This is a genomic window from Streptomyces sp. KL116D (genome assembly GCF_030766975.1).
In the GTDB taxonomy this organism is placed as follows: domain Bacteria; phylum Actinomycetota; class Actinomycetes; order Streptomycetales; family Streptomycetaceae; genus Streptomyces; species Streptomyces longispororuber_A.
This window is the reverse complement of sequence record NZ_JASERH010000095.1, coordinates 112,657-224,387: the sequence shown is the minus strand read 5'-3', so window position 1 is coordinate 224,387 and position 111,731 is coordinate 112,657. Positions and strand designations below refer to the sequence as shown.

Sequence of the window (111,731 nt, the reverse complement as noted above, 5' to 3'; positions counted from 1 at the left end):
ACGCAGTCCTCCGCGTAGAGCGCGAGCAGCGCGTCCACGTCGTGCCCCGCCCACCCCGCCTCCCACGCGGCGACGAACCGCCGCGCGGCCCGCCCGGTGTCGTCGTGCGCCTGGTCCATGGCCGTCTCCCGCCTGCCGGTTGCGGGTGACGCTACCCGACGGTCAGGCGGTGGGCGGCGGCTGCTGGGCCCGCTCCAGGAAGCGCAGCAGCTCCACGGGGAACGGCAGCACCAGCGTCGAGTTCTTCTCGGCGGCGACCGCCACCACGGTCTGCAGCAGCCGCAGTTGCAGCGCGGCCGGCTGCTCCGACATCACCCCGGCCGCCTCGGCCAGCTTCTTCGACGCCTGCAGCTCCGCGTCCGCGTTGATCACCCGCGCCCGCCGCTCCCGGTCCGCCTCCGCCTGCCGCGCCATCGACCGCTTCATCGTCTCCGGCAGGGAGACGTCCTTGATCTCGACCCGGTCGATCTGCACGCCCCAGCCCACGGCCGGACTGTCGATCATCAGCTCCAGACCCTGGTTGAGCTTCTCCCGGTCGGAGAGCAGGTCGTCGAGATCGCTCTTGCCGATGATGGAGCGCAGCGACGTCTGCGCCATCTGCGAGACCGCGAACCGGTAGTCCTCGACCTGGATCACCGCGTTCGCCGGATCCACGACCTTGAAGTAGACGACCGCGTCCACCCGCACCGTGACGTTGTCCCGCGTGATCCCCTCCTGCGCGGGCACCGGCATCGTCACGATCTGCATGTTGACCTTGCGGAGCCGGTCGACCCCCGGCACGACGAGCGTGAACCCCGGTTCGCGCACCCCGCCGGACAGCCGCCCCAGCCGGAGCACGACGCCCCGCTCGTACTGCTTCACGACGCGGGCCGCCGCCGCCACGTACACCAGGCAGGCGGAGACCACCCCCGCGCCCGCCAGCACCAGTTCCTGGACCATGGCGACCCCCAGATGTCTGAGTCATCCAGATATCCAACGATATGCCCGTCGAGGGTCCGCGGTCGAGGGTCCTGGCTCGCCGCCGGCGCGGGTGCGGATCACTCGGCGTCGTGGAAGACCAGCCCCAGCGTGTGGCGGCGTCCGGAGCGAACGGTGCTCACGCCGTGCCGCATCGGACCGTTCGCCCAGCCGCGCACCGAACGCACCGGACGGTCACGGGTGGTGAACACCAGCGCGTGCCCCTGGAGCAGCGTCGTCGAGAAGCCCCGCGACTGCGCGCGGGCCCGCTGCTCGGTCATCAGGAACTCGCCGCCGCGGTAGTCGGCGCCCGGCTCGTCCAGACCGATCACGACCTGCAGCGGGAACACCAGCTCGCCGTACAGGTCCCGGTGCAGCGCGTTCCAGTCCCCGGCGCCGTAGCGCAGCAGGATCGGGGTCGGCCGGGTCTGCCCCGCCGCGCGGCAGCGCTCCGGCCACGCGTCGAGGGTGTCCGGCCACGGCGCGGGCCGGTTCAGGCGCCGCGCCCACTCCCGCGCGATCGGCAGCAGCCGCGGATAGAAGGCCGCGCGCAACTCCCGTACGAGGTCGGGCAGCGGATGGTCGAAGTAGCGGTACTGCCCCCGGCCGAACCGGTACCTGGCCATGTCGATCGTCGACCGGAACCGCGCCACGTCGTCGTAGAGCGCGCTGACGGACCGGCACTCGGCGGGCGTGAGCACCGGCCGCGGGGTCAGGGCGCTGCCGAACTCGTCCAGCTCGGCGGTGAGTTCGGCCCAGTCGACGGCGTCGATCCGCCGCAGGGCGGGGGTGGTGGTCGCGATGCTGGTCATGGGTGCGGTCCTCTTCTTGTTCTGGTTCTTGTACCCCAGGCGGCCCGGCAGCCGGCTGCGTCTTCGGTTCAGGGCAGCGGGAGTTGGGGCTGCAGGGCCCCTTCGAGCACCAGCAGCTGTTCCTTGCGGGCGACTCCGGCCGCATAGCCCTTGAGGGTGCCGTCGGCGCCGATGACGCGGTGGCAGGGGCGGACGATCAGCAGCGGATTGCGGCCGATGGCCGCGCCGAGCTCGCGCACCTCGCCGCGGGGGACGCCGAGCCGCTCGGCGAGGGCGCCGTACGTGGTCGTCCTGCCGTACGGCACCGACTCCAGGGCGTCCCACACCCGGCGCTCGAAGGCGTCGCCGCTCGGGGCGAAGGCCAGCTCGAAGGCGGTGCGGCGGCCGTCGAAGTACTCCGCCAGCTGCCGGGCGGCCGGGCCGAAGGCGTCCGGCGCGTGCCGCCATCCGGCGCGGACGCCGGCCCGCCCGCACTGACCGGGCAGCGACAGCGACACGAGCGCCGTGCCGCCGGGCGCCCGCTCCGACTCCACACCGACCAGGAGCATGTCGCCCAGGGGTCCGGGGAGCGTGGCGTACAGCAGGTCGGCGGGCGGCTCGGCGGGCGTGCCGGTGGCCGTGCGGGTGGTGTCTTCCGTGGTCCCGTTCCTGTTCATGACTCCAGCGTGGTCGCGCGCGGGACCGGGTGCTGGCGGGATTCGGACGCGGTGTCCCGTGCGGTAGTGTGACCGGGCCCAACAGCGCCACGAGGAACGAGGAGGTGAGTCCGATCACCGCTGTGTCAGGTCGGGAGCTCCCTTCTTCCGTCGCGCTTCCCGCCCGCTCGGTCTGAGCGGGACGGCGGCCGTACGGCGACCGGGAGCCCCCCAGGTGTACCGAGAGGTCTCCCCGAGCATGTCGCTTCATCCGCGTCCGTCCCTCCCGTCCCCCCTGCTGTCCGCTGCCGAGGTCGTGGCGGTCCTGCGCGCCGCCGGCTGCGTGTTCGCCGAGGACGAGGCCCGCATCCTGCTGTCCACCGCACGCGACGCCGCCGAACTGGCCGCGTTCGTCGAGCGCCGCGCCGCCGGACGGCCGCTGGAACACGTCGTCGGCTGGGCCGAGTTCTGCGAGCTGCGGATCGTGGTGGACGACGGGGTGTTCGTGCCGCGCCGCCGCACCGAGTTCCTGGCCCGCCGGGCCGCGGCACTGACCCCGCCCGACGCGGTCGTCGTCGACCTGTGCTGCGGCACGGGCGCGGTCGCCGCGGTGCTCGCCGGCCGCCGCCCCGCCGCCCTGCACGCCGCCGACCTGGACCCGGCCGCGGTGCGCTGCGCCCGCCGCAACGTCGAACAGCATGGCGGCCAGGTCCACGAGGGCGATCTGTACGACCCGCTGCCGGCATCGCTCAGGGGCCGGGTCGACATCCTGATCGCGAACGGCCCCTACGTCCCGACGGACGACGTGCCGCTGCTGCCGCCCGAGGCCCGCGACCACGAGCGGCGCATGGCGCTCGACGGCGGGGCCGACGGCCTCGACGTGCTGCGCCGGGTGGCGGCCGGGGCGCCCGACTGGCTCGCGCCCGGCGGCCACCTCTTCGTGGAGACCAGCGAACGCCAGGCCGCCGACGCCGAGGCGGCGGTCCGCGCCGCCGGTCTCGCCGCCCGGGTCATCGAGGACGACGACCTGTACGCGACCGTGGTCATCGGCACCCGTACCCGTCGCTGACGTCGGGGTTTGGGGCCCGGCGTGGCCGGTACCCGGCTCGGACCCGGCACCGGTACCGGCACCGCTTCGGAGAGGGGCTCCGCCATGACCGACCACACCCGCACCACCACCCCCGTGCACGGCTACGGGCCCACCGCGGTGGGCGTGACACTCAGCGCATGCGCCGCACAGGACGCCGCGACGGTCTTCGCGGTGCTCTGCGCGGCGTACGAGACGGACCGCGGCCCCGACGACCGGCCCGCCGAGGACGCCACGGTCTGGCTGACGACGGTCGACGTGACGCCCGAGGCACCCCGCCCCGCGCCGACCCTGCTGACGGCCCCCGTCACGGCGGACCTCCAGGGCGGCCACGACGCCCTGGACCACCTCCGCGCGACGCTCGACGCGGCGTTCGAGGTGACGGAGACCTCCGCCACCCCCGGCGACCAGGAGCACGCCGTGGAACTGCGCCTGACGGGCCGCGCCTAGGGCCTGCCGTCAGGCGCAGTCTCCCGCACCGCCCGGGTCAGGCGGCCTCGTACGACACCCGCACCTTCTCGAACCCCAGGGACTTCAGCAGCCCCCGGAGCATCTCGGTGGTGTTGCGCTCGGCCCGGCCGGTCAGATCGCTGTCCCGCGCGGCCTCGCCGATGTGCCGTGCGGCGAGCTCCCGCACCGCACGCTCGTCGTTCGGATTGTCCGAGAACAGGTCGCCGAGCCGGTCGAGCAGCCCGCGCTGCTTCGACACGGCGTAGGAGCGCTCGGTGTCGAGCGCGGGACGCGCGAGCCGCGCGTGCGGCAGCCGCAGCGTCGCCGACGTACGGTCACCGTTCACCCGCACGTCACCGTCGCCGACCTTCCCCAGATCCACGTACGCGTCCACCGAACCGGCCCCGACGTACAGGGTCCGGGTGCCGCGGATAGCGTCCGGCAGATACTTGGCGTCCTTCTCCAGGTCGACCACGACCTGGAAGTTCCCGGACGCCGCGTCGTAACGGCTCAGATCCCGCACCGACTTGAGCAGCGCGGGTCCCGACCGGTCGTGCGTCTCGGTGCCGAAGACGCCGTCGAGCCTGTTCAGCAGACGCAGTCCGGTGAAGACCAGCGCCAGCACGACGACGAGCACCACCACGGCTTTTGCCCACCGGGGCAACAGAAGAGCCCTCGACCTCATGAGGGAAACCTCCTTCCCATGGAGGTCGGGTTCCACCGTATCCGCTGATCACGCCTTCGGCAGCGACCCCGGCGCCCGCACGGGCCGGTCACCCGACACCCGGGACCACCACACCCCCTCGCCGCGCGTGAGCCCCGGCAGCGCCAGTTCCACCTCGCGCACCCGGCGTGCCGTCAGCTCCCCGGTGACCACCCACGACTCGGTGCCGCCGGTCGTCTCCCCGAACTCGGCGCCCAGGGAGGCGAGATGGGCGGTCACCGCCGCGAGCGCGTCCAGGGGCACCTCGACCTCGAAGGCGTGGACCGGTTCGTAGACCTGCGTCCCGGCCCGTTCCACCGCCTGCCGCAGCACCATCGCGGTCACGGTGCGGAAGTCCCCCGCCACGCTGACCGGCGAATCGAACCCCGAGCGGATCAGGGTGACGTGACAGTCCGTAACCGGCCAGCCCGCCGGGCCGCCGGCCCCGGCCAGCGTGGCGTGCACCGTGTCCTCGATCGCCTGGTGGAACGCCCGGGGGAGCGCGCCCAGTTCGGTCTCGTAGGAGAAGACGCGGCCCGAGCCGTGCGGGCCGGGACCGACGCGCAGGCCGACCGTCGCGGGCAGCCCGGTCACGCTGTGCCGGCCCATCTCCTCGACGGCCTCCCCCGTCCCCACGGGTCGCTCCACGCAGCGCACGCGAGTCGGTTCGAAGACGGCGTCGATGCCGAACTCGTCGGCGAGCGTGGCCGCGACGACCTCCTTCTGCACCTCCCCGTAGAGCAGGAGCGACGTCGCGCCGTCGGACGCCGGGCGGGCGTGGATCAGCGGGTCCTGGTCGGCGAGTTCGAGGAGGGCGGCGCGCAGTGCGGCGCCCTGGCCGGGGCGCACCGCCCGGGCCACCGTCTGGAGGGTCGGCGGCGCGAACCGGGCGCGCCCGTCCCGGAGTTCGCCGAGCCGGTCGCCCACGCGGAGGCCCGCGACGCCGCGCACCTCGGCGATCTGCCCGGGCCCCGCGACGTCACCGCCGGCGCCGACGACCCGCAGTCCGGTGATCCGTCCGGCGATCCGCTCCGTGCCGCCCTCGGCGTCCCGGCGCAGGAACGTCGCCTTCTGCCGGGCCCGCACCTCGCCGTCGTACAGGCGCAGCGAGCCGATCCGCTCGCCCGCGGGTCCGCGCCGTACCGCGAACACGGTGCCGGACGGCAGCGCCGAGGCGTCCGCCTTCCCAGCGGGCGGCACGAACTCCCGCACCGCGTCGATGAGTTGGCCGACGCCCTGCCCGCCGATGGCGGAACCGAACAGGACCGGGTGGACCGCCCCGGCGGCGGTCCGCGTGGTCAGCGCGGCCCGCACCGTGGCGGTGTCCGGCGCGGGGCCGTCGACCAGGGCCGCGAGGATCGAGTCGTCCACCTCGGCGACGGTCTGCGCGGCCGACGCGTCCAGCGGGCGCGGCAGGACCGTGGCGTCCGGCGTGCCCGCGCCCCGTACGTCGGCGAGCGGCACCACGTGCGGAGTGAGCCTGCGCCGGATGTCGTCGAGCAGCGGAGCGACCCGGGCACCCGCCCGGTCGATCTTGTTCACGAACACGAGCGTGGGCAGCCCGAGCCGCCGCAGCGTCTTGAGCAGCACGCGCGTCTGCGCCTGCACGCCCTCCACCGCGGAGATCAGCAGGACGGCCCCGTCGAGCACGTCGAGGGCCCGCTCGACCTCGGCGATGAAGTCGGAGTGGCCGGGGGTGTCGACGAGGTTGATCTGGGTGTCGCCGACGGTGAACGCGGCGACGGCCGTGCGGATCGTGATGCCGCGCTGCCGCTCGATCGCGCCGGTGTCGGTACGGGTGTCGCCGCCGTCGACGCTGCCGAGCCGGTCGATGGCGCCCGTGTCGAACAGGAGCCGCTCGGTGAGGCTGGTCTTACCGGCGTCGACGTGGGCGAGAATGCCGATGTTCAGGGTCGTGCGTGCCTGCGGGGTCTGCATGGATGGTCGAGTCCTCGAAAACGATGGTCCGGCGGGGTCGCTGAACTGCTTCGAGGAATCGGCGCATTCCGTTCTCCTGCTCCGGCGAGGGCTGTGACCCGCCTATGGTGCGCAGCGGGTCACCGGCCCGCGCAACTCAATTTCCCGCAGGGGCGAACCGGCGCACGTACCGCTTCTGCCAGGGCGTCTCCACGGCGTGCCGGTCGTAGTGCTCGCGCACGTACGCGACCGCCTCCGCCGGTGGCACGCCGTCCAGGACCGCGAGGCACGCGAGCGCCGTTCCCGTCCTGCCGCGCCCGCCGGCGCACGCCAGCTCCACCCGCTCGTCGGCGCACCGCCGCCACGCCTCGGCCAGCACCGTGCGGGCGAGCGCCGCGTCGGCCGGCAGCCGGAAGTCCGGCCAGCGCAGCCAGGCCGACTCCCAGTCCGTGGGCGGCGGCGGGGACCCCAGCAGATAGATCCCGTACGCGGGGGACGGGCCGGGCGGCAGCGGTCGCCGCAGGCCGCGCCCCCGCACCAGCCGCCCTGACGGCAGTCGCAGTACTCCGGGTCCGGCCGCGTCCCACGTCATCGGACCTCCTGGGCGGCCGACAGGAGGAACGCGGCGAGGCGCCGCGCCCGGCCGAACGCGTCGGGGAACACGTCGAGCCCGTCCGACACCAGCGCGCCCTCGTGCAGCAGCATCAGCGAACGGCCCAACTCCCGTGCCGCGTCCGGTGACACGTCCTGGGCGAGGCGGGTGAACAGTTCCAGCATCCACTGCTTCTGCCCGGTGATCACCGCGTACGCGGGGTGCGCGGGATCGCTGATCTCGGCGTGCGCGTTGACCATGCTGCACCCCTTGCCGCTGTGCTCGGCCATCCACTCCCGGGAGGCGTCGAAGACCGCCAGCACCCGGTCGACGGGGGAGAGCCCGGCCGGATCGTGACGAGCGGCGAGGTAGGCGCGCCAGCGGGCGTCCCGGGTGGCCAGGTAGTCGACGACGATCTGCTCCTTGGAGCCGAACCGGTCGTAGAGCGTCTTCTTCGTGACGCCCGCCTCCGCCGCGATCAGATCCACGCCCACGGCGTGGATGCCGCGCTCGTAGAACAGCCGTGACGCCGTCTCCAGGACGCGGCGCGCGGCCGGGGTGAGGTCGGGGCGGTCCGGCTCGACGGCCGGCGGGGCTGAGCTCGTCGTCGTACGCATGCCCCCAGAGTAAACCGATCTGTATAGTGGGGCCATGTAGACAGATCTGTATACCCGAGGTGCCCCGAGGTGGTGGCCGCACCATGAACGTCCTGCTGTCCGTCGGCTTCGTCGTGACCTGGAGCTCCGGCTTCATCGGAGCCAAGCTCGGCGCCGGCGAGGCCAGTGCCGTGACCACGCTGATGTGGCGGTTCCTGCCGCTCGCGCTCGTGCTCGTGGTGGTGGCCGGCCGCACCTGTCTGCGCACCCTGTCGGCGCGCGACCTGGGGCGGCAGGCCGTCGTCGGCGCCCTCTCGCAGAGCGGATACCTGCTGACCGTCTACTGCGCGATCCAGCTCGGCGTCTCCAGCGGCACGACCGCGCTCATCGACGGCACCCAGCCGCTCGTCGCGGGCGCACTCGCCGGACCGCTGCTGCGGCAGTACGTCACCGCGCGCCAATGGCTCGGCCTCTGCCTCGGTGTGGCCGGCGTCGCCGTCGTCACCACCGCCGACGCGACGGCGGTCACGGGGGTGGCCTGGTGGGCGTACGCGATCCCGTTCCTCGGCATGCTGTCGCTGGTCGCGGCCACGTTCGTGGAGAGCCGCTCGCCCACCCGTGTCGAACCGCTGGCCGCACTGACCGTGCACTGCGCCACCAGCGCCGTGGTCTTCACCGGCCTGGCCGTGCTCGTCGGCGGGGTCGAGCCGCCCGCCGCGCCCTCCTTCTGGCTGGCGATCGCCTGGCTGGTGGGCCTGTCGACGTTCGGCGGCTACGGCCTGTACTGGCTCGTGCTGCGCCGGCGCGGGCTGACCCAGGTCAACACCCTGATGTTCCTCATGGCGCCGGTGACGGCGGTGTGGGGAGCGCTGATGTTCGGCGAGCCGTTCGGCGTACGGACCGCGCTCGGGCTCGGACTCGGCCTCGCGGCCGTCGTGGTGGTGCAGCGCGGCGGACGCGGGCGACGGCCCGGGGCTGACGCCCGCGGGCCGTCGTCGGTCGACTCCGTTCCTACGTCCGGGTCTCGCGAGCGCTCTTCGCCGCCGAGCCCGTGCACATGAGGCCGAGCGCGAGGGCGAGACCGCCGACGATGACGTTGTTGAGGATGACGCCCGTGTCGGGGCTCGACCCCACGACCCACGGGGAGACGATCATCCAGGCGCCCATGGCGCACATGGCCCAGCTCAGGCCGTACATGCGGGCGGGTGCGACGGTGAACCCGAGTCCCAGCAGCGCGATCGCGATGCCCATGATCAGGTTGTGCGTCGCGAGCGAGGGCTGGCTGCCGGAGAAGTGCACCGCCCAGGGGGAGAAGGCGCAGTAGAGGCCGAGCAGGAACACCGGCCCGTCCACGAGCGCCCCTTCGCGGCCACCGAGCACGCGCGCGTACCGGTCCCGCATCTCGGAAGCATCGGGGTGACCTGCGAGGTCGCCCCTGTGGTGGGAAACGTCGGCCATGGCTATCGACTCCTTGGTTCGTGAGTCCGACCGCGTCGGCGCGACGGGGCCGCCGAACCGGCGGCGAGGCCGCGCACCACCATTCTGCTCTTATTTATCCCTTATGTGTACCCGTGGTGACCAGGTGCTCGTTGGGGCGCACGGCCGCCTCGGCGAGCTCCGGGACCTCCGCCACGACGACCCCCGCCCGCGCCAGCACCCCGATGCCGTCCGCGCCCGGCACGAACGTGTCGGGCTCCCGCCACGCCGTCACCACCCGGCGCACGCCCGCGTCCACGATCAGCCGCGCGCACGGCTTCGGCCGCGACGCCCGGCGGGCACACGGCTCCAGGCTGCTGTAGACCGTCGCCGTCGCGAGGCGCGGCTCGTCCGCCGGCAGCTTGGCGAGCGCCGCCTCCTCGGCGTGCACGACCGGGTCGCCCGCCTCCCGGGAGTGCCCCCGCGCGAGCTCCGTGCCGTCGGCCGCCACGATCACCGCGCCCACGCTGAAGGCGGTGCGGGACGGCGGGCAGTCCTCGGCCAGGTCGCAGGCGAGCCGCAGCCAGTGCCGGTCCGCGGCGGTGGCCGCGTCGGTGGTGCCGGGCACCGTCGGCGCGTACCGCATCACCACGACGTCGCCGACCCGCTCCGTGTCCAGGACCCGCATCCGGCTGCGCGGGCCGCCCGGATACGCGCCGGGCCCGAACAGCCGTGGCGCGTCCGGCTCGCCGACCACCAACGGCGCGACCGCGAGCCGCAGTTCGTCCGCGAGGCCCAGCTGCAGCAGCTGGGTGTGCACCCGCGCCCCGCCCTCGACCATCAGGCGGTGCACCCCGCGCGCCCCCAGGTCGTCGAGCAGGCCGGCCCAGTCGACGGCCGGGCCGAGCGCCACGACGTCGGCGACCGCGCCCACCCGCTCGCGGGCGAGCGGCGCGCCCGAGTCCGTCGTGTACACGAGCCGCGCGCCGCCCGTCGTCCAGAACGGATCACCGGCGTCGAGGTCGCCGGACGCGCTGACCGTCACCTTCAGCGGATACGCGGGCAGTCCGTCCGCGACCCGCTTGGCGCGCCGCTCCGCGGAGTTGACCAGCAGCCGCGGCCGGTCCGCGCGCAGCGTCCCCGCCCCGACGAGGATCGCGTCGTGCGCCGCCCGCACCGCGTCGACCCGGTCGAAGTCGGCCGCGCCCGACAGCAGCAGCCGCTCGGGACCGGTGTCGTCGAGGCACCCGTCGAGCGAGACGGCGGCGGACAACAGCACGTGGGGGCGGGACATGGCGACTCCGTGGCCGGTCGGGAGGTACGCCCCGACCCTACCGAGCCGCCGGCGGCGTGCCGTCACCGAACGGCCTGCCGCCCAGCCGCTCCCGCCCGTGCGGGGTCAGCCAGCCCGCCGGATCGGGCCCGAGCGGCACGATGCCCGTCGGGTTGATGCCGCGGTGCACCTCGTAGTAGTGCCGCTTGATGTGGTCGAAGTCGACGGTGTCGCCGAAGCCGGGCGTCTGGAACAGGTCCCGGGCGTACGCCCACAGCACCGGGTCCTCGGTCAGCTTGTTCCGGTTGCACTTGAAGTGGCCGTGGTAGACCGCGTCGAACCGGACGAGGGTCGTGAAGAGGCGGACGTCGGCCTCGGTGATCGTGTCCCCGACGAGGTAGCGCTGCCCCGCCAGGCGCTCCGACACCGTGTCGAGCCGTGCGAACACATCGCGGTACGCGTCCTCGTACTCGCTCTGCTTGTTCGCGAACCCGGCCCGGTACACGCCGTTGTTCACGTCCCGGTACACGCCCTCCATGACCTCGTCGATCTCCGCGCGCAGCGGCTCCGGGTAGAGGTCGGGCGCGCCGGGCCGGTGCAGCGCCGTCCACTCGGTCTCCAGGTCGAGCGTGAGCTGCTGGAAGTCGTTCGTGACGAGTTTGCCGGACGGCACGTCGACGATCGCGGGCACGCTGACCCCGCCCGGGTAGCCGGTCTCCCGGGCGTCGTACGCCTCGCTGAGGTAGCGGATGCCGAGCACCGGGTCGCGGTCGTCCGGATCGAGCGTGAAGCGCCAGCTGCGGTCGTCCTGGATCGGGTCGGTGACCGCCAGCGACAGGGCGTCCTCCAGGCCGAGGAGCCGCCGCACGACGAGGGCGCGGCTCGCCCACGGACAGGCGAGGCTGACGACGAGCCGGTAGCGGCCCGCCTCCACCGGCCAGCCGTCCGCCGCGTCGGCCGTGATCCGGTCGGCGAAGTGACTGCGGGACCGCTTGAAGCTCTTCTTCCCGTACGCGGCGTTGCCCGCGTTCGGGTCCTCGCCTGCCTTGCCTTCGGTGTCGTCCACAGGGGCTCCTTCCAGAGTCGGTCGCCGGGCGCGCATCCGGGTGGCGCCTCTACGAGCCTGCCCGTCCCGCACGGCGCGCACCACCACGCCGGAGGCGACTGTCGGTGGACGGTGAGAGGCTCGGACCCGGACGGAGCACACACCGCGAGGGAAGGCACGGGCATGACGATCACCACCGCCAGCCGTCTCACCCTGGACGACGGCCGCACCGCCGTCCGGCTGAGCCGCACCTACCAGCGGCCCGTCGAGCGCGTGTGGGCGTACGCGAGCGACCCGGCGGAGCTGGCGCACTGGTTCCCCTCGCGGTTCGACGTCGAGGAACTCGTCCCCGGCGCCACGATCCGCTTCTTCGACGACCCGAACGTGCCGGAGTCGACCGGCACCGTCCTCGCCGCCGACGCCCCGCACCACCTGGCGTACAGCTGGGGCCGCGACGAGCTCCGCCTCGACGTGACGCAGGAGGGCGACGGCGCCGCCCGCCTCACGCTCACGAACGTCCTGGAGAGCGCCGGCGCCGCCGCGCGGAACGCGGCGGGGTGGGAGGTCTGCCTGGCCGCCCTCGATGCGACCGACCGGGGCGAGGGGCCCGACGAGGCCGCCCCGTGGAAGGCGTACTACGACGCCTATGTCGCGGCCGGGTTCCCGTCCGGCGCCCCGGTCCCCGGCCTGGACGACCTGACCTGAGGCGGCCACACGCCGGGCTCCAGGATCCCCGACGCATAGGCGCGGGCGACCAGTTCGGTGCGGTTCGCCGCGCCCCACCGGCGCGACAGCTGCCGCAGGTGGTAGGTGACGCCGTCGGTCGTCAGACCGGTCTCGCGCGCCGCCCGCGCCGTGGTCGCGCCCGCGGCGAGCAGCGCCAGGATCCGCTCCTCGGTGCGGTGCAGCGGCGCCCGGGCGGCGGCCGGACGCGGCGCGGACTCGCCGGTCACCCGCAGCATCACCAGCAGATCCGGCACCCCGTCCGGGGTGTCGCTCACCGGGTCGACGCTCAACTCGCCCCGCCGATGCGTCCCGTCGGTGCCCTGCCAGGTCACCGACACCGTGTAGCGCGAGCGGCGACGCAGCTTCAGCGCCTGCACGATCCGGTCGACCTGCGCCGCGTCGAGCGGCGGGAACAGGTCCAGCATGTCGCGGCCCTTGAGCCGCCCCGGAGTCGTCCCCCACTGGGCCGCCAGCGCGGCGTTCGCGAGCCGCACGATGCCGTACGGGTCGCAGACCGCGACCGGCATCGGGATCCGGTCGAAGAGCACCATCGCGCGATTGCGCCACACCACCGCGTCCACCGCCGCACCCCTTCGCCCCGCGTCACCACGAACGGCCCGCGCGCACAACCCCGCCGCGCCGGCCGCCCCTACACAATCATGTAGTGCGGCTGCGCCGACCGGCGGGGGAGCGGGACCAAGCTGGGAGCTGCCGATCCCCCCACCCGCGAAAGGCAGTTGCCGCACCATGCACAACTCCGCGCTGCTCCCGTCGCCCCCCACCGACGGTCTCCCGGTCATCGACATCTCCGCCACCGGCCCCGGCGGCGCCCCGCTGCAGCAGGTGATGGGCCTGATGCGCACGCACGGTCCGGCCCTCGTGCGCCGGCTGCACGGCCGCGACGCCCTGTTCGTCGCCGACCTCGACCTGGTCACCGAACTCGCCGACGAGTCCCGGTTCGCCAAGCACATCGGGCCCGCCCTGGAGAACGTCCGCGCGTTCGCCGCCGACGGCCTGTTCACCGCCTACAACGACGAACCGAACTGGGCCCGCGCCCACGACATCCTGATGCCCGCGTTCGCGCTCGGCTCGATGCGCACCTACCACCCGGTGATGTACCGGGTGGCCCGCCGGCTCGTCGACACCTGGGACCGCGCGGCCCGCGAAGGACGCCCGGTCGACGTGCCGGGCGACATGACCCGGATGACGCTCGACACCATCGGACTCGCCGGGTTCGGCTACGACTTCGGGTCGTTCGACGGCGACGAGCCGCACCCCTTCGTCGAGTCGATGGTCCGCTGCCTCGAATGGAGCATGAAGCGTCTCGCCCGCACCCCCGGCGGCGACTACGCGTCCGTCGACGCCGCCTTCCACGACGACGCCGGCTATCTGGCCCAGGTCGTCGACGACGTCGTCAACGCCCGCGTACGGGGCGGTGAGCGGCACGCCGACGACCTGCTCGGCCTGATGCTCACCGCCGAACACCCCCGCGACGGCGCGACGCTGGACACCGCCAACATCCGCAACCAGGTCATCACGTTCCTGATCGCCGGACACGAGACGACGTCCGGCGCGATGTCCTTCGCCCTCTACTACCTGGCCAAGAACCCGGCCGTCCTCGACCTGGTGCGCCGCGAGGTCGACGCGCTGTGGGGCGACACCGCGGACCCGGAACCCGACTTCGACGAGGTCGGCCGGCTCACCTACACCCGGCAGGTCCTCAACGAGGCGCTCCGACTGTGGCCCACCGCCGCCGCGTTCAGCCGCGAGGCCCGCGAGGACACCCTGCTCGGCGGCCGGATCCCGGTCCGCGCCGGACAGGGCGTGTCCGTGCTCGTGCCGATGCTGCACCGGCAGCCCGTCTGGGGCGACAACCCGGAGCGCTTCTACCCCGGCCGGTTCACGCCCGAGGCGGAGGCGGCCCGGTCCGCGCACGCGTTCAAACCGTTCGGCACCGGTGAACGGGCCTGCATCGGGCGGCAGTTCGCGCTCCACGAGGCGACCATGCTGCTCGCCATGCTGGTGCACCGTTACCGGCTGAACGACCACGCCGACTACCGGCTCACGGTGAAGGAGACCCTCACCATGAAGCCGGACGGGTTCACCCTCGCGCTCGCCCCGCGCACCCCGGCCGACCGCCGGCACGGCGCCCTGCCAGGACACGCGACCCGCGGCGAACAGGCCGCCGACACCGCGGAGCTGCCGGTCCGGGTCCGCCCCGGCACCCGCGCCCTGCTCCTGCACGGCAGCAACTACGGCACCTGCCGCGACCTGGCGGGCCGGCTCGCCGACGAGGCCGCGGCGATCGGCTGCGCCACGGACGTCGCACCCCTCGACGCCTACGCGGACGGCCTGCCCACGGACCGCCCCGTGGTCGTCGTCGCCGCCTCCTACAACGGCCAACCCACCGACGACGCCCGCGAGTTCGTGGCCTCCCTCGACCGGGACGCGTACGACGGCACGGTCTACGCCGTCCTCGGCGTCGGCGACCGCAACTGGGCGGCCACCTACCAGCACGTCCCCACCCGGATCGACGAGCGCCTCGCCGCGGGCGGCGCCGAGCGGCTCTGCGAGCGCGCCGCCGCCGACGCCTCCGGGGACCTGAACGGCGCCGTCCGCACCTTCACCGCCCGGCTGCGGGCCGCCCTCCTGGAGCGGTACGGCGACCCCGACGCCACGGACGCCGGGCCCGCGCCCACCGCCGCGTACGAGGTCAGGGAGATCTCCGGGAGTCCGCTCGACGCGGCCGCCGCCCGGCACGGTCTCGTGCCGCTCACCGTCACCGAGGCGTACGATCTCACCGCCGCCGGCCACCCCCGCACCAAGCGGTTCGTGCGTCTCGCCCTGCCCGCCGGGACCACGTACCGCAGCGGCGACCACCTCACCGTGCTGCCCGCCCACGACCCGGCCCTCGTGGCGCGGGCGACGGCGGCCCTCGGCCTCGACCCCGACACGGTCCTGGACATCCGCGCCGCCCGGCCGCGCCGCGACGGACTGGCCGTCGACCGCCCCCTGACGGTCCGTGAACTCCTCACCCACCACGTGGAGTTGCGGCACCGCCCGAGCGCCGCCGACGTCGCCGTGCTGGCCGCCGCGAACCCGTGCCCGCCCGAGGCCGCCGCGCTGAAGGCCCTGCCGGACGGTGACCCGCGCACCTTCGTCGAGCTGATCGAGGACCACCCGGCGCTGCGCGGCGCCCTCGACTGGGGTCAACTCCTGCAGCTGCTGGCGCCGTTGCGGCCCCGCCACTACTCGGTCTCCTCCAGCCCCGCCCTGCTGCCGGACCACGTCGACCTCATGGTCTCCGTCCTCGACGCGCCCGCCGCCTCCGGCAACGGCCGCTTCCGGGGCACCGGTTCCGGCCACCTGGCCGCGCTGCGCCCCGGCGACACCGTCCTCGGCCGCATCCAGCCCTGCCGGGACGCCTTCCGTATCCGGCCCGACGCGCCCGGACCCGTCATCATGGTCGCGGCGGGCACCGGGCTCGCCCCGTTCCGCGCCGCCGTCGCCGAGCGCGGCACCGGACTCCCGCCCGCCCTCGTCTACTTCGGCTGCGACCACCCGGACAAGGACTTCCTGCACGCCGACGAACTGCGGGCCGCCGACGCCGCCGGAACGATCTCGCTGCGGCCCGTGTTCAGCGACGCACCCGTCGACGGGCACGCCTTCGTGCAGCACCGCATCGCCGCCGAGGGCAAGGAGGTCTGGCGCCTGCTCGACGCGGGCGCGACCGTGTACGTGTGCGGCGACGGCGCCCGCATGGCACCCGGCGTACGGGCCGCGTTCCGCGACCTGTACCGCGCCCGCACCGAGGGCGCGGACGAGAGCGCCGCCGAGCGCTGGCTGTCCGCGCTCGTCGCCGACGGCCGCTACGTGGAGGACGTCTACGGAGGTTGAACCACCGTCCCCGAGGGGTCAGTTCGCCCCGATGTCCGCGCTCAGCCAGTGCTCCGGAAGCAGCTCGACGAGGACCAGGCCCTCGGGGCCGTAGCTGCGGAACGTGTTGTCCACGTAGGTGGCGAGCACGTCCGCGGGCAGATAGCGGCCGGCGACCTCCTCCAGATCGCCGGCCGTCGCCGTGCGCAGCGTCACCGGGCCCTCCGCCGAGACGTACCGGTACGTGGGCTCGACCCGCTGCGCCAGGAACGAGCAGCGTCCGGCCGCCGCCAGCAGGTGCGCCTTGCGGCTGTCGCGCCCGGTGACGGCACGGATCGCGCCGCCCGGCCGGTACGCGTACCAGATCGGCACGTTGAGCGGTCCCCGCCCGCCCCGGTCGTCGACGGCGACGGACGCCGGATGCGTACCGGCGAGGAAGTCCTCGCGCTGTTCCTGTGTGAGCGGCATGAACTCCCCTGGGGGTGTGGGCCGTCGGTGGGATGGTCGGGACGGTCTGTTGGCCCGCTGTGCCGGGCAGGACTGCCGGGCAGGGCTGCTGCGGCGCCTACTCGCCGGGCAGCCGCAGCTTCTGGCCGGCCTTCTTCGCGCCCTGGTTTCCGGCCGTGACGACCGTGCCGGGGGCGATGCTCCTGACGGGCCTGCCGGTCGGAACGGCGAAGTCGACGCCGGCGTGGACACCGGCCGCCCGGCGAGCTGGTCGGCGGTACGCGGCGCCGGCCCGTTCCTGGTCTGCGGGCGTGCCCCGGGCTCCGTTGCTCATGGATCCGTTGTACCGGCGTCGCCTGCCCGCCGCACGTGGGCGGACCGCCCGCGCGGGCCGGTGCGCCGCCGTTCTGGCCGACGGTTCCGGAGCGTGACGATCACCGAATCGCGGGATCGCCGCGGAGGGCCCAGAATCAGACACATGTCCTTTTTGTCCGCGGGTGTGACGTGGCTCGGACTGGGTCTCACGGTCGGCACGGCCGGACTGGTGACCTACGGTCTCGCGGTACTGCCGTGCTCGGCGGCGGTCCGTCAGGAGGACGCCGAACTGGCCTGCCGGCCGGCCCGGCGCACCGCGCTGGCCCTGGGGGCCCTGGGGGTCGCCGCACTGCTGGTGGGCACCGTGTTCCTGGTGCTCCATGCGACGGAGTTCGGCTGAGCGGGCCGCAGCCGCGCGCTCGGCGCGGCCGCGGCCCGACGGCTCAGCTGTCGCCGCCCCCGTAGGGGCGGGTGATGACTTCCATGCCGTGGCCGGCCGGGTCCATGAAGTACACGCCACGACCGCCGTCGTTGTGGTTGATCTCGCCCGGCTGCTTGCCGTGCGGATCGGCGTAGTACGTGAGCCCGGCGTCCTTGATGCGGGCGAAGACGCCGTCGAACTCCTCCTCGGTGACGAGGAAGGCGTAGTGCTGCATCACGATGGACTCGGCGGGGATGGACGCGAAGTCGAGCGTCACGCCGTTGCTGAGGTCGAGGGCGACGAAGGGGCCCCACTCGGCTCCGACGTCGAGCCCGAGGATGTGTGCCAGGAATTCGGCGGATTCCCGGTTGTCCCGGGCGTGAACGATGGTGTGGTTGAGCTGAACTGCCACGATGGATTGCCTCCAGAAGGCAACTCCGGCACCTCCATGCCTCACCCGGACGGTGACCGGCACGCGATGCTGCCGGGGATCTTAAGCGCAAGGCGGGGTCGTGGGCCAGTCGGTTTCCGGCATCAGCCCCGCACGGCCGCCGCGCTCCGGGCCGTCTCGCTGCGGTAGGTGTGGCCGAGCTGGGGGCCCAGGCCGAAGTAGTGCCGGAAGTTGTAGACGAGCGGGCTCCAGGCGACCGGGTCGATGTGGTCGGTGCCGGGGACGACGATGTCGGCGGTGGCGTGCACCGCCAGCACGGACGTCTCCACGATGAGGAAGGCGCCGCCCGCGTCCGGCCGGACGTCCACCGCCCGCGCCTCCAGTTGCAGCGGGCACTCGGCCACGCGCGGCGGGCGCACCGCGACGGACGGCTGCGGGGTCAGGCCCGCCGCACCGAACTTGTCCGGCTCGTACCGGCAGCCCCGCGGCTTCGTGGCGGGGACCGGGTTCCGCCCGGTCAGCGGGGCGAGACGCTCCACCGCCTCCCACTGGCCGGGGCCCGGCAGACTGACGACCACGTCGGGGCGGGCGGCGAGGTTGCGGGCGCTCTGGCCGTCGGCACCGAGGCCGAGCACGACCGTGCGCCCGAGCGCCCACGCCGAGGACATCGGGGCCAGGTTGAAGGTGCCGTCCGCGTTCTCCGTCGACAGGAGCGCCACCGGCGTGCCGAAGTAGAGGACGCTCGGCTCGACGGTCAGGTGGGGGAGGTGAGTTGTGCTGGTCATGGCCGGAGCGTAGGCAGCGATCGGTTCGGCACCCGCCGAACCGTCCCTGCCGGGGCGTGCGGGCCGAACCGCGCCCGCCGGACCGCGCCTGCCGAACCGTGCCCGCCGGACCGCGCCTGCCGAACCGTGCCCGCCGAACCGTGCCCGCCGAACCGCGCCCGCCCGGCCGTCAGAGCCAGCCCCGGCGCTGCGCGATCACCCCCGCCTGGAACCGGTTGGACGCGCCGAGCAGCTGGTGCAGCCGACTGGTGCGGCGACGCATCGTCCGCACCGACCAGCCGAGCTGACGGGCGATCGCCTCGTCCTTCAACCCGCTGACCAGCAGTGACAGCATCAGCCTGTCGTCCTCGTCGAGCGGCCCCTCGGCGGGCGCGTCGAGGGGCTCGGCGACGCGCCAGCACAGTTCCCAGTGGTCGATCAGGGTGTCCAGGAGCGCGGACGGACGGATCACCGCGGCCCGCACCTCGGACGACAGGGTGAGGGAGAGCGGCATCAGCGCCACCCGGTCGTCGGCGATCGCCAGCTTCACCCGCAGCCCCGGCAGTACCCGGGCCTGCTCACCGAGACCGACCAGCCGGCGGATGTCGTCGAGGACGCCCGGCCACTCCAGCGCCTCGGGCGCGTACACCGCGCGGTAGCTGATGCCTTCCCCCAGCGCGGTCTCCTCGACGGGGTTCGCCGTCGTCAGCGCGTAGGGCGGCCGGTCCAGGGTGCGCACCTCGTCCCGCGCCTCCTGCTGGAGCCGGACGAACCAGCGGCCGAGCGCCTCGCTGCCGTGCACGATCTCGACCTCCTCGCCGCCGCCGTGCCGGCCCGCGGTGAAGAGCCGGGACAGCTCGGCCGCGGTGGACCTGACCCGGTCGAGCTCCGCCGACCGGGTGCGGATCAGGGCGTCCACCGCGTGCTCCGGGTCGATCGCCGCGTACCGCCGCCGGGTCCCGGAGAGCCGGCCGACCAGACCCAGGTCGTGCAGCCGGGCGAGGGCCCGGCCCACCCGGTCCGCGGAGCACGCCAGTTCGTCGGCGAGCTGTCCGGGCGACGCCGCCTCGCGCGTGAGCAGAGCGCGGTAAACGGCCTCGTCGAAGGGGTCGACTCCGACGGCGGAGAGCTGTTCGGTCATCCCGGGATCCTGGCCCATGTGTGCCACAGGCAGCAATGGGCCGTCCCGAATCGTTGTGCCGGCCCGGTCGTCGCGACTACCAACTCCCTCCATGGGGAACCACATACGACACACACGTCACGGCGTCCGAAGACCTCTGCACGCCGCACTGACCGCCGCCGTGCTCGGCGGCCTGCTCTCCGCGACCCCCGTGGCACAGGCGGCCGGCACCCCCGAGCGCACCCGCGTCATCGTCGAACTCGACGGTGCCACCGCGCTGCAGGCGCCGGCGGGCCCCGCCCGCGACGCGCGGACCGCCGACGTCCGCGCGGCCCGTGAGCGGATCGACACCCGCCAGGACGCCGTCCTCGACGCGGCGCGGGACGCGGGCGCCGCCCCGACGTCCGTACGCCGCATGGGACTTGCCCTGAACGCGGTCGCCATGACCGTCGACCAGGACGCGCTGGCCCGGCTGCGCGCCCTGCCCGGCGTGCGGTCCGTCGTCCCCGACGCCCGCGTCAAGGTGCAGGCCACCGAGGCCCATGACCTCGTCGGGCTGCCGAAGGTGTGGGACCGCCCCGCCCCCGGCGGCGGAAAGGCCACCGGCGCGGGCACGACCGTCGCCGTCATCGACTCGGGCGTCGACTACACCCACCCCGACCTGGGCGGCGGCATCGGCGAGGGCCACAAGGTCGTCGGCGGCCACGACTTCGTCAACCACGACGACGACCCGATGGACGACAACGCCCACGGCACCCACGTCGCCGGCATCATCGCCGCGAAGGCGGCCGGCCCGGGCGGCGTGACGGGCGCGGCGCCGGACGCCCGACTCCTCGCGTACAAGGTCATGGACGCCGACGGGTACGGCGAGACCTCCGCGATCGTCGCGGGCATCGAGGCCGCGATCGACCCGGCCAACCCGCACCGCGCCGACGTCGTCAACCTCAGCATCGGCGGCCCCGGCGACGGCAGCGACCCGCTCGGCCGGGCCGCCACCGCGGCCGTCGACGCGGGCGTCGTGGTCGTGGCCGCCGCGGGCAACGAGGGACCGGGCCCGTACACGGTCGGCTCGCCCGCGGCGGCTCCCGGCGTCCTCGCCGTCGGCGCCTCCACCAGCGGCGTCGCCGTGCCCGAACTCCGCGTCGAGGGGCAGCGGGAGACCCTGGAGACCTATCGCGGCCTCGTCTCCGCCAACCCGGCGGACACACCCGTGACCGGCGGCCTCGTCGACATCGGCATGGGCACACCGGACGACTGGGAGCGTGCCGGGGACGTGCGCGGCAAGGCCCTCCTGTACGCGTTCCCGCCCGCCCGCGGCGCCGAGGACGCGCTGTACCCCGAGGACCTCGCCGTGTACGAGGAGGCCGAGAAGCGCGGCGCGATCGCCCTCGTCGGCGGCGCCGCGGCCGGTGACGGACCCGTCGTCGCGGGCCGCCCCGACGTGGCCCCCCGGCGGCGCGGCGACGGCGTGCCCGTGCCCGCCGACAGCGCCCGGCGCCTCACCGGCCTCGACGACGGTCCGCGCCTCGACCACCTCGTCGTCACCGGCGTCGACCGCATCCAGGGCCAGGAACTCACCGAACTCGCCGCGCAGGACGTCAGGTTGACGCTCAGCGGGCGCGACTCCGACGACCAGATCGCCGCGTTCTCGTCCCGCGGCCCCGACCAGGGGCTCGGCCTCAAGCCCGACCTCGTCGCCCCGGGCGTGGAGATCCGCTCGACCGTGCCCCGGTCCGTCGTGCCCTCCGGGGCCTGGCGGATGTCCGGCACGTCCATGGCGTCCCCGCTCGTCGCGGGCTCCGCCGCCCTGCTGCGCCAACTCCACCCGGACCGCGACGCCCGGGAGATCGGCGCCGAGCTGACCGGAACGGCCCACCGCCTCAGGGACGTCGAGACCATCGCCCAGGGCGCGGGCCGCCTCGACGTGGCGGCGGCCGCCGACGCCCGCCTCACCGCGTCCCCGGCGACCGTCTCGCTCGGCCTCGCCGACCTGGGCGGCCCCCGGGTCACCGCCTCGCACACCGTCACGCTCCACAACACCGGGAAGCGGGCCGTCACCGGCACCGTCCGCGTCGACGGCGAAGCGGCGAAGGTGACGCCCGGCCGGGTCACCGTCCCCGCGGGCGGCACCGCCACGGTGCGCCTCACCCTGGACGCCCCGCGGCCCGCCACCACGACACACTTCTCCGGCGCCGTCACGGTCACCGACCCGGACGGACCGGCGCTGACCGTGCCCTACCTCCTCGAAGCGGCCCCGCTCGCCGTGGACGTCACCCCCGACCCGTCGTCCGGGGCGAGCACGGCCTACGTGTACACCCCGGCCGGGCTCGACGGTCCGCCGGTCCTGACGGTCGACCCGCCGCGCGGCCGCACGTACACGACGAAGACCCGGGCCACGGCCGACCCGCACTACTTCGCCGCCGACCTCACGGGCAGTACCCCCGGCACCTACCGGGTCACCGCGCGCGCCACCGCCACCGGCGGCCAACGCCAGTACGGCGCGGGCGGGTTCGAGGTCACCCCGGCGGACGCGCACGGCCGGCGGTGGCAGCCGGTCGGCCCCAACAGCGCCGACGGACTGCTCACCCTCGCCCCCGGCGCGGACCGGCAGGCCGTCATGACCCAGTACGGCAAGTCCGGGGCGTGGCTCACCACGGATGCCGGGAAGACCTGGACCGAGCGCGGCCGCACCCCGTTCACGGGCGCCGCCACCGACGAGCCGTCGCTGGTCGTCGACGCCCACGACCCGGACCGCTGGTGGTCCGCGATGGGCGCCTTCTCCTGGTCGGTCAACGCGGGCGGCATCCTGCGCACCACCGACCGCGGCAGGACCTGGGAACGGCTCGACGTCCCCGACGACGGCTACACGGACCTCGTCGCCGACGCCGGCACCCGCGTGCTCGTCGCGGCGACCGCCGGAGGCACACTGCTCGTCAGCCGGGACGGCGGCGACAGCTGGCACGCTGAGGACCTCGGACTGCCGGCCGACGTGCTGCACGTCGCCATGGGCGGCGACGACCTGTACGCCTGGGCCGGGCGCACCCTGTGGGCCGTGCGCGGCATGACCGGCGAGGGTCCGAAGAAGGCGGAGCGGATCCGCACCCTGCCGGACGACGGCACCCAGCTCTTCGCCGGGTTCGACGCGGCGGACCAGCTGGTGACCGCGCAGATCCTCGGCCAGGGCGGCGGGCTCGTCATCAGCCGTGACGGCGGCCGCAGTTGGGGCGAGCCGCAGGGCAACGGGCGCGGCCTCGTCACCGTGAGCCGCGGCGAGATCGTGCACGACCGGTCCGACGGCACCGTTCACCTCAGCAAGGACGCGGGCGCCACCTGGCAGGAGATCGGCAAGCCGGTCGACGGCAGCGTCGTCTACGACTTCGACCGCTGGGCCGACGGCTCGTACACGGTCGGCGCCGCGTCGGCGGGCATCTACCGCGGCCGGGACGGCACTCCGGGCCAACGGCGCATCGGGGTGCAGGGCGAGAGCGTGCCCGCGCTCGCCGTCTCCGACGGGTCGCTGCTCGCGGGCACGAGCGTCGGGATGTACCGCACCGCGCTGCCCGTCGCCTCGCCCGAGTGGGGCGCGGGCGAGCACGAGGGGACCACCGGCACCCAGGTCTCCGCGCTCTCCGCCTACGCCCGGGACAGCCGGATCGTGTGGCGCACCTTCGAGAGCCTGGCCGGTCTGTCGGTGCAGCAGAGCACGGACGGCGGCCGCAGCTGGGAGGAGAAGGGACAGCTCGACGGCACCGCTCTGGCACTGCTCGTCGACCCGCGCGACCCCGGCCGAGTCGCGGTCTCCTACGACCGGATCGACGGACCCGGTGTCTACACCACCTCGGACGGCGGCGCCCACTGGAAGAGCCTGCGCAAGAACGACCGGTTCCGGGTGCTCGCGACGGACCCGGACAGGACCGGCCGGATCTGGCTCGGCGGCCACGGCGGCCTGTACTCCTCGGACGACTTCGGCAGGACCCTGACGAAGGTGGCCGGCGGCGAGGTCTCCGCGCTCGGCGTCGACGGCTCCCGGCTGGTCGTCGGCGGCACCACGCTGCGCTGGTCGTCGGACGGCGGCCGCACCTTCCGCACCGCCGACCACGGCGGCCTGCGCATCCAGGTGTCGGGCCTCGTCCGGGCGGGCGGCGCCTGGTACGCGGGCACCACCGGGCGCTGGCTGCCGGGCGAAGTCCCGTACGGCGCACGGGGAGTTCTGAAGTCCACCGACGGCGGCCGCACCTGGCACAACGTGTCGGGCACCCTGCAGAACACCGACGTGCTGTCCCTGGCGGCCACGCCCGACGGGCGCGCCCTGTACGTCGGCACGGCGCTGGGAGGTGTGCACCGGCTGGCCCTGAAGTGAGCCGGTGACGAGCCGGGGAAGGGGGCCCTGCGAGGGGAGGGCCCCCTTCCCCCTTTCTCTCCGTACCGCGGGACGTCAGGCCGCGGGACGTCAGGCGGTCGCGTGCAGTGCCCCGTCGAACGTCGCCGCCGCCAGGCCGAACGACAGCGTCATCCCGATCCCCGACGTCACCGACAGCGCCCGGACCCCCGGCGCGACGTCGCGGACGAGCAGCGGTCCGTTGGCGCTGCTCGCGTACACGCCCTGCCAGCGCTCCGTGATCCGCACGTCGCGCACCCCGAGCACCCGCGCGGCCTCGCGCAGGAGCAGCTCCGTCGTCGCCTCGTCCTGGAACGGGATCTCCGTCGCGTCGTACGCGTGCGAGTCACCGACCAGGACCGTGCCGTCGGGCAGCCGGGTGAACATCACGTTCGCCACCACGTCGAGCAGCTCCGGGCTGTGGCCGGTGACCTCGGTGCGCAGCCGGCCGGCCGACGGCATCGCCGTGAAGCCGTCGTAGCGCAGCATCGAGGTGGCCGTGAGGACGGCCGCGTCCGTGCGGAAGGCCGCCGGGGCCTCGACCCGGGCCATGGAGAGCCGGCAGCGCTCGATGCCGTGCGCCTCCGCCTCGGCCGGGTACAGCCGGTCCAGGTCGTGGCCGACGCACAGCAGGATCTGCTCGCCGTGGACCGGGCCCCGGCTGGTGTGCACGGTGCCCTGCTCGACGCCCGTGACGTTCGTGCCCCAGGCCACCGTCACGCCGGGCTGCTCGGCGAGCCACTGCGCGAGCCGCGGCGCGGCCTCGCGCGGGTTCACCCGCAGGTCCGCAGGGAGCAGCGCGCCGCCCACCAGGTCGTCCCTGGCGTCCGCCGCGCGGCCGAGGGCCGTGCCCACCTCGTCCCGGGTGCGCAGCCGCACCGCGTCGGCGCCGCGCTCGTCGCGCAGCTCCTCCAGGACCGCCAGCTCCGTCGCCGACCGGGCCACGACGAGGGCGCCCGCCTCCGGTGCCCACAGGCCCGCCCGCGCGGCGGCGAACAGCCATCCGGCGCGCGACCGCTCCGCGAGACCGAGGAGGTCGCCGCGCTGCGCGGTGATGCAGCAGTGCCCGAAGTTGCGCACGGACGCGCCGACCGGACGCCGGTCCCGCTCGACGACCGTGACACTCAGTCCCCGGCGGACCGCCTCCACGGCGTGCGCGAGGCCCACGATGCCCGCGCCGACCACGACGAGGTCGCTGCGGCCGCCGGGCAGGGCGACGGACGGAGAAGGTGCTGTTGCGATGCTCATGCCGACAAGCGTGCGGAGCGAGTCCCGCCGGAGGCAAGACCTGTCTATACAAGTTTTCCGTTTGTTTACCAGCTGAGCACCGGGGCGCATCTTGTGTCGAGCCCTGTCGGCCTGAGAAACTCAAGTTGTGAAGACAAGTGAGGACGGGCCGCTGCACCAGCGGCTCGGAGCCGAGTTCCGGCGACGTATCGAGGCGGGGGAGTGGCCCGAGGGGCGGCCCGTGCCGAGCGAGGCACAGCTCTGCGAGGAGTTCGGCACCTCGCGCGGCCCGGTCCGGCAGGCCCTGGCACAGCTGCGCGCGGAGGGCCGGCTCGTGGGCGGGCGCGGCAAACCACCGGTGGCCCGCAGGGTCACGCCCTCCCAGCCGTTCGACTCGCTGATGTCCTTCACCCAGTGGGCGCGCTCCATAGGGCGTGAGCCGGGCCAGTTCACTGTCGAGGTCGCCCGGCACCGGGCCACCGCCGACACGGCCGACCGTCTGGGCCTGGAGGAGGGCGCGCCCGTCGTCGACCTGGTCAGGCTGCGGCACCTGGACGGCGTGCCCGCGATGATCGAACGCTCCACGTTCGTCCTCGACGCGGGCGTCCACCTGTTCTCCGTCGACCCGGACGCCGGATCCGTCTACGAGGCCCTCATCGAGCGCGGCGTCGACCTCCACCACGCCCGCCACACCATCGACGCGATCGCCGCGGACACCGAGGACGCCGAACTGCTCGGCGTCGCGGCCGGTCAACCCCTGCTGCGCGTACGCCGGTTGGCGTACACCGGCGACGGCACCCCCGTGGAGTACGCGGACGACCGCTACCTCCCGGCCATGGCCACCTTCACCATCGAGAACACCGTCGGAGGGCACACCGTCGCAGGCCGCGACCGCTCCGACGGCACAGCTCCCCGAACCACCAGTGAGGAACCATCGTGACCCGGACCATCGAACTCGCCGTCTTCGACATGGCGGGCACCACCATCGAGGAACACGGCGCCGTGTACGAGGCGTTGCGGCACGCCGTCGAGTCGACCGGCGTCACCGTGGCCGACGACGACCTGCAGACCTGGATGGGCACCGACAAGCGCGAGGCCATCGCCGCCCTCGTCCGCATCGGCGGCGGCACGCCCGACGCGGAGCTGGTCGAGCGGCAGTACGGCGCGTTCCGCGCCTACCTCCGCAAGCGCTACGAGGAGGTGCCGCCGCAGCCGATCGCCCGGGCCGACAAGGCACTCGAGGAACTGCGCGCCCGCGGCATCAAGGTCGCCCTCACCACCGGCTTCAGCGACGACGTGGCACTCCCGCTGCTCGACTCGCTGGGCTGGTCCACCGGTCCGGGCGGCAACCTCGACGCGGTCGTCACCTCCGACGAGGTGCGCCGCGGCCGCCCCGCCCCGTACATGATCCACCGCGCGATGGAGAAGGCCGGTGTCGTCGACGTGCGCAAGGTGCTCGTCGCCGGGGACACCGTCGTCGACCTGGAGGCGGGGACGAACGCGGGCGCGGGTGTCGTCGTGGGCGTGCTCACGGGCCAGCTGACCCGCGAGCAGCTCGAACTCCACCCGCACACCTACGTCCTGGACAGCGTGGCGGACGTCCCCGGGATCCCCGAGGCCGCCCGATAGATCACTGCTGCAGCGCCGCGTCGACGATCGCCTGGGCCTCGCTCTGCACCTGGGCGAGGTGCTCGGCGCCGCGGAAGGACTCGGCGTAGATCTTGTACACGTCCTCCGTGCCGCTGGGCCGCGCGGCGAACCAGGCGTTCTCCGTGGTCACCTTGACGCCGCCGATCGCCGCGCCGTTGCCCGGCGCCTCGGAGAGGCGGGCCGTGATCGGCTCGCCGGCGAGGGTGTCCGCGGTGATCGCGTCACCGGTGAGCTTCGCGAGGCGGGCCTTCTGCTCCTTCGTCGCCTTGGCGTCGATCCGGGCGTACGCGGCGCCGGACGCGCCGTGCTCGGCGGCGAGTTCGGCGTAGTACGCCGACGGCGTCTTCCCCGTGACGGCGGTGATCTCGGCGGCGAGCAGGGCCAGCAGGATGCCGTCCTTGTCGGTGGTCCACACGCTGCCGTCCTTGCGGACGAAGCTGGCCCCGGCGCTCTCCTCGCCGCCGAACGCCACCGAGCCGTCGACCAGGCCCGGCACGAACCACTTGAACCCGACGGGAACCTCGACGAGTTCACGGCCGAGCGTGGTGGCGATCCGGTCGATGACGGCGCTCGACACGAGCGTCTTGCCGATCGCCGCGGACGCCGACCACTGCGGGCGGTGCGAGAACAGGTAGTGGATGGCGACGGCCAGATAGTGGTTCGGGTTCATCAGGCCCGCGTCCGGGGTGACGATGCCGTGCCGGTCGGCGTCGGCGTCGTTGCCGGTGAGCAGGTCGAAGTCGTGGCGGCGGGCGAGGACCGAGGCCATCGCGGGCGCCGACGACGGGTCCATCCGGATCTTCCCGTCCCAGTCGAGCGTCATGAAGCGCCAGGTCGGGTCGGTCTTCGGGTTCACCACGGTCAGGTCGAGGCCGTACAGCTCGGCGATCCGCGCCCAGTAGTGGACGCTGGCGCCGCCCAGCGGGTCGGCGCCGACCCGCACGCCCGAGGCACGGATGGCGTCGACGTCGATGATGTCCTTGAGGTCCTCGACGTAGCGCTCCCGGAAGTCGTACGGCTCGCCGGCCGCGTCGTCGACCGTGCGCGGCGTCCAACTCGCGTCCTCCAGCAGCTCGTTGGCGCGGGCCGCGATCCAGGACGTCGTCGTCGAGTCGGCCGGGCCGCCGTGCGGCGGGTTGTACTTGAAGCCGCCGTCGCGGGGCGGGTTGTGGCTCGGGGTGATCACGATGCCGTCGGCGCGGTCGGCCGGCTCGTCCCGGTTCCAGCGCAGGATGGCGTGGCTGAGCGCGGGCGTGGGCACGAAGTCGCCGTGGGCGTCGGCCATCACCCGCACGCCGTGCGCCGCCAGCACGCCGAGGGCCGTCCTGAGCGCGGGTGCGGACAGGGCGTGGGTGTCGGGGCCGATGAAGAGCGGGCCCGTGATGCCCTCGGCCGTGCGGTGCTCCACGATGGCCTGCGTGATGGCGGCGATGTGCTTCTCGTTGAAGGCGCCGTCGAGGCTGGAGCCGCGATGGCCACTCGTGCCGAAGACGACGCGCTGCTCGGGGCGCGCGACGTCGGGCTCCCTCGTGTAGTAGGCGTCGATCAGCTCGTCGACGTCGACGAGGTCGTCCTGCCGGGCGGGGGTTCCTGAGCGGTCAGTCATGCGCACAGTTTCCCACCCGCGGCCGTGTCGGTCAGCCGGGGCCGCGGCCCCGGCCGGCCCGGTCGCGCGTGCGGTCAGCCCGTCCCTTCCTCGGCGGCGTCCTTGGTGAGGGCTTCGATCGCCGCGGCGATGTTCGCCTCGGCGGCGTCCTTGTCGATGCCGAGGTCCGCGAGGAGCCCGGAGCCGTTCTCCTGTTCGAGCAGGGCGAGCAGGATGTGCTCGGTGCCGATGTAGTTGTGGCCGAGCCGCAGCGCCTCGCGGAACGTCAGTTCCAGCGCCTTCTTGGCCTCCGCGTCGAAGGGGATCAGGGCCGGCGACTCGTCGGCGGGCGCCGGGAGCTGGGCCGTCGCGGCCTGCCGCACGGTGTCGAGCAGGACGTCCTGCGCGAGGATCGCCCGGGCGCCGAGGCTCTCCGGCTCGTGCAGCAGCCCGAGGACCAGGTGCGCGGTGCCGATGGTGGTGTTCTTGGCGGCGTGCGCCTCGGTCTGGGAGGACACCACCACGTTCCGGGCGCGCGGGGTGTACCGGTTGAAGCCCTGGCTCGGGTCGAGGTCGTTCTCCGACTTCGGCACGAAGCGCTTCTGCGCCGCCTGCCGGGTGACCCCCATGCTCTTGCCGATGTCCGTCCAGGAGGCGCCGGAGCGGCGGGCCTGGTCGACGAAGTGGCCGATCAGGTGATCGGCGACGTCACCGAGGTGGTCCGCCGCGAGGACGGCGTCCTGCAGCTGGTCGAGGGCGTCGGTGTGGACCTTCTTGATGGCCTCGATCAGGTCGTCGAGGCGGACGGTGGGGCCGACTGGATTCGTCATGAGGCAACCGTAGGTTGACAGTCGCGGGGTGTCAACCTTGGGTTGACATCCTCGTGCGGCTGTCGCTCGCGCGGTCGAGGCTCACACCGTCGGCGGGTTCAACTGCCGGAAACCGTCCTGGATCCGGTACGGGTAGTAGGGGTACGGCACCTTCACGTCGCTCGCCGCGTCCAGCCTCGCCACCTGCTCCGGAGTGAGCTCCCAGCCGACGGCGCCGAGGTTCTGCTGCAACTGCTCCTCGTTGCGCGCCCCGATGAGCACGGTCGAGACGGTGGGCCTGCGCAGCAGCCAGTTGATCGCGATCTGCGGGACGGCCCTGCCGGTCTCCTCGGCGATCTCGTCGAGCGCGTCGACCACCCGGTACAGGTGCTCGTCCTCGATCGGCGGCCCGAACTGCGCCGTCCGGTGCAGCCGGCTGTCCGCGGGGAGCGGCTGTCCGCGCCGGATCTTGCCCGTCAGGCGCCCCCAGCCGAGCGGACTCCAGACCACGGCGCCCACGCCCTGGTCCCGGCCGAGCGGCATCAGCTCCCACTCGTAGTCACGGCCGACGAGCGAGTAGTACACCTGGTGCGCGACGAATCGCGGCCGGCCGTGCTTCTCCGCCTCGGCGAGCCCCTTCATCAGCTGCCAGCCCGCGTAGTTGGAGACGCCGGTGTAGCGGATCTTGCCCGCCTTCACCAGGTCGTCCAGGGTCGAGAGAACCTCCTCGACGGGGGTGCTCGCGTCGTAGGCGTGCAGCTGGAACAGGTCGATGTGGTCCGTGTCGAGCCGCCGCAGCGCCGCCTCGACCGACCGGATCAGGCGCGAGCGCGAGACCCCGGCGTCGTACGGCCCCTCGCCCGTCGGGAGCGCGGCCTTCGTCGAGATCAGGGCCCGGTCGCGGCGCCCCTTGAGGGCGGCGCCCAGTACTTCCTCGGAGGCCCCGTCCGAGTACACGTCGGCCGTGTCGAACAGGGTGACCCCGGCGTCCAGGCTCAGGTCGACCATGCGCCGCGCCTCGTCGAGCCCGACGTCGCCCCAGGCGGAGAACAGGGGGCCGCGTCCGCCGAAGGTGCCGGCCCCGAAGCTCAGTGCGGGCACCTTGAGGCCGGACGTCCCCAGCTGTCGGTATTCCATGTCAAACCCCTTGAAGAGTGCGCCAGTTGTAGCCTGTGACACGCACTAACGGGATGGGAGTCCCGTTAGCGCGTGCCGCAACAGTAACAGGCGAGGGGTCGGTAATGGAACCAGGGACCCTTTAGGGGTTGAGGTTGATCTTGAAGGTGGACGTCGTGTTGCGCACGTCCACCGCGTTGTCGCCCAGCTTCAGGTTGTGGAAGGTGACCTCACCGACCGCCGGGCCCTGGCCCGACTCCGGCATCTCGTTCGCCCAGACCCCGAAGCCGGACTTCGCGTCGTACGCGTCGCCGCTCTTGTGCGCACCGGTGATCGTGACGTCCGTCAGGATCGTGTCCTTGATCGGGAACTGGGGCTGACCTCCTACGTAGTTGGTCTGGAACATGATCCCGCTGTACGTCGGGTCGACGATGTCGACGTCGTCGACGCGGATCCCCTGGAACACCTTCGACGCCGAGAACATCCAGATGCCCGGGAACGTCTGCCCGTTCCAGAAGTGGCCGCCCGAGCGGACGATCGACGTGTTCTCCAGCGTGGTCGGCTCCGTGCCGAAGCCGTTCATCGGATACCCGAAGTCGAGGGAGCTGATGGTGACCCCGGAGTAGACGAGCGTGTCCGCGATCAGGATGTTGCGGAACGTGTTGTCGTACCCGCCGTAGACCGCGATCCCGGCCGCCCGCCACGTCAGCAGCGACGTCAGGTTCTCGTACACGTTGTTCTTCTCGTCCGCGCCGCCCGCGTCGATCGCCGAGAACAGCGCGAAGCTGTCGTCGCCGGTCGCCCGCGACTCGTTGTTGACGACGTGGTTGTCCGTCGAGCCGTTCGTCATGTTGACGCCGTCGGCGAACGTGTCCCGGATCCGGGAGTTCTTGATGGTGACGTTGTCGGTGTTCGCACCCCAGTACAGGCAGACCGTGTGCTCGTTCCACACGTCGTCGATCGTCATGTTCGCGACGTTGGAGAAGTCGAACACCTTGCCCGGGCCGTCGATCCGTGACGTGTAGTTCCCGAAGAAGGAGAAGTGCGCGAACGTCGACCCGTTCGCACTGGCCTCCGCCCGGAAGCCCGCGTCCGTGTTCTCCTGCGACGACGGCGTGTGGAACCGGGTGAACCACGGACCGGCGCCGACCACCTTCACCGCCTTCCCGTACACCTGGAACTTGTTCGACGTCTCGTAGTCACCGGCCGGCAGGTACACGCCGACGAGCTTGCCCGTCGTGTCCATCCGCACCTTGTCCAGCGCGTCCTGCACGGCCTGGTGCGAGAACCCGGCCGGGACGGCGTACGCCGCCGGGTCCGGGTTGGGCAGCGCGGTGGCCTCCTCCAGGTTCACGAAGTCGATCGCGTACGTGGAGTCGTTCGCGGCGTCCTTCTGCAGCCGCACCTTGCTGCCCTGTGGCACGGTCGTGCCCAGCAGCAGATTCGCCTCGTCGTAGATGTGGCGCGGCGCGCCCGCGCTCGGGGAGTTCCCCGGACCGGTCTCCGAGCCGTACAGCCAGGCGTACTTCGACGTCAGGTCGATGGCCTTGAGGAACTTCCCGTCGACGTAGACGTTGAGCGTCGAGTTCCTGCCCCCGCCGCCCGCCGCGTCCGGCATCGAGAAGCGCGTGACGAGCGTGTTCGTCGGCGCCTTGGTGGTGAACTCGACGTAGCTGCCGGTGGATTCGAGCGTCACGGCCTTGCGGCCCGACGCCTCGCCCGCGAGATCACCGACGGTGCGGTTCGGGCCGACGACCTTCGCGCCGCCGCCGACCGTGCCGTCCTCCGCCTCGTACATGTCGTACGGCATGCTCGCGCCGCGTCCGACGAACAGCGGCTGCGACGACGTGTTGTTGGCGCGCTTGACCGGCAGCTCGTTGCCGTCGTCGGCGATCACGGTCTTCACCGTGAACTTGCCCTTGCCCGCCGTCCACGTGCCCAGTTTGACCGGCGCCGTGGTGTCACCGGCCGCGATCGCCCCGTCGTACGAGCCGGTGAGCGTCTTCACGACCGTGCCGCCGGAGTCGGCGACGGTGAGCGTGATGCCGTGGCCGCCGCCCGAACTCGCCTGGTTGCCCTGGTTCTTGAGCGCGACCGAGAAGGAGACCTGGTCTCCCTCGGCCGGTGCGCTCGGCGACCAGGACACCGGGGACGCGACCAGGTCGGCGCTCGTGACCGGCTTGACGACGAGACCCGCCGGGCTGGTGTAGGTGTTGTTGGCCTCGTCGCGCTCGACGACCAGACCGCTCGGGTCGACGACCGCCCCGACCTGGTACGTGCCCGCCTCGTGTGCCCCGATGTCCGCGCTGACGGTCGCCGTGGCGCCCGCCGCGAGCGCGCCCACGGAACCCGAGCCGACCTTCTGCGCACCGAGGGTGAAGTCCAGATCGGTCGCGTCGGCCGCCTCCGTGCCCGCGTTGCGCACGGTCGCCGACAGTGTGATCCGGTCCGACTCGACCGGCGCGTCGGGCTTCGACGTGATGCCCGTGACCTGGAGGTCCGGGTTCGGCGCCGGCTCGCCCAGCACCTGGAACTCGGCCAACTGCCCAGCCGGGGCTCCCGAGTTGGCGGTGACGACGAGACGGACGTCCGCGACGCGTGCCGTCACCGGCACGGTCACCTTGTTCCCGCTCGCCGGGTCGAAGGCGTACTCCTTCGCCGCGACCAGCGTCGTGAAGCCCGACGCCTTCTGCTCGCGGCCCTGCACCTCGATCTTCTGGGTGCGGGCCGACCACGCGGCGTCCGGGTTCAGCTTCAGGACGAGCGAGGAGACGTCCGCGTTCGCGCCCAGCTTCACGGTCAGGGTGTTCGGGTAGCTGCCCGCGCCACCCTCCCAGTAGGTGCTGGTGTCGTCGTCCACCGCGTTCGCCGCGACGTACGTGAAGACCGAGGACGACGCGGTGGCCGGCTTGCCCGCCGCGAGGTTCGCCGACTCCGTCGTCGAGCCGTTGCGGGTCACCGAGTTGCTGCTCGACGACTGGTTGCCCGCCGCGTCCTTCGCGCGCACGGTGTACGTCACCGTCGCCGACGCGGGCTGGGTGTCGGTGTACGAAGTGACGTCCCCGGCCACGGACTTGAGCAGGGTGCCGTTGGCGTAGACGTCGTACGCGGTGACCTTCACGTTGTCGGTCGACGCCTGCCAGGTCAGCTTGACCTGGCCCTTGGTCGCCTCCGTGAAGGCGAGGCTCCCGGGAACCGTCGGCGCCTGCGTGTCGCCCGAATCGCCCTTGCGGGTCACCGTGTTGCTGTTGGCCGACTGGTTCCCGGCCGCGTCCTTGGCGCGCACGTAGTACGTGAGCGTCGCCGAGGCGGGCTGGGTGTCGGTGTAGGTGAGGGTGTCGCCGTCGACCGACGCGCGCAGCTGTCCGTCGGCGTACACGTCGTAGCCGGTGACCTTGACGTTGTCGGTCGCAGCCTGCCAGGTCAGCTTGATCTGACCGGTCGCGGGCTCGATGTAGGCGAGACCGCCGGGTGCGGACGGGGCCTCGGTGTCGCCGGACGTCGGGCCGTACACCTCCAACTCGCCGAGCTGGCCCGCCTTCTGCACGCTGTTCGCGGTCACGAGGACCCGCACGTACCGGGTCGTCACCGTGTCGAACGACAGCGTCTGCGCCTGCTGCCCCGAGGCGCTGAACTCGTACGCCTTGGACGCGGCCAGGTCCGTGAAGTCCGTGCCGTTCGTGCTGCCGCGCAGCGTGAGCGTCTGCGTCCTGGTCTCCCAGCCGGAGGGCAGCCGCAGGACCACCCGGTTCACCCGCACCGACGCGCCCAGGTCGACCTGGACCCACTGCGGCAGTGCGTCGTTCCTGCTCTCCCAGTAGCTCGCGGGATCGCCGTCACCGGCGTTCGCCGCCGCGTACGTCTGCGTCGTGGAGCTCGCCGTGAACGCCTTGCCGCGGGCCAGGTTCACCGACGACTCGGCGGCGCCGTGCACCTCCAGCTCCGCCAACTGGGCAGCCTGCCAGCCCGTGTTGGCGCTCACCACGACCCGCACGAAACGGGTCTGCGCCGCCGCGAACGACACGGTCACCGTATTGCCCGAGCCGGGCGAGAAGGCGTAGGACGCCGACGACTTGAGCGTGTCGAACGAGGTGCCGTCGGCGCTGCCCTGCACCGAAAGGGTCTGGCTGCGGCTCTCCCACGAGCCGGGGAGCCGCAGCACCACCTCGTCCACGCGGGCCGCCCCGCCCAGGTCGACCTGCACCCACTGCGGCAGGTCGGAGCCCGAACTCTCCCAGTACGACGAGGCGTTGCCGTCGGTGACGTTCGCCGCCCCGTACCCGTCCTTCGCGCTGCTCGCCTTCGCGGTCGCGCCCGCGGCGAGGTTCGGTCCGCCCGCGGCCCGCGCGCCCCCGACGCCGGGCAGGCCGAGGAACGCGAGGGCGAGCGCCAGCAGAACGACCGAGAGTCCGCGCCACCCGCCTCTCGCCCCGGCTCTGTGCACGCACTGTCCCACCATGTTCTCTCCTCATGGAGTCGTCTTCTTGCGTTCAGTTGTTGGAGAATTGCAGAGCGGTGTTGGGGAGTCCACCGTTTGAGCAGAGGTAGTTGCGATGGGGGAGAATCGGCGACCATGGTCCACGCACAGGCGGCCGACGGCGCCGCGCTCCACTACCAACTCCGCGGCAGCGGCGCCCCGTTGCTGCTCCTGGCCGGTCAGTCCAACAGCCACCGCTGGTGGGACCCGGTGCGGGAGCGTTTCGAAGCGGCCTTCACCACCGTCGTCATGGACTGGCGCGGCACCGGCGCGAGCGACGCCCCGGACACGGACACCTACAGCACCGAGAACTTCGCCCGCGACGCCGTCGCCGTCCTCGACCACGCCGGGATCGACCGCGCCCACGTCTACGGCACCTCGATGGGCGGCCGCGTCGCCCAGTGGCTCGCCGCCGACCACGCCGCGCGCGTCGACCGCCTCGTCCTCGGCTGCACCTCGCCCGGCGCCCCGCACGGCATCGAGCGCGGCCCCGACGTCCGCAGGGCCCTCGCCGACCCGGACCCGAAGGTCTCCCGCGCCGCGCTCCTCGACCTGATGTACACACCCGCGTACGTCGCCGCGCACCCCGGCCCGTTCGCCACCCTCGGCGACCCGGCGATGCCCGCGCACGCCCGCCGCCGCCACCTGCGCGCCAGCGCCCGCCACGACGCCTGGGACGCGCTGCCCCGCATCACCGCCCCGACCCTCGTCGTGCACGGCACCGACGACGCGTTCAACCCCACCGCGAACGCCCCGCTCCTCACCGCCCGCATCCCGGCCGCCCGCACCCTCCTCATCCCCAACGGCCGCCACGCCTACTTCGAGGAGTTCGCCGACGAGGCCACGCCCCCGGTCCTCGACTTCCTGAACGCACGGACGGAGCCGTCCGGGTGAGCTAGACCACCGACCTGCCGGGTCGTCGCCGCCGCCGCACTCGCCGCGGGCGCGACGGCCATGGCGGTCGGCTGCCTGGGCCTCGCCAGGCTGCTGCGCGTCGCCGGACTCCGTAGGCTGCCGTTCGGCTGAACCCGACGGAGGAACCAGAACGATGCCCGCTGCCCGTATCACCTTTGCCGATGTCCTGGCCGCCGCCGCCCCGGACGCGACCGGAGCCCTGTGGCGCCTGGAGGGCGCTGCCCGCCAGCTCGACTCCAACGTCATCCGGCTGCGGCCGGGCGCCCGCGGTGACGCGTACGTGGAGAGCGACCTCGACGTCCTGCTCGTCGTCGTCGAGGGGCACGGCACGCTCCACCGGGCCGGAACCGACGAGGAGTTGGCCCCGGGCACCCTCCTCTTCGTGCCGCGCGGCGAACGGCGCGCGGTCAGTGCCGGCGAGGACGGCCTGGTGTACGTGACCGCGCACCGCCGACGGCCCGGCATGACCATCCGGCGGGCCGAGAACGCCGTGCGGGCGGAGGGCGGGGAGGCGCCCTGTCTGCTGCCCCGGGTCTGCGCGGAGTGCGGCCGGGCCGCCGATGACCCCTCCGCGCTGTTCTGCGGACGGTGTGGAGAGCGCTTGCCGGAGACAGAGATCCGGCCTTAGTTGCGTCGAACGGATCACGCCAGACGGCCGTTTCCGCTCCCCGGCCGTGGCCTGGCGCAAGGGTCTTGACGCTTCCCTTCCGTCACATTTCGCCACTGATTCAACACACAAGGTTACCGAAACGTGCGGGTGCGGGATGAAGTCCCGGTCGCCGCACGGCAGACTCCGGGGCACGGCGGCCGACCACTCCCAGTCGACCGCCCGGGGAGGGAAGCACCACCGGGGAGCCTGCGCGTGTGGGGCGCGCGGGCTCCCCTCCTGCCGGCGGATCAGGACGACGGCACGGTGTCCTCGAAGGCGGTGCCCGCCGACCGGTAGGCGGTCACCTTCGCCGCCACCTGCGCCGGGGTGAGCACCTGGTCCTTGACGTGCAGGACGTAGTCGACCTGCTGGTCATAGGCGCGCGGTGTGGTGCTCGTGAGGCCCGCCAGGTCGATCAGCCACTGGTTGAAGTTGATCGACATCGGCCGCTCGGGGAGGTACGCGGCGTCGTGCGTGCCGAACAGCTGGCCGTCGACGTAGTAGCGGATCGAGCTGTTGTCGATGGTGAGCACCAGGTCGTGCCAGCCCGCGTAGCTCTGCCGGCTCTCGGTGTGCTGGTTGACGGCCTGCCACGGGTCCGGGTTGTAGGTCTCCCAGGACGTCGTGTACAGGATGTTCGAGGGCTCGCCCCAGCCGCCGTTGGGCAGGTACTCGAAGTCGTACTCGGCGTAGTCGTCGGCCATCGGCGCCTTGAGGTCGTTGATGGTGAAGAACGTCTGCACGAGGTGGTCGCCGTCGGGGCCGCTCTTCGGCGCGTCCGCGAACTTCACGCGCGCCGCGTACGTCCCGTTCCTGAACTTGGTCGCCTTGGTGAGGACCTCGGTCTGCTTCGTGCTCTCGCCGGTGCCGGCCGTCGACGTCTCCAGGTTCATCACGGAGTTGCCGGACACGGTCGGGAAGGTCACGTTCTGCGGCGCCCACGTCGCGCCCGGCACCCCGGGTCCGCCGGAGTTCGACCGGACGCTCCAGCCGTTGGCCGCGATCTTCGGGTCGTTGTACGAGGTGTAGTCGAAGTCGTCGAAGAGCGTCGCTCCGTCGGCGGGCGGGTCGGTCGGGTCCGTGGGATCGGTGGGGTCGGTCGGGTCGTTGCCCTCGGGCGCCGTGCCCCAGACCGTGGCGCCGTCGAGCTGCGCGGTCACCTTCGACCAGTTCGCGTACGCCGTCTGCGTCGCGCTGAACGAGTAGTCGTCGGCCTGGTTCAGCGACTGCCAGTCGGCCCGGTAGAAGCGCAGTTGCAGATCGCCGGAGTCGGCGCCCGCCGCGAGCGATCCCGCGCCGGACGTGAAGCCGATCTCCAGGTAGCGGTCGGCGGTGGCGGTCGGGTGGGCGAGCGTCCCGAACGTGCCCGTGACGTTGGCGCAGCCCTTCACCGCCCACGAGCAGGCGAAACGGTAACTCGGGTTGCCCGCATCGGACTTGAAGTAGTAGCGGACCTTGACGCCGCTGAGCGGCACGCTCGCCGTGCCGGTGTTGCGCACCTTCAGCCAGGGCTCCGCCTGGTCGCTGCCGGTGCTGCCCGTGTGGTACTCGACGGCCAGGTCACCGGCGGCCGCGGCGGCGCTCGACGGCACGCCGACGAGACCCGCGCAGGCGAGTGCCGCCGCGGCGACGGCACACGTCGTGGACCTGGTCAGGATCGTCCTTCTCATGGCAGTTCCTTTCCGGAACAGTGGGGGATGGGGGCGTACGGGTCGAGCGGCCCGTGCCGCACGCCGAGCGCGGCGAGGCGCGCGGCGTGCGCGTCGAGCCGGTCACGGAAGTGCGGCCAGGACGGTGAGCCGTGCCAGGCGCGGTCGGCGAGTGCGCACAGGCGCGGGAAGACCATGTGGTCGACGTGCTCGGGCGTGCTGACGTACTCGGTCCACAAGTGGGCCTGCGCGCCGAGGAGTTCACCGGTCGTGCCGGTGGCGGTGGGCGGTTCGTGCTCGTGCACCGCGCGCAGGTCGACCAGGACGCCGGGCTGCGCCAGCGGTTCGTCGGGGGCGGGGGACTGCGGATAGTCGAGGTACGCCGACCGGTGCTGGCAGCTGATCACGGAGTGGCCCCGCTTCAGGGCCAGGCGGGTGTGCTCGGGCTCGCGCCACGTCATCAGCGTGAAGTCGGCGGGCAGTCCGTCGCCCGTCTCCGCCCACGCCACGGGGGTCCGGCCGCGCTCGACGAGGTGCGCGCCGATCCGGCCCAGGAACCAGTCCCGCAGCGCGTCGGTGTCCGGGAGCCCTTCGGCGGCGGCCCGCTCCCGGGCGGCCGGGCTCGCCGCCCACTCCGTGGTGGGGCACTCGTCGCCGCCGATGTGCACGTACGGCGCGGGGAAGACGTCCATCACCTCGTCGAGGACGGTCCGGCAGAAGTCGAGCACCGGTTCGTGCACCCCGAGCACGGTGTCGCACACGCCCCAGCGCGGCCACACGTCGAGCCGCCGCCCCGGCACGGTGCCGAGCTCCGGGTAGGCGGCGATCGCCGCCCGTACGTGCCCCGGCATCTCGATCTCCGGCACGACGGTGACGCCGCGCGCGGCCGCGTACGCGACGAGACCGGTCAACTCCTCGCGGGTGTACGCCCCTTGGTGCGGGAACGGCTCGGCGCGCCGGCCGCCGACCTCCGTCAGGAGCGGATACGCGGCCACCGGCATCCGCCAGCCCTGGTCGTCGGTGAGGTGCAGGTGCAGCACGTTCAGCTTGTGCAGGGCGAGCAGGTCGACGTACCGGCGCAGGAGGCCGACCGGCTGGAAGTGCCGTGCCACGTCGAGCATGAACCCGCGCCAGCCGTGCCGGGGCACGTCACTGATCTCGACGCACGGCAGCCGCCACGGGACGTCCGCCTGCGGGGTGCTCGACAGGGCTTCGACGGGCAGGAGCTGACGGATCGTCTGGATGCCGCGGAGCAGCCCTGTCAGGTGCGCGGCGCGCAGCAGCACCGCGTCGGGGCCGACCGTCAGGCCGTAGCCCTCCTCGCCCAGACCGCCGAGGCCCGGATCGAGCGCGAGCACGAAGGGACCGTCGGAGGCGGGGGACAGGGGCAGCCCGGTGGCCGGGGCCAGCAGGGTGCGGAGCAGATCGGCGGCGGGCCCGGCGCCCGGGGACACCCGGACGGTGGTGTGCGCGTCCAGGGTGAAGTGGCCCGGGCGGTGGGCGAGGTGGGTGGGCAGGGGGACCAGCGAGGGCCGGTGTGCGGGCACGGTGGATCTCCAGTATTCCGGGGGAGCGGGCTCAGCCCTTGACGGCGCCGGCCGCGAACCCCGACGTCACGTGCCGCTGCAGCAGCAGGAAGACGACCAGGGCGGGCAGGGCGAACAGCGTGGAGGCGGCCATCGTGGCGCCCCAGTCGGTGCCGAACGTGTTGTGGAACGAGGACAGCCACACCGGCAGCGTGCGGTGGTCCTGTTCCTTGATGATCAGGAAGTTGGCGTAGGCGAACTCGTTCCACGCCGTGATGTAGCCGAACAGCGACGTCGCCATCAGCCCCGGCGCGAGCAGCGGGAACGCCACGTGCCGGAACGCCCCGAGCCGGGTGCACCCGTCGACCTGCGCCGACTCCTCCAGCTCGGCCGGGATCGTCGCGATGAACCCGCGCAGCACGACGATCGTGAACGGCAGCGTCATCATGAAGTAGACGAGGGTCAGCGTCGGCAGCCGGTCGAGCATGCCGGTGTCCCGCGAGATGATGTACACCGGGATGATCAGCGACTCCCACGGCGCCATCTGCGCGACGAACACCATCAGCATGAACTGCCGCCGCCCGCGCCAGCGCATCCGTGCCACCGCGAAGGAGGCGCCGAGCGCGACCAGCAGGGCGAGCGCCACGGCGCCCAGCGTGACCAGCACGCTGTTGCGCCAGAACAGCCCGAAGCCGTCCGCGTCGATCGCCCGCCGGAAGTGGTCCAGCGTCCAGCTCTGCGGCAGCAGTTGGGGGTTTTCCGACTGGATGTCCCGGGACGGCTTGAAGGCCGTCGCGACCATCCAGTACACGGGGAAGAGGCAGAGGACCACCGTCACCGTGGCGGCGGCGTTCAGCGGGAGGCGGCGCAGGGCGGCCGGTGGCGTCACAGCTCGTTCTCCTGTCGGAACATCTGCCGGAAGTAGGCGACGAGCACCCCGGACATCAGCAGCACCGTCACCATCGACGCGGCCGCGCCCAGGTCGTAGCGCTGTCCCGCGAGCGCCGTCTGCACGGCGTACACCGGCAGGATCGTCGTCGCGTCGCCGGGGCCGCCCCTGGTCATCACCCAGATCTGCACGAACGCCTTGAAGGTCCAGATCACTTCGAGGGAGAGCACCAGCATGAAGATCGGCCGCACGATCGGCAGGGTGACCGAGCGGAAGATCCGCGGCCCGGACGCCCCGTCGATCCGGGCCGCCTCGTACAGTTCGGCCGGCACGGTCGTCAGCGCCGAGTACAGGGTGATCGCCGCGAACGGCACCGACTGCCACACCACCAGGGCCACCAGGATGGTGAAGGCCGCCGGGCCGTGCGCCAGCCACGGATACCCGTCGAACGACGAGAAGCCGAGGCCGGTCAGGGCGTGGTTGACGATCCCGAACTCGGAGTGGAACAGCCACTGGAAGACGGTGGTCGCCGCGACCACCGGCATCGCCCAGGTCAGGACGAGCGCGCTGAGCACCGCCGTGCGGCCGAACCGGCCGAGCCGCTCCACCATCAGCGCCACCAGCGTCGACAGGACCATGATCAGGGCGACGTTGACGGCCATGAACAGGAACGTGCGGCGCACCACCGTCCAGAACCGCGGATCGGAGAGCAGGGTCGTGTAGTTGTCGAAGCCGGTGAAGTGCGCGTCGCCGAGGATGAGTTGGCGCAGACCGAAGTCCTGGAAGGAGATCAGGACGGCCCGGGCCAGCGGATAGACGAGCAGGTAGAGCATGCCGAGGACGGCGGGCGCGACGAGCAGGTAGGGCCAGGCGCCCGACATCGTGGGGCGGCGGTGCGGACCCGGTGGGCGCCGGGGCGGCCGGGTGAGGGCGGGGGGCGTGGTCCGCTCGCGGACGACCGGCACGGCGCACACTCCTTTCGGGGAAGCGGGTGGTCAGGAACCGGAGGTCATCGCGGAGGTGATGGCGTCGGACGCCTTCGCCGCCTCGCGCGCCGGATCGCCGCCGGCCAGCACCGCCGTCATGTAGTCCTTGATCGGGTTCTTCGCCTCGACGGCCGCCCAGCCCGGCGTGTTCGGCGTCGCGTGTCCGACGGCCGCGCCGACCGCCATCGCCGAGGCGCCCGGATCCTTCGCCACGGCGTCGGCCAGCGTCGTCCGGTTCGGGACGTAGCTCATCGCGACGGCGAGCTTGCGCTGCCAGGCGTCGCCGGTGAGTTCCTTGACGAAGGCGTACGCGGCGTCGTGGTGCTGCGAGACGGCGGGGATCACCAGGTCGGAGCCGCCGGTGAACACCGCGCCCGGGGTGTCGGCCGTTTTGCCCGGGATCGGGAAGAAGCCCAGCTTGCCCTTGAGTTCGGGGTTGTTCTGGGCGACGACCGCGGCGCCGCCGGGCACGCTGACGACCTGCGCGACCTGCCCCTTGGCCATCACCTCGGCCTGCGGCGGCTGCGCCTCGTCGGAGTCCTTGGGTCCCTTGCCGAGGGCCTGGAGCTTCTCGTAGAAGGCCATGGCGCGCAGTGCCTCGGGCGTGTCCAGGGCGCCCTTCCACGTGCCGCCGGTCTCGGTGGCCAGGTCGCCGCCCTCGTCCCAGACGAAGCCGGAGAGCGTGTACCAGTTCTGGCCCGGCAGATAGATGCCCTGCTGCTTCCCCTTGTTGAGCTTGCGGGTCGCCGCGATCCACTGGTCGCGGGTCTTGATGGCGGTCGCGTCGATGCCGGCCTTCTCGAAGAGGTCGGTGCGGTAGACGACGACGCGGTTCGCCGCGTAGTACGGGATGCCGTACTGCTTCCCCTCGTAGGCGCCGGGCTCGGCGAGGCCCTTGAGCCAGTCCTTGCCGCCGAGGTCGTCGACCTTGTCGGTCAGGTCCTGGAGGCCGCCGCTCTGGGCGAACTGGGCGACCTGGGTGTTGCCGGTCTCGATGACGTCGGGGGCGTCGTTGCTGGCGAGGGCGGCCGTGACCTTCTCGCCGATGCCGTCCCACTCCTGGATCTGGATCCGCGCGTCGATGTCCGGATGGGCGGCCTCGAACCCCTTCTCGAAGTCCTTCTGGAAGGCGGCCGACACGCTGTCGCGCATCAGCCACACGTCGATGCGGGTCCGGCCGCCGTCCCCGGACCCACCGTCGGCGGAGTCGGACGAACTGCAGGCACTGAGCCCGGCCACCGCGACGAGCGCGGACAGACCGGCGAGCAAGCGGAGCTTCACGGTTCACCTCTGGGAGCCGGACCTGACCAGTTGGCAACTGGTCAGGTGACCTCTGGTGGTGGAGAAAGGTGGCATAGACCAATGGACGCGTCAACCCCTGCGGAACTCACGGCAGTTGATGGCCCCTGCCGCTGGTCAGTTGTCGATCTCCGCAGCGCCGTGGTCAACTGGTCAGGCGACTGGTCGTACGGCACGAGGGGGCGGGAGTGAACGCGGACGCGGGCAGGGAGGCGCCGGGGGCGGTGCTCAAGCGGGAGCGGGTGCGCGACCACATCCTGGAACTCATCGAGTCGCAGCGCCCCGGCGACCCGATCCCCTCCGAGCGCACGCTCTGCGCCCGCCTCGGCGTCTCGCGCCCCACGCTGCGCGCGGCCGTCGACGAACTCGTTGTCGCGGGCCTTCTCGTCCGCGAACACGGGCGCGGCACGTTCGTCGCCCCGGAGAAGATCACCCAGGAACTGGTCCCCGACGAGCAGGGTCTGGCGGTGCCGCAGGCCGCCGGCGCCTGGTCGAGCCGGCTGCTGGAGTTCACCACCGTCCAGGCCGGCGCCCGCGTCGGCCGCAAGCTGCGACTCTCCCCCGCGGCGAAGATCGTCTACGTGGCCCGGCTGCGGCTCGTCGACGGGGCGCCGATGGCGATCGAGCACCTGCACATCCGCGCCGACCTCGTGCCTGGCCTCAGCGCCCAGGAGCTGGAGAGCGGTGACCTGTACGAGCATCTGCGCGCCCACCACGACGTTCACGTCCGCGAAGCCGTCCAGGCGATCGAGCCGACCGTCGTGACCCGCGCCGAGGCCGATCTGCTCGACGTCCCCGAGCTGTCCCCGGCCCTCCTCTTCGAGCGGCTCACCTCGGACACCGAGGGCCGGCCCGTCGAGTACGTGCACTCGCTGTACCGCGGCGACCGCTACCGCATCGTCTCCAGGCTGACCCTGGGCCCCGCCGCGACCGCCGTCGCCCCGCTGCCCGGCCACCACCCCGGCATCCCGCCGGGCGACTTCGCGCACGGCGACACCGTCGCCTCCTCCACCCGGGGCGACATCCAGGCTCCCTGACCACGCCCGGCGCCCGCCTGCGCGCCGCCGTGCCCGCCGCTGGTTACCGTTCCGCCATGGCCGACTACCGCATCGAAACCGTCCGCAACGGCGACCGCGACTGGACCGCGCGCAACGACCGGGGCGCCGAGGTCCGCATCGCCCCCGCCGACTCCCCGGCGGCCCAGCCCTCGTTCACCCCCGTGGAGCTCCTCCTCGCCGCGCTCGGCGGCTGCGGCGGACTCGTCGTCGACCGCACCGCGCGCACCGTCCCGCACGACGACCTGCGGATCGTCGTGGAGTCCCGGTCGCGGCCCGAGGACGACGGGCGGGTCGGCGTCGTCCGCGTCTCCTACGAGATCGCCCTGCCTGAGGGCGACACCGACGCCGCGGAGGCGCTGGAGCGCGGCATCCGGCTGACCCACGAGAAGTACTGCACGGTGAGCCGCACCGTCGAGCACGGAGCCCGGGTCGAGGCGACGGGACCCGACGGCACCGTGCTCTTCATGGGCGGCTGACACGACGCGCCTCATGGGCGGCTGACACGACGCGCCTCATGGGCGGCTGACGCGACGGAGCCGGTGGCTGCCGCCACCGGCTCCGTCAGGGACCGTCCGCACCCGCTACGGCAGCGCGTGCACCTTCGGACCGACCGCGTTCGACCAGGCGTTGCCCGCCGTCGCGTCCCAGTTCGTCGACCAGGTCATCGCGCCCCGCAGGCCCGGGTAGGTCTTCGCGGGCTTGAACGAACCGCAGCCGGTGCCGCGGGCCAGGCAGTCGAGCGCGTTGTTCACGACCGACGGGTCCACGTAGCCGCTGCCCGCGCCACGGGTCGACGCGGGGACGCCGATGCCGACCTGCGACGGGTCGAGGCCGCCCTCCAGCTGGATGCAGGCGAGCGCCGTGAGGAAGTCGACGGAGCCCTGACTGTAGACCTTGCCGTCGCAGCCCAGCATCGAACCGCTGTTGTAGTACTGCATGTTGACAACGGTGAGGATGTCCTTCACGTTCAGCGCGGTCTTGAAGTACTCGCCGGACGTGGACTGCATGTCGATGGTCTGCGGCGCCATGGTGAGGACCAGCTTCGAGCCGGCCTTCGCCGACAGTGCGCGCAGGGCCTTCGTCATGTAGGTGGAGTTGAGGCCGTTCTCCAGGTCGATGTCGACGCCGTCGAAGCCGTACTCCTGCATCAGCGCGTACGCGCTGTTCGCGAACGCCGTCGCGGACGCGTCGCTGTTGACGGAGATGCTGCCCTTCTCACCGCCGACCGAGAGGATCACCGACTTGCCCGCCGTGTGCTTCGCGGCGATGTCCGCCTTGAAGTCGGCGGCGGAGGCGTAGCCGACGGCCGGGTCCAGGTTGAAGGTGATCTGGCCGGGCGTGGTCGTCGCGTCGGCGAACGACACCGCGATGATGTCGTACTGCGCCGGGACGTCCCGCAGCTTCTGCACGGTGGCGCCGTTGTTGAAGTTCTGCCAGTAGCCGGTCAGGGCGTGCTTGGGCACGGTGCCGCCACCGCCGCCCCCGCCGGACACGGCCGTCCGCGCGGACACCGCCGTCGACTTCGCGGACTCGCCGGCCGCGTTGGTGGCGCTGACCTGGAAGCTGTACGAGGTGTCGGCGGCGAGCCCGGAGACCGTCGCCGACGCGCCCGTGGCCGAGGCCACCTTCGCGCCGTCCCGGTAGACGTTGTAGCCCGTCGCGCCGGAGACCGGGCTCCACGACAGGTCCACGGACGACGACGTGGCCGTGCCCGCGGCGAGCCCGGTCGGCACGGCCGGTATCTGCACCGGGTCGCTGCCGCCGCCCCCGTCGGGGCCGTAGACGTTCACGTCGTCCACGTAGTAGGCGCTCTGGCCGTACCAGCCGTGCGTGTAGACCGTGACCGACGTGGTGTTCGCGCCGGTGGTGAAGCTGGTGGTGAGCTGCTGCCAGGAGGAGCTGCCCGGCGACCACGTGGAGACGTCGGTGGTGCCGGTGCCGCTCGCGCCGAGGTAGGCGTAGCCGCCCTGCACCCAACTGCTGAGGGTGTACGTCGAGTTGGGCTTGACCGCGACGGTCTGGGTGCACTTGGCGTTGTCCTGGCCCGCGGGCGTGCCCTTGAGCGCCTTGGCACCGCCGTGCACGGGGGAGGAGACGACCGAGCCGCTGCCCGCGGTGCAGGTCCAGTTGCTCAGGTCGGCCTCGAAGCCGGCGTTCTTCGCGACGTTGACGTCCGCGGCCTGCGCGGGAGCGGCCAGCGCGGTGACGCTCAGCGCGGCGGCCGAGACGACGGCGAGCGCGCCGCCGAGCCACCGCCGGGGGACGGGTCCGCGGGATCTGCCGGATCTGCCATGACGTGCACGGTCCACGAGGTGCCTCCGGGGGAGAGGTGAGGGGCGGATGCGTACGACGGTGGCCACCGGTGCGCTTTGCTGTGCGCCAAAGCTGGTCCAGACCAATCGAGTTGTCAAGACCTCTGGAGGCACGAGGTGCGATGAGTTCCGGGGTCCCGCAGGGTCATAGGGACGAGGAGGTCGCGATGACAACGGACGAGAACGCGGGAACGGCGCTGAACGTGGAGTTCAGCGCCGTCCTGGAGAAGAGCCCGAACCCGGGCGGATGGACCTACGTGGTGTGGCCGGAGGCGGCCGCGTTCTTCGGCACCCGCGGACTGGTGAAGGTCGGCGGCACCGTCGACGGGCAGCCCTTCCGCAGCTCCTTCATGGCCCTGGGCGACGGCCGGCACAAGCTGCCCGTGAAGGCCGACGTGCGGCGGGCGATCGGGAAGGAAGCGGGCGACCGCGTCACGGTCCGCCTGGCGGAGCGGCTGTCCTGACGCTCAGAGCAGCCCGCGCGCGTACGCCGCCTGCCCCACGTGCTGGAGGTCGTCCGACAGGACGCTCACCAGCCGGACGCCGAGCGTGACCGGCGGGTCCCAGCCCTCGTCGACGACGCGGTCGAGACCGGTGTCCCCGAGGCCGCCGAGGTACCCGAGGGTCTGCTCGTGCACGGCGTCGTAGTACCCGGTCAGCAGCTCGCCCGAGGCCACCCGCACCTGGCCGACCTGCTTGGGCGTGTGGCCGTACCCGGTGTCCGTCTCCGAGAGGGGCAGGTCGAACCGGCCTGCCCAGCCTCCCGCGAGCCACACCTGCTCCAGTCCGGCGGCGTCGGCGACGTGGTCGTCCTGGACCCGGGTGAGGTGCCAGATCAGCCAGGCGATGGAATTCGCCGTGTCGTCGGGCCGCGCGTGGAGATCTTCTACGGAAAGCCCGTCGACGACGGCGTGCACCTCTTCCTGAATACGGTTGTATCCCTCGATGAGAACCTCGTGTGAGCGCATGAGGTGCAGTTTCGTCGACGCAGTGGATTTCGGCCAACGGAGCCGCCGAATATGCCAGGAGACTGGCGTGAAAAGCATGGTGACACTGTGTACGAAGTGCCGATACTCATCGTGTGGGACGGTTGAACATTGTTCGATGCCAACGCGTCTGAGAGCAATTCCCTTGATCGTCCCAGCCGTTGTGGTGGATCACCGGTCAATTGTCGGCCGGGTGATCTTCAAAGGCGCCAGGCAATGGGGGAGATCGTGCACGACGAATTCCTGTGCCATGTCACCGCGTACGGAATCTGCGGCGGACAGCGCGTAGGGGTCCCGCTCGGCAGTTATCGCGCTCCGACCCTGCCGCTCGCCCTGTGGTGGCTGCGCGACCGCGCCACCTGGATCGCCGAACGGCTCGACCCGCGCCCCGAACTGCCCCACTTACCCGAGGGCGCCCTCATGCCCGTCTCCGACGACACCCCCGACGTCCCCACCCTGCTGCGCGCCTGGTGCGCCGACGCCGCCCGGCAGGAACTCGTCGCCGAGGAGCTCGCGGGCGGCCGACTGGTCCGCATCGCCACCCGCGACGACACCACCGAGTACGAACTCCTCGCCGAGTCCGTGGACGCCCTGCGCATGGCCCGCACCGTCCAGCGCGCTGCCGCACCACGCCGCGGCCCCGGTCTCCGTATGACAGTCATGAGTAGTAACCGACACGGGTGAACCGCTGGCCGCGCGGCGCTTACCTGCGCAAACGCTAGGGGAGTGTGGTCACGCACAGTGATCACCACGACCTCGGGGCCATCTGAATGAAGCGATTGTCCGCCACCCTCCTCACCCTCGCCGCCGCCGCGGCGGCGCTGGCGCCCGGCGCCACCACGGCCCAGGCCGCGTCCGGTCCCGGCCAGGTCTGCTTCTGGACCGAACCCGGCATGCACGGCCAGGCCTGGTGCTACGCGCCGCCCGGGTACGCCGAGGCGGAGAACGGCACACAGCGTCACGCCTACTCCTTCGAGTCCCGCGCCGGACAGAGCGTGTACGCCATCAGCTACACCGTCTCCAACTGCCTCTACCGGGAGATCAGGCCCGGCGACTACTCCGACAACTGGGAGTGGGCGCAGAAACTCGACGGCGTCGCCGACAACACCCTGGGCTGCGAGCCGGGCTGACCCGGCCGTGCACCGTCGACCACGACCGTGGGCCCTCGTCCTCGTCGCCGGCCTGCTCCTGCTCGCCGGCTGCGCACGACAGCCCGCGCGACCGGCCCTCTCGCCCGACGACACCATCAGGGCCGCCCAGCAAAGGCTCACCGACCGCTGTCTCACCCGCCAGGGCCTCACCCCGCCCCGGCCGGGCCGGCCCGCGGCGAGCCCGGCGCAGGAACAGCGGATCGCCGCCGCTCTGTTCGGCCGGCCGCCGGCCGAACTGACCCTGACCCTCGCGAACGGAGTCCCCGTCAGCGCCCACACCGACGGCTGCCTGGCCGCGGCCCAGCGCACCCTCTACGGCGACGAGAAGCGCTGGTTCCGCGCCTCGACCGTCGTCAACAACCTCAAGCCCGAAGCGGCCTACCGCAAGAGCAGCCTCGCCTCCGTGCGGGCGCGACACCGGACCGAGCTCACCGACTGGCGCCGGCTGCGCGCCCACGCCCTGGACGCGTCCCGGCGCGTGCTGGCCACCACCGACCACCGCTGACACCACGTCACCCGACGTACCCACCAAGGAGAAGCACGACCATGAAGCACCCCTTCGCCCTGCTCGCCGCCGCCGTCCTCGCCCTCGGCGGCGCCGCCGTCACCACCACCGCGTACGCCGCCCAGTGCCCCAGCGGCGACTTCTGCGCCTGGACCGACGCCAACTACTCCGGCATGCGCTGGAACTGGTCGGGCGACGACCACGACTGGGAGGACGGCATCCAGGACGAGGACTCCTCCTGGGCCAACCACGGCATCACCGGCCCCGGCATCAAGGACCACGTCCAGGTCTACGAGAACCCGGGCCTGATCGGGCTCGGCACGGTCTGTCTCGCCCCCGGACAGGAGATCCCGTCCGACGGCTGGGGCAACGACAGCGGCGACTCCCACACCTGGCAGATGGGCTGCTGAACTCCCGTGGCGGCGACGGGCGTTCAGAACGCGTCGACCGTATGAGGCAGTAGCTCCGTGTGCAGCGCGGCGTCGAGCATCGACGCCGCGCCCGGCGTGTGCTCGGCGGCGAGCCCGGCCCGTACCAGCGCACGCACCGGCGTGGCCCCCATGTAGGCCGACGCCAGGTCCCGTGCCTCCAGGGACAGGTCGGGCGCGTCCTCCGTCGCCGCGTACGAGAAGCCGTCCGGCGACGCGATCAGCCGGTAGGAGCCCGCGTTCGCCGGGAGCCGCTCGTCGTGCACCGCGAGCACCACGTCCACCGGCGCCGCCCACGTGCGGGCCGCGAACGCCGCCCGGACGTCCACGAGACGCACCCACAGCGACGGGAACGACGCCGTCACCCGCACCTGGTCCCGGTCCGCCGCGAACAGCAGCAGCGGATCGTCCAGCGGGCGGCCCCAGGCCCGCACCCGGCCCGTCAGATCGATCGCCGTGAGATAGCTCCACAGGGTGGCCGCCACCTCCGCGGACTCCGCCTCCAGATCGTCGACCCGCACCAGACCGGGCGTGTGCGCGTCGTCGTCGCCCGGCTTCGTCCGGTAGATCGCGTACCCGGCGACCGGATCGCCCAGGGCGACCACCCGGGGCGGCGACAGCTCGTCGTCCTCCTCGTCCTTCTCGACCAGCCACTCCTCGCGCCACCACGCCTCCGTGCGCGCCTGCCGGCCCGCGCGGCGGGCGCGCGTCGCCTCGAAGAAGGGGGCGAGGGCGGCGGGCGCGGCCCCGGGGTCGACCAGCCGCAGCGGGCGCGGGTCGGGCGCCACGCGCAGCGCCAGCGCGCGCCGCGAGTCGATCTCCACGGTCGTGCCGTACGTCGCGGGGCCGAAGCCGAACCGGCCGTAGATCGACGCCTCCGACGCCCAGAGCGCGACCAGCGGCGCACCCTGCTCCGCGCACCGCGCGTACAGCTCGCCGATCAGCGAGGAGAGCACGCCGCGTCTGCGGTGCGTGGGCGCCACGGACACGAACGTCAGTCCTGGGCAGGGGAGTTCACCGCCGCCCGGCACCGAGAGCGAGAAGGGCAGGGCCGCCGCGAAGCCGACCAGCTCGTCCCCGTCGTAGGCGCCGATCCGCAGACAGCGGGACAGCAGCTCCTGCTGGTGCCTGCGCTGATCGCTCTCGGGCGATTCGTGGAAGACGAGATGGGCGAGCCGCAGGGCGCGCTGGATCTCGGACTCGGGGACGGTACGGATCTGGACGGAACGGGCGCTCATGATCATGAACCCTAGCCCGGCCGCGGCGCCTGCGCCCTCGCGGCCGCTGCGGGAGGCGCCGTGCCCGGCGCCACCCGCAGCCTTCCGCCCCAGCGGCGCCGACTCCGCTGTGGGCGTCAGGCGGCAGGGTCCGGGCCGTCCTGCCGTCCGTGCGGCACCGAGCTCGCGCGAGACTCACCCGAACCTTCGGGTGCGCGGTGCCGCACGGATGCAGCCGGGCGGAGATTCTTCCGCCCGGCGTCTCAGCGCTGCGGGGAGTGGTCCCGCAGCCGGTGGTTCAGCCGCTGCATCCCGCGCCGCGCGTGGCTCTTGACGGTGCCCAGCGGGAGACCGGTGCGCTCGGCGATCTGCGGCTGCGTCAGGTCCTCGTAGAACGCCAGCCGCAGGACGGTGCGCTGCGGCACCGGCAACCGGGCCAGCTCCTGGGACACCAGGACCCGGTCGACCACCGCGTCGGCGTCCTCGCAGGGGGCGAAGGGCCGGGTCGCCGCCCGGTCCAGGAGCGCCGCCCGGCGGGTCCGCGCGGCCAGCGCGTCCGCCACGCGGCGCCGGGTGATCCCCGACAGCCACGCCGCGGTGGAGCCGAGCTCCGGCCGGTAACCGGCCCTGCCCCGCCAGGCGGCGAGGAACACCTGCTGCGTGACGTCCTCCGCCTCCGCGCTGTCGCCGAGCCCGCGCCGGGCCAGGACCCTGACCAGCGGGGCCCACCGCCGGTAGACCTCCGCGACGCAGGCCGCGTCGCCACGGGCCATGCCCTGGGCCAGGACCGCTTCGGACGCCTCGCGCGCACCGATGTCGCGCGACCGTACCGCTCTGCTCATCGCTGACTCGTCAACTCCTCTGCGCCTGCCCGTACTCGGCCGTCACACCCGATCAGCCTGCAGGAACGCACCGATCGGAACCGGGCGGACCCGGTAGGTCCCCGGTGCGGAGCGGTCATCCTGGAAACACCCGGTGCCGGACCGCGACTCGCATCGTTTGTGCGTCGTATCGTGGGCCGATGGACGAGCTCCCAGTCGGTACGGAACAGGGCACGGGCATCACCACCGGTGGTCTCGCGCGGCGGATCGGAGTGTCACCGACGACCTTGCGCACGTGGGATCGTCGCTACGGTCTCGGACCGGCCGACCGTTCCCAGGGCCACCACCGGCGGTGGACCGCGCAGGACGTCGCCGTGGTCGAGGAGATGTGCCGGCTCACCGCCGCGGGCCTCGCCCCGGCGGAGGCGGCCCAGCTCGCCCGCAAGCACCTCGAGGGCGCCCCGCCGGTCGTCGTGCCGGCGCCGCGGGCCGAGCCCGACCCGCCCCCGACGGCGGCCGCGCTCGAACGGGAGCACCGGGGGATCTCCCGCGCCGCCACCCGCCTCGACTCACCGGCCGTGCAGACCCTGCTCACGGAGGCCGTGGACCGGCACGGGCTCGTCGCCGCCTGGCAGGACGTGATGGTGCCGGTGCTGCACGCGGTGGGCCGCAAGTGGGAGGAGGCCGGCGACCGGTACGTCGAGGTCGAGCACCTGCTGTCCTGGCACGTCTCGCGGACCCTGCACCGGGCGACCCCGGCCGAACCGGCCGCGCCGCTGCCACCGGTCGTCCTGGCCTGCGTCCCCGCCGAGCAGCACTGCCTCCCTCTGGACGCCCTCGGTGCGGGCCTCGCCGAACTCGGCGTGCCCCAGCGGATGTTCGGGGCCGCCGTGCCCGTCGAGGCCGTGGCCGCCGCCGTGCGCAGGACGGGGCCGCGCGTCGTCGTGCTGTGGGCGCAGGCCCGGTCGACCGCGAGCCTGCCGCTGGCCCGGCACCTCGCCGACACCCGCTGGGGCGTGCGCGGCGCCCGCGGCAAACCGGCCGTGATGCTCGGCGGGCCCGGCTGGGCGGGGCGCATCGCCGGGGGCACGCTGCGCCCGGCGACGCTGCCGGACGCCCTCGCCCGGATCCGGCGGCTCTACCCGGAGCTCGCCGCCGCCCGCCCCTGACCGCCCGTCGGCCGGCCGGCCCGCTCAGTCCAGCCCCCGTGCCGCCCGGAACCGGGCGAGCCCGTCCGCGAGCTCGACGACCGGGTCCGGATAGTCGTACGCGGCCCGGTCGAGGCCGGTCAGCTTCCACGGTTCGTGCACCGCGGCGCCCGACAGGTCGGCGAGTTCCGGCACCCAGCGGCGCACGTACGCCCCGTCGGGGTCGTACCGCTTGCCCTGGGTGACGGGGTTGAGGACCCGGTTGGGCCGGCTGTCCGTGCCGGTGCCCGCCATCCACTGCCAGTTGAGCTGGTTGTTCGCCACGTCCCCGTCCACCAGGAGTGCCAGGAAGTGCCGCGCTCCCACCCGCCAGTCCACGTACAGCGTCTTGGTGAGGAAACTCGCCGCGAGCAGCCGGCCGCGGTTGTGCATCCAGCCCTCGTGCCGCAGCTGCCGCATCGCCGCGTCGACCACCGGGATTCCCGTACGGCCCTCCTGCCACGCCTCGACGTCCTGGCGGGCGGCCGCCGCCGAGCGCCAGCGGTCGCCCTGGGTGCGGTAGTCGTCGTGCGCGGCGGCCGGCCGCGCGGCCAGCACCTGGTGGTGGAAGTCGCGCCAGGCGAGCTGCCGCACGAACGCCTCGGCGCCCGGCCCGCCGACCTTCGCGGCCCGGTGCACCGCCTCGACCGGGCCGATCGTGCCGAAGTGGAGATCCGGCGAGAGCCGTGAGGTGACGTCGCCGGCCAGGTCGTCGTGCCCGTCCTCGTACCCGGCGATCCCGGACCGCAGCCAGGCCGTGAGCCGGGCGCGGCCCGCCTGCTCGCCGCCCTGGGCCAGCCCCGGCGAAGTGCCGGCCGGGCGCTTCGGCAGCGATTCCGAGCCGATGCCGTCCGGGACGGTGATCGCGCGCGGCGCGCGGACGACGTCGCGCAGCGGCTGGGCCGACCAGTGCCGGTGGTACGGGGTGAACACCGCGTAGTGGTCCCGGCCCGCCGGGGTGAGCGCACCGGGCGGCACACAGGTCACCACCGCGTCGTGCACGACCAGGTCGCAGCCGCCGTCGCACAGCGCGTCGCGCAGCCGGTCCTCGCGGCGCTGGGCGTACGCGCTCACCCCGCCCGCCACGTGCACCGCGTCCGCGCCCGACTCGGCCACCACCTTGGCCACCTCGTCGGCCACGTCACCCGACCGCACCACGAGACGCCCGCCGCGCTCCCGCAGCGCCGCGTCCAGATCGCTCAGACAGTCCGCGAGGAACGCCTCCCGGTTCGGCGCCGGGAAGCCGGTGGACGTGATCCCCGCGTCCCGGACGAACAGCGGCACGACCGCGTCGGCGGCGTCGAGGGCGGCCCGCAGCGGCGGATGGTCGTGCACGCGCAGATCGGAGGTGAACAGGACGACTCGGACACGCACGGCGCCACTCCTCGGCAGAACTCGGCAGAACTCGGCAGAACTCGGTCGGACTCGACGGGACTCGATGGGGCGGTCACGGAACGCCGGGCGCACCGCGCCACCAGCTCTTCCGCCGCCGGGACGGGATCGGATGCGCCGGACGGCCAGTACGTCGAAAGCTGACAGGACTGCACCGCCCGACGCGGGGTATCAGCATGGCTGCGGGGGCCTCTCCCATGAAGGCCGACCGGGCGAGAGAGACACGAATGACCGAGTATCTGGACGGGACAGTGATCCCAACGGGCTTCGACACACCAGTCGAGCCGCTGCGGCGGGTGACCCATTACTCCGGCGAGCCGGGGTGCATAGCTGATGCCCGCATGTTCGCCGCCGCGTTCCTGACGCAGTTGCGGCAGGAGTGGTGCGTCGCGGTCGACCGCCGCACCGAGGGCGAGGCGCTCCTCGTCGTGAGCGAGCTGATCACCAACGCGGACCGGCACAGCCTGGGACCGTACGTGCTGGAGCTGGAGGGGACGGCGGGCCAGATCACCGTCACCGTCTACGACAGCAGCGCCGCCGTGCCGCTGCGCTACCCCCGCGACCCGTCCCGGATCGGCGGGCACGGGATGGAGATCGTGGACGCGCTCGCCGACGTCACCGTCGAGCGGGTGCCGGTCGGCAAGCGCATCCGTGCCGTCCTCACACTGACCTGAACGAGCGCCCGAGCCCAGCCCGTGACCGGGCAGCCCGTGAGCGAGCCGGTCCGTGACGTGAGTGGGCGCCTGGGCGAATTCCTCACCCAGACGCCCGACCCGGCCACCTCGCTCCGGCGGAGTCCTCCCTCAGACGGAGTTCGCCTCGGCCAGCATCCCGGACTTCAGCCGGGCGATGAGCTGCTTGATGAGCCGGGACACGTGCATCTGGGAGTAGCCGAGCCGCTCGCCTATCTCCGCCTGGGTCAGCTCCTCCACGAACCGCAGGTGCAGGAGCCGCCGGTCCCGCTCGGGCAGCTTGGCCACGAGCGGCGCGAGCGTGTGGAAGTCCTCCACCAGTTCCATCGCCTCGTCCTCGACCCCGAGGAAGTCGGCGAGGGCCGCCTCGCCGTCCTGACCGTTGTCGGTGGTGAGCGCCGCGTCCAAGGACGCGGAGGAGTAGCCGTTCGACGCCAGCTGGGCCTCCACCACGTCCGGCTCCGGCAGGTCCATCAGCGTCGCCAGCTCCGCGGTCGTCGGCTCCCGGTCCAGCCGGCTGCACAGCTCCTCGCGCGCCCTGGCCAGTTCGAGCCGAAGCTCCTGGAGGCGGCGCGGCACGTGCACGGCCCACGTGGTGTCCCGGAAGAACCGCTTGATCTCACCGGTCACGTACGGCAGCACGAAGGAGGTGAACTCCACCTCGCGCGAGATCTCGAACCGGTCGATCGCCTTGATCAGACCGATCATGCCGACCTGGACGATGTCCTCCATGTCGTCCGCGCGATGGCGGTAGCGTCCCGCCGCGAAGCGGACGAGCGACATGTTCATCTCGATCAGCGTGTTGCGTGTGTACTGGTACTCCTCCGTGCCCTCCTCGCACTCGGCCAGCCGCCGGAAGAAGTGGCGCGAGAGTTCGCGCGCGTCCAACGGGGCCACCCGACTGGGATCCGGGATGTCGTGGGGAGAAACCTCAGCATCCGTGGTCCGGGTCGTAACCGCAGTGACGTGCGTCCCGCTCATGGTGGAGTCCACCGTCCCTCCCACGCCGTGCTCCGGCGCAACGCTCTGTTCCATCATGGTGTTCCGGCGATTACCCGCGAACTCGCCGGTCATGCGGACAAGTTCTGGAGGTACGACATCAACACGGCAGACACAGCAGGCACGGTGCGCGATCTGGCCGCCGCGCTGCCCGGCAGCACCCTCGTCACCGATGCCGACGTACTGGCCTCGCTCGGCCACGACGACGCCGAGTGGGCGCCGACGGGCCGGGCGCTCGCGGCGGTGCGCGCCACGTCCGCCGACGAGGTGCAGGAGGTCGTGCGCGCCTGTGCCGACCGGCGCATCCCGGTCGTCACGCGCGGCGCGGGCACCGGACTGTCCGGCGGGGCCAACGCGGTCGACGGCTGTCTCGTTCTCGACGTCTCGCGGATGAACCGCGTCCTGGAGATCGACACGGAGAACCTGACGGCCGTCGTCCAGCCCGGCGTCGTCAACAACGACCTGAAGGCCGCCGTCGCCGAGCACGGCCTGTGGTACCCGCCGGACCCGGCGAGCGCCCCCTGGTCGACGATCGGCGGCAACGTGGCGACGAACGCGGGCGGCCTGTGCTGCCTCAAGTACGGCGTCACCCGCGACTACGTCCTCGGCATGGAGGTCGTCATGGGCGGCCCCGCGGGCCCGTACGGCAGCCGGGTCCGCCTGGGCCGGCGCACCACCAAGGGCGTCAGCGGCTACGACCTCACGAGCCTGTTCGTCGGCTCCGAGGGCACCTTCGGCGTCATCACGGAGATCACGCTGCGGCTGCGCCCGGCGCCCGCCGCGGAACCCCGCACGGTGGTCGGCGCCTTCGACAGCCTCGTCGCGGCCGGCGCCGCGGTCGCCCTCGTCACGAGCCGGGGCCTGGCGCCCGCCGCCCTCGAACTGCTCGACCGGGCCTGCATGGAGGCCGTCGAGGACTGGAAGCACCTCGGCATCGAGCCGGGCGCCGAGGCGATGCTGCTGGCCCGGCTCGACGCCCCGGGCGACGCGGGCGCGGCCGAGGCCGCCGCGGTCGCCGCCGCCTTCGAGGAGGCGGGGGCGCTGTGGGCCGAGCGGTCCACCGACGCCGTCGAGGCGGAGGCCCTCTTCGACGTGCGGCGGCTCGCCTATCCGGCCCTGGAGCGGCTCGGCCCGGTCCTCACCGAGGACCTGTGCGTGCCGCGCTCCGCCGTGCCCGAGATGCTCGCCACGATCGAGAAGATCGGCCGCAGGCACGGGGTGCGGATCGCCACCATCGCGCACGCCGGCGACGGCAACCTGCATCCGCTGCTGATCACCGAACCCGGCGACGAGGCGGCCCGTGTCGCCGCGCAGGCCGCCTTCGAGGAACTGCTCCAGGCGGCGATCGCCGCGGGCGGCACGGTCACCGGTGAGCACGGTGTCGGGCTGCTCAAGCGGGACGGCATGCGCAGCGAACTGGGTCCCGCCGTCTGTGCGTTGCAGACGGCCGTGAAGCGGACCCTCGACCCGCTGGACCTGTTCAACCCGGGGAAGGTCGTCGGCGAGGACTGACCTTCCCCGGGCGGCGGGTCAGCGCGGCAGGCCCGCGGGATCGGTGGCCCACGCGGTGTCCGGCCGGTCCGTCAGCCGGTACGCGAGCGTGCCACCGGTCCGCAGGAGGCCCGCGTCCGTCCACGAGCGGTCGAGGTCACGGCCGTTCAGCCGGACCCCGGCGACGTACGGACGCGTGGTGCCGGCGTCCGGGGCGTCGACCACGATGTCCGTGCGCCCCGGCCGGTCCACCACCGCGTGCGGGAACAGCGGGGTGCCGAGCAGCAGATCGGCGCTGCCCGGCGCCTTCGGGTACAGGCCGAGCGCCGAGAAGACGTACCAGGCGGACATGGTGCCGAGGTCGTCGTTGCCGGGCAGCCCCGAAGGACCGGTCCCGTACACGGTGTCGACGATCTCGCGGACCGTGGCCTGCGTCTTCCAGGGCTGTCCGAGCGCGTTGTAGAGCCACGGCGCGTGGATGCCCGGCTCGTTCGTCGGGTCGTAGCGCAGGGCGTCGCCGCCCTTCACCGACCACGAGCCGTCCGCCTTGTGGAAGAACCCGTCGAGCCGGCCGGCCGCCGTCTCGCGGCCGCCCATCGCCGTGGCGAGCCCCTGCACGTCCTGCGGCACCATCCAGGTGTAGGTGGCGCTCGTGCCCTGGGCGAAACCGCGGTCGCTGCCCGGGTCGAACGGCGTCACCCACGACCCGTCGAGATCGCGCGCCTGGACGTAGCCGGTCTCCGGGTTGAAGACGTTGCGCCACCACGTGCCCCGCTCGGTGAACGACGCGGCCTCCTCGTCCCGGCCGAGCAGCTTCGCCCACGCGCCGAGCGCGGCGTCCGCGACCGAGTCCTCCAGCGTCTCCGCGGCGCCGCCCCAGCAGTGGCAGACGTCCTGTGCCGCGTAGTGGGAGCTCAAGTACTGCGCCAGATTGGGGCGTTGGCCCTCGCACTGGCCGGGGCAGCCCTGGTCCGACAGGCCGGCGTCGCGCGGCACGGTCGCCTGCCGGGCCAGCGATGCGAAGGCGCCCTCGTAGTCGAAGTTGCGCACTCCCATCGCGTAGAACGTGGCGAGGGTGGCGGCCGACGGGTCGCCGGTCATCACGTGCGTGGCGCCGTTGACGTGCACCCAGCGGTCCCACACGCCGTCGTTCTGTCCGGCGAAGTTGTAGAGGGACTGCGCGAAGTCGCCCGCGACCTTCGGTTTGAGCAGGGCGAGCAACTGGATCTGGGCCCGGTACTGGTCCCAGCCGGAGAAGTTGCTGTACTGCGCCCCCTGGCCGCGCACGACGCGGTGCGGGGCGCCGTCCATGCCCGGATAGCGGCCGTCGGTGTCGCTGATGATGTTGGGCTGCATCAGCGCGTGGTACAGCGCCGTGTAGAACGCGGTCCGCCGGGCCTCGGTGCCGCCCGATATCCGCACCGCGTCCAGTTCGTGGTCCCAGTCGCGCCGCGCCTCGGCCGCCACGTCGTCGACGCTCGCCCGCGGCGCGATCTCCTCCCGCAGGTTCGCCTCGGCGCCCGCGAGCGAGACGTACGAGATCCCGAGCCGCATGTGGACATCGTTGTCAGACGCCGTGTCGAAACCGACCCAGCCGCCCGAACCGCGCCCCGCGCGGTCCGCGCCGGTCGCGTATCCCTCGCCGCCGCCCCCGCTGGTCGACCCGGGCGAGACGGTGGCGTCCCGCCAGGTGCCGTAGGACGAGAAGGCCCGGTCGAAGGAGGCGCTGAAGTGGAGCTTGTAGTAGCTCTTGCGGTTGTTCACGCCGCCGTTGGCGCGGCGCCCGCAGAACGCACCGGTCAGCACCCAGCCGGTCACCTTGCGGTGCGCCCGGTCGATGTCGACGTGCGCGTCCTCGCTCCCGTTCAGGGAGTTGGAGGTGCGGAAGAGGAGCGAGGCGGCCTTGTCGGCGGGGAACGTAAAGTCGGCGACGCCCGCGCGGCGGCTCACGGACAGGTCCGCCGTCGCGCCCGAGTCGAGCCCGAGGGTGTACCGGCCGGGCACCGCGCGCTCGTTCGCGTGCGAGAAGTCCGACGCGTAGAGCGCGTCCTTGGTGTCGGCCGAAGGGGACGAGGTGACGTCGCCGACGAACGGCATGATCGGCACGTCGCCCGCGGCCCCCGGGTTGCAGCCCGCGCCGTTGACGTGGGTGAGGCTCAGGCCGCGGATGCGGGTGGTGTTGTACGCGTAGCCGTTCGCGGCGCCGGTGCTGGTCTGGTCGCCGGTGGTGCTGGTCGGGGACCAGGCGATCATGCCGTACGGGCGGGTGGCGCCCGGGTAGGTGTTGCCGCCGTTGGCCGAGCCGATGAGGGGGTCGACCGAGGCGGTGGGCCGGGCGGGCGGCGCGGCGGCCGAGGCGAGGGGCGCCGCGAGGGTCATGGCGAGTGCGGTCGCCAGGCCGAGCGCCGCGGGTCTGCGGAGAGGTCTGTGGAGCCGGTGGAACACGTCGCGGAACCTTTCGGAGTCGGGACGGAAGCCGTCAAGGCGCCGCCGAGCGTAGTTCGTTGGGCCGCCCGACGGGGACGACAGTGCGCACCCTCGCGGTGAACGCCCGGTGAAGCCGTCCGTGCTTGGCGGGCCTTTTGCGCGCCGCGCCGAGAGAAATGAGGCATTTGTCGGTTTATCGGCTCTACGGTGCGGGGGTCGGTGTCCATGAGGGGGGACGCACAACGTGCCCCCACGTGGCGCGGGTTGGGATGTTCATGAGTGGTATCAGCCGCAGAGGCGCGGCCCGCCTGGGTCTGGGAGTAGGGATCGGCGCCGCGGCCGCGACGCTCGCCGGGTGCGGGAGCGGCGAGGAACAGGGCCGCCCCCCGGCCGGCCCCGGCCACCACCCGGACCGGCCCGCCGCCGCCCCGGCCCCCGCCAAGAAGGCCCCGCCCCGGCTGATCGGCGACGGCTCGACCTCGTACACCGGCCGGCAGCCCCACCAGCCGGCCGCGCCGGTCGCCCTGGAAGCCGGCCAGACGCCACCACAGTTCGTGATCTTCTCCTGGGACGGCGCGGGCGAGGTCGGCAACGGCCTCTTCCCCCGGTTCCTCGAACTGGCCCGCGAGCACGACGCCCACATGACCTTCTTCCTCTCCGGCCTCTACCTGCTGCCCGAGTCGAAGAAGCGCCTCTACCGCCCGCCGAACAACCCCGTCGGCGCCTCCGACATCGGCTACCTGACCGACGGCCACGTCAGGGAGACCCTGAAGTACGTCCACCAGGCGTGGCTGGCGGGCCACGAGATCGGCACGCACTTCAACGGGCACTTCTGCGGCGGCCCCGGCTCCGTCGGCAACTGGAGCGCCGCGCACTGGCGCAGCGAGATCGAACAGGCCAGGTCCTTCGTCAAGTCCTGGCGCAGCAACACCGGTTGGCACGACCACCCGTCGCTGCCCTTCGACTACGACCAGGAACTCATCGGCGGCCGCACCCCGTGCCTGCTGGGCCAGGAGAACCTGCTGCCCGTCGCCCGCGAGCTCGGCTGGCGCTACGACGCGTCCTCGCCCGGCGGCCTCCAGCGCTGGCCGGACAAGAAGCAGGGCGTGTGGGACCTGCCGCTGCAGGGCATCCCGTTCCCCGGCCACCGCTTCGAGGTGCTGTCGATGGACTACAACATCCTGGCGAACCAGTCGAAGAACACCACCCGGGCGCCGTCCTCCAACTACCCGGGCTGGCGCACCCAGGCCACCCAGTCCTACCTGGCTGGCTTCCGCCGCGCCTACGAGACGAACCGGGCGCCCTTCTTCATCGGCAACCACTTCGAGGAGTGGAACGGCGGCATCTACATGGACGCCGTCGAGGAGAGCCTGAAACAGATCGCCGGCCACAAGGACGTACGGCTCGTCTCCTTCCGGCAGTTCGTCGACTGGCTCGACGCTCAGGACCCCGCGGTTCTGGCCAAGTTGCGCGGCCTGGAAGTGGGGGAGCGGCCGCCGGGTGGCTGGTCGGCGTACCTGCGGCCGGAGAAGCGGCCGAAGGCCGGTGCCGGCGGGGCGGCGAAGTAGGGCAAGATCGAAGACAGCAGACGAACAGTGCAGCCGACGGACCTGGAGGCAGTGGCATGACCCGGCCGATCACCGCGGGAGTGGACGGATCACCCGAGAGCGCGGCGGCGGCCGCATGGGCGGCGCGCGAGGCGGTGCGCAGGGACCTGCCGCTGCGCCTGGTGCACGTGGGGCAGCGGCTGCCCGAGACGCTGGTGCTCGCCGCCCTGGAGGACACCCAGGACCGCCAGGACCGCTGGGCCGGCGACCTGCTCGCCGAGACCGAGCAGGAGATCGCCGAGCGTCACCCCGGGCTCGCGGTCACCACGGACGTCCTCGGTGAGGACGGTGCCGCGTCGCCCCTGGTGGCCGCGGCGGGCGACGCCGAACTCCTCGCGCTCGGTGCGCGCGGCCACGGCGCCCTGGTCGGGTTCCTGCTCGGCTCGGTGGGCCAGCAGGTGATCGCGGGCGCGGAGCGTCCCGTGGTGCTGGTCCGCGAGGGCGACGAGGCGAGCGCGGAGGCCGCCGGGCGGGACGTGATCGTCGGACAGGAGGGCGACCCGGAGGACAGCGCCGCGGCCCTGGAGTTCGCGTTCACCACCGCGGCGGCGCGGGGTGCGGGCGTCCGGGCGGTGCGCGCGTGGAGCCTGCCGCCCGTCTTCGCCTACAGCCCCGCCTCCCTCGCCCTCCTCGACGAGTCCGGCGGCATGGAGCCGCACGAGAAGAAGGCCCTCGCGGCGGCCCTCGCGCCCTGGCGGGAGCGGTTCCCCGACGTGCCCGTCACCGAGCACGTCGAGATCGGCAGCGCGGGACAGGTCCTCCTGTCGGTGGCGTCCGAGGCCCAGCTCCTCGTCGTGGGGCGCCGCGCCCGGCGCACCGCCGTCGGCGCCCGCATCGGCTCCGTCGCCCACGCGGTGCTGCACCACGCGCCGTGCCCGGTCGCCGTGGTGCCGCCCGCCTGAGCTTCGGCCGTCAGGTCCCGGTGAGCGACACCGCGCTCACCGGGCAGGCCCGCACCGCCTCCTTCACCATCGGGTGCTCCGCGGCGGCCTCGGCGCGGCCGGGGAGCACCTCGCTGAAGCCGTCGTCGTCCTGCGTGAACACGTCCGGCGCGGTCAGCGCGCACATGCCCGCGCCCACGCACCGCTCCTTGTCGACCTCGATCCGCACGGCGCTCACCAGGCCACGGGCAGTTCGAGCATGCCCTGGATCGTGTCGCCCGGCTTGTGGGGGATCTCCTCGACCGGGGCCGCGAGCCGCAGCCCCGGGAACCGTTCGACGAGGGTGCGCAGGGCGATCTCCAGCTCCGCGCGGGCCAGGTTCTGGCCGAGGCACTGGTGGACCCCGAAGCCGAACGCCAGGTGGTGGCGGGCCGACCGGTCCCAGTCGAGGGTCTCCGGCGCCGCGAACGCGTCGCCGTCCCGGTTGATGAGCGAGGTCGAGAACACGACCCCCTCGCCCGCCCGGATCGTCGAACCGGCCACCTCCACGTCCTCCTTCGCCACCCGCAGCAGCCCGTCCGCGATCGACAGGAACCGCAGCAGCTCCTCCACGGCGACGGCCGTGGTCGTGTCCCCGGCCCGCAGCGCCGCCAGCTGCCCGGGATGGCGCAGCAGCGTGTACGTACCGAGCGAGATCATGTTCGCCGTCGTCTCGTGCCCGGCCACGAGCAGGATCACCGCGAACGCGATCAGCTCCTCGCGGTCCGGCGGGCCGTCGGGACCGTCCCGGTGGATCAGCTCGTCGAGCAGCCCGTCGCCCGGGTCTTGGCGCTTGCGGTCGATCAACGTGCCCAGATACGCGTCGAGTTCGACCCGGGCGCGCTCCACGTCGTCCGCCCCCGGCCCGCGCAGGAGGCGCCGGGAGCACTCCTCGAAGAACTCGTGGTCCGCGTACGGCACCCCGAGCAGCGCGCAGATCACCATCGACGGCACGGGCAGGGCGAACGCCGACACGAGCTCGGCCGGCGGGCCCTGCCGCTCCATCGCGTCGAGCAGCCGGTCGACGGTCTCCTGGATGCGGGGCCGCAGGGCGCCGATCCGCTTGAGCGAGAAGCTGGGGATCAGCAGGCGCCGCTGGGCGTTGTGCTCCGGGTCGTCGACGCCGAGCAGCGCCACCCGGCGGGCGCGCACGCCGGCGAGCCGCTCGGTCGGGAACGGGAAGCCGGGGCGCTGCCGGTTGCTGGAAAGACGAGGGTCGGCGAGCAGGTCACGGGCGAGGGCGTGCCCGGTGACGACCCAGACCGACCGGCCGTCGAAGAACGTGACCCGGCCGAGCGGTCCCGCCTCGCGCAGCGGGGCGTAGGCGGCGGGCGGGTGGTAGGGGCAGCCGCGGTCCTGCGGGAAGGACACGGGCGCGGGGTCGGATGCGATCGGGTGGGGGTCCTGGCGGGCCGTTTCCGTAGTGGATTCCGTCATGGAGCGGATCGCCTCGCAGTAACTCGATGATGCGCACGGAGCCGGTCGTTCCGTGCTTCTGTCATTGGATGCCCCAGGCATCTACCGGGTCGACGGCAAGACCGGCCAGTTCGTTCGGACGGGGTATCTGGCCGGGGCCTTTCGCTCGCGTTCGAGGCGGGCGGCGGTGTGCTCAGCTCGGGCGGGGGCGCCGGCGGAACCGGCCGCACCGGGTGCGCGCCCCGCGCGGCCTGAACCGATCGTCACGGCGACCGGAATCGTGCCGTCCGGCGGCGCGGCGGGTGCGTCCCGCGCGCGGGACGCGGCGGGTTGAGTCTCCCCTTACGTCAGGCTGCACGCTGTACGCCGACGAAAGGGCACGGCCATGCACTACTCGATCGGACAGGTCTCGGACGCCGCCGGGGTGACGGTGCGCACCCTGCACCACTACGACCGCACCGGACTGCTCTCGCCGAGCGACCGCAGTCCGGCCGGCTACCGCCTCTACGGCGACGCCGACCTCGCCCGGCTCCAGCAGATCCTCTTCTACCGGGAGCTCGGCTTCCCGCTGGAGGAGATCGCCGCGATCCTCGCGGATCCGGCGGCCGACGTGCTGGCCCATCTGCGGGCCCGGCAGCGGCAGTTGACCGACCAGATCGAGAAGCTCAGCCATCTCGTCGAGGTCGCCGAGCACGCCATCGAGGTGCAGCAGACCGGGGTGCGGCTGACGCCGCGGGAGCGGTTCGAGGTGTTCGGCGAGATCGCCTTCGACCTCAGCTACGCCACCGAGGCCCAGCTGAAGTGGCAGGAATCGGAGGGCCACCGCAAGGCGATGGCCAGGGCCGCGGCCCACACGAAGGACGACTGGCGCACCCTGATGCGTGAGGCCGCGGCCTGGCGCAAGGACCTCCTCGCCGCGTACGACGACGGACACGCCGCCGACAGCGCGGAGGCGATGGACCTCGCCGAGGAGCACCGCCGGCACACGGCACGCTGGTTCACCCCGTGCCCACCGGACATGCACCGCCGGATCGCCGCCGACTTCCCGCGCGACGCCCGCGCGTTCGCCCTGGTGGTCCCGCCGTCCCAGCAGCGTCCGGGGCTCGCCGCGTTCCTGCGGGACGCGGTGGACGCCAACGCGCTGCGGGTGCGGCGGGCGGAGGAGGGCGAGTGATCCCCGCCGCCGCCGTACCCCTTGCCGCCGTACCCGGTCCACATGCTCGCTCCTGCCCGCATGCTCGGCCCCGCCCGCGCCGTCGGTCCCGCCCGCACGACCCGTCCCGCCCGCACGACCCGTCCCGCACCCACGGCCCGTCCCGCACCCACGGCCCGTCCCGCACCCATGGTCCACCGCACCCCGAGGAGTCCCCATGCGCATCCTGATCGCCGCCGCCGGATCCCGCGGTGACATCGCCCCGTACACCGGGCTCGGCGTGGGGCTGCGCGGCGCCGGGCACGACGTCGACATCGCCACGCAGGAGGAGTTCGCCCCGCTGGTGCGGGCGGCGGGGCTCGGGTTCCGGGTCCTGGCCACCGGCCCGCGGGACGGTGCGGGCGGCGGGGCCGGGCGGCGCGCACTGATGCGGAACGCCGCCGCGTTCACCGCCGGGCTCGGCCGCGGCTTCGCCGACGCGGTCGCGGACGGCCCCGACCTGATGCTGCTGTCCGCGACCACGACACCGCTCGGCTGGCACGTCACCGAGGCCACCGGCATCCCCGCCGTCGGCGCCCACCTCCAACCCAACGCCCCCACCGGGGAGTTCGGCCCGGTCGTGTCCGGCACCCGCTCGCTGGGCCGGTACGGCAACCGCGCCGCGGGCCGGTTCGCGCTGCGCATGGTCGACCGGATCTACGCCCCGGCCGTACGGGAGCTGCGCGAGCGCCTCGACCTGCCGCCGGCCCGCGGCCCCGAGCTGCGTCGCCGCGAGGAGGCCGCCGACCGACCGGTCCTGCACGGCTTCAGCGAGGTCCTGGTGCCGCGTCCCGCCGACTGGCGCCCGGGCCTGGAGGTCGTCGGCACCTGGTGGCCGCACGTCGAGCGGCACCGGCTGCCGCGCGCGGTCGAGGACTTCCTCGCGGCGGGGCCCCGCCCCGTTCTCGTCGGCTTCGGCAGCATGGCCGCAGGGGAGGGGGAACGGCTGAGCGCCCTCGTCGTCGACGCGCTGCGCCGGGCCGGGCTGCGCGGCATCCTCCAGTCGGGCGCGGCCGGACTCGCCGCCGAGGCCGACGGTGTCCTCACGGTCGGCGATCTGCCGCACGCGCTGCTCATGCCCCGGACGGCCGCGGTCGTCCACCACGCGGGCGCCGGGACGGCGGCGGCCGCCGCCCGTGCCGGGGTGCCGTCGGTCCCGGTGCCGGTCACGGCGGACCAGCCGTTCTGGGCGCACCGCCTCGTCGCGGCGGGCACGGCCACCGCACCGATCCCCTTCGGGGAGCTCACCGCGGCTCGCCTCGCGCACGCGCTGCGCACGGTGACGGACGTGCCGGGCAGCCGCGACGTGGCCGCCCGGATCGCCGCGGAGGACGGTGTCGGCACCGCGGTCAAGGCGATCGACCGGCTCATGCCGTGAGGACCACCCCGTGAGGACGCCGCCGTGCGGACCACCCCGTGAGGGCGCCGCCGTGCGGACCAGCCCGTGAGGACCACCCGTGAGGTTCATGCCTTGAGCGCGACCACGGCCTCGTCCGTGTAGGGCAGGAACGTCAGCGTCTGGTGGAAGTACAGCTCGATGCCGCTCGCGTCGTGCGTCGTGTACCCGATCGCCAGGTCCTCGCCGAGCCGCAGCTCGAAGTCGCCGCCGCGGGTCGACAGGACGAACGCCCCGTTGAGGGCGGGCGCCCAGATCAGCTCGCCGTTGAGGATGCGGCTCAGGTGGTTCGCGATCGGATAGCCGTGGTCCGAGGTCTCGCTGACCGCCGTGTACGCGTCCGCGCCGAGCAGCAGCGAGTACGGGCCGTCGACGCCGGCGAGCCGCAGCGCGGTCAGGGCACGGCTGATCGTGTCCGGGTAGTCGCGGGGCTCCGCGGGCAGGCTCAGGACCGGGTTGGAGGTCCGCGAGCGCAGCCCCTCGATGCCCGCCGCCGCGTACCCGTCGAAGACCGCCTGGTCCTCGGCGAACGCCATGGCCCGCGCGGCGTCCTTCACCGGCTGCCAGTCGGAGTCCAGGGAACCCCGCTCCACGTCGTCGACCGCCTCGCGGCTGACGGTGAACGGCACCCGCAGCTCGACCAGCTGCCGGACCCCGCGCAGCCGCGCCGTCACGCCCGGGGCGGGCGGCGTGATGTCCGTGAGGTGTCCCGTGCCGACGGCCGCGAGCTCCGGACCGTCGGGCCCGGTCACGTCCACGACGCGGCGCCCCGCCACGTGGCGCTGGAACGTGCGCCGCGCCTCCTCCTCGATCTCCGCCCAGGCGGCGGGCGTGATCGGCGCGAGTTCCCGGTGGAGGTTCGTACTCATGGGGCTGGGGCTCCTTTGAGGCTGCCGATGCCCAGCGAGCCGTCGACGACGACGTCGGCGGAGCTGGGCGGCGGGTCGGGCAGATCGTCGAGGAAGTCGGCGCTCGGCACGTGGAAGAGGCATCCCGTGACCGCCGCCGAGAAGTCGAGGATGCGGTCGTGGTTGCCGGGCGGGTCGCCGAGGAACATGTTGCGCAGCATCCGTTCGGTGACGTCCGGGGTGCGGGAGTAGCCGATGAAGTAGGTGCCGAACTCGCCGCTGCCGACGTGCCCGAACGGCATGTTCTCGCGCACGATCTGCCGCTCCGTGCCGTCCTCGTCCACGATCGTGTTCAGCGCGACGTGCGAGTTCGCGGGTTTCACGTCGTCGGCCAGCTCGACGTTGGCGGTCTTGGTGCGGCCGATGACCCGCTCCTGCTCGTCGGAGGAGAGCGCCTCCCAGGCCGCCATGTCGTGCACGTACTTCTGCACGATCACGTACGAGCCGCCCTGGAAGTCCGGGTCCTCGTCGCCCACGAGGACGGCCGCGGCCGCCGCCCGTCCCGTCGGGTTCTCGCTGCCGTCGACGAAGCCGAGCAGATCGCGCTCGTCGAAGTACTTGAAGCCGTGCACCTCGTCCACGACGGTGACCGCGCCGCCGAGCCGGGCCACGACGAGGCGGGCCAGCTCGAAGCAGAGGTCCATCCGGCGGGCCCGGAAGTGGAAGAGCAGGTCGCCGGGGGTGGCCGGAGCCAGGTGCCGGGGGCCGGCGAGCGCCTGGAAGGGACGCAGCTCGCGGGGCCGGGGCCCGCCGAAGAGCCGGTCCCAGGCCGTGGAGCCGATGCCCACGACACATGACAGCCCGTCGCCGGGGGAGCGGAACCCGACGGAGCGGCCGAGCCCGGGCAGATCCTCCAGCGTCGCGCGCACGGCGGTCTCCCCGCCGGGCGCGACGGTGACCACGAGGAAGACGGCGGCCTTCGCGGGCGGCGTGAGGACGGACTGCGGCTCGGCCACGGGGGCTCCCGTCTCGCAGGGCGGCGATTGCTGGCGTTTGTCACTGTATGGGCAGTGGTGGAACGCGGCATGTGCGCCCGTTGGTGCCGTGTGTCCGACCTCACCCGGGCAGATGGGCCGCGCGGTGCGAAGCACCGTTGGTTCGCTGTTAAACTTTGAACCAGGCCCCGACCGTTCTCCCCCGTACGGTCGGGGTCCTTTGCGTTCCGCACGCCGCGCGCCCCTCCAGCGGGCCCTCGCCGGCGCACCGCGACGCCCCGCCGGAGCCCCGTCACGTGGGCCGGCCCCACGCTCGCACCCACCCCTTTGACTCCCTCTCGCACTCCTCCGGCGATCCAGGGCGCCGTTCTGCGCGCCCAGACACGCGTCTCGGGGGGACATGTGTCTCATTGGGACATCAAGAGTTACGCTGGTGGCACGGGGGTCGGACATAAGCGACAGAGGAGTCGAGTCATGAAGGCGCTTCAGTACCGCACCGTCGGGTCTGCACCCGAGGTCGTCACCGTTCCCGATCCGGAGCCGGGTCCGGGGCAGGTCCTCCTGAAGGTCACCGCCGCCGGCGTCTGCCACTCCGACATCGCGGTGATGAGCTGGCCCGCCGAGGGCTTCCCCTACGAGCTGCCGCTCACCCTCGGCCACGAGGGCGTCGGCACCGTCGCGGGGCTCGGCGCGGGCGTGACCGGCCTGAAGGAGGGCGACTCCGTCGCCGTCTACGGCCCGTGGGGCTGCGGCACCTGCATCAACTGCGCGCAGGGCAAGGAGAACTACTGCCTGCGCGCCGCCGAGCTCGGCATCAACCCGCCCGGACTCGGCGCCCCCGGCTCCATGGCCGAGTACATGATCGTCGACGACCCGCGCCACCTCGTGCCGATCGACGGCCTCGACCCCGTCGCCACCGTGCCGCTCACCGACGCCGGACTCACCCCGTACCACGCCATCAAGCGCTCGCTGCCCAAGCTGGTCCCCGGCTCCACCGCCGTCGTGATCGGCACCGGCGGCCTCGGCCACGTCGCCATCCAGCTGCTGCGCGCCATGACCGCCGCCCGCGTCATCGCCCTGGACGTCTCCGAGGACAAGCTCGCCCTCGCCCGCACCGTCGGCGCGCACGAGGCGATCCTGTCGAACGCCGAGGCCGCGGCGAAGGTCAAGGAGCTGACGGGCGGGCGCGGCGCCCAGGCCGTCTTCGACTTCGTCGGCGTGCAGCCCACCGTCGAGACCGCGGGCGCCGTCGCCGCCGTCGAGGGCGACGTGACCCTCGTCGGCATCGGCGGCGGAACCCTCCCGGTCGGCTTCGGCGCGACGAACTTCGAGGTCAGCGTCACCGCCCCGTACTGGGGCAGCCGCGGCGAGCTCATCGAGGTGCTCGACCTCGCCCGGGCCGGCGCCGTCTCCGTGCACACCGAGACGTACTCGCTGGACGACGCGCCCAAGGCGTACGAGCGGCTGCACGACGGAAAGGTCAACGGCCGCGCGGTCATCCTGCCCAACGGCTGAGACCGGCCCCGAAAGGGCGATTTTCGGCCACGGAATTGGTGCAGCGCTCAACTGTCGGCGTGGAGGGGTCTGTTCCGGGTGACGGGTGATCAATAGCCTGAGGCAGACCGCTCGTCACCCCACTCAGGGAGCTCCATGTCCACCGCGCAGATTCCCGACATCCTCTCGCCGGAGTTCGCCGAGAACCCCTACCCCGCGTACCGCGTGATGCGCGAGTCCGCGCCCCTCATCTGGCATGAGGCGACGCAGAGCTGGATCATCTCGCGGTACGCGGACGTGGAGCGCGTCTTCAAGGACAAGCAGACGCAGTTCACCACGGACAACTACAACTGGCAGATCGAGCCGGTGCACGGCAAGACCATCCTGCAGCTCAGCGGCCGGGAGCACGCCGTGCGCCGGGCCCTGGTCGCCCCCGCCTTCCGCGGCAGCGACCTGCAGGAGAAGTTCCTGCCGGTCATCGAGGCCAACTCCCGTGATCTCATAGACCAGTTCCGGGCCACCGGCTCCGCCGACATCGTCGGGGACTACGCGACCCGCTTCCCGGTCAACGTCATCGCCGACATGCTCGGCCTCGACAAGGCCGACCACGCCCGCTTCCACGGCTGGTACACCGCCGTCATCGCCTTCCTCGGCAACCTGGCGGGCGACCCGGACGTCGCCGCGGCCGGCGAGCGCACCCGCGTCGAGTTCGCCGAGTACATGATCCCGATCATCCAGGCCCGCCGCGAGAACCTGGGCGACGACCTGCTGTCCACCCTGTGCGCCGCCGAGGTCGACGGCGTGCGGATGAACGACGAGGACATCAAGGCGTTCTGCAGCCTGCTGCTCGCCGCCGGCGGCGAGACCACCGACAAGGCGATCGCCAGCATCTTCGCCAACCTGCTGGTGAACCCCGAGCAGTTGGCCGCCGTCCGCGAGGACCGCTCGCTGATCGCCCGGGCCTTCGCCGAGACGCTGCGCTTCACCCCGCCCGTCCACATGATCATGCGCCAGTCCGCGGTCGACGTGGAGGTGAGCGGCGGCACCATCCCCGCCGGGGCCACCGTCACCTGCCTCATCGGCGCGGCCAACCGCGACGAGAACCGCTACAAGGACCCCGACCGCTTCGACCTCTTCCGCGACGACCTGACGACCACCACCGCGTTCTCGGCCGCCGCCGACCACCTGGCCTTCGCGCTCGGCCGGCACTTCTGCGTGGGCGCGCTGCTCGCCAAGGCCGAGGTCGAGATCGGGGTGAACCAGCTGCTCGACGCGATGCCGGACCTGCGGCTCGCGGACGGGTTCGACCCGGTCGAGCAGGGCGTGTTCACCCGCGGCCCGCAGTCGCTGCCGGTGCGGTTCACACCGGCGGGTTCCTGACCCCGAACCGTTCACGGGTGTATGATCCCAGCATGCATCGTTCTTCGTGTCTGAGCTGGTGGCGCCTCACTTAGAGGCGGCCACAGTCATGCACGTACAAGGGCCGTCCGCCGGACGGCCCTTGTTGCTTCTCCCCGGAAGCCCTGCCGTCCCGAGGACGCCCGTGAGCTTCGGGAGAGACCATGAGCAGCACCACCGACGTCCTCGGCACGTCCGCCGCACAGGCCCGCAGCCGCGAGCTGGAGGAACTCATCCGCAAGGACCCCGGACAATTCCGGGTCCTCACCGGGGACCGGCCCACCGGCCGGCTCCATCTCGGGCACTACTTCGGCACCCTGCACAACCGCGTCAGACTCCAGGACCTCGGCGTCGAGACGTTCGTCCTGGTCGCCGACTACCAGGTGCTCACCGACCGCGACGTCGCCGAGAACCTCACCGAGTACGTCGAGGAACTCGTCCTCGACTACCTCGCCATCGGCATCGACCCGGACCGCTCCACGATCTTCACGCACAGCGCCGTGCCCGCCCTCAACCAGCTGCTGCTGCCGTTCCTCAGCCTCGTCTCCGTCGCCGAACTGAACCGCAACCCCACGGTCAAGGACGAGATCGCCCACTCCCGCCAGTCCGCCGTCAGCGGCCTGATGTTCACCTACCCCGTCCACCAGGCCGCCGACATCCTCTTCTGCCGGGCGAACCTCGTGCCCGTCGGCCAGGACCAGCTGCCCCACCTGGAGATCACCCGCACCGTCGCCCGCCGCTTCAACGACCGCTACGGCCACGGCACACCGGTCTTCCCGCAGCCCGAGGCGCTGCTCTCCACCGCCCCGCTGCTGCTCGGCACCGACGGCACCAAGATGAGCAAGAGCCGCGGCAACGCGGTGTCGCTGTCCGCCGACGCCGACGAGACCGCCCGGCTGATCCGCGGCGCCAAGACGGACGCCGAACGGCACATCAGCTACGACCCCGCCACCCGCCCCGAGGTCTCCTCGCTCGTCCTGCTCGCCGCGCTCTGCGAGGAGACCGACCCGGTCCAGGTCGCCGCGGAGATCGGCGACGGAGGCGGCGCCGCCCTCAAGCGACGCGTCACCGACTCCGTCAACGCCTACCTCGCCCCGATCCGCGCCCGCCGCGCCGCCTACGCCGAGGACCGCCGGCTCGTCCGGGACGTCCTGCGGGCCGGCAACGAGCGGGCCAACGCCATCGCCGAGGCCACCCTCAGGGACGTACGGGCCGCCATGAACGCCGACTACTGAAGAGCGCCGGGCCGCCCCGTCGGGGGCGGCTCACTGCACGACGGGCGTGAAGCTCACCGGCAGCGACGTCAGACCCCGCATCCAGATCGACGGGCGCCACGTCAGCTCCTCCGGCTCCACGGACAGCACGAGATCCGGCAGCCGGTCCAGGAGCGTCTCCACCGCCGTGCGCGCCATGACGTCGGCCAGCAGCGGAGCCGGATAGGGGCAGCGGTGCTCACCGTTGCTGAACGACAGATGGGCCGCGTTCTCCGCGCCGACGTGCGACTCCGGCCAGATCTGCGGGTCCGTGTTCGCCGCGGCGAGCCCGAGCACCACGCAGTCGCCCGCCCGGATCTGCCGGCCGCCGAGCTGGATGTCGCGCACCGCCCACCGGCCGATGAAGTTCTGCGTCGGCGTGTCCAGCCACAGCACCTCGTTGAGCGCCTCGCCGACGCTGAGCCGGCCGCCCGAGACGTTCAGGGCGAAGCGCTCGTCGGTCAGGAGCAGGCGCAGCGTGTTGCAGATCCAGTTCGACGTGGGCTGCTGGGCCGCCGCGATCACCGAGATCAGGTCCTGCACGATCTCCTCGTCGGACAGGCCCGCCGGGTCGTTGATCATGCGTGAGGTGATGTCGGGGCCGGGCCGCTCCCGCTTCTCCTTCACCAGGTTCTGCAGCCGCTCCCCGACCCGCACGTAGGCGGCGACCGGGTCGTCGCCCTCGGCGGCGTCCAGCGAGATCCGCAGGTCGTCGACGAAGTCCTGGGTGTCGGATCCCAGGTCGGGCAGCCCGCACAGCTGCACCACGGCCCGCATCGGAAGGGCGCTCACATAGGCGCCCATCAGCTCGGCCTGGCCGCTGCCGGAGAACTCGGAGATCAGCCGGTCGGCGATCTGCGCGCAGTCCCTGGCCAGCTCGAACTGGTCGACCTGCCCGAGGGCGTGGGTGATCACCCCGGCCCGCCTGCGGTGCTCCTCGCCCTCGGTGAACAGCACGGACGGCTGGTAGCCGACGAACGGCAGCAGCGGCCAGTCCGCGGGAATGTTCTCCCACTGGTTCCAGCGCCGCGAGTCACGGGCGAAGAGCTCGTCGTGCGCGGTGACGTAACTGAGCTCGGAGTAGCCGAGGACCAACCACGCGGGCACGTCCCCGTCCAGCAGCACCGGCGCCACCGGACCGTGCTCCCTGCGCAGGGTGCGGTACAGCTGGGACGGCGTCTGCTGGTACTGCAGGCCGCTGAGCGGGACCGCGCCCGCGTGCGCGGGGCAGCCGGGCGGGGGCGTCGTGTTCTGCTCGGTCACGGTGTCGTCTCCTGGGCCATGGCCAGTTCGTAGAGGTGGTCCACGAGGGTGATCAGCACGTCCTTGCCCGACGAGCGGACCCGGGCGTCGCAGTCGATCATCGGGACGTGCGCGGGCAGCGCGAGGGCCTGCCGGATCTCGTCGAGGGAGTGCCGCACCGGCTCGTCGTCGAACCGGTTGACCGCCACCACGAACGGCGTCCCGTGGTGCTCGAGCCGGTCGATCGCGTACCAGGACTCGTCCATGCGGCGCGTGTCGACGAGGACGACCGCGCCCAGCGTCCCGGAGAACAGCCGGTCCCACAGGAACCAGAACCGCTCCTGGCCCGGCGCCCCGAACAGGTACAGGACCATCCGGTCGTTGAGGCTGATCCGGCCGAAGTCGAAGGCGACCGTGGTCGTCGTCTTCGCCGCCACCCCCGCCGTCGAGTCGACGCCCACGCCGGCCTGCGTCATCACCTCTTCGGTGTTCAGCGGCCGGATCTCGCTGACGGACCGGACGAGCGTGGTCTTGCCGACGCCGAACCCGCCCACCACGACGATCTTCAGGCCGGTGTCCGCGAGCGCGCCGAGCGGTGTGCGCACGGCGGGAAGGTCAGAGGTTGCGGAGCCCATGGAGCACCTCCTTGAGAAGGGCGGAATCGGGGAGCGCGGCGACGGCCGGGGCCGCGCGCGGATGACGGGCGGTGATCTTGCCGCCGGCCAGCAGGTCGCCGAGCAGGATCCGCACGACCGTGATCGGCATCCGCAGTTCGGCGGCGATCTCGACGACGGCCGTCGGCCGCCGGCACAGCTCCAGGATGCGGACGTGCTCGGACTGCATCCCGGCGGCCGGCTCGCACTCGCTCACGATGAGCGTCACCAGGTCGAACGAGGTGTCGTCGACGCGGCTGCGGCCTCCCGTGACCGTGTAGAGCCGGTCCGGGTCGCCGGTGTCGACCGGCCGGCGGGGGGTCACGAGGCGCCGCTCCCGGTGGCGCCCTGGCGCGGTTCGGCGCGCAGGTGCTCACCGATCTGCTCGACCAGCTCCGTCATCTGATGGCCCACCACGCCCGGGTCGGCGTCCTCGTCGGCGACCACCGCGAGGTGCGCGCCCTCGCCGGCGTCCACGATGAACAGCAGGCCGCCGTGGAACTCGGTCATCGAGTGCCGTACGCCGCCGGTCCCGTCGCCGAACTCCACGGACGCGCCCTGGGCGAGCGCCTGGATCCCCGAACAGATCGCCGCGAGCTGGTCGGCCTGGTCGAGCGTCAGGTGCTCGCTCCAGCACAGCTTCAGCCCGTCCCGGGACAGGACCAAGGCGTGCCGCGTGCCGGGGGTGCGCTCGAGGAGACTCTCCAGGAGCCAGGTCAGGCTGGTGTCAGTGGTCTGCATGGCGGGGTCGGGCGGGGGAGAGGTCCGGCGCTGCCGGTCCGCCGCCCGTGCCTCCAATCTCACGGTGTAGAGCGGGGGTTGAGGTTCCGTCGGGGCGCCGGGGGCTACTCCGGCCGGTCGCCGTCCTTGGCCTTGCGGGCCCGGTGGAAGGCGCCGAAGCGGGCGCCCGCGTCACGGGCGGGCTTCGGTGCGGGCTCGGCGGCGGGGGTGCCGGGAGCGCGGTCGCGGTCCTTGTCGGCGGCGGCCATGGTGCGGCCCGGCGGACGCACCGGCAGGCCGTTCGGCGTGGCGCCGGCGGGCTCGGCCGGCGGCGCGGCCTGCTGCGGCACCGGCACGGGCACGTCGGCGCGCTCGTGCGTCTCCGCGGGGGCGGTGCGCGGCGCGACGACGGGCTGCGGGACCGCTTCGCGCTGCTGGGCGAGGAGCTGGGGCGGCAGCAGGACGACAACGCCGGTGCCGCCCCGCGAGGAGGGGCGGAAGTTCACGTCGATGCGGTACTTCGCGGCAAGCCGGCCCACCACGGCGAGGCCGAGCCGGGTGCCCTGCAGCGAGGCCAGGTCGGTGACCTGTCCGGACACGGCCTGCTCGGCGTGGCGCATCGCCGCGTCGGCCATCTTCAGACCGCTGTCCTCGATGGTCACGACGAGGCCCGCGGAGCGCTCCTCGACGTAGACGTGCACCTCGTCGATGGGCGGCGAGAAGTTCGCCGCGTTGTCCATCAGCTCGGCCAGCAGGTGCATCACGCCTTCCGCGGCGAACCCGGCGATCGCCGCACCGGTGGAGCAGTGCAGCCGCACCCGCTGGTAGGCGGCGATGCGGCCGACGGCGCCGCGCAGCACGCTCTCCATCACGATCGGCTTGTTCCAGGCGCGGCTGGAGCGGCCGCCCATCAGGAGCGCCAGCCGGTCGGTCATCAGACCGAGCTGGGACGTGGAGTGGTCCAGGCGCAGCAGGTCGCCGAAGACGTCCTCGCCGTGCCGCTCCTGCATGCCGCGCAGATCGGCCAGCATGCTCACGGACTTGGCCTGCACCCGGCTGAGCGCCTTCGCGGAGGCGGCCTGCGCGGCGGCGCCCCGGCGCTCGCTCAGGGCGAGTTCCCGCAGGAAGGTCTCGGCCGGAACCCTCAACAGGGGGTTGTCCGGCCAGGTGAGTTCGGCGAGCACCGTGTCGGCGGACGCGCCGTCGCGCAGCCGCCCCACCGCGGTGGGGAAGGTGACGGCGGTCAGCCGGTCGAGCTCGGTCGCGGCGCGCTCCAGCTCGCCCCGGGCGGCGTCGCGCTCGGCGGCGCTCTGGGCGGCGGTCCGTGCGGACGCCTCGACCGTCGCCGTGAACTCGTCCAGGATCCGCCGCAGTTGGGGGTCGGACGGCGGTGCGGCGGCGACCGGCGGGGCGCCCGCCGCGTCGTGCAGCCGGTGCGCGACCGCGGGCAGGGTGACGTTGACGAGCTGTGCGGCCTCGGCCGCCTGCTGGGTCAACCGGCTCTGGGCCAGGGCGAGTTCGTCCCGTGCCCGGGAGGCGTCCCGGCGGGCCCGGCCGATCGTCACGGTGTGCGCGAGGACGACGGCGGCCAGGCACCCCCACGCGATCACGGCCGTCCACACCGCCCAGGTCCTGGCGGCCGCCGGGGCGACCGCGGCCGCGCTGCCGGCGACGGCCGCCGCGGCCACGAGCACGGTGAGCGCAGCGACCAGCGAGGTGCGCCCCGTTCTGGCTATCGCGTGCGGGCTGGGAGGAGCAGGCACTGACATTCCGCGGTCCCTCGGTCCTTGAGTGCGGGAAGCGACGAGCCGACCGGTCACGTCGGCTGCGGATCCGGGCAGCGGCCGCCGAAGAGGACGCCGATCTTCCGGACCGTACGAGCGTTCATGCTAGCCATGCCGCGCGCCGAGCAGACCGGACAAGCCGGGCAGTCCGCCCGATCGGCCACTTCGTCGTGAACTCGCCGCCCTGATCGGCGGAGCGTGATAAGGCCGAACACCCGGATATGTCACGGAAGATGGAGCTCGGACGGGCGTTCCTGGCGGCGGCCGAGGGGTGTGCGCCGGGTCGTGCGCCGTCCGATCCCACCATCACCTTCTGTGCGAGCGAATGGTTTCGGCCAACGTCAGTCGGCTTCGACGATCCGCCAACGGCCCACCTCCTTGTACGCGGAGTCGTAGATCGCCGACCCGTCGCCCGCCGTCAGGGCGTAGTGGTGGAGATTGCCGCCCCAGTACCGAAGGATCCGGCCCAGCTCGCGTGCCGCGGCGCCGCTGTCCGTCGTCTCGTCCATGTCGACCTCGAGAAGGAACTTCATGCCTTCCACCCTGTCATTGAACTCCTTCTTGAGACTTTGACCCGAGGGGAGGGCGGCGAACGCGGTCTCGGACCACGAGGCCGAAAAACGGTGTGCATGGTCCGGCCGATCCCGGGCAGCAGGAGAAAGAGACAGCTCAAGCAGCCCCACCCCCCCCGGGCGCTCGAGTCTGTGGCCCCGCCGCCTCCTCTCCCCCCCTGTGAGGCGGGCGGGGCCTTCTCATGCGCGAGGTGACGCGACCCTAGTCCGCGGCGCCCGGCCGCCACTCGTGGGCCAGCAGTCCCAGCAGTACCTCGTCCAGGAACTCGCCCAGCACCCACGCCGACGAGCGCAGGACGCCCTCGCGGACGAACCCGTTGCGCTCGGCGGCCCGCAGCATCGCGTGGTTGTCCGCGAGCGTCTCGATCTGCAGCCGTTGCAGGCCGCGGACGACGAAGCCGTAGTGACAGAGCGCCGCGACCACGTCGGTGCCGTAGCCCTTGCCGCGCGCGGCCGGCAGCAGTCCGAGGCCGATGTGCGCGGCCCGGTTGTGGTTGTCGATGCCCCACAGCGTCGCCGTGCCGACGAGCGTGCCGCCGTCCAGCTCCACCACGGAGAACGGGACGTGTCCCGGTTCCTTGTCGTCGACCACGAGACGCGGATCCTTGGAGCCGGGCGTGATCGGCCGCCACGGCCCGCCCTCCGCCCGCGAGCCGTTGACCACGTCGTCGTAGAGCTCGGTCCGCAGAATCGGGATGTCGTCGTCGAAGCGGGCCCTGAGCCCGACCTTTCCGGCCTTCAGCATGCGATCTTCCTATCCGACCGTGCCGGGAGGCGGCAAGCGATATCGCGGTCGGCGGGAACCGGTGCTGCGGTGCAGGTCAGGGCGTCGCGGCCCCCAGCACGAGCACCTGGATCGCCAGGACGGCCGCTCCCCGCGCCCACCCGTGGAAGTCGTGCGGACCGGTCTCCAGCGGGACGGGGTCGGCGTCGGGATGGCGGCGGGCGCGGATCGTGGCGGCCACCGTGTCCCCGGCGACGTCCAGCAGGCCCACGCCCTCCCCGGCGAGCAGGATCTTCTGCGGCAGCGCCAGTTCGGCGATCTGCGCCACCATCACGCCGAGGGCCCGGGCCGCCTCGCCGATCACCCGGGACGCCACCGGTTCCCCCGCCGCGGCGCGGGCGAGGACCTCCGGATACGTGGCCGGCTGCCCGGTCGCCGCGTGCACCTGGCGGCAGATGGCGGGGATGCCGAGCAGGGCGCCGGCCGTGCCCCGTTCGCCGTCCGGGGTCAGCGGTCCGTACGGGTCGACGATCCAGCGCCGGCCGATGCCCCGCCCGGCGTCCCCCGTGCGGACCGGCCGGCCGCCCACCACCAGCGCGTACCCGATGCCCGCCCCGATGGTGAGCAGGGCGAACCGGTCGAGCCCCCGGCCCCCGCCGAACCACGCCTCCGCCTCCGCGAGCGCCGTCACGTCGTTGTCGACGACCACCGGCAGTCCCGTGCGGGCCCGCACCAGATCGGCCAGCGGGACATCGGCCCACCCCAGGAAGGTGTTGGCGACGACGACGCCGCGCGCCCGGGTGGGGCCGGCGATGCCGACCCCGATCCCGGCCAGCCGGGGATAGGAGGCGGCGAACTCCCGGGTCAGCGCGGCCAACAGCGCCGCCACGCCGTCGGGCTCGTGCGTGTCGAGCGGCACCGCGCAGCGGGTCACGACCTCGCTGCGCAAGGTGGTGACCACGCCGTACACCGCGTCCGCGGCGATCTTGAAGCCGGCGAAGTGCCGGGAGTCCGCGACGACGTCGAGGGGCTGGGCGGGGCGGCCCTGGCCGGCCGTGGCCGCCGCCGGTTCGGCGACGAGCAGACCGGACTCGGTCAGCGGCTTGGTGAGGCGGGTGAGGCTGCCCGCGGAGAGTCCGAGCCGACGGGCCAACTCGCCGCGGGAGAGCGGTCCGTGGGTGAGGACCTCGATCGCGACGGCCCGCTCTCCCGGGCTCAGCGGCAGCCAGTTCTCCTCAAGTGCCGTCATGCGTGCTCGCCTTCCCCGGACCCCGACACGTCCCCCGCCGCGCGGCCTCAGCCCTGGTAGTTGTGCGGCTGCTGCGCCGGGTCGGCCTGCGGGGCGGCGGCGTGGGCGAGCATCGCCTCCGCCTGCTCCTTGGGCAGCTGGTGCTCAGTGCCGCAGAACGTGCACTGCGTGCGGTACTTCGTCGAGATGGGGAAGAGCGGCACGAAGAACAGCGTGAACTTCGTGACGTACTTGCGCAGCGAGTGGGCGGCGGGGTTGCCGCAGCTGCCGCAGACGAGCGTGAGCATCGCCAGCTGGTACACCACGCCCCGCGTACCGAAGATGATCATTCGTGGTCCCTCCCTGTCCGGGGCCGCCGTGAGCGTCCCGAGGCCTGGCGCCATCGTAAGCAGCGGGGGCGCCGCCCTCACAGGCCGTAGCGGCGGGTGGTGTGCTCCTCCTGTGCGAGGCGGCGCAGGGCGGCCAGGACCGGCTCGAACAGGACGGCCCCCGCGACCGCCGCCTCCGCCTTCTCGCGGTCGTCGTCGAAGGCGTCCAACTGGTCGAGGTCGAGCCGGGCGACCGACTCCATGTGCGCCGCGTACGCGGCGAGGGTGTCGGGCCCGATGGTGTAGCCGAGCCGGGTCAGCGTCGCCATGGTCGTGACCAGCTGCCGGTAACTGGGGGAGAGGGCGCCGATCTCGCGCGCGTGGTGCCAGCCCAGGTCCCCCAGGAACCGGTCGACCCCCGCGGTCACCTCGGCCGTCGTCGGATCGTCCGCGGGCGCCTCCGGCGGATGCGGCAGCGCCCACATCGCGGCGCCCACCCGGAACGTGGTGCCGAGCGACTCGTCGTCGATGTGCCCGAGCACCTCGCGGGCGGTCGCCACCGGGACCCGGCCGATCTGGATCAGGGCCCGCACCAGGTTCAGCCGGCGCAGATGGGCCTCGTCGTACTCGGCCTGCGTGGCGCTGACCCGCCGCCCGGGCGGCAGCAGCCCCTCGCGCAGGTAGTACTTGATCGTGCCGACCGGCACCCCGCCGCGCTCGCTCAGCTCAGCCAGTCGCATCTCTTGTGCCCCTTCTTGGGAAGTGCCACTATCCAACCATCAGAACGCCGGGAATCCGAGGGGGAGCCGTGCCCGAGAAGCCAGGGGTCGAGCGGACCACAGCGGCCGTGGAGGGCGACGTCGTCGTCTTCCTGATCGGCATGCGGATCAATCACTTCTGGGCGGTGCACCGCTGGTTCCCGGTGTTCTGTGCGATGCCCATGATGCTCAGGGAACTGGGCAGGGACCGCAGCCTGGGTCTGCTCCACCACCTCCTGGGCACAGCGAACCCGCGCACCTACTTCGTCGTCCAGTACTGGGAGACCAAGGAGAAGCTGCTCGCCTACGCCGCCGCGTCCGACAGGCGCCACCAGCCGTGGTGGGCCCGGATCAACCGGTACGCGCGCAAAAGCCGGGGCCACGTGGGCCTGTGGCACGAGACCTACGTCGTGCCCGCGGGCTCGTACGAGACCATCTACGGTGACATGCCGCCGTTCGGCCTGGGCAAGGCGTACGGGACCCGCTCGCTCGCCGACGGCGTGCAGGCGCGGGACCGGCTCGCCGTCTGAGCCGGACACGCTGCGCCGCCGAGTCGTCACACGGCGTGCCGACACGTCCGCATTGTCGGGCCGAATCGGCATTCCGGGGCTCGTGATGCAAGGATTACGGCATGGCAATCAAGACCTACTTCGACATCACGATCAACGACGAGCCCGCCGGGCGCATCACGTTCAACCTCTTCGAGGACGTCGTCCCGAAGACGGCGGAGAACTTCCGCGCCCTGTGCACGGGCGAGAAGGGCTTCGGCTACGCCGGCTCGTCCTTCCACCGCGTCATCCCGCAGTTCATGCTCCAGGGCGGCGACTTCACCGCCGGCAACGGCACGGGCGGCAAGAGCATCTACGGCGAGAAGTTCGCCGACGAGAACTTCCAGCTCAAGCACACCAAGCCGGGCCAGCTCTCGATGGCCAACGCGGGCCCGAACACCAACGGCTCGCAGTTCTTCATCACCACCATCGTCACCGACTGGCTGGACGGCAAGCACGTCGTCTTCGGCGAGGTCGCGGACGAGGACAGCATGAAGCTCGTCAAGAAGATCGAGGCGCTCGGTTCGCGCAGCGGTGCCACCTCCGCGAAGATCACGATCGCCGAGTCCGGCCAGCTCTGATCCCCCGCGCCACCGTACGGAAGCCGGGTCCCGCCGCTGCGGCAGGACCCGGCTTCCGGCATGTCCGGGGCCTGACCGGACAGTAACGGCACAGTAAGACGCCCGACCCCAACTCCTGGGCGGACGGCTCGGGTTAAGGTCTCGGTCACCGAGACAGTGATCCAACTCGCCGTTTTCTCGACCCGGGAGGCTTTCGTGCGCCTGCGCACCGTACCCACGCTGCTGTTGTCCGCCGCCCTGACCGCCGGAGCCCTCGCCGCCACCGCGGCACCGGCCGCCGCCGCGACCACCGTCCAGGCCTCCTTCGAGGACCAGCTGCGCGCGATACCCGGTGTCACCGTCACCGGCGTGACGGACAAGGAGGGCTTCCCGCTCTACGCCCTGTCCATCACGCAGCCGATCGACCACACCGAGCCCCGGCTCGGCACGTTCGAGCAGCGGTTCACCATCTGGCACAAGTCGACCGCGAAGCCCGTCGTCGTCTACACCGGCGGCTACGGCCTGTCCTCGGCGACCCGCGAACCCACCACGATCCTCGACGCCAACCAGCTCAGCGTCGAGCACCGCTTCTTCGGCCCGTCCGTCCCGGCCGGCGCCACCCCCTGGGCGAAGATGACCGTGCCGCAGGAGGCCGCCGACGAGCACGCCATCGTGCGGGCGATCAGACCGCTCTACGAGAAGGCGTCGAAGTGGCTGGCCACCGGCGGCTCCAAGGGCGGCATGACGGCGACGTACCACTACCGCTTCTACCCGCGCGACTACGACGGCGTCGTCGCCTACGTCGCCCCGAACGACGCCAACAACAACGACGACAGCACCTACGAGCGGTTCTTCGACACCGTCGGCACCAAGGAGTGCCGCACCGCGCTCGCCGCCGTGCAGCGCGAGATGCTGGTGCGCCGCGACACCCTGCTGCCCAAGTTCGAGAAGACGGCGAAGGACGAGGGCTACACCTTCACCAACACCCTCGGCACCACCGACCGCGCCTACGAGTTCGCGGTCCTGGACCAGGTGTGGAACTTCTGGCAGTCCGGCACGGTCGACAACTGCCCGACCGTGCCCGACGCGAAGACCGTCTCCGACGACGAGCTGTACCAGTGGTCCCTCGACCACGGTCTGTCGATCTACGAGGACTCCACGCTCGGCGCGAACGGCTCGGGCCCCTACTACCGGCAGGCCGCCGCCCAACTCGGCTGGGCCGACCTGAAGTTCAAGAACCTCAAGGGCGTGCGCCACTACCCCGACATCTACCAGCCGAACTCGGTGCTCCCGGCCGACATGCGCACCACGTACGACGGCACCGTCATCAAGGGCGTCGACAAGTGGGTGCGCACGCGGTCGGAGCGGATGCTCTTCGTCTACGGGCAGAACGACCCGTGGAGCGCCGAGCAGTTCACGCCCAGCAAGAACGACTCGTACAAGTACGTCGTGCCGAAGTCCAACCACGGCGCCCGGATCTCGGCGCTGCCCGCGGACCAGCGGGACGCCGCGACCGCCACCATCAAGCGGTGGGCCGGGCAGTGACCGGCGCGGGTCAGCCGAAGCGTTCGATGCGGATGCGCTCCACCGGCTGACCCAGCTCGACCAGGAGCCGGGAGGCGTGCTCGGCGAAGGCGTTCGAGCCGCAGACGTACGCCTCCCAGGCCGGCGCATCCGGTGTGAAGCACGGCGCCAGGTGGTCGGCGGCCAACCGCCGGTGCTCCCCCTCGCGGGTGAGCACCGGGGTGGTCTCCGCCCCGTACTCGCCGGCGTAGATCAGGTCCTCCCGGGTGCGCGCCGACACGAACAGGCGCAGCGGCACGGTGAGGCGGTGCTGCCGGTGGTGGCGGACCATCGACATCAGCGGCACCACCCCCGAGCCCGCGCCGACCAGCAGCGCGGGCCGGTCGCCCGGCCACGCGAAGAAGCCGCTGAGCGGGCCGCGCACCTCCACCGCGTCGCCGACCCGGGCGATCGTGTGCAGGTACCCGGAGACCTCGCCGCCCTCGGCGTGGTCGAGGGTGAGCTCGATGTGCCCGGAGGCGTCGGGCGGCGACGCCAGCGAGTAGTGGCGCTGCGCCGTGTAGCCGTCGTCGGCGGTCAGCCGCAGCATCAGGTGCTGGCCCGGCAGATGCCCCTGCCAGCCGGGCACCGCGAACCGGAACGTCGACACGAGTGGCGTCTCCCGGCGGATCTCGGTGAGCTCGGCGCGCTGCCAGGTGGCCGCGGCCCGGTCGCTCACGGCGATCCGGCCGGGCACGGCGAACCGGGTCGGGGGAGTGAAGGTCTCGGACACCTGGTCAGTCACCTGCGTATCGCTGTTCTTCCCAGGGGTTGCCCCGGGCGTGGTACCCGTTCTGCTCCCAGAAACCGGGCTCGTCGTGGTCGAGCAGTCGCAGTCCGGCGAGCCACTTCGCGCTCTTCCAGAAGTAGAGGTGCGGCACCAACAGGCGGGCGGGGCCGCCGTGTTCGGACGGCAGCGGCGCGTCCTCGTAGGTGAACGCGACCCACGCCCGGCCGCCCGTCACGTCGGCGAGCGGCAGGTTCGTCGTGTAGCCGGTGTGCGAGTACGCCACCACGTGGGTGGCCGACGCGTCCGGGCGGACGGCGTCCAGGAACACGTCGAGCGAGACGCCCCCGAAGCGCACCCGGAACTTCGACCAGCTCGTCACGCAGTGGATGTCGCCCTCGTACGCGGACCCGGGCAGCGCCTGTGCCTCGTCCCAGGTCCAGGTGCGCGGCTCGGCGACCAGCCCGTCGATCCGGAACGTCCAGTCGCGCGGGGCGAGTTCGGGCGTCACCTCGGCCGACAGGACGGGCCAGTCGTCGCGTGCGTCGTACTGGCCCGGCGGCAGTCCCGGGTTGTGGACGCGGGGGCGGCCGACGAAGCCCCGGGTGGCGTGGCCGGTCATGCGAGGGCCTCCAGATCGGCCAGGACGGCGCGTTCGTCGAGCGTCGTCAGTGTGCGGTCGCGCATCAGCACCCTGCCATCGACGACGGTGTCCCGCACGTCGGAGGCCTGCGCGGCGTACGCCAGCATCGACCACGGATCGTGGCGCGGGGTGAGGTGCGGCCGGTCCAGGTCCAGGACGATCAGGTCCGCGCGCTTGCCCGGCTCCAGTGAGCCGAGCTCGGCGCCGAGGCCGAGCGCCCTGGCCCCTTCGACGGTCGCCATCCGCACCGCCTGCTCGGCGCCGACCGCGGTCGGGTCGCCGCCCGCCTTGTGCACGAGCGCGGCCTGGCGCACGGCGCCCAGCAGGTCGAGCGTGTTGGAGCTGACGGCGCCGTCGGTGCCCAGGCCCACGGTGACGCCCGCGCTCAGCAGCCGGGGCACGGGCGCGATGCCGCAGCCCAGCTTGAGGTTGGAGACGGGGCAGTGGGCGACGGACGTGCCGGTGCGGGCGAGCGCCACGATCTCCCCGCCGGTCAGGTCGACGGCGTGCGCGAGCAGCACGTCGGGCCCCAACAGGCCGAGCGAGTCGAGGAGTTCGACCGGCCGCTTGCCGTGGCGGGCCTCGACGGTGGCGACCTCGGCCGCGTTCTCCGCCGCGTGGATGTGGATCAGCGCGCCGAACTCCCGGCCGAGCGCGAAGATCCCGACGAGCTGGTCGGGGGTGAGCGTGTAGGCCGAGTGGGCGAAGAGGACGGGTCGGGTGCCGGGGGACTGGCTCCTGGCCGCCAGGTCGCGGCGGGCCCAGTCGAGGCGGGTCGCGTACTCCCGGGCGTCCGGCGGCTCCGGCACGTCCATGAAGGTCGGCCCCGTGTGCAGCCGCCACCCGGCCTCCCGGGCCGCTTCCTCGGCGGCCTCGTGGAACCAGTACATGTCGAGCGCCGACGTCACCCCGGCCCGTACGCTCTCCGCGACGGCGACCCGCACCGCGGCCGCCACGTTGCGGGGATTGAGCAGTCGGGCCTCGGCGGGCACCACCCGGCCGAGGAACTCCTGGAGCGTCACGTCGTCGGCGGTGCCGCGCAGCAGCGTCATCGCCAGATGGGTGTGCGTGTTGACGAGGCCGGGCAGCACCAGGCAGCCGTGCGCGTCGATCTCGTCGGCGGGGGAGTGCCGGGCGCGCAGCCCGGCGGCCGGGCCCACGGCGACGATCACCCCGTCGCGGACGGCGACGGCCCCGTCCGGGACGACGGTGGAGGCGTCGTCGACCGTGAGGACGGTGCCGCCGTGGACCAGCAGGTCGACCGGGTCAGACAAGGTGGTCCTCCTCCTGCGCGAGGATCCGCAGCGCGTCGAGCGCCACGACGCTGCCCCGGGCCACGCCCTCGGCGACGACCTCGCGGTGCGGGTCGTAGCCGCCGGTGTTCTCCTCGTCGACCAGCTCGTCGGCGTTCGCCCCGTCGACGACCAGCACGCCGCCCGCGACGAGGCCGCGCAGCGACGCCGTCACGTACAGCGCGGACAGCTCCATCTCGATCGCGGCGAGCCCCGCCCTGTCGTACGCGGTCAGGGGGATGAGGCCGGGCTGGAACGCCGCCCGCGTCCACACGAGGCCGCGGTGGTGCGGCGCCCCCGCCTCGCGCGCCGCCCGGGTCAGGGCGAGCACGGCCTCGGGCGCGGACACCGCCGGGTACTCGGCCGGCACCAGCTGCTGCGTCACGCCGTCGTCGCGCACCGCCGCCTCGGCGATCACCAGGTCGCCGTCGCCGATGCCGCGGCGCATCGCACCCGCCGTACCGAACCGGACGAAGGTGCGCACGCCCGCGTCCGCCAGCTCCTGGAACAGCAGGATCGCGCCCGGGCCGCCCACGCCGTGCGAGGCGACGACGACCGGTAGACCGCGCCAACTCCCGCTGAACACCCGGTACTCGCGGTGGTAGGAGACCTCCTTCGCGTCGTCCAGGAGGTCGGCGACGGCCGCGGCGCGCGCCGGGTCGCCCACGACGACGGCGCGCGGCGGCAGGCCCGTGCGCGGTATCCGGGTGATGGGCAGCAGGTCGGGCGCGGTGGCGCTCATGCGGAGGCTCCAGTGGTGCCACGGCGTCGGGCCGTGGTGAGGAAGAGGGCGATCAGGGTGACGACGTACGGCGCCGCGTCCGTCGCCTGCCGCGGCAGGCCGAGGCCCTGGAGCCGGAACCCGGCGGCCTCCGCGAGCCCGAACAGCAGCGCGGCGAGCAGCACGCCGAGCGGGGCTTCGCATCGTAACCCCAGGTGAGCGGCGTGCGGCAGGCGGGGGGGCGTCGTCTCACTCGCCGAGAGACGACGCCCCCGCCGTGCCGGGCCCGACCGCGCCTGCCTGCCTAGGCCTTGCGTCCCACGCCGCCGTAGGCGTCGACCGCGGGAGCCTCCTGGTCGGCGTCGGCGTCCGGGCGCCAGTCCGTCACGCGCACGACTCCCGGCTCGACCAGCTCCAGGCCGTCGAAGAGGCCCTCGATGTCGGCGACGGGACGCACGTGGTACGGCACCGCGCCGCTCTCGTTGTACGCGTTCGACGCGGCGATCATGCCCTCGCTCGTCGAGGTGCTGTCGCTGACGACGAGGTAACTCCCGGACGGCAGACCGGCCATGAGGCGCTGGACGAGCGAGCGCGCCTGCTCGATCTCGGCGACGTGCCCCAGGGTGTTCAGGACCATCAGCGCGACCGGCCGCGTCAGGTCGAGCGTGGTCGCGGCCGCCTTGAGGATCGCGTTCGGGTCGTAGAGGTCGGCGTCCAGGTACGCCGTCTCGCCCTCCGGCGTACTGGTGAGCAGGGCCCGTGCGTGGGTGAGGACCAGCGGGTCGTTGTCGACGTACACGATGCGGGCGTCGGCCGCGGCGCGCTGCGCCACCTCGTGCGTGTTGTCGGCGGTGGGCAGGCCCGTGCCGACGTCCAGGAACTGGCGTACGCCCTGCTCGTTCACCAGATGGCGCACGGCGCGGCCCAGGAAGTGGCGGCTGGTGCGCGCCACGTCGACGAGGCCGGGGAATATCTCCTTGATGTGGTCGCCGATCTGGCGGTCCACCTCGTAGTTGTCCTTGCCGCCCACGAAGTAGTTCCAAAAGCGGGCCGAGTGCGGCGTCGTGGTGTCGATGCGGTTGCGGATCTCTGACGCGTCGGCGTATCCGGAACCCTGGTCCGACATGAAGTGCCTCCTCCAGCACGGTGATCGGCCCAGTCAATCATCAACTCCCTTGACGATCACATCACTTGCGGGGACCCACCGGCACCCCGAGCGGCCGGGCGAGACCGGTGATGCCCTCGTCGAGGCGTTGCAGGTGGCGCAGTACGCGGAAGGTGACGGTGTTCGCGGCCGGGACGCCGAGGCCGTCCGTCTCCAGCATCGCCGCGATGCTGGCGCCGGACTCGACGCCGCCCGGGGTGCTCTCGTCGTTCACGTGTGCGACGAGGACGTCGATGTTGTGGGCGATGCGCTTGGCCGCGCGTCCGAGCCGCGGGTCGGCCCCGACGCGCTTGCTGAACGGCACGAGTTCCGCGGTCGCCGCCAGCGAACGGGCGTGGTACGCGGACGTCTCCAGGAGCGCCACCAGATAGCGGGCGGTCTGCCGGCGCTCGCGCAGCGGCGTGATCGGATGCGTCAGCGGCTGGGTGGAGGCCCGCAGGTCGTCGAGCGCGGTGTCCAGGTCCCGCGCCTTGTCCAGCAGGTCGGCGGCGGGGCCGCCGCTGAGCTGTTCCACGGCGGCCGCGACGACGTCGCCGAGCCGTTCCAGGGTGGTGGCGAGGAGTTCGTCGGTGCGCGAGTCGGTGCGCACCGGCAGGACCAGCATCGCGGCGATGATGCCGCAGGCCGCGCCGAGCGCCGTCTCCTCGATGCGCAGCACCAGCACGTCGAAGCTGTAGGTGTTGAGGAGCGTGTAGAGCAGTCCCAGCATGGCCGTCACGAAGAACGACATCAGCGCGTACGACAGCGGGGCGGTGAAGAACATCGCGAACACGCAGACCAGGACCAGCACGAACGCCAGCCAGGTGTGGTTGCCGACCGCGCCGGCGAGGGCCACGCCCGCGACGACGCCGAGCACCGTGCCGAGCAGTCGCCGGTAGCCCTTGACCACGATCTCGCCGGTGGAGGCGGTGTTGAGGAAGACGACCCAGCAGGTGAGGACCGCCCAGTACCAGCGTTGCGAGGACAGGAACTCGCCGCCGACGATGGCCAGGGCGGAACCGACGGCGACCTGGAACGCGGCGCGCGTCGTGGGCCGCTTGAGTCCGGCCGGGTCCTCGGTCTCCTCGGCGGCCTCCTTCTCCGCGCCCGTGATGGAAACGTCCTCCGCGTCGAACTCCTCGCGGGACCGGATCGTGGCGGGGGAGTCGTCGGACTCGTCCTGCGGGCCGTCGAGCGCGAGCCGCAGGCCGAGGACCGCGCGGGCCGCCTCACCGATGCCGCGGAACACGTCCTGCACCGCGAGAGTGGTGCCCGGCGGTATCCGCTCCTCGTCGCGGTAGCCGAGCAGCCGGTTGCGGACGTGGGCGACGGCCGTGCCGCGATTGGCGTCGGCCGGCCGGGCCACCATCAGGTGCAGCGCGCCCAGATCGCGGCGGAGCGTCGCGGTCGCCTCGTCCTCGCGGCGCAGCAGCTTGCCGGTCGCCGGGACGGGGGCGTCGGGCAGGTGCAGGGTGAGGGTGTCGGCGCGCTCCGCGCTGCGGGCGTTCAGGAGCAGCATGCCCAGGCGCTCGGCGGCGACCTCGGCGTCCGCGACGCGGCGCTGGACCAGCGCGGCCGTCGTCTCGTCGCGGGTGCCGTCCTCCAGCCGGCCCTGGATCATCAGCGCCGCCTCGTGCAGCCGCGCCGTGTGCCGCCGCAGGTCGTCGAGGACGTCGTCGAGTTCCTCCGGCGGCGCGTCGAGGAGCCGGGTCTGCGCGGTGACCAGCTGCGCGAGCCGCGCCCTGAACGCCTCCCGCAGCCGCCCGAGCACCCGCTGCGGCGTCTCCGGCACCAGCGCGAACCTGGCCACCGCGCTGCACGCGAAGGCGATCGCCAAGGTGCCGAACAACCGCGGCAGTTGATCCACCGAGGCGTTCACGAACAGGGAGACGAAGTAGACCTGGAAGCCGATCAGGCCGAGCGCCGTGCCCCGGTCGCCGAACCGGCGGCTGTACACCGCGCCGAAGATCAGGGCGAGGAAGAAGAGGTCGCCCGCCACGACGTGGCTGTGCAGCAGCGCACCGAGCGACACGGCCGCGAGCGCCGTCGGCAGCCCCAGCGCCACCGTGAGGGCCTGACCGCGCACCGTCTTCTCGCGGATCGCGAAGGTGCCGACCATCGCGGTCATCGCGCCCGCGACCATGTACGTCACGTCCGTGCCGAGCACCGCGAGCACGGCGAGGGTCAGTCCGATCGCCGCGACCGTGCGGACCCCGGCCATCAGCCGCAGCAGCCCCGGGTCGGACGCCACGAAGCGATCCCATGTCCCGGTCAGGGAAGGCCGTCGCGCCACCAGTGTCACTCCAAGATCGATCCGTCGTTCGTGTCCCCGAGCATACGAGGACGTCAGCGCGGTCTCGGCGTGAGCACGGTGGGGGTGGTGCGAGGGACTCAGCGGCTCCGGTCGACCGCCCTGAGGACCGCCGCCACGAGCGGCCCCGACGACTCGCCGCCCCGGCCGCCGCGCTGCATCACGGCGGCCGCGGCGAGGTCCCCGTGCCAGGCCGCGAACCAGCCGTTGGGCTCCTTCTGCCCGATGACCTCGGCCGACCCGGTCTTCGCCCCGGTGTCACCGGTCAGTCCCGCCATGGACCCGGCCGCCGACCCGGAGGTCGCCGTGGTGTGCAGCAGCTCCCGCAACTGCCGGTGCGCACCGGGTTCGAGCGCCCGCTTCGCCGTGACGAGCGTGCGGTGGTCGACCGACGGCGCGACCAGATACGGCTGCCGGAACCGTCCCGTGCGCGCCGTCGACACCACCGACGCCATGGTCAGCGGGTTCATCCGGACCTCGCCCTGACCGATCATCGACGCCGCCTTCGACGCGGCGTGCTCCACCGGCACCGATCCGTCGAACGCGTCGACGCCGACCGACCAGCGCTCCCCGATGCCGAACACCTCGCGGGCCTGCCGCGCCAGGTCGTCGTCCGCGATCTTGCCCGCCTGCGTGATGAACGCGGTGTTGCACGACGCGGCGAAGCTGCTGCGGAAGGTGCCGCCCGCGATGTCGAAGTCGTCGACGTTGTGGAAGGTCCAGCCGCCGTACGAGGCGTTCTTCGGGCAGGGGTGCGGCTTGTCCGGATCGGCGAGCTTCTTCTCCAGGAGCAGCGACGCCGTGATCATCTTCATCGTGGAGCCCGGCGCCAGCCGCCCTTCGAGCGCCGTGTCCCGGCCGCTCCCACGGGAGTTGGCGACCGCCAGGATCTCCCCGGTCGACGGCCTCAGCACCACGATCGACGCGTCGGCCCGCAGCGCCACCTCCCGCTCGGCCGCCTGCTGCACCGCCGGGTCGATCGTGGTCCGCAGCCGTCCCGGCGTCCCTTCGCCCACCGACAGCAGCGCCTGGCCGGCCGGCGGTTCCGCGTCCCCGTTCGCCCGGCCCGCCGCCACGACCCGCAGCTCCACGGCCGGCCTGCCGCCCGCCGCCTTCCCGTACGAGCGGCGCAGCCCGTCGACGACCGGCGTCAGCGAGGGGAACGCCCGCGTGTCGAGCGCCCGCCCGTCCCGGTCAAGGGCGCGCACCGGCGCCGCCCCCGTCTCCTGCGCCGACAGCCGCCTCCCGGCGCCCAGGCGGGGGTGGAGCACGGACGGCGCCCAGTGCACGACGGCCTTCCCGTCGCCGGGGCGGCGCACCACCGTCAGCGCCGTGTCGTACGAGAGCGGGGCCCGCGCCCCGTCGTACGCGAACTCGGCCCGGACCGCGAAGGGCACCCGGCTGCCCGCCGGGGCACCGGGCGAGAGCTTCTTCGGGGAGAGGTGCGCCCGCTCCCGGTAGTCCCGCAGCGCGCGGCCGGCGGCGGCCTCGTCGTCGGTGCGGCCGGCCGCCCCTTCGGTGTCCCCGTCCGCCCACGCGTCCAGGAAGCCGTCGGCCGCCCGGGTGACTTCCGACGCCGACAGCGGACCGGTCCTCGGCGTCTCGTCGCCCGCCGCGACCACGGCCCAGGCCCCCGCTCCCGCACCGGCCAGGGCCAGCGCGGCCCCGCCGGTGATCCAGAGGTTCCTGCGCCTGCTGTGCCGTTCGCCGCCCACGGGCCCTCCGCCCTGCCGTTTCCCGGCGTCTCCCACTGCTCCGACGCCTCACCGTAGGCAGGTGGCGGGTCCACTTCCCTGTCGGAGTGCGCCGTTCAGGGCGTCGGGCCCGGAGCCTCCGGGACGGCCTCTGGGGGATTCCCCCCAACCCGCGGGGCGGGCCTGCCGGATGGTGCGGGGGAGGGAGACGCGGCCAGGCTTGACCCATGGACGCCAACGAGATCACCACGCCCCGCGGGCCCTCCCGCCGTTCCGTACTGGCCGTGGGCACGGCCCTGTTGACGCTCGGCGTGCCGGTGGGGACCGCCGCCGCGCGGACCCGTGACGCGCGGGTCCGGCTGCGGCTGCCCGCCCCGACCGGACCGCACCCGGTGGGCACGCGGTCGCTGCGCCTGGTGGACCGCTCCCGGCGCGACCCCTGGACGGGCGCGCCCGTCAGGGAGTTGATGGTCGACGTCCGGTACCCGGCCCGCAGTGTGGCCGGACACGCGCGGGCCGCCCAGATGACGGCCGGGGAGGCGGCGGGCTTCGACCGGCTCAACAACTTCGGCGGGCTGCCCGCGGACCGGGTCGACTGGGCGGCCACCCGCACCTTCGCCCACACCGGAGCCCCCGCCGACCGGCACGCGGCCCGCTCCGTCGTCCTCTACTCCCCGGGCGTCCTCGACCCGCGCACCCTCGGCACCACGCTGACGGACGAGCTGGCGTCCCGCGGCCACGTCGTCGTGGCGATCGACCACCCCTACGACGTCTCCGCCGTCGAGTTCCCGGACGGACGGGTGGTGACCAGCAGGCTGCCGCAGGAGTTCGAGGCCGCGCAGCAGGCGGGACCCGACGCGGTGACCGCGCTGCTGAAGAAGACGGCCGCCGTCCGCGTCGCCGACGTCCGCTTCGTCCTCGACGTCCTGGACGACGTCCTGCGCGACGCGCTCGGCGACGCCGCCCCGTGCGGCGCCCCGGTCGGGGTGTTCGGGCAGTCGGCCGGAGGCTTCGCCGCGCTCCAGGCGCTGCACGACGACCCGCGGATCGCCGCCGCGGCCGACCTCGACGGCGTCCTCGCCTACGTCCAGGACGACCACGACGAGGGCGGGCTCTCCACCGTGGCCGCGCAGGGCGTCGACCGTCCGTTCCTCCTCATGGGCAGCGACGGCGACGACCGGACCACGGTGCCCTCCTGGCGGGAACTGTGGCGGCACAGCACCGGATGGCGCCGCGATCTGACGGTGCGCGGCTCGGGGCACGCCACGTACACCGACGCGGCCACGCTCCTCCCGCAGGTCGCGGACCGGCTCGGCCTGCCGCGCGAGATGCTCACGGACTGGGTCGGCACGGTGCCCGCGGCCCGCGCCGTCGCCGCCCAACGCGCCTACGTGACGGCCTTCTTCGACCGGTGGCTGCGCGACCGCGACGACGACGGACTGCTCGACGGGCCGTCGCCGCGGTTCCCCGAGGTGGCCTTCGTCTAGGCACCGGCCGGACGCCGGTCCGACGCCGGTGTCAGCCCAGGCCGAGCGCGGCCATCGTGTGGTCGGCCATCGCGGACTCGCCGAGCGCGTTCGGGTGCACGGGGACGAAGTTGGTGCCGAAGAGCGCCGGCTCGACCCACCGCGTGCCGGTCTTCTGGCACGCGTCGTGCCCCTCGGACGCCGCGGCGAGATCCACGTACGTCGACCCGGTCTCGGCCGCGGCCCGCCGCACCGCGTCGTTGAGATGCGTCTGGATGTCGCGCACGTACGGTACGTCGCCGGAGGCGATCGGCATCTTCACGAAGCAGCCCGTCTGCGCCTTGGCCGGCATGATCCACGGATAGCCGAGGACGGCGACGCGCGCGTGCGGCGCCTTGTTCCGCACCGCCTGCAGGGCCGCCTTCACCGCCGGATAGGTCTTCGTGTCGATGTCGTCGCCGAACTTGCTCCCGTACTGCGACCGGCAGGGCGCGCCCTGCCCGGCGGACAGCACGCCCGCCGTGGCGCAGGCCAGGATCGTGCTGATGAACGTGTTGTTGTCGTTGCCGCCGATGGTCAGCGTCACCAGCCGGGTGTCGGCACCGAGCGCGTCCAGCTGCGGGGCCACGCCCGGGTACTGCGCCCCGGCGAAGTCCTTGGTCTGCGCCCCGCCGCACGTCACGTCCTTGAGTGCGGCGCCGGTGCGCTGGGCGATCACGTGCGGGTAGTTCGCGGTGGACCGGGCGCACAGCAGGCTGGCCGACGGATCGAGCGGCAGCACGCCGGAGGCCGCGCTGTAACTGTCGCCGAGCGCGACGTAGGGGAGGGGCTGCGGGGTGGCCTGCGCCGGAGCGGCCAGGCCGACAGCGGCGGCGGCGGTCGTGGCCGCCACGGCCGCGAGACGGCCCCTGAACGCGCGGATCGCCATCTGATGCTCCTTCGAAACCGGCTCGGCACAAGGCCAAGTTCCGTATGAGACAGGGGATTTCAGCGCGCTGACAGTTGAAGCTACCGACGAGTTTGAATTCGAGTCAATAGGCGTGCACGGGGTCGTGACCTGGGGGGAGTGGGGCGGTGGACGGCGTCGGCGCGGCGTCGGCGTGGCGCCCGCCCGGTCGACGGGGAAACGGCCTTTACGTCATGCCCATGGCGTGATCAGATCTCCCTCTGCACGGAACGGAAGTGACGGCCTCTGGGGAGGGGCCGTGGGGTGGGAGAGGGACGAACGGTGAACGAAGCCGTCCAGGAGACAGTTCAGTCGTGCCCGCAGTGCGGGGACACCATCAGATCCGACGCGCGGTTCACCACGTGGTGCACCGGCTGCGACTGGAACGTCGATCCGGCCGCGCCGGCCGAGGCGCAGGGGCGCGTGGAGAGGGTCCGGCGCGCGCTCGCACGGCGCCACGGTGAACGCCTCGTCGCGGAACTGACCACGGGCGGCGGCGGGCAGGCCCCGCCGCGACGTGGTGCGGCGGGCGCGGTCGCGCTCGCCCTGGCCCTGGTCGTGCATGCCGTCACCGCACTGCTGACCCTGGGCGGCCTCTGGCTCCTGGTCACCGGCTGGGGACACCCGGGCAGGCTGCTCGGGGCGGTCGCCCTGCTCGCGCTCGCCTGGACCCTGCGGCCCCGCTTCGGTTCGCTCCCGGACGACTGGCCCGTGCTGCGCAGGGCGGCGGCGCCCGTGCTGTTCGCGTGGGTGGACGAGGTCGCGGCGGTCGCCGGCACCCGGGGCGTCGACGCCGTCGTCCTGGACACCGACCTCAACGCGAGCGTCACGACGTACGGGGTGCGCGGCAGGCGCGTACTGACCATCGGGCTGCCCCTGTGGGAGATGCTCGGCCCGCAGGAGCGCGTCGCTCTGCTCGGCCACGAACTGGGGCACTTCAGCAACGGGGACACCCGCCACGGCATGGTGCTCGGCCAGGCCTTCCGGTCGCTGGGCACCTGGCACTACTACGTGGCCCGCACGCCGCACCCGACGCCGCTGGAAGCGGTTGTCAACCTGCTCACACTGGTGCCGCGGCTCCTGGTCGCGGGCATGATCCTGCTGCTCGACCGGCTCACTCTGCGGGCGACGCAACGGGCCGAGTACCTGGCCGACTCGACGGCGGCCCGGGCCGGCTCCACGGACGCCGCGATCCGCCTCATGGACAGCCTGCTGGTGGTGCCGTCCGCCGAGGGAATGCTGCGTCGCGAGGCCAACTCGCGCCAGGTGAAGGGCCGTGGCTCCGACCCGGAGGGCCTGTGGGGGCGGCTCGCCGCCCACGTGGGGTCAGTTCCCGGCCGGGAGTACGAACGACTGCGCAGGGCCGCCGTCCGCCGGGGTCACAGCGTCGACTCCACGCACCCGCCGACACATCTGCGCCGGGACGTCCTGCGGGCCGGTGCGCCCAGAGAGGCGGCGGTGCCGGTCGACGCCGAGCGGCACCGGGCCGTGGCCGACGAACTCGCCGCCGCCCGCGCGGAACTGGCGCGGCGCCTGCTCCGGGACGGCCTCGGGGAGTAGCGGAGCCGGTCGGCTCAGTGCTGCGGCTCGTCGGCCGGGGCGTGGCCGAAGTCGAGGACGTCCTCGGCGGTGCGCTCCGCCTCCTGCGCGGCCTCGCGGGCACCGGTGAGGACGTCACCCTGCTCGTCGACGAGACGGTCGTAGATGGGCGCCGGGGCGCTGGACGGTGCGGGCACGGTGAGTACTCCTGTGGCTGTCGGTACAGATGTCACCCGGTGGGGGACAAAGGGGGACCCTACGTGGGCGAAGTCGGCCGCCACCACCCGGGGTGGGGCATCCGACGGGGGATTGTAACTACTAGTATGTACGATGCTTGTCCGGCCCGACGCGGCCCGCGCGGCCCAACGGCCGTGCCCCGTACGGATCCTCGCGACCGCCCTCCCCGAAGGAGTACGCCCCATGCCCCTGGTCCGGATCGACGCCCTGACGGCGGACAGTGAGCGGCTTCACGCGCTGGGCCGCGCCGTGCACGACGCCCTCGTGGAGAGCATCGGCTTCCCGCCCGACGACCTGTTCCAGGTGCTGACCGGGCACGACGGGGAGCGCAGCGTCCTGCGGTACGGCCAGTACCTGGGGAACCGCGACGACGACCTCGTCCTCGTCGGCGTCACGATGCGGGCCGGCCGCACGCCCGACGAGAAGCGGGCCCTGTACCGGCGGATCGCCGAACTCGCCCACGCCTACGCGGGCACGGAGCCGCGCAACGTCCTCGTGACGGTCACCGAGAACACCTCGGTCGACTGGTCCTTCGGCGACGGCATCGCCCAGTACGCCCAGGAATGAGCGGTGAGGGGTGGCCGGCGCCCCGGATGGGCGCCGGCCACCGGCTCAGTGCCGCGCCGGGCCGGTCCCGCGCAGGCCGACCGCCGCGAGCACGGCCCCCAGCACACACAGTGTCCCGGTCACCGCCAGCGCGGTGTGCACGCCGTTCATGAACGCCTGGCCACTGCCTTCCACGACCGCCGCCCGCAGTCGCGCGCCCATGTCGTCGGAGACCGGCGCGACCCCCATCGCCACGGCGTCCCGCGCCTCCTCGAGACCGCCCGCCATCCGGTCGGGGACACCCGCCGCGGTCAGTTCGCCGGCCAGCGTGGCGCCGACCCGGCCGCTGATCAGGGAGACCAGGACCGAGGTGCCCAGCGCGCCGCCGATCTGCAGCGCCGTGGCCTGCAACCCACCGGCCACCCCGCCGTCCCGTACCGGGGCCTGCCCGACGATCGCGTCGGACGAGGCCGCCAGGACCATGCCGACGCCGAGCCCGAGCGTCACGAACGGCGGCCACATCGTGGCGTACGACGAACCGGTGTCCCAGGCGAGCATCCCGAACATCGACGCCGCCTGGAGCACCATGCCGGCCGGCATGGTGACCCGCGCCCCGAACCGCTGGGTGAGCGCCGCGCCGAGCGGCGACGCCACCAGCGAGGCGAGGCTCAGCGGCAGCGTGCGCACGCCCGCCTCGACCGGGGAGAGGCCGCGGACGTTCTGGAGGTACAGCATCACGAAGAAGATCACGCCGAGCAGCACGAAGAAGTTGAGCGCGGTGACGATCGTGCCCACGGTCAGGGCGCGGACCCGGAACAGCCGCATCGGCAGCAGCGGGTGCTCGATCCGGGTCTCGTACCGGCCGAAGACGGCCAGGACCAGCACGCCGCCGACGATGGACGCCAGCGTGCCGGCCGAGGTCCAGCCCCAGGTCTCGCCCTTGACCACGCCGAACACGACGGCGAGGAGTCCCGCGGCCAGCAGCACGACCCCGGCCACGTCGAAGCGGTGCCTGTCCGTCGCGTTCCGGCTCAGTGGCAGCACGGCCGCGCTGACCGCGAGGGCGACGACGCCGATGGGGGCGTTGATGAAGAAGACGGACTCCCAGCTGACGTGCTCCACGAGCAGGCCGCCCACGATCGGGCCGAGCGCGGTGGAGACCGCGGAGACCATCGCCCAGATGCCGACGGCCATGCCGAACTTCCGCGGGGGGAACACCGATCGCAGCAGACCGAGGGTGTTGGGCATCAGCAGTCCGCCGAAGAAGCCCTGCACCGCACGGAACGCGATGACCCCGGTGATCGACCCCGACAGGCCGATCGCGACGGAGGCGACGACGAATCCGGCGACGCCCACCAGGTAGAAGGTGCGCCGCCCGAACCGGTCGCCGAGCTTGCCGCCGAGGATCAACGAGGCGGCGAGGGCGAGCAGATAGGAGTTGGTGACCCACTGGAGGTCGGCGGTGGACGCGTGCAGGGACCGGCCGATCTCGGGGTTGGCGATCGCCACGACGGAGGCGTCGAGCTGCACCATGAACAGGCCGAAGGCGACCGCGAGCAGGGTCAGCCACGGATTGGCGCGCCTGCCGCGGGGTGCGGGGCCGGCCGGTGGAGCGGTCGTGGGCAGGGAGGAGTGATCCACGTCGGTGGACGGCATGAAGGGGTGCCCTGTCTTTCGGGTGAGGGAGGAAGGCCGCGCGGCCGCGCCCCCGCCGGCCGGGGCCGGGACGGGGGTGGAGGCGGGCGCGCGTGAATCGGTGCCGATTGGTGCTGAGGGGTACCGAGGGGTGCTGGGGGTGCCGGGTAGTACTGAGCGGTGCTACTCGGAGACCGTCGACGACGGGTGCAGCGCCCGCGTCAGTGACGTCAGGGCGCCGACGGCCGAGCCGAGCGCGTCGCGCTCGCCGTCGGTGAGGGCCTGCAGCGCCTGCGCGAGGTGCTTGCCCTCCAGGCGGCGCACCTCGGCGAGTTCACGCCGGGCGCGTGCGGTCGGGTACAGGTGGGCGATCCGCTTGTCCCCGCTGTCCTGGCGGCGGTCGAGAAGACCCTGCCGGGTGAGCTGGGAGACGATCGCGCTCACGTTGTTCGGCCGCATGAGCAGGGCGTCGGCGGCCTCGCGCACGGTGGCGCCCTCCTGCCGCGACACGAAGCGCAGCAGGGCGATCTGGGCGTCCGACGGCTTGGGCTGGTCGAAGTCCTGGCCGACCCGACGGTCGAGGGCCCGGTTCAGCGCGGGCAGGCAGGACGCGAGGGCGGTCGCCACTCGCTCGTGGTCCTGGTCGGCGGCGCGGGAATCGGGCATGGGCGCAAATGTAGGTCTGACGAGATAGGTATGTCAAAGGAGGTAATCGGTGGCGCGCGACGCCGGTCGGTCGACGGGGCAGCGATGAAAGTTGTAACGCCGAGAGGTGTTTACTTCTCATTAATGTTGTTGGTATCCCTTGGGGTGTCCGAGCCCAGGCCGCCTCCCGGCCGGGCCATCCCGGAAGGACCCAGCCCCTTGACCGTCACCGACGCGCAGCGGGGCGGCAGCGTCGCCGCCCCGCCGAGGGCGGCCTCCGCCCAGGACGCGGGCCCTCGGGCACGTGCCCGGCGACGGCGCCGCGACCATCTCCTCTTCGCCGCGTTCGCCGCTCCCAACTTCTTCTTCCTGTTGGTCTTCGCGTACTGGCCAGTGGTCTACAACGGCTACCTCAGCCTCACCGACTGGGACATGATCTCCCCGGTCAAGAAGTTCGTCGGCCTGACCAACTACGTGGACCTGATCGCCGATCCGGACTTCCGCGGCACGCTGTGGACCACGGTGCTCTTCGTCGTGGGCATCGTCGCGGGCGGCATGGTGCTGGGCCTGGCCATCGCGCTGCTGCTCAACCAGAAGCTGCGCGGCACGCGCGTCGTGCGCACCCTCACCTTCGCCCCGTACGTCCTGTCGGGTGCGGCCGTCGGCACGCTGTGGCTGTTCGTGTTCGACCCCAACTACGGCCTGATACGCCCCTTGACGGCCCCGCTCGGGCTGACCGCGCCGGCGATGATGACGGACTCGAAGTGGTCCCTGTTCGGGCTGGTCGTCGTCTATCTGTGGAAGAACACCGGGTTCGTCGCCGTGGTGTACCTCGCCGGTCTCCAGTCGATGCCGCGCGACGTGTACGAGGCCGCGGCCCTCGACGGCGCGAGCGCCTGGACCAGGCTCCGCCGGATCACGGTCCCGCTCCTGTCGCCGGTCACCTTCTTCCTCCTGGTGACCTCCGTCATCACCACCTTCCAGGCCTTCGACGTGATCGCCGTCATGACCGGCGGCGGCCCCGGCACCTCCACGTCGATCCTCAGCTGGTTCATCTACGACCAGGGCTTCCGCGCCTTCGACGCGGGCCGGTCCGCCGCCGGCGCCATGATCATGTTCGTGGTGCTGCTGCTCATCACCGGACTCCAGGCCCGCTACCTCGAACGGAAGGTGCACTACCAGTGAGCACCCTCGACACCGCGACCCGCTCGCCGGGCGCGACCGGTACGAGCGGCACCGTCCGGCGCAGAGCGGGGCGTGCGGGCCTGTACGTGCTGCTCGTCCTCGTCGCCGCCGTCACCGCGGGACCCCTGTACTGGCTGGTCTCCTCCGCCCTCAAGACCAACCCGGACATCTACAGCTACCCGACGCACTGGATCCCCACCGACCTGCGCTGGTCGAACTTCTCCGACGCCTGGAACGCCGCGCCGTTCGGCCGGTTCTTCCTCAACTCCCTCGTGGTGTCGGTCGTCGGCACCGCGATCGAGCTCTGCGCCGCGCTGCTGTGCGCGTACGCCTTCGTCTTCCTGCCCTTCCCCGGCAAGCGCGTCCTGTTCATGGTGCTGCTCGGCGCGATGATGGTGCCGGGCCACGTCACGCTGCTGCCGAACTTCCTCACGGTCGCGCAGCTCGGCTGGGTCAACACCTGGGCCGGCCTGATCGCTCCTGGCCTCGGCTCCGTCTTCGGCACGTTCCTGCTGCGCCAGCACATGCTGACGCTGCCCAAGGAGGCCATGGAGGCCGCGGAGCTCGACGGGGCCGGCCATCTGCGCCGCCTCGGCACGATCGTGCTGCCCATGTCGCGGCCCATGGTCGTCACCGTCGCCGTCGTCGTGATGGTGACCAAGTGGAACGACTTCATCTGGCCGCTGATCGTCACCAGCAGCGCCGACATGCGCACCCTGCCCATCGGGCTGCTCTTCCTCAAGAACCAGGAGGGCTTCGCGAACTGGGGCCCCATCCTGGCCGGCACCGTCATGGTGATCGTGCCCGTCCTCGTCGTCTTCTTCCTCGCCCAGCGCCACATCATCGCCGGGCTGACCCAGGGAGCCGGAAAGTGAGCCCCGTACTCCGCAGCGCCCCCGTCGGCCGTCGCGCCCTGCTCGGCCTCGGCGCGGGAGCCGCCGCGTCCGCGCTGCTCACGGCCTGCGGCTCGGCGAGCGGAACCGTCGCCCAGCCCGCCGGCGACGTCCCCGCCCGATACGGGCGGCGCACCCGCGTGGTCCTGTGGTCCACGTTCGCCGACGTACCCGGAAAGGCGCTGCAGACCCTCGTCGACCGGTTCAACGCCGGGCAGCGGGACATCTACGTGGACGTCCAGTTCCAGGGCTCCTACGACGAGTGCGCGCAGAAGGCCGTGGTCGGCCTGGTCGCCGGGCAGGTGCCCGACCTGTGCGTGCTCTCCGACGTGAAGTGGTACAAGTTCTACTTCGGTGACGCGCTGGAGAGCTGGGACGACTACCTCGACCCGGCGTGGATGGACCGCACCTACCAGCCCAAGCTCCTGAAGGAGGGACGGCTCAAGGGGCACACCTGGTGGCTGCCCCTGGCGCGCTCCACGCCGCTCTTCTACTACAACCGGACGCTCTTCCGGAAAGCGGGAGTTCCGGACCGTGCGCCCCGGACCTGGGACGAGCTGTACGAGTGGTCGAAGGACATCACGAAGCTCACGGTGAAGGGCAAGCGGGTCGCCCTGGAGGCGTACCAGAAGATCGACGGGGACTGGATGTTCCAGTGCTCGGCCTGGCAGTGGGGCGGCGCGTACTCGGACGGCCTCGACGTCACCATCGACCACGGTGGTGCGGTGGCCGCCGCCGAGTGGCAGCGGCGCCTCGTGCACCGCGACAAGATCGCCTACATGGCGGACTCGCCGCAGAACGACCTGGCGAACCAGCTGATCGCCACCCACGTGAACTCCACGGGCGGCCTCAAGATGCTGACCGAGGCGGCCAAGGCGGGCGGCTGGGAGCTGGGCACCGGATTCCTGCCCCGGCAGGAGGAGTTCGGGGTGACGACCGGTGGCGGCGGGCTCGGCATGTTCCGGCGCACGCCCCGCGAGCGCAAGCAGGCGGCCGCCGAGTTCGTCCGCTTCCTGGCCCGGCCCGAGAACGCCGCGCAGTGGTCGGTCGACACCGGCTACATGCCGGTCGTCCCCGCGGCGACGAAGACACCGGTCCTCGCCCGCCTCATGAAGGACGACCCGAACGTCCACACGGCGGTCGAGCAACTTCCGCTGACCCGCAAGGGCGACCAGGTCCGCATGGTGGTGCCCAACGCCAACGTGCAGATCTACACCGGACTGCAGAACGTCTGGTCCGCCGACGTACCCGCCGAGAAGGCCTTCGCCGCCGTCGCCGAGCGGCTGCGCAAGAACGTGGACCGGCACCGCGACAGCATCGAGGAGCACCTGTGACACCGGGCCACCGCACCGCCGGGAACCGCCCCCTGGTCTACGGGCACCGGGGCGCCCGCACCGAGGAACCCGAGAACACCCTGCGGTCCTTCCGGCGGGCCGCCGAACTCGGCGCGGACGGCATCGAACTCGACGTCCGCGTCAGTGCCGACGGCCGGCTCGTCGTGATCCACGACGCCACGGTCGACCGCACCACGGACGGCGAGGGCGAGGTCGCGGCGCTCACCCTGGCCCAACTCCGTTCCCTGGACGCAGGATCGGGCGAGCGCATCCCGACCCTTGACGAGGCCCTGGCGTCCTTCGACGGCCTCGTCCAGGTCGAGATCAAGGCGCCGGAGGCGGTGCGGGTGATCCAGGACCTTCCGGAGCGCGCGGTCCTCACGTCCTTCCACCCCGAGGTGCTGGAGGACGCCGCACGCCGCCTGCCCAAGGTGGCGCGCGGGCTGATCACGCACCGTCCCGGGGACGACATGCTGCGCACGGCCAAGGACCTGGGTGCGGCCTGGGTGTGCCCGGAGCTCACGGACGCGCTCACCCCCGGTCTGGTGGAGCGGTGTCACGCGGCTGGTCTGCGGGTGGACGGCTGGCCCGCCGCCGACCGTGAACTGCTGCACGGATTCATCGAGTTGGGGGTGGACGCCGTCACCACGGACCACCCCGGACGGATCGAGGAGTGGCTGACGGGCTGAGCCCCGTCAGTCGTCAGCCGTCATCTGTCGCAACCGTCGTGACGGCGCGGGGCACGGCTCACAGCCAGCCCCGCGCCGCCAACTCCTCCCGGAACCGGCCGTACGACGCGTCCAGAGCGGCCCGCTCCGCCGGAACGGGCAGCACCTCGTGGCCCGAGTCGGGCGTCATCGTCGCGGCCGCCGTCGTCAGGTCGGCGTGCAGCGTGCCGGCGGCCGCGAGCAGCGCGGCGCCGAAGGCCGTCTCGGCGCGCCGCGCCACCCGCAGCGGACGGTCGAGGACCGTCGCGCGGATCCGGTTCCACAGCTCGCTGCGGCTGCCGCCCCCCGCCGCGTACAGCGGTCCGGTCACGGCTACGCCGAGCGCCGACAGCCGTTCGAGCGCGAGCCGTTCGACGAAGGCGACGCCCTCCAGGTCCGCGCGGTGGCGGTCGGCGTCGTCGACGGGGGAGCCGAGCAGGAAGCCGCGGGCCGCGCTCGACACGAACGGGAAGCGCTCGCCGTCGCGGCGCAGCGGATAGGCGACGCAGGAGGCAGGGCCGCGGTACGCCGCGGCCGCGTCCAGTCGTGGCAGGTCGGCGGGGTCGGTGGCCGCGAGGGCTTCGCCGCCCGTGCTGGACGCCCCGCCCGGCAGCCACCAGCCGTCGGGATGGCGGTGGCTGTAGACGGCGCCCGACGGGTCGACGGGAAGCTCGCGCGCGACCCCCTTGAGGACGTACGTGGTGCCCAGCACGCCCACGAACTGGCCCGGCGACACGGCGCCCGTGGCGAGCTGGCCCGCGCACCCGTCGGTCATCCCGAGCCGCACCGAGCACCCCTCGGGCAGCCCCGTCTCGGCCGCCGCCGCACGGCACACGGTGCCCGCCGCCGTACCCGGAGCGGCGACCTGCGGGAGCAGCGCCGAGGGCACGCCGAGCGCGTCGAGGGCCTCGTCGGCCCAGCCGCCCGCGCGCGGGTCGTAGCCGGTCTTCAGGGCATGGCTCCAGTCGGTGGGCACCGGCCCGCCGGTCAGGTGCCGGCCGAGCAGATCGGGCGTGTGCAGGACGTGGCGGACGGCGGAAGCGCCGTACGCGCGCACGCACCAGGCGAGGCGGCCGAGCGCGGCGGTCGGGCCGACGGTGATCCCCAGTTCCTTCCAGCGCGCCGAACCGGCTTCCTGAGCGAGGGAGTTGAGCTCTGCCGCCCGCCGGTCGTCGTACATGAGGGCCGGGCCGAGCGGCGCCCCCGCGGAGTCCGCGGGGACCAGCGTCCCGGACGTGGCGGACACCGCCACCGCCACCACCTCGCGCCCGCCGCCCGGCAACTCCGCGGTCGCCCGGCGCAGCGCCCCCGCCGTGGCCGGCCACCACGCACCGGCGTCCTGCTCGCTGGTGCCGCCCGGACCGCGCTCCGGCGCGGGCAGCGCGGCCCGGGCCTGCGCGGCCACCCGGCCCGCGGCATCGGCGCACACCACCCGCACCGCGGCGGTCGCCACGTCGATCCCCACGACGACGGGGGCGGGGGCGGGGGACAGGGCGGTACTGCTCATCGGCGAGCGGTCCTCTCGGTCTCGGCTCAGCTGCGCTCAACTGCCGCGACGGCCACGCCACGACACGGCGGGACACGGCGGCGAGCATCGCCCTGTGAAATTAACACGCCCGATGATGAAAACAACCCCGGCTATCGGTCGCCGGCGCCCGCGCGGTCCGCGGAGTCGGTGCCGCCGTCGGCCGCCGCCACCCGCACCTCGGTCTGCCGGCGCAGCGAGCGCACCAGCTCGGCGTCCACGGCCGCGTCGACCACGACCTGGTCGAAGTCGGCCACCGGCGCCACCCGGTGGAGCGCCGTCCTGGCCAGCTTCGTGTGGTCCATCAGGAGCACCTTGCGGGTGCCGGACGCGAGCATCGCCCGCTTCACCAGGACCACGTCCTGCTCCTGGTGGTACGTCATGCGCGCGTCCATCGCCGACGTCGACACGATCACCATGTCGACGGAGAGCGCCTCCACCGCCTCCACGCAGGCCACCCCGAGGAACGAGTCGTGGGTGTGCGAGTACTCGCCGCCGAGCGCCAGCAGCCGGATGCCCTCGCGGCCGGCGAACACGTCGAGGACCCGGCGCGCGTTGGTGACCACGGTCAGCGGGGTGACGTCGACCAGCAGGGCGGCGAGCGCGAGCGCGGACGTCGAATCGTCCAGGAGCACCGACATGCCGGGTTCGACCAGCTCGGCGGCCGTCCGTGCGATGGCGTCCTTCTCCGCGACGTTCACCCCGAGGCGGTAGTCGAGATTGGACTCGAAGACCGTCGACGGCAGTGCGGAGGCGCCGCCGCGGAACCGGCGCAGGACGCCGCGCCGGGACAGTTCGTCGAGGTCGCGGTGGACGGTCATCAGGCTGACGCCGGTGAGCTCGGCGAGCTCCGCGCCGGTGGCCGTGCCCTCTTTCAGGACGTGCTCGGCGATGGTCTGTCTGCGGGACTCCGCCCCGGTGGTGGTCATGCGGACAAGTCTCCCGTACGGGTGGTGCGCACGGTGCGCGTGGGGACGTTCAGGGACAGCAGCGCGGCGGTGTCCGCGCCGAGTTCGAGCTCGGTGACGGCCGCGTTGTCCAGCCGCGGGAACACCGCGCGGTACCGGCCGACGGGCACCCCGAGCAGGGCGCACAAGGTGATCCGCAGGAGGGTGTTGTGGGCGACGACGAGGACGGTGCGGTCCGGGTGGCGTGCGGCGATGTCGCGCAGCGCCGCCGTCGCCCGGCGGGCCGCCGCCGACGGGACCTCGGAGCCGGGGAAGGCGCCCGACTCGGCGTCGGCGCGGAACCGGCGCACCGCCTCGGCGTCCTCCGCGGCCATCTCCTGGACGGTGCGGCCCTCGCCCCAGCCGAAGTCCACCTCCCGCAGTCCCGCCACGACCTCGGGGACGAGCCCGAGCGCCTCGGCGGCCGGGCTCGCGGTGCGCACGGCCCGGCCCAGCGGGGAACTGACGACCGCGTCCACACCGCGCCGCACGGCCCATGCGCCCAGGTCGTCGGCCTGGGCGAGGCCCTCGTCGGTGAGCGGTACGTCCGTGATCCCGGCGTACCGGTTCTCGGCGTGCCAGGTGGTCTGGCCGTGACGGACGAGCAGCAGCCGGGACGGCATCGTGCTCCCTCCTTGCGCGTCATGGGCGTCCTCGGAGCCGTCCGAGGACGTCGTGGGTGTCGGGAGACGGCTTGAACTGGACTTATTGATAATTCAAATCGGCGGTGTTAAATCTATCAGCCATCATCGAAGAAGGGTTGCAGCCGCATGCGCATCCTCGCCGCCGGCGACCATTTCGTCCGCCCCGATCTCCTGCGCGCCGCGCTCACCGCCGAACTCGGCTCGGCGCGGGACCACCACCCGGCCCCCGAGGTCACCGAACTGACCCTGCCCTGGCCGCACGAGCCGTTCGGCCCGGTCGGCACGGTCGTCGAGGCGAGCGGCACCGAGGACACCCTCATCGAGGCGCTCGCCGGGGCCCGGATCTGTGTGACGCAGATGGCGCCGTTCACCGAGAAGGTCTTCGCCGCCCGCCCCGAGCTGCGCATGGTCGCCGTCTCGCGCGGCGGTCCGGTCAACGTCGACCTGCCCGCCGCCACCCGGCACGGCGTCGCCGTGAGCTTCGCCCCGGGCCGCAACGCCCCCGCCGCAGCCGAGTTCGCCATCGGCCTGATGCTCGCCGCCATGCGCCGCATCACCACCGCCGACGCCGCCCTCAAGAAGGGCGTGTGGCGCGGCGACTTCTACGCGTACGAGGAAGGCGGCATCGAACTCGACGGCGCCACCGTCGGACTGGTCGGCTACGGCGCCATCGGCCGGATCGTGGCCCGGGTGCTGCGCGCCTTCGGCGCCCGGGTGCTCGTCGCCGACCCCTACGCCGACCCGGCCGCCACCCGCGCCGACGGCGTCGAACTCGTCGACCTCGACGCCCTGTTGCGGGCCAGCAGCGTCGTCAGCCTGCACGCCCGCCTCACGCCCGAGACCCGTCACCTCATCGACGCGGCCCGGCTCGCCCTGCTCCCCGAGGGCGCCGTGCTCGTCAACTCCGCGCGCGGCGGCCTCCTCGACTACGCGCCGCTGCCCGGACTGCTGCGCAGCGGCCGGCTCGGCGCGCTCGCCCTGGACGTGTACGACGTCGAACCGCCGCCCGCGGACTGGCCGTTGCACGACGCCCCGAACGTCGTCACCGCGCCGCACCTGGCCGGCGCCACCCGCCAGACCGCCCACCGCGCCGCCGCGATCACCGCCGCCGAGGTCGGCCGTTTCGTGCGCGGCGAGGCCCTCGCGCACCCCGCCAACCCCGAGTCGACCGCAGCCGAGACCACCGGACCGAGGAGCACGCCATGACCGACGCGGCGCCCGGCACCACCGAACCCCAGGACGCGCCCGGCACCACCAACTCCCAGAACGCGCCCAGCGCCACAGCCACTCAGGACACCCTCGGCACCATCAACCCCCAGGACGCGCCCGACACCATCGCCACTCAGGACACCCTCGGCACCACCGCTTCCCAGAACGCGCCCGCCACCACCGCCTCGGCGGACCCCGGCCGGTCGATCGTGATCGGCGTCGACATCGGCACCTCGGTCACGAAGGCCGTCGCGTTCGCCGCCGACGGCACCCCGCTGGCCCGGGCCTCCCGCCCCTCACGCATCGAGCGACTGCCCGGCGGCCGGGTGGAGCAGGACCTCGACGACGTCGTACGGACCGTCACCGAGGTGGTCCGCGAGACCACGGCCGCGCTGCCCGAGCCGCCCGTCGCCGTGGCGCTCACCGGGCAGGGCGACGGACTGTGGCTGCGCGACGCGGCGGGGCGGCCCGTGCGCCCCGCGATCTCCTGGATGGACGGCCGCGCCGCCGACCGCGTCGGCACCTGGCTGGCCGACGGCACGATCCAGGAGGTGTACGCGCGCACCGGATCCGGCATGTTCCCCGGCTGCCACGCCCCGCTGCTGGCCTGGCTCCAGGAGCACGAACCCGAGGTGCTCGCCCGGGCGGCCACCGCCGGCTACTGCGTGGACGCCGTGGCCCAGCGGCTCACCGGGCGGACCTCTCTCGACGCCGCCGACGCCACCCTGCCCTTCCTCGACCCGGTCACCCGCACCTACTCCCGCGAGGCGCTCGCCGCCTGCGGCATCGCCGAGCAGGCCCGGCTGCTCCCGCCGCCCGCGCCGCCCGGCACCGTCCTCGCGCTCGACCGCCACGGAGCCGAACTCCTGGGCCTGCCCGAGGGGTTGCCGCTCACCGCGGGCCCGTACGACCTGCCCGCCTGCGCCATCGGCAGCGGTGTCCGCGAACCCGGCGACGGCGTCGTCATCATCGGCACCACCCTCGCCTGCCAGGTGCTGACGGACCGCGCCCGCATAGACCCCGCGGCCGAACCCGCGGGGATGTGGCTGTGCATGCCCGAGCAGGACCGCTGGCTGCGCGCGATGCCCGCGATGGTCGGCACCGCCGCCCTCGAATGGGTGCTCGCCCTCACCGGGCGCGGCACGGACGACCTCGACGGCCTGCTCGCCGCGAGCCCGCCCGGCGCGCGCGGCGTCACGGCCCTGCCGTTCCTGTCCGGAGCGGGCGAGCGGGCCCCGTTCGTCGACCCCGCGGCCCGCGGCCGGCTCGACGGACTCACCCTCGCCCACACCCCGGCGGACGCCGTCCGCGCCGTCTGCGAGGCCATCGGCTACGCCGCCCGGCACTGCCTGGAGACGGCGGGACTCACCGGCACCCTCGCGGCCTGCGGCGGCGGCAGCCGCTCGGGCCCCTGGGCCCAGCTCGTCGCCGCCATCGTCGGCCGCCCCGTGCGCATCCCGCTGGAGGAGGAGACCGGCGCACTCGGCGCCACGACCGTCGCCCGGCACGCCCTGGGACTCGCGCCCGCCACCGGATCGCAGGCCGTCCGCACCCTCGTCCCGCGGCAGTCGACGCGGGACGTGTACGAGCGGGGATACGCCCAGTACAGAGCGGAATTGGACAGGACGAGGGCGCACTGGTCGGCATAGGATCACCGCGCGATCCGCACCGGACGCGACCGACTGGAGGGCACCATGTACGCGAGAACCCTGGGTGACGACGGCGCCGAACTCAGACCGCTGGAGCCGTGGCTGGCCGAGGAGTTCCTCGCCCACATGGACCGGGGCCGCGACTTCGTCGGCCGCTTCATCGGGCTCGCCGACGCCGTCCACGACCTGGAGTCGAGCCGCGCGTTCCTCCAGGCGTACGCCGAGAAGGCGGCGGCCGACGGCGGCCGGATCCACGGCATCTGGTACGACGGGCGACTGGTCGGCGGCGTCCTGCTGCGCACCATGGACGTGGCCCAGGGCACCGCCGAGGCGGGGTGCTGGCTGGAACCGTCCGCGGTCGGCAAGGGCCTGGTGACCCGCGCCGCACGCGAGCTCATCGACTGGGCCGTCGAGGAGCGCGGCATCCACCGCGTGGAGTGGCTGGTCGCCCCGGCGAACGAGGGCAGCGTCGCCGTGGCCCGCCGGCTCGGCATGACGCGCGAGGGCCTCATGCGGGAGTGCTTCCTGCTGCGCGGCGAGCGGCTCGACGCGGAGATCTGGTCCGTGCTCGCCCCGGAGTGGCGCAAGGGCAAGGAGAGCTCCCGAGCCTGATCAGGGCGCCGGCGGAAGCGGGTTCGCTTCGGGCCAATCGTGTCCAACTCGGCGTCGGGGCAAGCCCGTTGCCGCTACACAGGAAAGCAGGGGAACGGGGGAGCGGTCGACACGGGGAGGGCCATGCCATGGTCACCATCAACGTCGCGCTGTTGCTCGGCGTCATCGCCATCCTGCTGCTGCGGCGCCCTGTCGCCGCCAGAAAGCGGGGCGACACGCTGATGGTGATGATCATTCTGCTGGTCATCGGCGTCCTCATCGCCCCCACCGCCCTCGGTGAGGCCATCACCAACGGGATGTCGCAATTGGCCAACAACATCTCTCAGTGGGCCAGTTGACCCTTCAGTCGTCGAGGGCGCGGGACAGCGTGTCCCGCAGGAAGGTGACGAGCCAGTCCTGTGCCGGGGTCCGCGCGTGCGCGTGCCGGGCGTAGACCGACACCTGCGCCGGCTCGATGTCGAACGGCAGCTCCAGGAGTCGCACCCGGTGGTCCGCGGCGAACATGCGGGCCACCAACCGGGGCGCCATCGCGACGAGTTCACCGTCCTGCACCAGGTACGGCAGCCCCGCGAACCGGCTCACGTCCAGCGCCACCTGCGGCAGCAGCCCCTGCGCCTCCAGGGCCCGCCGCGGCCCGTCGTGCCCGGCCGGGCCCGTCACCGTCACGTGCCGCTCGGCGGCCAGCTCCGCCAGGCTCATCCGGTCGCCCCGCAGCCGCGGATGATCCTTGGCCACCACCGCGACGTACCCCTCGGAGAACAGCGGGATCCGGGCCATCCGCGGCGAACCGAGCGGTGGTGACGCGATGAACGCGTCGATCTCGCCGCGCGCCAGCTGGTCCGCGACCCCCTCCACGTCCAGCGAGCGCACCGTCAGCGTCGCGCTCGGCGCGCACCGCGGCAGCGCGGCCATCACCCGGGGCAGCAGCGCCACCTCGCCCAGGTCGGACAGGCATACCGTGAACGCGGCCCGTGCCGTGGCCGGGTCGAACGAGCGGGCGCCGCTGACCGCCGTCTCGATCTCCGACAGGGCGCTGTGCAGCGGTTCGTACAGGGCGCGCGCCGTGGTCGTCGGCGCGAGCCCCGAGCCCGTCCGCCGGAACAGCTCGTCCGCGAAGCGGCGGCGCAGCTTCTGCAGGCCGTAGCTGACCGTCGGCTGGGTCACGTGCAGGGCCTCCGCCGTCGCGGTCACGCTGCGGGTCTCGTACAGCAGCACGAAGGTCCGTACGAGGTTGAGGTCGAAGTCTCGCATTATCGATCCTGTCTATGAAGCGGCTCGGCAACATTGATTGGAGCACGGTACGCATTCTCCCTACGCTCTGCGGCATCACCGCCGGTCAAGGAGGACTTGCGCATGCCGACCGCACGACGGATCGCCCATGAGTTCCTGGAGCGCCGGGGACTGACGACGGTCTTCGGCAATCCCGGCTCCAACGAACTGCCGTTCCTGGCCGAACTGCCGGACTCGTTCCGGTACGTCCTCGGACTGCACGAGGGTGTCGTGGTCGGCATGGCCGACGGCTACGCCCAGGCGACCGGCCGTCCGGTGCTGGTCAACCTGCACGCCGCCGCCGGGTCGGGCAACGCGATGGGCGCCCTCACCAACGCCGTCTACGCCCGCTCGCCGCTGGTGCTCACCGCCGGTCAGCAGGTGCGTTCGGCCATTGGCGTCGAGGCCATGCTCGCCAACGTCGAGGCCACCCAGTTGATGCGGCCGCTCGTCGGCTGGGCCGGCGAACCCGCCTGTGCGGACGACGTCCCGCGCTCCCTCGCCCAGGCCGTCTTCGAGGCCGAACTGCAGCGCCGCCCCACCTATCTCTCCGTGCCCTACGACGACTGGGCCGCCGAGGTCGAGCACGCCGACGTGCTGGACCGCACCGTGCGCCGCGGCCTCGTCCCCGACCCGGACCAGCTCGACGCACTCGTCCGGGAGGTGGGAGCCGCCCGGCGGCCCGCCCTCGTGCTCGGCGGCGACATCGACACCGACGGACTCTTCGACCGGGCCGTGGCCTGCGCCGAGCACCTCGGACTTCCGGTGTGGGTGGCGCCCTCCCCGCACCGGCTGCCGTTCCCCAACCGGCACCCGCTCTTCCGCGGGGTCCTGCCCGCCGGTATCGGAGCGGTCTCCGCGGAGCTCGCCGGGCACGACCTCGTCCTCGTCCTCGGCGCCCCCGTCTTCCGCTACCACCAGCACGTCCCCGGCCCCTACCTGCCCGACGGTGCCCGCCTGATCCAGGTCACCGACGACGCCGGCGCCGCCGCCCGCGCCCCGATGGGCGAGGCGCTGGTCGCCGCCCCGGGACCCGTCATCGACGCCCTCCTCGACCGGCTGCCCCCGCGCCAACAGGAGCACCAGGCAAGGGAGTTCACTGAGCCTCCGCAACCGGCCGAGGCGGCGGGCGCCCTCCATCCCGAGCAGGTCTTCGCCGCCCTGCGCGACACCCGGCCGGCCGACACCCGCTACGTCGTCGAGTCCACCTCGACCAACGCCGCCTGGTGGCGCCAGATGGACCTGCGCCACCCCGGCTCCTACTTCTTTCCGGCCTCCGGCGGGCTCGGCTTCGGACTGCCGGCCGCCGTCGGCATGGCCATGGGCGACCCGGACCGCCCGGTCGTCGCCGTCGTCGGCGACGGCTCCGCCAACTACGGCATCACGGCGCTGTGGACCGCCGCCCACTACAAGGTGCCCGTCACGTTCCTGATCCTGCGCAACGGCACCTACGGAGCACTGCGCTGGTTCGGACGGCTGCTCGGCACCCCCGACGTGCCCGGCACCGAGATCCCCGGCCTCGACTTCACGGCGCTCGCCGCCGGATACGGCGTCCCGGCCACCGCCGTCACCGAACTCGACGAACTGCGGGCCGAGTTGAAGACCCCCGCGACCGACGGGCCCCGGCTCGTCCAGGTCGACACCCAC

At 73.0% G+C, this 111,731-nt stretch carries 106 protein-coding genes and 1 pseudogene (2 of these 107 only partly in view); 43 read left to right on the top strand and 64 right to left on the bottom strand.

Going from position 1 to position 111,731, the window contains the following annotated elements; translation table 11 throughout:
- From RBJ77_RS38590 to RBJ77_RS38575, 4 genes are all read right to left on the bottom strand, one after another.
- A protein-coding gene (locus RBJ77_RS38590) for a nuclear transport factor 2 family protein (RefSeq protein ID WP_372349220.1) crosses the window boundary here: on the bottom strand, positions 1-119 show its start. Its footprint begins 313 nt before the window's first position; the window shows 119 of its 432 coding nt (coding positions 1-119); it begins with the start codon at positions 117-119; its stop codon lies beyond the left edge, outside the window.
- 43 nt (positions 120-162) lie between these two features.
- Positions 163-939: a slipin family protein gene (locus RBJ77_RS38585; RefSeq protein ID WP_372349219.1), complete on the bottom strand. Its 777-nt coding sequence runs from the start codon at positions 937-939 to the stop codon at positions 163-165.
- Positions 940-1,037: 98 nt separating this feature from the next.
- Positions 1,038-1,769, bottom strand: a complete 732-nt coding sequence (locus RBJ77_RS38580; protein WP_372349218.1) for a 2OG-Fe(II) oxygenase — start codon at positions 1,767-1,769, stop codon at positions 1,038-1,040.
- Between the two features lie 68 nt (positions 1,770-1,837).
- On the bottom strand, positions 1,838-2,425 hold the full coding sequence (locus RBJ77_RS38575) for a methylated-DNA--[protein]-cysteine S-methyltransferase (protein ID WP_372349217.1): 588 nt from the start codon (positions 2,423-2,425) through the stop codon (positions 1,838-1,840).
- A 238-nt stretch (positions 2,426-2,663) separates the two neighbouring features.
- On the opposite strand from RBJ77_RS38575, the gene RBJ77_RS38570 reads away from it, so the two are divergent.
- Both RBJ77_RS38570 and RBJ77_RS38565 read left to right on the top strand, forming a co-directional pair.
- A complete protein-coding gene (locus RBJ77_RS38570; protein ID WP_372349216.1) occupies positions 2,664-3,473 on the top strand; it encodes a putative protein N(5)-glutamine methyltransferase in 810 nt (269 codons plus the stop codon).
- Positions 3,474-3,557: 84 nt separating this feature from the next.
- Complete coding sequence (locus RBJ77_RS38565; protein ID WP_372349215.1) at positions 3,558-3,941, top strand: hypothetical protein; 384 nt, start codon at positions 3,558-3,560, stop codon at positions 3,939-3,941.
- A gap of 37 nt (positions 3,942-3,978) precedes the next feature.
- Here RBJ77_RS38565 and RBJ77_RS38560 read toward each other — a convergent pair whose 3' ends face one another.
- The 4 genes from RBJ77_RS38560 to RBJ77_RS38545 all read right to left on the bottom strand — a co-directional run bounded on the left by RBJ77_RS38560 (position 3,979) and on the right by RBJ77_RS38545 (position 7,770).
- The gene (locus RBJ77_RS38560) at positions 3,979-4,626 is read right to left on the bottom strand and encodes a DUF4230 domain-containing protein (RefSeq protein WP_372349214.1); all 648 of its coding nucleotides are present in this window, start codon (positions 4,624-4,626) and stop codon (positions 3,979-3,981) included.
- Positions 4,627-4,674: 48 nt separating this feature from the next.
- Positions 4,675-6,582, bottom strand: coding sequence for a tetracycline resistance ribosomal protection protein Otr(A) (gene otr(A) / locus RBJ77_RS38555; protein WP_372349213.1), 1,908 nt, complete (start codon positions 6,580-6,582; stop codon positions 4,675-4,677).
- A 136-nt stretch (positions 6,583-6,718) separates the two neighbouring features.
- Entirely contained in the window at positions 6,719-7,153 is a 435-nt protein-coding gene (locus tag RBJ77_RS38550; protein WP_372349212.1) for a protein phosphatase, read from the bottom strand.
- Positions 7,150-7,770, bottom strand: coding sequence for a TetR/AcrR family transcriptional regulator (locus RBJ77_RS38545; protein WP_372349211.1), 621 nt, complete (start codon positions 7,768-7,770; stop codon positions 7,150-7,152). The genes RBJ77_RS38550 and RBJ77_RS38545 overlap by 4 nt, the downstream gene beginning before the upstream one ends.
- A gap of 83 nt (positions 7,771-7,853) precedes the next feature.
- Between RBJ77_RS38545 and RBJ77_RS38540 the strand changes: the two genes are divergently transcribed.
- On the top strand, positions 7,854-8,810 hold the full coding sequence (locus RBJ77_RS38540) for a DMT family transporter (RefSeq protein WP_372349210.1): 957 nt from the start codon (positions 7,854-7,856) through the stop codon (positions 8,808-8,810).
- Here RBJ77_RS38540 and RBJ77_RS38535 read toward each other — a convergent pair.
- The 3 genes from RBJ77_RS38535 to RBJ77_RS38525 all read right to left on the bottom strand — a co-directional run bounded on the left by RBJ77_RS38535 (position 8,761) and on the right by RBJ77_RS38525 (position 11,540).
- On the bottom strand, positions 8,761-9,207 hold the full coding sequence (locus tag RBJ77_RS38535; RefSeq protein WP_372349209.1) for an SPW repeat protein: 447 nt from the start codon (positions 9,205-9,207) through the stop codon (positions 8,761-8,763). The two genes, RBJ77_RS38540 and RBJ77_RS38535, sit on opposite strands and share 50 nt — an antisense overlap.
- A gap of 94 nt (positions 9,208-9,301) precedes the next feature.
- Positions 9,302-10,459: a dihydrofolate reductase family protein gene (locus tag RBJ77_RS38530; protein ID WP_372349208.1), complete on the bottom strand. Its 1,158-nt coding sequence runs from the start codon at positions 10,457-10,459 to the stop codon at positions 9,302-9,304.
- A gap of 37 nt (positions 10,460-10,496) precedes the next feature.
- Positions 10,497-11,540 carry a glutathione S-transferase family protein gene (locus RBJ77_RS38525; protein WP_372349207.1) on the bottom strand — a complete coding sequence of 348 codons (1,044 nt, stop codon included), beginning with the start codon at positions 11,538-11,540 and terminating at the stop codon, positions 10,497-10,499.
- 126 nt (positions 11,541-11,666) lie between these two features.
- On the opposite strand from RBJ77_RS38525, the gene RBJ77_RS38520 reads away from it, so the two are divergent.
- The gene (locus RBJ77_RS38520) at positions 11,667-12,188 is read left to right on the top strand and encodes an SRPBCC domain-containing protein (RefSeq protein WP_372349206.1); all 522 of its coding nucleotides are present in this window, start codon (positions 11,667-11,669) and stop codon (positions 12,186-12,188) included.
- On the opposite strand, the gene RBJ77_RS38515 is transcribed toward RBJ77_RS38520, so the two are convergent.
- On the bottom strand, positions 12,128-12,760 hold the full coding sequence (locus RBJ77_RS38515; RefSeq protein WP_372349282.1) for a PAS domain-containing protein: 633 nt from the start codon (positions 12,758-12,760) through the stop codon (positions 12,128-12,130). The two genes, RBJ77_RS38520 and RBJ77_RS38515, sit on opposite strands and share 61 nt — an antisense overlap.
- A 196-nt stretch (positions 12,761-12,956) precedes the next feature.
- On the opposite strand from RBJ77_RS38515, the gene RBJ77_RS38510 reads away from it, so the two are divergent.
- Complete coding sequence (locus RBJ77_RS38510) at positions 12,957-16,106, top strand: cytochrome P450 (protein WP_372349205.1); 3,150 nt, start codon at positions 12,957-12,959, stop codon at positions 16,104-16,106.
- 18 nt (positions 16,107-16,124) lie between these two features.
- Here the strand turns inward: RBJ77_RS38510 and RBJ77_RS38505 are convergent, their stop codons facing one another.
- The gene (locus RBJ77_RS38505; RefSeq protein ID WP_372349204.1) at positions 16,125-16,553 is read right to left on the bottom strand and encodes a pyridoxamine 5'-phosphate oxidase family protein; all 429 of its coding nucleotides are present in this window, start codon (positions 16,551-16,553) and stop codon (positions 16,125-16,127) included.
- 97 nt (positions 16,554-16,650) lie between these two features.
- Positions 16,651-16,866, bottom strand: coding sequence for a peptidoglycan DD-metalloendopeptidase family protein (locus RBJ77_RS38500; protein WP_372349203.1), 216 nt, complete (start codon positions 16,864-16,866; stop codon positions 16,651-16,653).
- A 144-nt stretch (positions 16,867-17,010) separates the two neighbouring features.
- Between RBJ77_RS38500 and RBJ77_RS38495 the strand changes: the two genes are divergently transcribed.
- Entirely contained in the window at positions 17,011-17,247 is a 237-nt protein-coding gene (locus tag RBJ77_RS38495; protein WP_372349202.1) for a hypothetical protein, read from the top strand.
- 43 nt (positions 17,248-17,290) lie between these two features.
- On the opposite strand, the gene RBJ77_RS38490 is transcribed toward RBJ77_RS38495, so the two are convergent.
- From RBJ77_RS38490 to RBJ77_RS38480, 3 genes are all read right to left on the bottom strand, one after another.
- Positions 17,291-17,680, bottom strand: a complete 390-nt coding sequence (locus RBJ77_RS38490; protein WP_372349201.1) for a VOC family protein — start codon at positions 17,678-17,680, stop codon at positions 17,291-17,293.
- 122 nt (positions 17,681-17,802) lie between these two features.
- Complete coding sequence (locus tag RBJ77_RS38485) at positions 17,803-18,444, bottom strand: flavin reductase family protein (protein WP_372349200.1); 642 nt, start codon at positions 18,442-18,444, stop codon at positions 17,803-17,805.
- A gap of 169 nt (positions 18,445-18,613) precedes the next feature.
- Positions 18,614-19,564 carry a helix-turn-helix domain-containing protein gene (locus RBJ77_RS38480; protein ID WP_372349199.1) on the bottom strand — a complete coding sequence of 317 codons (951 nt, stop codon included), beginning with the start codon at positions 19,562-19,564 and terminating at the stop codon, positions 18,614-18,616.
- A 91-nt stretch (positions 19,565-19,655) separates the two neighbouring features.
- Between RBJ77_RS38480 and RBJ77_RS38475 the strand changes: the two genes are divergently transcribed.
- Positions 19,656-23,903 (top strand): S8 family serine peptidase, encoded by a 4,248-nt coding sequence (locus RBJ77_RS38475; RefSeq protein WP_372349198.1) that lies wholly within the window; start codon positions 19,656-19,658, stop codon positions 23,901-23,903.
- 90 nt (positions 23,904-23,993) lie between these two features.
- Here the strand turns inward: RBJ77_RS38475 and RBJ77_RS38470 are convergent, their stop codons facing one another.
- Positions 23,994-25,169: a TIGR03364 family FAD-dependent oxidoreductase gene (locus RBJ77_RS38470; RefSeq protein ID WP_372349197.1), complete on the bottom strand. Its 1,176-nt coding sequence runs from the start codon at positions 25,167-25,169 to the stop codon at positions 23,994-23,996.
- Between the two features lie 127 nt (positions 25,170-25,296).
- Between RBJ77_RS38470 and RBJ77_RS38465 the strand changes: the two genes are divergently transcribed.
- Positions 25,297-26,088, top strand: coding sequence for a GntR family transcriptional regulator (locus RBJ77_RS38465; RefSeq protein ID WP_372349196.1), 792 nt, complete (start codon positions 25,297-25,299; stop codon positions 26,086-26,088).
- A complete protein-coding gene (locus tag RBJ77_RS38460) occupies positions 26,085-26,777 on the top strand; it encodes a phosphonatase-like hydrolase (RefSeq protein WP_372349195.1) in 693 nt (230 codons plus the stop codon). Before RBJ77_RS38465 ends, RBJ77_RS38460 begins: the two co-directional genes overlap by 4 nt.
- A gap of 1 nt (position 26,778) precedes the next feature.
- Here RBJ77_RS38460 and pgm read toward each other — a convergent pair whose 3' ends face one another.
- The 4 genes from pgm to RBJ77_RS38440 form a co-directional block, all read right to left on the bottom strand.
- Entirely contained in the window at positions 26,779-28,404 is a 1,626-nt protein-coding gene (gene pgm, locus RBJ77_RS38455; RefSeq protein WP_372349194.1) for a phosphoglucomutase (alpha-D-glucose-1,6-bisphosphate-dependent), read from the bottom strand.
- A 74-nt stretch (positions 28,405-28,478) separates the two neighbouring features.
- The gene (locus tag RBJ77_RS38450; RefSeq protein ID WP_372349193.1) at positions 28,479-29,213 is read right to left on the bottom strand and encodes a Clp protease N-terminal domain-containing protein; all 735 of its coding nucleotides are present in this window, start codon (positions 29,211-29,213) and stop codon (positions 28,479-28,481) included.
- Between the two features lie 81 nt (positions 29,214-29,294).
- Positions 29,295-30,329: an aldo/keto reductase gene (locus RBJ77_RS38445; RefSeq protein ID WP_372349192.1), complete on the bottom strand. Its 1,035-nt coding sequence runs from the start codon at positions 30,327-30,329 to the stop codon at positions 29,295-29,297.
- A gap of 121 nt (positions 30,330-30,450) precedes the next feature.
- The gene (locus RBJ77_RS38440) at positions 30,451-34,767 is read right to left on the bottom strand and encodes a discoidin domain-containing protein (RefSeq protein ID WP_372349191.1); all 4,317 of its coding nucleotides are present in this window, start codon (positions 34,765-34,767) and stop codon (positions 30,451-30,453) included.
- A gap of 114 nt (positions 34,768-34,881) precedes the next feature.
- Between RBJ77_RS38440 and RBJ77_RS38435 the strand changes: the two genes are divergently transcribed.
- Positions 34,882-35,679: an alpha/beta fold hydrolase gene (locus tag RBJ77_RS38435; RefSeq protein ID WP_372349190.1), complete on the top strand. Its 798-nt coding sequence runs from the start codon at positions 34,882-34,884 to the stop codon at positions 35,677-35,679.
- Between the two features lie 154 nt (positions 35,680-35,833).
- Positions 35,834-36,328: a cupin domain-containing protein gene (locus RBJ77_RS38430; RefSeq protein ID WP_372349189.1), complete on the top strand. Its 495-nt coding sequence runs from the start codon at positions 35,834-35,836 to the stop codon at positions 36,326-36,328.
- A 269-nt stretch (positions 36,329-36,597) separates the two neighbouring features.
- On the opposite strand, the gene RBJ77_RS38425 is transcribed toward RBJ77_RS38430, so the two are convergent.
- Genes RBJ77_RS38425 through RBJ77_RS38405 form a run of 5 tightly spaced genes read right to left on the bottom strand, consistent with a single transcriptional unit; the run spans position 36,598 to position 42,680 of the window.
- Positions 36,598-38,019, bottom strand: a complete 1,422-nt coding sequence (locus RBJ77_RS38425) for a cellulose binding domain-containing protein (RefSeq protein ID WP_372349188.1) — start codon at positions 38,017-38,019, stop codon at positions 36,598-36,600.
- Positions 38,016-39,545 (bottom strand): beta-N-acetylhexosaminidase, encoded by a 1,530-nt coding sequence (locus RBJ77_RS38420; RefSeq protein WP_372349187.1) that lies wholly within the window; start codon positions 39,543-39,545, stop codon positions 38,016-38,018. The genes RBJ77_RS38425 and RBJ77_RS38420 overlap by 4 nt, the downstream gene beginning before the upstream one ends.
- A gap of 31 nt (positions 39,546-39,576) precedes the next feature.
- Complete coding sequence (locus RBJ77_RS38415) at positions 39,577-40,413, bottom strand: carbohydrate ABC transporter permease (protein ID WP_372349186.1); 837 nt, start codon at positions 40,411-40,413, stop codon at positions 39,577-39,579.
- Positions 40,410-41,378, bottom strand: coding sequence for a carbohydrate ABC transporter permease (locus RBJ77_RS38410; RefSeq protein WP_372349185.1), 969 nt, complete (start codon positions 41,376-41,378; stop codon positions 40,410-40,412). Before RBJ77_RS38410 ends, RBJ77_RS38415 begins: the two co-directional genes overlap by 4 nt.
- A gap of 30 nt (positions 41,379-41,408) precedes the next feature.
- Positions 41,409-42,680 (bottom strand): extracellular solute-binding protein, encoded by a 1,272-nt coding sequence (locus RBJ77_RS38405; protein WP_372349184.1) that lies wholly within the window; start codon positions 42,678-42,680, stop codon positions 41,409-41,411.
- A 206-nt stretch (positions 42,681-42,886) separates the two neighbouring features.
- On the opposite strand from RBJ77_RS38405, the gene RBJ77_RS38400 reads away from it, so the two are divergent.
- A complete protein-coding gene (locus RBJ77_RS38400) occupies positions 42,887-43,735 on the top strand; it encodes a GntR family transcriptional regulator (RefSeq protein WP_372349183.1) in 849 nt (282 codons plus the stop codon).
- A 56-nt stretch (positions 43,736-43,791) separates the two neighbouring features.
- Positions 43,792-44,232: an OsmC family protein gene (locus RBJ77_RS38395; RefSeq protein ID WP_372349182.1), complete on the top strand. Its 441-nt coding sequence runs from the start codon at positions 43,792-43,794 to the stop codon at positions 44,230-44,232.
- A 105-nt stretch (positions 44,233-44,337) separates the two neighbouring features.
- Here RBJ77_RS38395 and RBJ77_RS38390 read toward each other — a convergent pair whose 3' ends face one another.
- Positions 44,338-46,065: a chitinase gene (locus RBJ77_RS38390; protein ID WP_372349181.1), complete on the bottom strand. Its 1,728-nt coding sequence runs from the start codon at positions 46,063-46,065 to the stop codon at positions 44,338-44,340.
- 170 nt (positions 46,066-46,235) lie between these two features.
- Between RBJ77_RS38390 and RBJ77_RS38385 the strand changes: the two genes are divergently transcribed.
- Entirely contained in the window at positions 46,236-46,532 is a 297-nt protein-coding gene (locus tag RBJ77_RS38385; RefSeq protein WP_372349180.1) for a DUF1905 domain-containing protein, read from the top strand.
- A 3-nt stretch (positions 46,533-46,535) separates the two neighbouring features.
- Here RBJ77_RS38385 and RBJ77_RS38380 read toward each other — a convergent pair whose 3' ends face one another.
- Entirely contained in the window at positions 46,536-47,036 is a 501-nt protein-coding gene (locus RBJ77_RS38380; RefSeq protein WP_372349179.1) for a DinB family protein, read from the bottom strand.
- Positions 47,037-47,282: 246 nt separating this feature from the next.
- On the opposite strand from RBJ77_RS38380, the gene RBJ77_RS38375 reads away from it, so the two are divergent.
- The 4 genes from RBJ77_RS38375 (at position 47,283) to RBJ77_RS38360 (ending at position 49,120) form a co-directional block, all read left to right on the top strand.
- Positions 47,283-47,738, top strand: a complete 456-nt coding sequence (locus RBJ77_RS38375; protein ID WP_372349281.1) for a hypothetical protein — start codon at positions 47,283-47,285, stop codon at positions 47,736-47,738.
- A gap of 86 nt (positions 47,739-47,824) precedes the next feature.
- Entirely contained in the window at positions 47,825-48,184 is a 360-nt protein-coding gene (locus tag RBJ77_RS38370) for a hypothetical protein (RefSeq protein WP_372349178.1), read from the top strand.
- 7 nt (positions 48,185-48,191) lie between these two features.
- On the top strand, positions 48,192-48,710 hold the full coding sequence (locus tag RBJ77_RS38365; RefSeq protein WP_372349177.1) for a hypothetical protein: 519 nt from the start codon (positions 48,192-48,194) through the stop codon (positions 48,708-48,710).
- A gap of 41 nt (positions 48,711-48,751) precedes the next feature.
- Positions 48,752-49,120, top strand: a complete 369-nt coding sequence (locus tag RBJ77_RS38360; RefSeq protein ID WP_372349176.1) for a peptidase inhibitor family I36 protein — start codon at positions 48,752-48,754, stop codon at positions 49,118-49,120.
- Positions 49,121-49,143: 23 nt separating this feature from the next.
- Here the strand turns inward: RBJ77_RS38360 and RBJ77_RS38355 are convergent, their stop codons facing one another.
- The gene (locus RBJ77_RS38355) at positions 49,144-50,376 is read right to left on the bottom strand and encodes a GNAT family N-acetyltransferase (RefSeq protein WP_372349175.1); all 1,233 of its coding nucleotides are present in this window, start codon (positions 50,374-50,376) and stop codon (positions 49,144-49,146) included.
- Between the two features lie 242 nt (positions 50,377-50,618).
- Positions 50,619-51,197 carry a sigma-70 family RNA polymerase sigma factor gene (locus tag RBJ77_RS38350; protein WP_372349174.1) on the bottom strand — a complete coding sequence of 193 codons (579 nt, stop codon included), beginning with the start codon at positions 51,195-51,197 and terminating at the stop codon, positions 50,619-50,621.
- Positions 51,198-51,376: 179 nt separating this feature from the next.
- On the opposite strand from RBJ77_RS38350, the gene RBJ77_RS38345 reads away from it, so the two are divergent.
- A complete protein-coding gene (locus RBJ77_RS38345; RefSeq protein WP_372349173.1) occupies positions 51,377-52,345 on the top strand; it encodes a MerR family transcriptional regulator in 969 nt (322 codons plus the stop codon).
- 24 nt (positions 52,346-52,369) lie between these two features.
- Here RBJ77_RS38345 and RBJ77_RS38340 read toward each other — a convergent pair whose 3' ends face one another.
- The gene (locus RBJ77_RS38340) at positions 52,370-53,737 is read right to left on the bottom strand and encodes a deoxyribodipyrimidine photo-lyase (RefSeq protein ID WP_372349172.1); all 1,368 of its coding nucleotides are present in this window, start codon (positions 53,735-53,737) and stop codon (positions 52,370-52,372) included.
- Positions 53,738-53,982: 245 nt separating this feature from the next.
- On the opposite strand from RBJ77_RS38340, the gene RBJ77_RS38335 reads away from it, so the two are divergent.
- Positions 53,983-54,429, top strand: coding sequence for an ATP-binding protein (locus RBJ77_RS38335; RefSeq protein WP_372349171.1), 447 nt, complete (start codon positions 53,983-53,985; stop codon positions 54,427-54,429).
- Positions 54,430-54,558: 129 nt separating this feature from the next.
- Here RBJ77_RS38335 and RBJ77_RS38330 read toward each other — a convergent pair whose 3' ends face one another.
- A complete protein-coding gene (locus RBJ77_RS38330; RefSeq protein ID WP_372349170.1) occupies positions 54,559-55,428 on the bottom strand; it encodes a SigB/SigF/SigG family RNA polymerase sigma factor in 870 nt (289 codons plus the stop codon).
- Between the two features lie 144 nt (positions 55,429-55,572).
- On the opposite strand from RBJ77_RS38330, the gene RBJ77_RS38325 reads away from it, so the two are divergent.
- Positions 55,573-56,958, top strand: coding sequence for an FAD-binding oxidoreductase (locus tag RBJ77_RS38325; RefSeq protein ID WP_372349280.1), 1,386 nt, complete (start codon positions 55,573-55,575; stop codon positions 56,956-56,958).
- Between the two features lie 18 nt (positions 56,959-56,976).
- On the opposite strand, the gene RBJ77_RS38320 is transcribed toward RBJ77_RS38325, so the two are convergent.
- On the bottom strand, positions 56,977-59,316 hold the full coding sequence (locus tag RBJ77_RS38320; protein ID WP_372349279.1) for a GH92 family glycosyl hydrolase: 2,340 nt from the start codon (positions 59,314-59,316) through the stop codon (positions 56,977-56,979).
- A 323-nt stretch (positions 59,317-59,639) separates the two neighbouring features.
- Here RBJ77_RS38320 and RBJ77_RS38315 point away from each other — a divergent pair, with 323 nt between their 5' ends.
- Positions 59,640-60,932 (top strand): hypothetical protein, encoded by a 1,293-nt coding sequence (locus tag RBJ77_RS38315; RefSeq protein WP_372349169.1) that lies wholly within the window; start codon positions 59,640-59,642, stop codon positions 60,930-60,932.
- A gap of 56 nt (positions 60,933-60,988) precedes the next feature.
- The gene (locus RBJ77_RS38310) at positions 60,989-61,873 is read left to right on the top strand and encodes a universal stress protein (RefSeq protein WP_372349168.1); all 885 of its coding nucleotides are present in this window, start codon (positions 60,989-60,991) and stop codon (positions 61,871-61,873) included.
- A gap of 10 nt (positions 61,874-61,883) precedes the next feature.
- Here RBJ77_RS38310 and RBJ77_RS38305 read toward each other — a convergent pair whose 3' ends face one another.
- The gene (locus tag RBJ77_RS38305) at positions 61,884-62,081 is read right to left on the bottom strand and encodes a ferredoxin (protein ID WP_372349278.1); all 198 of its coding nucleotides are present in this window, start codon (positions 62,079-62,081) and stop codon (positions 61,884-61,886) included.
- A gap of 5 nt (positions 62,082-62,086) precedes the next feature.
- Positions 62,087-63,328 carry a cytochrome P450 gene (locus RBJ77_RS38300; protein ID WP_372349167.1) on the bottom strand — a complete coding sequence of 414 codons (1,242 nt, stop codon included), beginning with the start codon at positions 63,326-63,328 and terminating at the stop codon, positions 62,087-62,089.
- A 364-nt stretch (positions 63,329-63,692) separates the two neighbouring features.
- Between RBJ77_RS38300 and RBJ77_RS38295 the strand changes: the two genes are divergently transcribed.
- Together RBJ77_RS38295 and RBJ77_RS38290 are read left to right on the top strand one after the other, a co-directional pair.
- Positions 63,693-64,481 (top strand): MerR family transcriptional regulator, encoded by a 789-nt coding sequence (locus tag RBJ77_RS38295; protein ID WP_372349166.1) that lies wholly within the window; start codon positions 63,693-63,695, stop codon positions 64,479-64,481.
- 196 nt (positions 64,482-64,677) lie between these two features.
- Positions 64,678-65,877: a glycosyltransferase gene (locus RBJ77_RS38290; protein ID WP_372349165.1), complete on the top strand. Its 1,200-nt coding sequence runs from the start codon at positions 64,678-64,680 to the stop codon at positions 65,875-65,877.
- Positions 65,878-65,963: 86 nt separating this feature from the next.
- Here RBJ77_RS38290 and RBJ77_RS38285 read toward each other — a convergent pair whose 3' ends face one another.
- Positions 65,964-66,764, bottom strand: a complete 801-nt coding sequence (locus RBJ77_RS38285) for a family 1 encapsulin nanocompartment shell protein (protein WP_372349164.1) — start codon at positions 66,762-66,764, stop codon at positions 65,964-65,966.
- Positions 66,761-67,759, bottom strand: coding sequence for a Dyp-type peroxidase (locus tag RBJ77_RS38280; RefSeq protein ID WP_372349163.1), 999 nt, complete (start codon positions 67,757-67,759; stop codon positions 66,761-66,763). Before RBJ77_RS38280 ends, RBJ77_RS38285 begins: the two co-directional genes overlap by 4 nt.
- 453 nt (positions 67,760-68,212) lie before the next feature.
- On the opposite strand from RBJ77_RS38280, the gene RBJ77_RS38275 reads away from it, so the two are divergent.
- The 3 genes from RBJ77_RS38275 (at position 68,213) to trpS (ending at position 71,865) form a co-directional block, all read left to right on the top strand.
- On the top strand, positions 68,213-69,253 hold the full coding sequence (locus tag RBJ77_RS38275) for an NAD(P)-dependent alcohol dehydrogenase (protein WP_372349162.1): 1,041 nt from the start codon (positions 68,213-68,215) through the stop codon (positions 69,251-69,253).
- A gap of 135 nt (positions 69,254-69,388) precedes the next feature.
- The gene (locus tag RBJ77_RS38270) at positions 69,389-70,612 is read left to right on the top strand and encodes a cytochrome P450 (protein ID WP_372349161.1); all 1,224 of its coding nucleotides are present in this window, start codon (positions 69,389-69,391) and stop codon (positions 70,610-70,612) included.
- Positions 70,613-70,794: 182 nt separating this feature from the next.
- Positions 70,795-71,865: a tryptophan--tRNA ligase gene (trpS, locus tag RBJ77_RS38265; protein ID WP_372349160.1), complete on the top strand. Its 1,071-nt coding sequence runs from the start codon at positions 70,795-70,797 to the stop codon at positions 71,863-71,865.
- Positions 71,866-71,895: 30 nt separating this feature from the next.
- Here trpS and RBJ77_RS38260 read toward each other — a convergent pair whose 3' ends face one another.
- The 10 genes from RBJ77_RS38260 to RBJ77_RS38215 form a co-directional block, all read right to left on the bottom strand.
- The gene (locus RBJ77_RS38260; RefSeq protein ID WP_372349159.1) at positions 71,896-73,146 is read right to left on the bottom strand and encodes a cytochrome P450; all 1,251 of its coding nucleotides are present in this window, start codon (positions 73,144-73,146) and stop codon (positions 71,896-71,898) included.
- Positions 73,143-73,760, bottom strand: a complete 618-nt coding sequence (locus RBJ77_RS38255) for an ATP/GTP-binding protein (protein ID WP_372349158.1) — start codon at positions 73,758-73,760, stop codon at positions 73,143-73,145. Before RBJ77_RS38255 ends, RBJ77_RS38260 begins: the two co-directional genes overlap by 4 nt.
- Positions 73,741-74,103 (bottom strand): DUF742 domain-containing protein, encoded by a 363-nt coding sequence (locus RBJ77_RS38250; RefSeq protein ID WP_255977931.1) that lies wholly within the window; start codon positions 74,101-74,103, stop codon positions 73,741-73,743. Before RBJ77_RS38250 ends, RBJ77_RS38255 begins: the two co-directional genes overlap by 20 nt.
- Positions 74,100-74,519 (bottom strand): roadblock/LC7 domain-containing protein, encoded by a 420-nt coding sequence (locus tag RBJ77_RS38245; protein WP_255977933.1) that lies wholly within the window; start codon positions 74,517-74,519, stop codon positions 74,100-74,102. The genes RBJ77_RS38250 and RBJ77_RS38245 overlap by 4 nt, the downstream gene beginning before the upstream one ends.
- 104 nt (positions 74,520-74,623) lie before the next feature.
- Entirely contained in the window at positions 74,624-76,267 is a 1,644-nt protein-coding gene (locus RBJ77_RS38240) for a sensor histidine kinase (protein ID WP_372349157.1), read from the bottom strand.
- Positions 76,268-76,623: 356 nt separating this feature from the next.
- A complete protein-coding gene (locus tag RBJ77_RS38235) occupies positions 76,624-76,815 on the bottom strand; it encodes a hypothetical protein (protein ID WP_372349156.1) in 192 nt (63 codons plus the stop codon).
- Positions 76,816-77,056: 241 nt separating this feature from the next.
- A complete protein-coding gene (locus RBJ77_RS38230) occupies positions 77,057-77,599 on the bottom strand; it encodes a GNAT family N-acetyltransferase (protein WP_372349155.1) in 543 nt (180 codons plus the stop codon).
- Positions 77,600-77,675: 76 nt separating this feature from the next.
- Complete coding sequence (locus RBJ77_RS38225; protein WP_372349154.1) at positions 77,676-78,827, bottom strand: ROK family protein; 1,152 nt, start codon at positions 78,825-78,827, stop codon at positions 77,676-77,678.
- Between the two features lie 47 nt (positions 78,828-78,874).
- On the bottom strand, positions 78,875-79,156 hold the full coding sequence (locus RBJ77_RS38220) for a zinc-ribbon domain-containing protein (RefSeq protein WP_372349153.1): 282 nt from the start codon (positions 79,154-79,156) through the stop codon (positions 78,875-78,877).
- Positions 79,157-79,233: 77 nt separating this feature from the next.
- Positions 79,234-79,875 carry a MerR family transcriptional regulator gene (locus RBJ77_RS38215; protein WP_372349152.1) on the bottom strand — a complete coding sequence of 214 codons (642 nt, stop codon included), beginning with the start codon at positions 79,873-79,875 and terminating at the stop codon, positions 79,234-79,236.
- 68 nt (positions 79,876-79,943) lie between these two features.
- On the opposite strand from RBJ77_RS38215, the gene RBJ77_RS38210 reads away from it, so the two are divergent.
- The 3 genes from RBJ77_RS38210 to RBJ77_RS38200 all read left to right on the top strand — a co-directional run bounded on the left by RBJ77_RS38210 (position 79,944) and on the right by RBJ77_RS38200 (position 82,546).
- On the top strand, positions 79,944-80,423 hold the full coding sequence (locus RBJ77_RS38210; protein WP_372349151.1) for a DUF4188 domain-containing protein: 480 nt from the start codon (positions 79,944-79,946) through the stop codon (positions 80,421-80,423).
- A 101-nt stretch (positions 80,424-80,524) separates the two neighbouring features.
- Entirely contained in the window at positions 80,525-81,022 is a 498-nt protein-coding gene (locus tag RBJ77_RS38205; protein ID WP_255973605.1) for a peptidylprolyl isomerase, read from the top strand.
- 195 nt (positions 81,023-81,217) lie between these two features.
- The gene (locus RBJ77_RS38200) at positions 81,218-82,546 is read left to right on the top strand and encodes a S28 family serine protease (protein WP_372349150.1); all 1,329 of its coding nucleotides are present in this window, start codon (positions 81,218-81,220) and stop codon (positions 82,544-82,546) included.
- A 10-nt stretch (positions 82,547-82,556) separates the two neighbouring features.
- Here RBJ77_RS38200 and RBJ77_RS38195 read toward each other — a convergent pair whose 3' ends face one another.
- The 8 genes and pseudogenes from RBJ77_RS38195 to RBJ77_RS38160 all read right to left on the bottom strand — a co-directional run bounded on the left by RBJ77_RS38195 (position 82,557) and on the right by RBJ77_RS38160 (position 91,117).
- Entirely contained in the window at positions 82,557-83,297 is a 741-nt protein-coding gene (locus RBJ77_RS38195; protein ID WP_372349149.1) for a ferredoxin reductase, read from the bottom strand.
- 4 nt (positions 83,298-83,301) lie between these two features.
- The gene (locus RBJ77_RS38190; protein WP_372349148.1) at positions 83,302-83,913 is read right to left on the bottom strand and encodes a sulfite oxidase-like oxidoreductase; all 612 of its coding nucleotides are present in this window, start codon (positions 83,911-83,913) and stop codon (positions 83,302-83,304) included.
- Positions 83,910-85,208, bottom strand: coding sequence for an amidohydrolase (locus RBJ77_RS38185; protein WP_372349147.1), 1,299 nt, complete (start codon positions 85,206-85,208; stop codon positions 83,910-83,912). The genes RBJ77_RS38190 and RBJ77_RS38185 overlap by 4 nt, the downstream gene beginning before the upstream one ends.
- Positions 85,201-85,968: a nucleoside phosphorylase gene (locus tag RBJ77_RS38180; protein ID WP_372349146.1), complete on the bottom strand. Its 768-nt coding sequence runs from the start codon at positions 85,966-85,968 to the stop codon at positions 85,201-85,203. Before RBJ77_RS38180 ends, RBJ77_RS38185 begins: the two co-directional genes overlap by 8 nt.
- Positions 85,965-86,144 (bottom strand): annotated as a pseudogene (locus RBJ77_RS38175) (ABC transporter permease); the annotation flags it as partial. The pseudogene RBJ77_RS38175 and the gene RBJ77_RS38180, both read right to left, overlap by 4 nt.
- Before the next feature lie 107 nt (positions 86,145-86,251).
- Positions 86,252-87,073: an SAM-dependent methyltransferase gene (locus RBJ77_RS38170; protein WP_372349145.1), complete on the bottom strand. Its 822-nt coding sequence runs from the start codon at positions 87,071-87,073 to the stop codon at positions 86,252-86,254.
- Positions 87,074-87,134: 61 nt separating this feature from the next.
- Entirely contained in the window at positions 87,135-89,312 is a 2,178-nt protein-coding gene (locus RBJ77_RS38165) for an FUSC family protein (RefSeq protein WP_372349277.1), read from the bottom strand.
- Positions 89,313-89,482: 170 nt separating this feature from the next.
- Positions 89,483-91,117, bottom strand: coding sequence for a penicillin-binding transpeptidase domain-containing protein (locus RBJ77_RS38160; protein WP_372349144.1), 1,635 nt, complete (start codon positions 91,115-91,117; stop codon positions 89,483-89,485).
- A gap of 206 nt (positions 91,118-91,323) precedes the next feature.
- Between RBJ77_RS38160 and RBJ77_RS38155 the strand changes: the two genes are divergently transcribed.
- The gene (locus RBJ77_RS38155; RefSeq protein WP_372349143.1) at positions 91,324-92,583 is read left to right on the top strand and encodes a hydrolase; all 1,260 of its coding nucleotides are present in this window, start codon (positions 91,324-91,326) and stop codon (positions 92,581-92,583) included.
- Between the two features lie 31 nt (positions 92,584-92,614).
- Here the strand turns inward: RBJ77_RS38155 and RBJ77_RS38150 are convergent, their stop codons facing one another.
- Complete coding sequence (locus RBJ77_RS38150; RefSeq protein ID WP_372349142.1) at positions 92,615-93,490, bottom strand: SGNH/GDSL hydrolase family protein; 876 nt, start codon at positions 93,488-93,490, stop codon at positions 92,615-92,617.
- A 300-nt stretch (positions 93,491-93,790) separates the two neighbouring features.
- Between RBJ77_RS38150 and RBJ77_RS38145 the strand changes: the two genes are divergently transcribed.
- Positions 93,791-95,068 carry a M48 family metallopeptidase gene (locus RBJ77_RS38145; protein WP_372349141.1) on the top strand — a complete coding sequence of 426 codons (1,278 nt, stop codon included), beginning with the start codon at positions 93,791-93,793 and terminating at the stop codon, positions 95,066-95,068.
- Between the two features lie 14 nt (positions 95,069-95,082).
- Here RBJ77_RS38145 and RBJ77_RS38140 read toward each other — a convergent pair whose 3' ends face one another.
- The gene (locus RBJ77_RS38140) at positions 95,083-95,244 is read right to left on the bottom strand and encodes a hypothetical protein (protein WP_372349140.1); all 162 of its coding nucleotides are present in this window, start codon (positions 95,242-95,244) and stop codon (positions 95,083-95,085) included.
- Positions 95,245-95,467: 223 nt separating this feature from the next.
- Here RBJ77_RS38140 and RBJ77_RS38135 point away from each other — a divergent pair, with 223 nt between their 5' ends.
- Positions 95,468-95,851: a tautomerase family protein gene (locus tag RBJ77_RS38135; protein ID WP_372349139.1), complete on the top strand. Its 384-nt coding sequence runs from the start codon at positions 95,468-95,470 to the stop codon at positions 95,849-95,851.
- Positions 95,852-95,896: 45 nt separating this feature from the next.
- On the opposite strand, the gene RBJ77_RS38130 is transcribed toward RBJ77_RS38135, so the two are convergent.
- Both RBJ77_RS38130 and RBJ77_RS38125 read right to left on the bottom strand, forming a co-directional pair.
- Positions 95,897-97,486, bottom strand: coding sequence for an MFS transporter (locus RBJ77_RS38130; RefSeq protein WP_372349138.1), 1,590 nt, complete (start codon positions 97,484-97,486; stop codon positions 95,897-95,899).
- Positions 97,487-97,648: 162 nt separating this feature from the next.
- Positions 97,649-98,131, bottom strand: a complete 483-nt coding sequence (locus RBJ77_RS38125) for a MarR family winged helix-turn-helix transcriptional regulator (protein WP_372349137.1) — start codon at positions 98,129-98,131, stop codon at positions 97,649-97,651.
- 198 nt (positions 98,132-98,329) lie between these two features.
- Here RBJ77_RS38125 and RBJ77_RS38120 point away from each other — a divergent pair, with 198 nt between their 5' ends.
- The 4 genes from RBJ77_RS38120 to RBJ77_RS38105 are packed head-to-tail and all read left to right on the top strand — an operon-like array spanning position 98,330 to position 102,211.
- Positions 98,330-99,295, top strand: coding sequence for a carbohydrate ABC transporter permease (locus RBJ77_RS38120; protein WP_372349136.1), 966 nt, complete (start codon positions 98,330-98,332; stop codon positions 99,293-99,295).
- Positions 99,292-100,170 (top strand): carbohydrate ABC transporter permease, encoded by an 879-nt coding sequence (locus RBJ77_RS38115; RefSeq protein ID WP_372349135.1) that lies wholly within the window; start codon positions 99,292-99,294, stop codon positions 100,168-100,170. The genes RBJ77_RS38120 and RBJ77_RS38115 overlap by 4 nt, the downstream gene beginning before the upstream one ends.
- Positions 100,167-101,522, top strand: a complete 1,356-nt coding sequence (locus RBJ77_RS38110) for an ABC transporter substrate-binding protein (protein WP_372349134.1) — start codon at positions 100,167-100,169, stop codon at positions 101,520-101,522. Before RBJ77_RS38115 ends, RBJ77_RS38110 begins: the two co-directional genes overlap by 4 nt.
- Positions 101,519-102,211, top strand: coding sequence for a glycerophosphodiester phosphodiesterase (locus RBJ77_RS38105; protein ID WP_372349133.1), 693 nt, complete (start codon positions 101,519-101,521; stop codon positions 102,209-102,211). Before RBJ77_RS38110 ends, RBJ77_RS38105 begins: the two co-directional genes overlap by 4 nt.
- Before the next feature lie 58 nt (positions 102,212-102,269).
- Here the strand turns inward: RBJ77_RS38105 and RBJ77_RS38100 are convergent, their stop codons facing one another.
- From RBJ77_RS38100 to RBJ77_RS38090, 3 genes are all read right to left on the bottom strand, one after another.
- Positions 102,270-103,736, bottom strand: coding sequence for an FGGY-family carbohydrate kinase (locus RBJ77_RS38100; RefSeq protein ID WP_372349132.1), 1,467 nt, complete (start codon positions 103,734-103,736; stop codon positions 102,270-102,272).
- Between the two features lie 131 nt (positions 103,737-103,867).
- A complete protein-coding gene (locus tag RBJ77_RS38095) occupies positions 103,868-104,683 on the bottom strand; it encodes a DeoR/GlpR family DNA-binding transcription regulator (protein WP_372349131.1) in 816 nt (271 codons plus the stop codon).
- Positions 104,680-105,324 carry a histidine phosphatase family protein gene (locus tag RBJ77_RS38090; RefSeq protein ID WP_372349130.1) on the bottom strand — a complete coding sequence of 215 codons (645 nt, stop codon included), beginning with the start codon at positions 105,322-105,324 and terminating at the stop codon, positions 104,680-104,682. Before RBJ77_RS38090 ends, RBJ77_RS38095 begins: the two co-directional genes overlap by 4 nt.
- Positions 105,325-105,471: 147 nt before the next feature.
- Here RBJ77_RS38090 and RBJ77_RS38085 point away from each other — a divergent pair, with 147 nt between their 5' ends.
- The 4 genes from RBJ77_RS38085 to RBJ77_RS38070 all read left to right on the top strand — a co-directional run bounded on the left by RBJ77_RS38085 (position 105,472) and on the right by RBJ77_RS38070 (position 109,153).
- Positions 105,472-106,551 (top strand): 2-hydroxyacid dehydrogenase, encoded by a 1,080-nt coding sequence (locus tag RBJ77_RS38085; RefSeq protein WP_372349129.1) that lies wholly within the window; start codon positions 105,472-105,474, stop codon positions 106,549-106,551.
- On the top strand, positions 106,548-108,203 hold the full coding sequence (locus RBJ77_RS38080) for an FGGY family carbohydrate kinase (protein WP_372349128.1): 1,656 nt from the start codon (positions 106,548-106,550) through the stop codon (positions 108,201-108,203). Before RBJ77_RS38085 ends, RBJ77_RS38080 begins: the two co-directional genes overlap by 4 nt.
- Before the next feature lie 45 nt (positions 108,204-108,248).
- Positions 108,249-108,815: a GNAT family N-acetyltransferase gene (locus RBJ77_RS38075; RefSeq protein ID WP_372349127.1), complete on the top strand. Its 567-nt coding sequence runs from the start codon at positions 108,249-108,251 to the stop codon at positions 108,813-108,815.
- A gap of 128 nt (positions 108,816-108,943) precedes the next feature.
- Positions 108,944-109,153, top strand: coding sequence for a hypothetical protein (locus RBJ77_RS38070; RefSeq protein ID WP_372349126.1), 210 nt, complete (start codon positions 108,944-108,946; stop codon positions 109,151-109,153).
- Positions 109,154-109,157: 4 nt separating this feature from the next.
- Here RBJ77_RS38070 and RBJ77_RS38065 read toward each other — a convergent pair whose 3' ends face one another.
- Entirely contained in the window at positions 109,158-110,066 is a 909-nt protein-coding gene (locus RBJ77_RS38065; protein WP_372349125.1) for a LysR family transcriptional regulator, read from the bottom strand.
- A 102-nt stretch (positions 110,067-110,168) separates the two neighbouring features.
- Between RBJ77_RS38065 and mdlC the strand changes: the two genes are divergently transcribed.
- Positions 110,169-111,731 carry the 5' portion of a benzoylformate decarboxylase gene (mdlC, locus tag RBJ77_RS38060; RefSeq protein WP_372349124.1) on the top strand. Its footprint extends 18 nt past the window's final position, so only the first 1,563 of its 1,581 coding nucleotides appear in the window; it begins with the start codon at positions 110,169-110,171; its stop codon lies beyond the right edge, outside the window.

Coding starts and splice junctions, on each gene's coding strand:
- RBJ77_RS38585 (WP_372349219.1), bottom strand. CDS start 939: ATGGTCCAGGAACTGGTGCTGGCGGGCGCGGGGGTGGTCTCCGCCTGC.
- RBJ77_RS38580 (WP_372349218.1), bottom strand. CDS start 1,769: ATGACCAGCATCGCGACCACCACCCCCGCCCTGCGGCGGATCGACGCC.
- RBJ77_RS38575 (WP_372349217.1), bottom strand. CDS start 2,425: ATGAACAGGAACGGGACCACGGAAGACACCACCCGCACGGCCACCGGC.
- RBJ77_RS38570 (WP_372349216.1), top strand. CDS start 2,664: ATGTCGCTTCATCCGCGTCCGTCCCTCCCGTCCCCCCTGCTGTCCGCT.
- RBJ77_RS38565 (WP_372349215.1), top strand. CDS start 3,558: ATGACCGACCACACCCGCACCACCACCCCCGTGCACGGCTACGGGCCC.
- RBJ77_RS38560 (WP_372349214.1), bottom strand. CDS start 4,626: ATGAGGTCGAGGGCTCTTCTGTTGCCCCGGTGGGCAAAAGCCGTGGTG.
- RBJ77_RS38550 (WP_372349212.1), bottom strand. CDS start 7,153: ATGACGTGGGACGCGGCCGGACCCGGAGTACTGCGACTGCCGTCAGGG.
- RBJ77_RS38545 (WP_372349211.1), bottom strand. CDS start 7,770: ATGCGTACGACGACGAGCTCAGCCCCGCCGGCCGTCGAGCCGGACCGC.
- RBJ77_RS38540 (WP_372349210.1), top strand. CDS start 7,854: ATGAACGTCCTGCTGTCCGTCGGCTTCGTCGTGACCTGGAGCTCCGGC.
- RBJ77_RS38535 (WP_372349209.1), bottom strand. CDS start 9,207: ATGGCCGACGTTTCCCACCACAGGGGCGACCTCGCAGGTCACCCCGAT.
- RBJ77_RS38530 (WP_372349208.1), bottom strand. CDS start 10,459: ATGTCCCGCCCCCACGTGCTGTTGTCCGCCGCCGTCTCGCTCGACGGG.
- RBJ77_RS38525 (WP_372349207.1), bottom strand. CDS start 11,540: ATGCGCGCCCGGCGACCGACTCTGGAAGGAGCCCCTGTGGACGACACC.
- RBJ77_RS38520 (WP_372349206.1), top strand. CDS start 11,667: ATGACGATCACCACCGCCAGCCGTCTCACCCTGGACGACGGCCGCACC.
- RBJ77_RS38515 (WP_372349282.1), bottom strand. CDS start 12,760: ATGGTGCTCTTCGACCGGATCCCGATGCCGGTCGCGGTCTGCGACCCG.
- RBJ77_RS38510 (WP_372349205.1), top strand. CDS start 12,957: ATGCACAACTCCGCGCTGCTCCCGTCGCCCCCCACCGACGGTCTCCCG.
- RBJ77_RS38505 (WP_372349204.1), bottom strand. CDS start 16,553: ATGCCGCTCACACAGGAACAGCGCGAGGACTTCCTCGCCGGTACGCAT.
- RBJ77_RS38500 (WP_372349203.1), bottom strand. CDS start 16,866: ATGAGCAACGGAGCCCGGGGCACGCCCGCAGACCAGGAACGGGCCGGC.
- RBJ77_RS38495 (WP_372349202.1), top strand. CDS start 17,011: ATGTCCTTTTTGTCCGCGGGTGTGACGTGGCTCGGACTGGGTCTCACG.
- RBJ77_RS38485 (WP_372349200.1), bottom strand. CDS start 18,444: ATGACCAGCACAACTCACCTCCCCCACCTGACCGTCGAGCCGAGCGTC.
- RBJ77_RS38480 (WP_372349199.1), bottom strand. CDS start 19,564: ATGACCGAACAGCTCTCCGCCGTCGGAGTCGACCCCTTCGACGAGGCC.
- RBJ77_RS38475 (WP_372349198.1), top strand. CDS start 19,656: ATGGGGAACCACATACGACACACACGTCACGGCGTCCGAAGACCTCTG.
- RBJ77_RS38470 (WP_372349197.1), bottom strand. CDS start 25,169: ATGAGCATCGCAACAGCACCTTCTCCGTCCGTCGCCCTGCCCGGCGGC.
- pgm (WP_372349194.1), bottom strand. CDS start 28,404: ATGACTGACCGCTCAGGAACCCCCGCCCGGCAGGACGACCTCGTCGAC.
- RBJ77_RS38450 (WP_372349193.1), bottom strand. CDS start 29,213: ATGACGAATCCAGTCGGCCCCACCGTCCGCCTCGACGACCTGATCGAG.
- RBJ77_RS38445 (WP_372349192.1), bottom strand. CDS start 30,329: ATGGAATACCGACAGCTGGGGACGTCCGGCCTCAAGGTGCCCGCACTG.
- RBJ77_RS38440 (WP_372349191.1), bottom strand. CDS start 34,767: ATGGTGGGACAGTGCGTGCACAGAGCCGGGGCGAGAGGCGGGTGGCGC.
- RBJ77_RS38435 (WP_372349190.1), top strand. CDS start 34,882: ATGGTCCACGCACAGGCGGCCGACGGCGCCGCGCTCCACTACCAACTC.
- RBJ77_RS38430 (WP_372349189.1), top strand. CDS start 35,834: ATGCCCGCTGCCCGTATCACCTTTGCCGATGTCCTGGCCGCCGCCGCC.
- RBJ77_RS38425 (WP_372349188.1), bottom strand. CDS start 38,019: ATGAGAAGGACGATCCTGACCAGGTCCACGACGTGTGCCGTCGCCGCG.
- RBJ77_RS38395 (WP_372349182.1), top strand. CDS start 43,792: ATGGCCGACTACCGCATCGAAACCGTCCGCAACGGCGACCGCGACTGG.
- RBJ77_RS38385 (WP_372349180.1), top strand. CDS start 46,236: ATGACAACGGACGAGAACGCGGGAACGGCGCTGAACGTGGAGTTCAGC.
- RBJ77_RS38380 (WP_372349179.1), bottom strand. CDS start 47,036: ATGCGCTCACACGAGGTTCTCATCGAGGGATACAACCGTATTCAGGAA.
- RBJ77_RS38370 (WP_372349178.1), top strand. CDS start 47,825: ATGAAGCGATTGTCCGCCACCCTCCTCACCCTCGCCGCCGCCGCGGCG.
- RBJ77_RS38360 (WP_372349176.1), top strand. CDS start 48,752: ATGAAGCACCCCTTCGCCCTGCTCGCCGCCGCCGTCCTCGCCCTCGGC.
- RBJ77_RS38355 (WP_372349175.1), bottom strand. CDS start 50,376: ATGAGCGCCCGTTCCGTCCAGATCCGTACCGTCCCCGAGTCCGAGATC.
- RBJ77_RS38350 (WP_372349174.1), bottom strand. CDS start 51,197: ATGAGCAGAGCGGTACGGTCGCGCGACATCGGTGCGCGCGAGGCGTCC.
- RBJ77_RS38345 (WP_372349173.1), top strand. CDS start 51,377: ATGGACGAGCTCCCAGTCGGTACGGAACAGGGCACGGGCATCACCACC.
- RBJ77_RS38335 (WP_372349171.1), top strand. CDS start 53,983: ATGACCGAGTATCTGGACGGGACAGTGATCCCAACGGGCTTCGACACA.
- RBJ77_RS38330 (WP_372349170.1), bottom strand. CDS start 55,428: ATGAGCGGGACGCACGTCACTGCGGTTACGACCCGGACCACGGATGCT.
- RBJ77_RS38320 (WP_372349279.1), bottom strand. CDS start 59,316: ATGACCCTCGCGGCGCCCCTCGCCTCGGCCGCCGCGCCGCCCGCCCGG.
- RBJ77_RS38315 (WP_372349169.1), top strand. CDS start 59,640: ATGAGTGGTATCAGCCGCAGAGGCGCGGCCCGCCTGGGTCTGGGAGTA.
- RBJ77_RS38310 (WP_372349168.1), top strand. CDS start 60,989: ATGACCCGGCCGATCACCGCGGGAGTGGACGGATCACCCGAGAGCGCG.
- RBJ77_RS38300 (WP_372349167.1), bottom strand. CDS start 63,328: ATGACGGAATCCACTACGGAAACGGCCCGCCAGGACCCCCACCCGATC.
- RBJ77_RS38295 (WP_372349166.1), top strand. CDS start 63,693: ATGCACTACTCGATCGGACAGGTCTCGGACGCCGCCGGGGTGACGGTG.
- RBJ77_RS38290 (WP_372349165.1), top strand. CDS start 64,678: ATGCGCATCCTGATCGCCGCCGCCGGATCCCGCGGTGACATCGCCCCG.
- RBJ77_RS38285 (WP_372349164.1), bottom strand. CDS start 66,764: ATGAGTACGAACCTCCACCGGGAACTCGCGCCGATCACGCCCGCCGCC.
- RBJ77_RS38275 (WP_372349162.1), top strand. CDS start 68,213: ATGAAGGCGCTTCAGTACCGCACCGTCGGGTCTGCACCCGAGGTCGTC.
- RBJ77_RS38270 (WP_372349161.1), top strand. CDS start 69,389: ATGTCCACCGCGCAGATTCCCGACATCCTCTCGCCGGAGTTCGCCGAG.
- trpS (WP_372349160.1), top strand. CDS start 70,795: ATGAGCAGCACCACCGACGTCCTCGGCACGTCCGCCGCACAGGCCCGC.
- RBJ77_RS38255 (WP_372349158.1), bottom strand. CDS start 73,760: ATGGGCTCCGCAACCTCTGACCTTCCCGCCGTGCGCACACCGCTCGGC.
- RBJ77_RS38245 (WP_255977933.1), bottom strand. CDS start 74,519: ATGCAGACCACTGACACCAGCCTGACCTGGCTCCTGGAGAGTCTCCTC.
- RBJ77_RS38240 (WP_372349157.1), bottom strand. CDS start 76,267: ATGTCAGTGCCTGCTCCTCCCAGCCCGCACGCGATAGCCAGAACGGGG.
- RBJ77_RS38235 (WP_372349156.1), bottom strand. CDS start 76,815: ATGAAGTTCCTTCTCGAGGTCGACATGGACGAGACGACGGACAGCGGC.
- RBJ77_RS38230 (WP_372349155.1), bottom strand. CDS start 77,599: ATGCTGAAGGCCGGAAAGGTCGGGCTCAGGGCCCGCTTCGACGACGAC.
- RBJ77_RS38225 (WP_372349154.1), bottom strand. CDS start 78,827: ATGACGGCACTTGAGGAGAACTGGCTGCCGCTGAGCCCGGGAGAGCGG.
- RBJ77_RS38220 (WP_372349153.1), bottom strand. CDS start 79,156: ATGATCATCTTCGGTACGCGGGGCGTGGTGTACCAGCTGGCGATGCTC.
- RBJ77_RS38215 (WP_372349152.1), bottom strand. CDS start 79,875: ATGCGACTGGCTGAGCTGAGCGAGCGCGGCGGGGTGCCGGTCGGCACG.
- RBJ77_RS38205 (WP_255973605.1), top strand. CDS start 80,525: ATGGCAATCAAGACCTACTTCGACATCACGATCAACGACGAGCCCGCC.
- RBJ77_RS38190 (WP_372349148.1), bottom strand. CDS start 83,913: ATGACCGGCCACGCCACCCGGGGCTTCGTCGGCCGCCCCCGCGTCCAC.
- RBJ77_RS38180 (WP_372349146.1), bottom strand. CDS start 85,968: ATGAGCGCCACCGCGCCCGACCTGCTGCCCATCACCCGGATACCGCGC.
- RBJ77_RS38170 (WP_372349145.1), bottom strand. CDS start 87,073: ATGTCGGACCAGGGTTCCGGATACGCCGACGCGTCAGAGATCCGCAAC.
- RBJ77_RS38165 (WP_372349277.1), bottom strand. CDS start 89,312: ATGGCCGGGGTCCGCACGGTCGCGGCGATCGGACTGACCCTCGCCGTG.
- RBJ77_RS38155 (WP_372349143.1), top strand. CDS start 91,324: ATGGACGCCAACGAGATCACCACGCCCCGCGGGCCCTCCCGCCGTTCC.
- RBJ77_RS38150 (WP_372349142.1), bottom strand. CDS start 93,490: ATGGCGATCCGCGCGTTCAGGGGCCGTCTCGCGGCCGTGGCGGCCACG.
- RBJ77_RS38135 (WP_372349139.1), top strand. CDS start 95,468: ATGCCCCTGGTCCGGATCGACGCCCTGACGGCGGACAGTGAGCGGCTT.
- RBJ77_RS38130 (WP_372349138.1), bottom strand. CDS start 97,486: ATGCCGTCCACCGACGTGGATCACTCCTCCCTGCCCACGACCGCTCCA.
- RBJ77_RS38125 (WP_372349137.1), bottom strand. CDS start 98,131: ATGCCCGATTCCCGCGCCGCCGACCAGGACCACGAGCGAGTGGCGACC.
- RBJ77_RS38100 (WP_372349132.1), bottom strand. CDS start 103,736: ATGAGCAGTACCGCCCTGTCCCCCGCCCCCGCCCCCGTCGTCGTGGGG.
- RBJ77_RS38095 (WP_372349131.1), bottom strand. CDS start 104,683: ATGACCACCACCGGGGCGGAGTCCCGCAGACAGACCATCGCCGAGCAC.
- RBJ77_RS38090 (WP_372349130.1), bottom strand. CDS start 105,324: ATGCCGTCCCGGCTGCTGCTCGTCCGTCACGGCCAGACCACCTGGCAC.
- RBJ77_RS38085 (WP_372349129.1), top strand. CDS start 105,472: ATGCGCATCCTCGCCGCCGGCGACCATTTCGTCCGCCCCGATCTCCTG.
- RBJ77_RS38080 (WP_372349128.1), top strand. CDS start 106,548: ATGACCGACGCGGCGCCCGGCACCACCGAACCCCAGGACGCGCCCGGC.
- RBJ77_RS38075 (WP_372349127.1), top strand. CDS start 108,249: ATGTACGCGAGAACCCTGGGTGACGACGGCGCCGAACTCAGACCGCTG.
- RBJ77_RS38070 (WP_372349126.1), top strand. CDS start 108,944: ATGGTCACCATCAACGTCGCGCTGTTGCTCGGCGTCATCGCCATCCTG.
- RBJ77_RS38065 (WP_372349125.1), bottom strand. CDS start 110,066: ATGCGAGACTTCGACCTCAACCTCGTACGGACCTTCGTGCTGCTGTAC.